An 83,335-nucleotide genomic window follows, 5' to 3' on the forward strand; every position below is an offset into this window, starting at 1 on the left:
ACCATGTCCTCGGGCACGCCCACCTTGGGTGCGCCGAGCTCCCGCAGCTCGTCGGTGAACCCCGGGAGCAGCTCGTCGAACGCCTGCTGTCCGCCCGCGATCAGGACGTGGATGTGCCGCCCCTGCGGCACGCCCGGACGGGCCTCCGGGCCCTCCGGGAAGCGGTCGCGCTCGACGACCGTCACCTTCTCCGCGTGCTCCGCGAGGACCCGTGCGGCCAGCAGTCCAGCGAGACTTCCCCCGATGACCACCGCGTGACGTGTCGTGCGGCGCCCCAAGTCGTCGGCCATGCCCGCCCTTTCGTTGCGTGGATTTACAACTGCCCAGTATCCACGGAGGCGCGGGTCGCGTCGCGTGCCCCGAGACGCAGGTGCTCGATGTGGTAGACGGCTTCGTCGAGGAGCTGGGCGACGTGGTTGTCGTACAGGCTGTACTCGATCCGGCGGCCCTGGCGGACTCCGCTGACCAGGCCGAGCGCGCGCAGCAGGCGGAGCTGGTGGGAGACGGCGGACTGCTCCATGTCGACGGCGGCGGCGAGTTCGGTCACTCCGCAGGGGCCCTGCCGGAGCTTGGTCAGGATCATCAGCCGTGACGGGGTGGCGAGGGCCTGGAGGGTGGCGGCGATGGTCGCCGCGGACTCGGCGTCCAGGTGGGTTGCGGGGGTCGTCTCGCCGTTCACTCCGTGTCCCATGCGCTCATCGTAGCCGCGCTTGTATGTCAATACGTGAAGACCTCTTCATGTGTTCGGGTATGGTGATGCCCCGCATGCCCCCGCATGCCCTCGCATGCCCTCGCATGCCTCCGATTCGCCCCACCCCGGATCGCCCGCCCCACCCCGCCACCCTCGAAAGAGGTGCTCGTCCATGGCCCTCCCGGAGCTGGACACCCCCCAGGCCACGGCCCCCGCGCCGGCCCCCGCCCGAGCCGTCGGGCGCACCCCCGCCACCGCCCTCCCCGAGGTGCGCTGGGCCGCGCTCGCCGCCCTCGCCTTCCTCGTGGCCTTCCCCCTCGACCTGGCCGGCGCTCCCGGCTGGGCCTGGGGGCCGCTCTATGCGGTCTGCTACGCCGCCGGAGGCTGGGAGCCGGCGCTGGCCGGCCTCCGGGCGCTGCGCGAGCGGTCCCTCGACGTCGACCTGCTGATGGTGGTCGCCGCGCTCGGCGCCGCCGCCATCGGCCAGTACCTCGACGGCGGGCTCCTCATCGTGATCTTCGCCGTCTCCGGAGCCCTGGAGGCGCTGGCCACCCGGCGTACGGCCGACTCGGTACGCGGCCTCCTCGACCTCGCGCCCGCCACCGCCGTACGCCTCACGGGCGTGGGCGGGGGAGCGCGCGAGGAGACCGTCGAGGCCACCGCGCTCCGCCCCGGCGACACCGTGCTCGTACGGCCGGGGGAGCGCCTCCCCGCGGACGGCACCGTCCTCGGCGGCACGAGCGACGTGGACCGGGCGAGCATCACCGGCGAACCCCTCCCGGCCCCCGCCGCGCCCGGCGACGAGGTCTTCGCGGGCAGCCTCAACGGCACCGGCGCGCTGCGCGTCCGCGTGGACAAGGATCCGGGCGACTTCGTCGTCGCCCGGATCGTCGCCCTCGTCGAGGAGGCCGGCGCCACCAAGGCCCCCACCCAGCTCTTCGTCGAGAAGATCGAACAGCGCTACTCCGTCGGCGTCGTCGTCGCCACCCTCGCGCTCTTCGGCCTGCCCGTCGCCTTCGGCGCGGACCTCACCGAGGCCCTCCTGCGCGCGATGACCTTCATGATCGTCGCCTCGCCCTGCGCGGTCGTCCTCGCCACCATGCCCCCGCTGCTCTCCGCCATCGCCACCGCCGGGCGCCACGGAGTCCTCGTGAAGTCCGCCGTCGTCATGGAACGGCTCGGAGCGGTCGACCGGGTGGCGCTCGACAAGACGGGCACCCTCACCGAGGGCACGCCCCGGGTGACGGCCGTACGGGGAGAGGAGACCGCGCTCGCGCTCGCCGCCGCGGCCGAACTCCCCAGCGAACACCCGCTGGCCCGCGCCGTGGTCGCCGAGGCCCGTGCGCGAGGCCTGCGCCTGCCCGAGGCGACCGACTTCGCCGCCGAGCCGGGGCGGGGCGTACGAGCCGTGGTCGACGGCCATGAGGTACGGGTCCACCGGGCGTCCGGCACCCACGGCGACACCGCCGTCGAGGTCGTCGTCGACGGAGCCCCGGCCGCCGTACTGGAGTTCTCCGACCGGCTCCGCGAGGCCGCCCCCGGCGCGGTCGCCGCCCTCGGCCGGCTCACCGGCACCGCCCCCACGCTGCTGACCGGCGACAACGCCGGCGCCGCCGCGAGGATCGCCGCGGAGACGGGCATCGACGACGTCCGCGCCGGCCTCCTCCCGCACGAGAAGGCGGAGGCGGTACGGGAGTGGGAGCGGGCGGGCGCGAAGGTCCTGCTCGTCGGCGACGGCGTCAACGACGCCCCGGCCCTCGCGGCCGCCCACGCGGGCGTCGCCATGGGCCGGGCAGGCTCCGACCTGGCCCTGGAGACCGCCGACGTGGTCGTCGTCCACGACGAACTCGGCGCGATCCCGGCCGTCGTGGCCCTCTCGCGCCGCGCCCGCCGTCTGGTCGTCCAGAACCTGGTGATCGCGGGCGTCTGCATCGGCGCCCTGGTCGTCTGGGACCTCGTCGGCCACCTGCCGCTGCCCCTGGGCGTCGCCGGCCACGAGGGCTCGACCGTCCTCGTGGGCCTCAACGGCCTGCGGCTGCTGCGGGAGGCGGCCTGGCGGCGAGCGGCAGGCGGTACGGCCTGAGCCGCCGGATCATCTCCGCCGCCGCCTCAGCGTCTCTCTCGCGCGGGGCAGTTCGTCGGCGACCAGGCGACCGGTCAACGCGCCGCCGAAGACGACCACGCCCACGGCGACGAGCCAGGTCTGGATGACGAGGAACGCTCCGAAGGGGCCGTAGGTGACCGCGCTGGACGCGATCAGCGGCGAGAAGACGAACCGGGAGAAGATGCTCAGCCCGAACAGTCCGAGCACCGTGAGGAGCGCTCCGGGCAGCAGGGAGATCCACGCCACGCGGCCACCGAGCAGCAGGCGCTGCGACCACCAGAAGAACAGGATGCCGGCGACCAGGGTGAGAGAGCCGCGGACCGGGATGCCACGCCAGATGGAGGAGGCAGCGAACAGGTAGAGGGCCCCGATGAGGACGGCGAGCCACAGCACGTGCCGCCAACGCGCCCGCCAGCGGGCCGGAGGAAGGTCCCAGACCTTCTCGTACCCGCTCTGCACCACCGTGCCGAACGAGAGGCCGAACACGGCGAGCAGAGCGAGTCCGAAGGCCGTCGTGGTCCGCCACACCTGGCCCGGCAGCGCGAACAGGTGCCCGATCTCCACCCTGGCGGCCTCCGACACCCCGAGGGCGTCGCCGACCCACTCCGCGAAGCCCTGCCCGCTCCCCGCCCCCGCCGCGGACACGACGATCAAGAGCGGCACGAGCGTGAGGAACCCGAGTGCCGCGAACCCCAGGGATCGCTGCCACAGGTCGAAATCACTGACGGGGCCCCACCTGTGCCCGGCCCGGAACCGGCGGATCGCACTGCGTATCCGTCCGAGCGGAGACGGTTGTCGCCCCGCGGGAGTGGAGGTCATGGGAATCACCCACCGTGGCCGTCGGCGCGGACGGCCGGCGCACGCGGTCGACGCGGGCCGCCGGGGCGGGCGGCCCACGCCGACGGTCGGCGTGGGGTCAGCGCAGCCCGGGGTCCCCGGGCTCACCGGGCGGCAGCGGCCAGGACTCCTGCCCGCGCGAGGGCATGCCGCCGGGGCCGGGCGTACCCATCGGTCCGGGAGCCTCCCGTACGGGCGCGTCGGTCGGTGTCGGCGGCGCGCCGGCGGCGGCGTCCGAAGGACGGATGCGGCCGCGCCAGGCCCCGGTCTCGTGTTCGTGGTCCTCCATGAAGCCCTTGAACCGCTTCAGGTCGCCCTTGACCCGCCGGTCCAGGATGCCGAGCGCGTCGGCGGCCTTCTCCGCCATGCCGCTCGGCTCCATGTCCATCGCCAGGCTCACCCGGGTGTGGCTCTCGTCGAGGCTCTGGAAGGTGACGACGCCCTTCTGCTGGACGTCACCCCCGACCGTGCGCCACGAGATGCGCTCGTCGGGCAGCTGGTCGACGATCTCGGTGTCGAACTCGCGGCGCACGCCGGCGACCTTGGTCTGCCAGTGACAGTGCCGGTCGTCGACCTGTGTGACGTCCTCGACGCCCTCCATGAATTGGGGGAACTCCTCGAACTGCGTCCACTGGTTGTACGCGTTCCGCAGCGGAACATCGACGTCGATGGTCTGCTTCACCATGCTCATGGTGCTTCCTCCTGCTCGTCGTCGTGGGACTAATGCGGGATCGCCCCGCGCGTACCCCGTGACACACGGGTCATTCGTCACGCGGCCGGCAGCCGGGAGAGCGGGCTGTCGCCGAGGCGGGCCAGGAGCTCGGCCGGGTCGCGGTAGACGGCGGCCGCGCCCGCCTCCTCCAGGTCCACGCGGGGCGTACCGCCGCACAGCAGGCCGACGGCGGTCACACCGGCCGAGGAGGCCGCCTTCATGTCCCAGACGGAGTCGCCGACGAACACGGCGGACCGGGGCCGCACCTCGACCAGGTCGAGGGCGTGCCGTACGGGATCGGGCGCGGGCTTCCCCCGCTCCACGTCGTCCGAGGTCGCGGTGTCGGTGATGGCGTCATCGGCGTCGACGGCCCGGCGCAGCGCCGTGAGCTCGCGGTCCTTCGCGGAGGTGACGAGGACGACCTTCCACCCGTCCTGCGACAGCGCGCGCAGGAGTTCCGCGGCGGAGTCCAGCGGGGCCAGCCGGTCGAAGTACGTGGCGTAGAGGGTGTCGTGGGCGGCGCTCATCCGGTCGTCGCCCTCGCGGTCCCGGTCCTCGCCCAGGAGATGGTCGAGGAGGTCGGCTCCGGGCAGGCCGATGGCCCCGTGGACGGCGTGCGCCGGGACCCGGTGCCCGGACTGGCGCAGCGCTTCCCACCAGGAGACGACATGGAGGTGGTTGGTGTCGGTGAGAGTGCCGTCGACATCGAACAGTGCGGCGCGGTTCATGACCGTGGCCTCCTCAGAGGTTCCGCAGGACGGGCAGCAGTCCACGCGGACCTGCCTGCTCGGTCATCATCGTGTACCCGATTCGTGCCATACCGGGCGACTAGCCACGATCATGAGCCGGGAAACCCCCGGAAGCCGCCGGGCGCGACCCATCCGGACCCCGAGCCGTCCCCGACCGAGCGTCCGACGGTCGAAGAGCCCCCTGACTGAGGCAGCCCCCTGGGCAGAAGCGAGGGCGTTGCCGGACAACGAATCCAAGAAACCTGCCTCTGGTGACCCATACAAACGTGGGATCGCGGGCAGACGCGGTCCATCGGTGAAGCGACACAGCGACACCGCCGGCCGTGAGCCCGTGGCCACACCGCGAGCCGGGCCCCCTACGAGAGACCGGGACACATCATGATCCTCGTCGGCCTCCTTCTCCTCCTCATCGGATTCCTCACCGGAATCTCCATCATCTGGACCATCGGGATCGTCCTCGTTGTCATCGGGGCCGTCCTCTGGATCCTCGGAGCCGTCGGCCACAAGGTGGGCGGCCGAGCCCACTACTGGTAGGGCGCCCCGCGACGCGACGGCCTTCCGTTCCCCGTCCCCCCCCGAGCCCGAGGAGGCGAGATGCCGGACCTCGGCGACTTCGCCACCGCCCTGGACGACACGATGTACGTGGTCACCGCGGCCTCGGGCGGGCGGCGAGCAGGCTGCCTCGTCGGCTTCGCCTCCCCCTGCTCCATCCGTCCGCCACGGTTCGTGGTGTGGCTGTCGACCGTGAACCACACGCACGGAGTGGCACGCGAGGCACACCACCTCACGGTGCACGTGCTCGGCCGCGAACAGCGGGCTCTCGCCGAACTGTTCGGCGGTGAGACCGGAGACCGTGTCGACAAGTTCGCCCGGGTCGCGTGGCGGCCCGGGCACGGCGGAAGCCCGGTCCTGTCGGACGTACGGGTCTGGTTCACCGGCTGGGTCGAGGCCCGCCTCCCGGGCGGCGACCACGAGGGCTTCGTCCTGGCCCCCGTCGAGCAGGCGGAGTCCGTCGGCGAGCCGCCGACCGCACCGCTGCGGTACGGCGACGTCCGCGATCTCGCCGCCGGACACCCCGCGTGACCGAACAGAGGCAGCAGAGCCGCTACGCCTCCGACGGCCCCAGCTCCGCCAGCGCCCCCGTCAGCCACTCCACCCAGAACCGCTCCAGATCCACCCCGCCGCGCAGAACGAGATGGCGCAGCCGGTCCGGTTCGGTGCGGCGCCGGTCCGCCGGGAAGTCGCGCTCCTCGATAGCGAGGTACTCGTCCAACTGCTCGCGGTGCAGCGCGAGATGGCGCTCCAGCTCGGCCCGCAGCCCCTCCGCCCCGACGATCGCGGCCGCCCGCATCCGCAGCAGCAGGGCGGACCGCATCGGCTTCGGGTCCTCGGACCTGGCGACCCAGTCGCTCAGCTCTCCCCGGCCGGCGGGCAGCACCTCGTACTCCTTCTTCTGCCCGCGCGCGGGCACCGGAGCGGGCAGGGCGCGGATGTGCCCCGCCTGCTCCAGCTTGCCCAGCTCGCGGTAGATCTGCTGGTGCGTGGCCGACCAGAAGTAGCCGATCGACTTGTCGAAGCGGCGCGTCAGTTCGAGGCCGGAGGACGGCTTTTCGAGCAACGCGGTGAGGATCGCGTGCGGGAGGGACATGCTCGCATCCTAGATTCGGCCGGCCACAGGGTTCATCGGGCCAGGATCACAGCTCGGCGGCGAGCCGCGTGCCCTGGTCGATCGCCCGCTTGGCGTCCAGCTCGGCGGCGACGTCAGCGCCACCGATCAGGTGCGCCGAGCGGCCGGCGGCGACCAGCTCCTCGTGCAGATCACGCCGCGGGTCCTGGCCGGAGCAGAGGACGACCGTGTCCACCGGCAGGAGCTGAGGCTCCCCGTCGATGGTCAGGTGCAGACCCTCGTCGTCGATCCGCTCGTACGACACGCCCGCCACCATGGCGACGCCCCGGTGCTTGAGCTCGGTGCGGTGGATCCAGCCCGTCGTCTTGCCGAGGCCCGCGCCGACCTTGGAGCTCTTGCGCTGGAGCAGGTGCACCTGGCGCGGCGGCGCGGTGCGCTCGGGGGCGCGCAGTCCGCCCCGGTTCTCGTACGAGGTGTCGACGCCCCACTGGCGGAAGTACGTCTCGGGGTCCTGGCTCGCGCCCTCCCCGCCGTCCGTGAGGAACTCCGCGACGTCGAAGCCGATGCCGCCGGCGCCGATGATCGCGACGCGCTCGCCGACCGGCGCGCCGTCCCGCAGCACGTCCAGGTAGCTGACGACGCTCGGGTGGTCCACGCCGGCGATGTCGGGGGTGCGGGGGGAGACGCCGGTCGCGACGACGACCTCGTCGTACTCCTCCAGGTCGGCGGCGGAGACGTAGGTGTTCAGGCGGACCTCGACGCCGCGCTCGGCGAGCTGCACGCGGAAGTAGCGGAGGGTCTCGTCGAACTCCTCCTTGCCCGGCACGCGCTTGGCGACGTTGAGCTGGCCGCCGATCTCGGCGGCGGCGTCGAAGAGGGTGACGGCGTGGCCGCGCTCGGCCGCCGACACCGCGCAGGCGAGCCCGGCGGGGCCGGCGCCGACCACCGCGACGCGCTTGGCGAGCCGGGTGGGGGAGAGGACGAGCTCGGTCTCGTGGCAGGCCCGCGGATTGACCAGGCAGGAGGTGATCTTCAGGTTGAAGGTGTGGTCGAGGCAGGCCTGGTTGCAGCCGATGCAGGTGTTGATCGTGTCGGCGCGGCCCTCGGAGGCCTTCGCGACGAAGGCGGGGTCGGCGAGGAAGGGGCGGGCCAGCGAGACGAGGTCGGCCCGGCCGTCGGCGAGGATCTCCTCGGCGACCTCGGGGGTGTTGATGCGGTTGCTGGTGACGAGCGGGACGGAGACCGCGCCCATCAGCTTCTTCGTGACCCAGGTGTACGCGCCGCGCGGCACGGAGGTGGCGATGGTGGGGATGCGCGCCTCGTGCCAGCCGATGCCGGTGTTGATGATGGTGGCGCCGGCCGCCTCGATCTCCTTGGCGAGCTGGACGACCTCCTCCAGGGTCGAGCCGCCGGGGACGAGGTCCAGCATGGAGAGGCGGTAGACGAGGATGAAGTCCGCGCCCACCCGCTCGCGGATCCGGCGGACGATCTCCAGCGGGAAGCGGACGCGGTTCTCGTACGAGCCGCCCCACCGGTCGGTGCGCTGGTTGGTGGCCGCGGCGATGAACTCGTTGATGAGGTAGCCCTCGGAGCCCATGACCTCGACGCCGTCGTAGCCCGCCTCCTTGGCGAGCTCGGCGCAGCGGGCGTAGTCCTCGACGGTCTGCTCGACCTCGGCGTCGGTCAGCTCGTTCGGTACGAAGGGGCTGATCGGGGCCTGGATCGCGCTGGGCGCGACGAGGGTGGGGTGGTACGCGTACCGGCCGAAGTGCAGGATCTGCATCGCGATCCGGCCGCCGGCGCCGTGCACGGCGTCGGTGATCAGCCGGTGCTCGGCCACCTCCTCCGGCGTGGTGAGCTTGGCCCCGCCGTCCCAGGGCCGGCCGGCCTCGTTGGGCGCGATGCCGCCGGTGACGATCAGGCCGACGCCGCCGCGGGCACGCTCCGCGTAGAAGGCGGCCATGCGCTCGAAGCCGTGCTCCGTCTCCTCCAGGCCGACGTGCATCGAGCCCATGATCACCCGGTTGGGCAGGGTCGTGAACCCGAGGTCGAGCGGGCTCAGCAGATGCGGGTACGGGGTGGTGGGGGTCGGGGTCGCGGTCATGAGGGCGCCTCCTCGCGCAGGATCAGTCGACCTCAGTTCTAAGGGACCCCTCCCCCTTCTGCAACTAGTTGCAGAAGATTCGGCACGTGATTTCTACTACTCAGTAGCAAGCGGCGCGGCGGCCACCCAGGCGTCCAGCTCCTCCGGCGTACGGGGCTCGGGCGCGTCCGGGGCGAGCAGCCCGTGGGCGCGCAGCAGCCGGGACACGGACGTGCCCCAGGGCCGCCGCAGCCGCGCCGCGTCCAGCAGGGCGTCGTCCCCGAGGAGCTCGGCGACCGGACCCGTCCGCAGCCCGGCGGGGGAGAGCACCGCGGCCTCGTCCGCCCAGCGCAGCGCGAGATCCACGTCGTGCGTCGCCATCACCACCGTCGTCCCGGAGGCGCGGAGCCGCGCGAGGGCGTCGAGGAGCCGCTCCTGCCCGTGCGGATCGAGCCCGGCCGTCGGCTCGTCCATGATCAGCACCCGCGGCCGCATCGCCACGGCCCCGGCGATCGCCGCCCGCTTCCGCTGCCCGTACGACAGCAGATGCGTCGGCCTGTCCTCCAGGGCCACGATGTCAAGCGCCTCCAGGGCCTCCCGCACCCGGAGCCGAACCTCCTCCTCCGGCAGCCCCAGGTTCATCGGCCCGAAGGACACGTCCTGACCGACCGAGGCCGCGAACAGCTGGTCGTCCGGGTCCTGCACCACGAGCTGCACGGTGGTCCGCAGCCGGGTCAGCCCCTTCCGGTCGTACGTCACCTCCGCCCCGTCCAGGAGCAGCGACCCGCTCCCGCGCCGCAGCCCCCCGCTGAGCAGCCGCAGCAGCGTCGTCTTGCCGCTGCCGTTGCGCCCGAGGAGCGCGATGGCCCGCCCCTCCGCCACCGCGAAGTCGACGCCGGACAGGACGGCGGGACCGTCCTCGTAGGCGAAGCCCGCCTTCACCAGCTCCACCACAGGGGTCGCGGAGGTCGTCGGAGACGTCACGGCAGGAACCTTTCGAGTACGAGAGTGAGGGCGACGAGCCCGCAGAGCAGCCCCACGGCCGCCGCCAGGAACCGGCGGGAGACCGCGGCGGCGGGGACCAGCACCCGCAGGGTCCCGTCGTAGCCGCGCCCGGCGAGCCCCGACTGCAGGCGCTGTGCCCGGTCGAAGGCGCGCACGAACGAGGTCGCGCCGAGCCCGGCGAGCGAACGCCAGGTCGCCGCCCGGGTGGTGTGCCCGAGCCGGGCGGCCTGCGCCTGGCGGATCTTGGACAGCGAGTCGAGAAGCAGGAAGATGATCCGGTACATCACGAGCGCCACGTCGACCACGGGAGCCGGCACGCCCGCGCGGACGAGCCGGGGGAGCACGTCGGACACAGGTGTCGTGAACGCGAAGAGCAGCACCCCCAGCGAGGCGGCGGCGGTCCGCAGCAGCAGCTCGCCCGCGTGGACGGGCCCGCCGGGCGCGAGAGCCACGAACCCCCGCGCCCCGCCCACCTCGAAGAGCAGCGGCACCGCGCCCGTGACGCAGAAGCCGAGCGGCACACGGAACGCCCGCCACAGCTGACGGCCCGCGACTCCGGCCGGGCCGAGCAGGACCACGAGCGTGGCCGCCGCGACGAGCACGGCGCCCGGCCACGGCGGCAGACAGACCGCGCACAGCGTGAGACCGAAGCCGAGCAGGGCCTTCTCGACAGGATGGCGGCGGCGCCATCGACTGCTGTGCGCCGCCGCGTCGATCGGCAGCATGGGCGGCTACGCGTCCTTGCTGCCGGGTGCGCGGGCCGAGGGCACGGAGGCGCCGGCGCCTGCGGTGTCCACCGCGCCGCCTTCCGCGTCCACGGCGTCCCCCGTCTTCGCGAGGGCCCGGGCCTCACCCTGCCGACGCCCGCGCCGCACACCGAAGTAGTACGCGAGGACGCCGGCGCCCAGCGCCGCCTGGAGGGCGAACAGCGCCGACTCGATCTCCCCGGACGGCGGCTCGTACAGGGGGCTGAACCAGGGCTCGTAGTCGGGCTGGAGCTCCGTGATCGCGGTCTCGGCCTCCGCGTCCGCCCCGGTGAACGGCTCCTCCTTGTGGTCGCCGAGCCCCAGCGCGAGCGGCAGCACCGCGAGCGCGGCGACGATGAGCAGCAGCAGGGCGTTGATCTTCGTGTTACGGCTGATCTTGACGCTCATCGCGCGCCCGCCTCCTCGCGTCGCTTCGTCGCCGCCCCGGTCAGGACGCCCAGTCGGGTCAGCTCGCCCTTGCTGGACTGCGTGAGCAGCCGCATCACGAGCACGGTGAGCAGGCCCTCGCTGACCGCCAGCGGGATCTGGGTCACGGCGAAGATGGAACCGAACTTGGCCAGGGCGCCCATGACGCCGCTGCCCTGGTCGGGGAAGGCCAGCGCGAGCTGCACGCTCGTGACGCAGTACGTGGACAGGTCGGCGACGAACGCGCCGAAGAAGACGGCGACCATCAGCGGCGCGCCGAACCGGCGCACCAGCAGATAGGTCCCGTACCCCGCCCAGGGTCCGACGATCGCCATGGAGAAGGCGTTCGCGCCGAGCGTGGTGAGCCCGCCGTGGGCGAGCAGCAGGGCCTGGAAGAGCAGGGTGATCGTCCCGAGGACCGCCATGATGGGCGGCCGGAAGAGGATCGCGCCCAGACCCGTACCCGTCGGATGCGAGCAACTGCCCGTCACCGACGGGAGCTTGAGCGCGGACAGGACGAACGTGAAGGCGCCGGAGGCGCCGAGCAGCAGTGTGGACTCGGGGTTGGACCGCACCTCGCGGGTGAGCGCGCGAACCCCGTGTACGACAAACGGAGCGGCCGCGACGCCCCAGGCGGCGGCGTGAACGGGGGGCAGATACCCCTCGGCTATATGCATGGTTGGGAGACCCTCTCCAGCACCTCGTGGATGGACAACGCACCCTGGCCGGTCTCCTGGCTGACGGTCATACGCCCCGACTCCGCCTTCCCACACCGCAGCGGTCTCCCACGACGGTCCAGTGGCTTGCCCGCGGGTGGTCTCCCGCGGGTGTGGAGCCGGAACTCCCGATCACAGTGGCGAGGGCCGCACCGGTACTGCACCGGTTTCCCGTACACCAAGGCCCTGCGACAGTAGTGCGTTGACCAGGTACATCACAACGCGAAGGAGCACGCGGCGATGGAGAATGTCCGACAGACGGTCACTTCCGGCTCACCACTCGAACCGGAGATCGGGTTTTCCCGGGCCGTTCGAAAGGGGGCGCACGTGGCGGTCGCCGGGACGGCCCCGATCGGCGACGACGGGACCAACGTGGCGCGAGGCGACGTGTACGGGCAGACCGTCAGGTGTCTGGACATCGCCGAGGCGGCGCTGAAGGCCGCGGGGGCGTCGCTGGAGGACGTGGTCCGTACGCGGATCATGCTCACCGACGTGACGAGCTGGAAGGAGGCCGCGCGAGCTCACGGCGAGCGGTTCGCGGAGGTCCGGCCGGTCACGACCTTCGTGGAGGTCTCACGCTTCATCGACCCCGAGTGGCTCGTCGAGGTCGAGGTCGACGCCGTCCTCGGCTGACGGCCGGGAGCGCGGGCCGTCCGTCCCCGGCCCGCTCGCTCGGCCTGCTTTCTCTTCTCAGCTTCTCAGCTTCCCTGCTTCCCTGCTTCTCTACTTCGGCACGGTGGCGATCTGGATCAGGTTGCCGCAGGTGTCGTCGAAGACGGCGGTGGTGACGGGTCCCATCTCCAGCGGTTCCTGGGTGAAAAGGACGCCGAGACCGCGCAGCCGGTCGTACTCCGCCTGCACGTCGTCGACCGCGAACTGGGCCAGCGGGATGCCGTCCTGGACGAGCGCGTCACGGTAGGGCTTGACCGCCGGATGGCCGGCGGGCTCCAGGAGGAGCTCGACGCCGCCGGGCTCGTCGCGCGAGACCACGGTCAGCCACCGGTCCGTCTCGCCCAGCGGGACGTCGTGCTTCTTCACGAAGCCGAGGATCTCGGTGTAGAAACGCTCGGCCTTGGCCTGATCGTCGACGAAGACGCTGGTCAGATGGATCTTCATGGGGTGCTCTTCTCCGGTCCGGGTGTGTCGCGCACGGGCCACCGCTCGGCGATGTGCCGCAGCGGGGCCGTGTTCAGGTCGTGGAACTTGTAGCGGCCCTCCCGCCGGGTCTCGACGAGCCCGGCGGCCTCCAGCACCGCGAGGTGCTGGGAGACCCCCTGGCGCGAGATGCCGAGCTGGTGCTTCATGCTCAGCCGCGAACAGATCTCGAACAGTGTCTGTCCGGACTTCTCCGCGAGCTCGTCGAGGATCGTGCGACGGGTGGGGTCGGCCAATGCTTTGAAGAGGTCGTCGGCCACCACCCCAGGATAGGCAACCATTCACTTGCCTATCAAGCCGAGCCGCTCACACCCCCACTTCTTCACTCCTTGCGATAGGCGTACGCCTCCGAGGCCGCAGCGGCCACCGCGTCGAGATCCCCGCCCGCGCTCGCCGTCACCAGCGCCGCGACCGCGCCCTCGACGAAGGGCGCGTCGACCAGCCGAGCGCCCTCCGGCAGCTCGTCGCCCTCGGCGAGCAGCGCCTTCACGGTCAGCACCGCACTGCCCAGGTCGACCAGGATCGCCACCCCGGCGCCGCCGTCGACAGCCTTCGCCGCCGAGCAGATCAGCTCGGCGCTCGTCCCGAGACCACCGTCGGGAAGCCCGCCCGCAGGGTGGATCGGCGCCGTCCCGCCACCGCCCGCGAGGCCCAGGGCCAGCGCCGCGACCGAGGCCGCGACGTCCGCGCTGTGCGAGACCAGCACGATGCCGACCGGCGCGGCCGCGCTCACGCGGGACCCTCCGCGCGGGCCGTCCCGGCGAGCTCCGCGAACAGCAGCGCGGACGACGTCGCGCCCGGGTCCTGGTGACCGATCGACCGCTCGCCGAGGTAGCTGGCCCTGCCCTTGCGCGCCTGGAGGGGTACGGTCGCCAGGGCGCCCTCCTCGGCAGCCGTGCGCGCGGCCCCGAAGGAGACCCGCAGCGCCTCGACGGCCGGGACGAGCGCGTCCAGCATCGTCTTGTCGCCCACCTGGGCGCCGCCCAACTGGGACACGGCGGCCACGCCGACCGCGAACGCCTCCGCCAGCCGCTCCCGACCGACGTGCTCGTCCTCGCCCAGCGCCTTCCCCGTGCGGCGCAGCAGCGTCCCGTACAAGGGTCCGGATGCCCCGCCCACCGTGGAGATCAGCTGCCGCCCGGCGGCGACGAGGACCGCGCCGGGCGTCGCGGGCGGTTCCTTCGCGAGCAGCTCCGCCACGGCGGCGAACCCGCGCTGCAGATTGGCGCCGTGGTCGGCGTCGCCGATCGCCGAGTCGAGCTCGGTGAGCAGCCCGGCCTCCCGGTCCACGGCCAGGGCCGCAGCCTCAAGCCACCGCACGAAGAACCCCGCATCAAACGCCTCGCCCATGCCCTCTCCCTCTCTCATGTGCCGCGTCACCGTCCCCAGCGCAGTGCGGGTGTCCGCACCGGCGCGTCCCAGAGGCGCAACAGCTCCTCGTCCACCTCGCACAGGGTGACCGAGCAGCCGGCCATGTCGAGTGAGGTGACGTAGTTCCCGACGAGCGTCCGGGCCACCGGGATCCCGCGCTCGGTCAGCACCCGCTGCACCTCCGCGTTGAAGCCGTACAGTTCGAGCAGCGGGGTCCCGCCCATCCCGTTGATCAGCGCGAGCACCGGCCCGGACGGGCGCAGGTCCTCGACCACCGCGTCGACGGCGTAGTCCGCGATCTCGCGAGAGGTCATCATGCCGCGCCGCTCGCGCCCCGGTTCGCCGTGGATCCCGACACCCAACTCCAGTTCTCCCGCGGGGAGTTCAAAGGTCGGACTGCCCTTGGCGGGGGTGGTGCACGCGCTCAGTGCGACCCCGAAGGACCGGCAGCGCGAGTTCACCCGACGGGCGATCGCCTCCACCCGCTGCAGCGGGGCGCCCGCCTCGGCGGCGGCCCCCGCGATCTTCTCCACGAACAGGGTGCCGCCGGTCCCGCGTCGCCCCGCCGTGTACAGACTGTCGGTCACCGCGACGTCGTCGTCGACGAGGACCTTCGCGACCTGGATGCCCTCGTCCTCGGCGAGCTCCGCCGCCATCTCGAAGTTGAGCACGTCGCCGGTGTAGTTCTTGACGACGAACAGCACCCCGGCACCGCTGTCCACGGCGGCCGCGGCCCGCACCATCTGATCGGGAACGGGCGACGTGAAAATGGCCCCGGGGCACGCAGCCGACAGCATCCCCGGCCCCACGAACCCGCCGTGCAACGGCTCATGCCCGGACCCGCCCCCGGACACGAGCGCGACCTTCCCGGCCACGGGAGCGTCCCGCCGCGCGACGATCCCCCGCTCCACGTCCACGGTCAGCTCCGGGTGAGCGGCGGCCATCCCGCGCAGCGCGTCGGCGACGACGGTCTCCGGAACGTTGATCAGCATCCTCACGGGTACCTCCTGGTGAGACTAGCAGGCAAGCTACTGAGCAGGGTCTTAGCAGGTCAGAGCAGGTGTTCCGATTTGTTGATCTTGGCGGTTCATGGTGCTGAGGGGCGGTTCTGCGCGGTACTGATGCCGACTGAATGCTGACTTTCCTGATGAGATGTCAGCTTCGAGTGCTGCGGACGAGCTTTGCAAATGCGCATCACGGCGCAATTATCGACGCACCGTTGCGAGCGCGCAGTAGTGCGCCGCCGGTCAGATCCGGACGATCTCGTTCTGAGGGCGCTGTACGCCCGGCCTCAACCGGAGGTCTGGTGCTTGCCCACCTCCGGGGTGTCCTCGGCCTTCACCTCGAGGGCAAGCGGTTCGACCTGCTGTCGATCGGCTACCCCGAGACCAGACCCGGAAGTCTCAAGAGGACGGGCAGGGAGTCTGAGACATCACCTGCTGTACGGCGCCAGTCCCTCGTTGCCGGCGACGACCAGGGAGTCGACGAGCATCTGCCACCCGTCCAACTCGTCGAGTTCCTCAGCCGTTCTGCGAACGTCCTTGAGCCAGTTGTTCGAAAGCCACGACTGCTTGACCGTGACACGTCCATCTTGAATGCACAGATCGGAGATCCAGGACACGCTTACAGGCCCTGCGTCCATGGAAGAGGGTCCGGCATCAGGGCAGCGGCAGCCCAGTCCCCCCAGTGGTGGTCGCGGTAGGGGCTCGGGTCATCACTCAGGTAGCCAATGGCATGGCGCAGCAACGACGGCCAGATGTCTCGGGCAGCTTCGGCCAAGCGGTCGTTCTCTGCACCTGCCGCGGCAAGACCGTGGAGAAAATTCGACATCAGCTGCGCACCTGCGCGAAGAGCGTCAAGGTGCTCAAGCAACGGTCCGATGTCACCGTTCTTCGCGAACCCTTCGAGTAGGGCCCGTGCGGCGACAAGGGTGTGCCTCCCGTGGTCGTCCGCGGACCAGCCCTCGCTCTCTTGCACGACCATGGCGCGTCGCTCGACGTTGAGGAACGCGGCCAGGAGCGCGGCTGTGGTTGGCCGAGCTAGTGCTGTGACCGGGATGGTTCACCGTGGTCGGGAGACGGCTCACGGGGCGAGCGCGGTCCGCGGGGCGACTGGTATTACTGGTGCATGCAGGAAGAGCAGGAAGAGACCGCGCGGTCCGCGATCGACACGTTCATTTCCGCGTTCAACGCCTCGGACGACAGCTATGTGACTGCGCTGCTCTCCCAGGCCCTCACCTCGGACGTGGTCTTCTGGGGACCGTTGGGCCGCAGTGAGGGGATCGAGGCGGTCGAGCGGTTCGTGCTGGACATCCGGCGCCACCCCGCGGGGACCGGCACGATGGTGCGCTGTTCGGCGGTGGACATGCCGGACGAGTGGGCCCGGTACCAGTGGGTCTTCACGACGCCGGGTGGAGGCCCCCGCCTGGCGGGAACGGACGTCGTCCATCTGCGGCGGAGCCTCATCGACCAGGTCATCGTCTTCGCGGGGGAGATCGAGCCGTCCGCCTCCTGAGTCATTCTCCTCTGGCGCCGTCCTTCTCCTGAACCGGCCCCGTTCGGGGCTCCCGGTCTGCCCAGCCGAGATCATCTTCAAAACGCTTCGGTCGTCCGCGCTTAGCCACGAGCGGACCGAGGATGCGCTGTGGCTGTGTAAGTTCGCGGTTGGTCAGGCTGCGGCCCCGGCGCACGATCTGCTGCAGCCGCTGCCCCCTCCGCATAGGTTCGCTGGGTTGGTCGTCGTGGCGGTTGGATGTGCGGACTGTCAGTGGAGGGTGCGAAGCCGCGGCGACGATCGTGACCGGAGATATGCGGCTTGCGGTGGCCTCGCTCACTCAGGCGCTCGGAAGCTGTCGTGAGCGCCGTCATGAGATCCGTGCTGATTACAGGATGTACTCCTCCATCAATCCGGCGAGGTGAGCGATGGCTGGCCAGGTGGTGGCGATCGTCGTGTGGGCGTGAAGACGTCGTTGGGCCTGGACGTACATGGCCCAGTCAGCGGGGTTGTCTCCCTCTTGGAGGAATGCGGGCACGATCTCCCGCCGGCGGTCGGGTCACTGAATCCGCGGCGGGGGATGTACTCGACCGGGCGCGTCGCGAGGCGGGTCATGTTCAGGTCGACGTGGAGGTGGAGCGCGGGGACGCCGGGCACTGTCTCGAGGTGGAAGGTCAGGACGTCCATGCTGGCTCCGGCCGAGCCGTCTTCGTCGGTGAGGGTCTCGGGTGCGCCGAGGTGCAGAGTACGGCGGCCGTCTGCTCGGGTGGGGCCGAGCCGCAGGTCGCGGTGGTGTCCCAGGAGTTGGAGCCCGCTGCTGGTGAGGTGCTCGGCGACGAGGCTGGGCAGGAGATTGAAGACGTGGCTCGGGGGGTTGGCGGTGTCGTTGGCATGAAGGCCATGGCGGGTGAGGTCCAGGTCCTCGGAAACCCACTCCAGCTGGCCAGCGCCTTCGAGTTGGCTGTACCAGTCGGTGTCGGGCATGTGGGGTGCCACGCGGGCCGAGGCCCATGCCGACAGGGCGATCAGCAGGAGGTCCGGGGCGACCTCGGTGCGGGCCCGGAGCCATGCGGGATCGCGGGGGTTGGTTTGCACGGAGGTGATGTCGGGGTCGATGAGGGTGAGCAGGTCCCGTAGCGATTTGGTGGGCAGGTAGTCGGGTCCGCCGCGGGGACGACGGCCGGGCCGGGTATCCCACGCCTTCTCCAGGAGGGCGAGCATTCCCGGCGGGCAGGTCGTGCGGTAGCCGGTGACGGGCCAGGTGGCTTCCGGCGTGAAGGTGAGGACGGTGGCTTGGGTGCTGCGGTAGGCGGGCATCAGCGGTGACCCCAGTCGATGTTGTCGAGAAGATGGGAAGCCAGGCCCCAACAGGCCTTCGCGAGTTCGTGGTCGAGCCGCTCGGCGACCGTGGCCGCGGGGCCGGGGTCGGTGAGCCAGCCGTGTAGGAGCTGCTGTGCGGCGACGATCACGCTGGTACGGGGGGTGTCCGGGGCGGAGTCGTCGAGATTCGCGGTGCGGGGGGCGAAGGCTGCGTCGCAGAGGTAGACCAGCACGGGCTCGTTGCCGCGGATGCCACGGCCGAGGGTCTGGTGGAGAGGAACAAGAAAGTTGCCGACGAACGCGGCGTGCTCGATCGGGTCGGTGAGTCGGGTGAACAGGACGGGCTCGCCTACCCGCCGCTGCCAACGGCGACGCTCGCTGCCGCGGAGCTTGCGCGCGAGGTCGACCGGGTCGGCGTGGTCAAGGGTGACGTCGAGAGGATTTCGAAGGCGGCGCATCGCTTCGCGGCTGAGGAGCGAGAGTGGGAAGGTTGCGTCGTCGGCGGGTGGGTGGATCCGGGCCAGGTAGAACACGGCGCCGAGGGCCGCGACGCGGCGTGCGTTGAGGATGTTGTGGCCGCGTTGGACGGCGCCTTCGGCTGCCACGAGGATGTCGGCCCCGGAGGCGGCGAAGGTGGCAAGGCGTCGCCGGGGGATGCTGTGGCGGGTGGGCGGGTCGTCGTCTCGGATGACGTGGAGGGCCGTGTACGGGGTCTTCTGGTTGATGTAGTCGGCGACGGTTTGGGCGTCCCGGGTGCTCTGCACGGTGAACAGGACCTGCTGGCGGTCGTTGGCCAGGCGTTGGCGGGCCTGTTGGAGCAGCGATTCCCGCGCACCGGGGGCGGGGTTGCAGATCCAGTCGGCGGAGGTACACAGGGCGTGCGCGTGGAGGGTGGGGTCACCTCCGGTGCCTGAGGTGAAGACGGGGCGTCCGTCGCGGTAGCGGGGTGGGCGGAAGAACATCTTGCTTTCCAGCAGCGCCGCCCTGGCCTTCTCGGGTTCGCGTAGGACCAGGTTCGGGGTGACATCGAGGTGGAAGCGGGGGGAGGCGGGCATCCAGCTGGTTGCGGAGGCGAGGACGACGTTGGGCCCCTGGATTCCTTCGGCCTCCAGGAGGTCATGGAGGTGGTACAGCAGCCACCGGCCCACACCGCGCAGCCACAGGATGCTGAAGGACCCGCTGTCGCCGGCGGGGTTGGGCTGCCACTGGAGAGCCATCAGGTTTCCCGTGGCCTGTTCGGGTACGAAGGGCATCAGGTCGCGGGGCGGCTGGCGGCTCCAGAAGTCGTCGCCGTCTCCGATCTGTGCTGGGCTGATGGCCGGCAGACGCTGGGCGACCTCGAAGAACGATGTGGTGATGCGCGCGGCCCACAAGCCGCCCTGCAACAGTTGGGCGAGCTCCGCCGGCGTGCCCCGGGCCGTGATGCCGTCGAGTACCGGCTGGTGGGCCTCGATCCACGCCTCGGCGGCCTCCTGCGCGGACATGAGGGTGTCGTGGGTCGCTGTCATTGCCTCGATCAGCTCGGCCCAGTTCACTGCGGGCACCTGGAAGGGGGCGGTGACCAGCGGCTCGAAGTACTCTTCGAAGTACCGGTCGGAGGCTTCCTCCAGTTCCGCCTTGCGGGCGAAGTCGTTGCCCTCGCCGAGGCCGTGGAGGCTTCGGGCCAGGCGCCGCAGGAGGCTGTACCCGGTGAACGGTCCCTCGGCGATGAGGGCGCTCAGGTCGTCGGCAGCCGGGTCGATCATCAGCCGGTAGAGCTCCGTCAACGCCTGGTCGTGGCGGCGGAAGTGCTTGTCGCCTGCCGTCACCTCGGGGTCCCGGAGGTCGAGGAACCACGAGTGCTCCAAGCGCTGTCCGATCCGGTCCCCCACGCGGTGGCTCCAGCCCCTGCCGGGTTGGGAGAGAATCTCGTGCAGCAGGAACTGGTCGTCGAACTGCTGCTGCACGGTGTCGGCCTCGTCCAGCAGGAGAATGGCCAAGTGATGCTGGGCCGCTTCGGCTACGCGGACCTCGATCTGGGACTGCGGCATCTTCGTGGAAGCCAGGCCGGCCGCGGTGGTCACCCACACCTGGGCGTCGGCCACATGGCGAGCCGCTGCGTGGGCAGGGCATCGCGAAAGGATCGGGCAGTCCCGGCGACCGCGCTGGCCGTCCACGAAGAGCTTGCCCCTGCACGGCCGCTCCTCCCTGGGGAGCGGAGCCCGGTCGCTTCTGCTGGTCAGGCGCAGCTCCTCCACGTAGCACTGGTCGTCGGCGAACGCCGCCGCGGCGTCGGCACCGGTCGGGAAGGTGGTAGCGCCGTCGTGGAGGAGCGAGCGCCAATAGCGGTCCTTGTGGACTCCCTCCCGGGTCCGTCCGAAGATGGGGACAGTGTTGATGCCGAGCGCCTGCAGGAAGCTGACCTTGGCGTACATGTCGCTACCGGAGGCGAGCACGAAGCCCACCTTGCCGCCGCGCTGGGCAACGATGTAGGCGATCATGTCCAGCAGCTCGAGTCGCGTCCTCGCCATCCGCGGGATCAGGTTTCGCCGCTACGGGGTCCAGGGGCAGGCTCAGTACGGCATCGACCTTGCCGGCCGGGATGTGGACGGTCGGTTCGTCGTCGTCCAATGCAAGGACTACCAGGAGTTCACGGCGGGGGACCTGAGGAAGGCGGTGGAGACGTTCACCCATGGAAGGCGGCCGTTCGACGCCGGCCATTTGATCGTCGCCACCTCCGCCTCGACCGAGCGCACCCAGCTGGCCGACGAACTGGCGACTCTCCAGGGGGAGCACGAGGACCTCGAGCTGGACCTGTGGGGCGCCGAGCAGATCAACGACTTTCTCCGCTACCAGGCTGACGTCGTTGCCCGGTTCTGGACTCGCGAGACGGCGGAGGTGTTCTGTACCGGGGCACCCCTTCCGGGCGTACCTGCTCCTCCTCTTGACCGTCAGGAACAGGCGGACCGCATCCTCATCGGACCTCTCAAGACGAGTGACGTGAGGCCACTTCTGCGCGAAGCGGAAGCCGAGCGAGCGTCGGCGCCGGATCAGTCAGCCAGAAAGTACGGCGAACTCGCCCGGCGACTGGAGAACGCCGGCTTCCGAGGACATGCGAGCGTGCTGAGGAGTCGGCAGCTGGAGGCACTCAGGGAATCCGGCCTGCTCCACGAGGCTGCGGAACTCGCCGGCGGTCTCGCCGCCTCAGCGCTCCATAGTGGCGACCGGTTCGAGCCGAGGAGACTCTCACGACTTCTGGACGATCTGTCTCGCGGCGAGGAGTCGGCCGGGACGGATCATGCAGCGGCGATTGGACACCATGCACGGCTCGTTCGCGCGGCCGTCGATGCTGTCCTCCACCCCCTCGGTGGCGCGTCCGACAAGTTTGCCGAGGCCCTGAACGGAGCCAGTGGCGAGCCGGCGGCATACCAGCCGCTCTTGGTCCTCCACTTTGCCGAGCGTCAGTTCGCCATGGCCCCCGATCTCTGGGGGCGGAGACATCCCTTATTGATGGCGCCATTGCGCAGGCCGAGCACCAGGCCAAGGACGAATACAGCGATGACATCGTCATGAGGCTGCGTCTTGTACGCGCCGAGTACGACGGTGCCGAGCGCCGGGCACTCCTGAGCGCGGCCCGAACGGGTGCTGTCCCGGGGCGCCACGCGGCGCTCATCAAATCGCGAGAAGCGCGGAGGCGCTGCCTCGAAGGGCGAGCCGAAGAAGCTGCGGACGCCTGGAGGGAAGCCGTCCACGACGCCATCCACGCGGGATTGACCGAAGAGGCAGCCCACTGGCTCTACGCCCTTCGTGCCGTGAACGTTCAGTACGGTCCTTTGACTGCAGAGATCGACGACGAGCACCGTTTGGCCCAGGCGCTGCGTGCGACAGGGTCGGGCCGCGTACTGGACCGCGTACGGGACCCAAGAGAGCAGGCAATGTCCTCCTTGGTGCGCAAGAAGCCCATCGAGGCGGTTCTCTCCGCTCGGTGCTGGCTCACCGACAGCGCCGTAACCGGTAGCTGGGCCCACGAAACCGAGGCAGCCGACTTTCTGGGAGACCTGTATACCGACAGCAGCGAAGCCTCGTTGGCTGCCTCGTACTACCAGCAGGCGGGCAAGTCGAAGAAGCTTGTAAGCCTTGCCGAGACAGCAGGCGACAGTCTGTTGCCGATCGAATCCCTACATGAGGGACCATGGTGGGTGCGCCATGCTCGGGCGGCACTGGTGGCAGCGCAGGCCGACCTGATCCAGGACGATCGCGCAGCCCGACTGCTCGACGATTTGACCGACCTGGCAACAAGGGGCCTCGCCGGTGAGCTGGTCGAGTTGCCGACGCAGAGCCTCACCATTCAGGCAGTCAAGAGCGCTTGTGCGCTGGTCTCACGCGGCACTGAGGAACAGGCCGCACGCCTGCTCGATCTCTTGGCTTCGGAAGTACCCCGTGAGCCAGGCCATTACCGCTTCATCGACGACGAGCACGCGACCACCTGCGTCGATATCGCCTCCGCACACGACGATCTGGCCTACATCGCTCTCACCCGCTTGTTCGACCTTGCCGGCCACGGTGTTCAGAAGTCATCGATCCTCATCACGGAGGACACAGTCCTCCGGCTCATGGGAGCCGGTTCCTACCGGAAGGGCCTTGCCGACCAGGAGGTTTCACCGAGCCCCCTGACCGAAGAACAGCGCGGGGCACTGTGCGTCAAAGCAGCAGGTTTCGTGGCCGAGAAGCTCTTTCTCGCCGACGTCATCCTCGCCGAACTCGACCCCGGTCACCCAAGCGTCCGTGAACAAGCGGCTCAAGCGCGCGATCGCATCCTCGCGCGCCCGGAACCAGATCCGCGCCGCGTCGCGTTCGGCACGCGCATGGTCTCCGATTCCTTCCTGGTCGGGTTCCTGGGCGAGGAGGACCGGAAGAAGTGCCTCGCCAAGCTCTTGGAAGTCGCACGTGACCCGCGAGAAGCGGCGCTCAACCGACAGGACGCCCTCAGCGGGGCCCGGAATGTGGTGATCCAGCTGCCGACAGAGACCCAGCCCGCGACGTTCCAGTTCAGCAAGCCTTTTGTACTCGGCGAACGAGACGGGAGTCATCTCGACGAAAGGGTGACCGGCAGGCCCCATCCGCTGAGCTCTTTCAAGGTCGGCTCAGTATCGGCGTCGCTGCGCGGCCAAGGGCTGTACCTTGCCGCGGCTTCAGCTACCGCCCTGGAGGAGAAGCAGTGGGTCCGTGACCAGGCGCTGGTTCTCCTGCACAGTGATGACAACGCCCTCGTGCAAGCAGCCGCTGTCACGCTCAGCGCGATCGGAAGCGATGTCACAGGAGACATCGACGCCAACCTCCTCGCGACGCATCAGCACATCGGTGTTAGGCAAGCCAGCGCCGTCCTGTCTGTGCAGCACATGGAACGCCACCAGGATCTCGCTATGAGACTGACCAAGGACAGTGACGTACGAGTACGTCGGACCTTGGCAGTGGCCGCCACGCACGTGGCGTGGGAGCGCGCCGCGTCGGTGGCTGCGCTCCTGGACGTACTTCGTGGGGATGCGCGACACAGCGTCCGCGCGGCGGCTATTTCACGGAAGGTATCGAGCGGCGCCGTGTGAAGACGCTCTTTGCGAACCTTCGCCACCCACCCCGCCGGCTGCCGGTCATCAGCGCTCGCCGACCCGGTCCGCGAGGGGTGCCCTTCATTCGGTGACGCGGACCGCGAGCGCGGGGCGGATGGCGGCGGCGCGCCGCGCCGGCCCGATCGTGGCCAGGAGCGATGCGGCGAAGGTGGCTGCGGCCAGGCCGCAGATGCTGGTCCATTCGACCGGGAAACCTCCTTCGAGGCCCTCGAAGGCGGCGCTGTTGCTGTACATCAGCCAGGTGGTGAGGACGCCCAGCAGCGATCCGAGGACGATTCCCTCTACGGCGATGAAGGAGCTCTCCCACAGGAAGGACCGCTGGACGGTCCGTGCCCGGAAGCCGAGGGCCCGCAGGATGCCGATGGTGCGGCGGCGTTCGCGTACGGCCCGGACCATGACGACGCCGAGGCCGGTGATGCCCACGCCGAGGCCCAGGGCGAGGAAGCCCTGCATGAGTTGGAAGAAAGCGGTGCTGGAGTCGAACTGTTGGCGGATGTCCGACTCTATGGGTGTGGCGACCAGGCTGGACGAGAGCTGCTCGCCCTGCAGCTGGGTCGCCAGGGCGTCGGGGGAAGTTCCGGGGCTGGTGCGCACCAGTGCGGAGGCGTTCTGTGCCTGGGTGCCGAAGAGCTCGCGCGTCGCCTGCTCGCCCAGCACGACGGGGTACGTGGTCGAACTGGCGCCGGTGCCCGGGTAGAAGACCAACCCGTTGCTCAGCACGCCGGCGATGACTTTCTGCTCGCTGCGGCCCGTCCGCGTATCCGTCAGGGTGAGGGTGTCCCCGGGATCGTAGTAGTCGCCGGCCGGGCCGCCCGTGCTGCCGAAGAAGCCGTCGAGCACGACGTAACGGGGGTCGGAGGCGAGGGCCTGCCATACGGCGGCGTCGTTGTTCAGGCCGGGCAGCCGCTCCCGGAACGTGATGCCGGTGATCGCTCCGTCGGGTACGCCGACGACGGCGGTGTCCAGCGGTTGAGGGCTTCGGTGTCCCGGATCGGTGGCCCGCCCTGTGGCATTGAGCAGTGGTGTGACGGCGGCGATCCCGGGGGCGGACGGGCCGCTGCGGAGATCGGAGAGGAGTCGGTCGCCGGCGACCTGGGGGTTGTAGTCCAGACGCAGGGAGTATCCGGCGGTGGCATCGGTGACGACCCCGTCGACTCCGGCGCGGATGATGCCCGAGATCTCCGTCAGGAGGACGAGGACGAACACGATCAAGGTGTACATCACCAGCGTCGCCCCGGTCCTGAATCGCTTGGCCAGCGGGTACGCGACGGCGAGTCGCGCCGCCAGGCCGCCCTCCGTCGGGCGCTGGAGGAGTCGCCTTACGGGGCGTAGCAAGGTCTTCTGGTTGTCGCTGACGAGCACCACGGCGGAGAACGCGGCCAGGGCACCTTGGATGACGTACACGGACATCGAAGGCGTGTCGAAGATCCGGGGGCGTATGACGGGTGCGAGGAGTGTCCAGGCGAGCACGGCTCCGGCAACCAGGGTGGTGACCGTGTGACGGGGGAGGACTCGCAGCAGTGCCGGAGTGGCGAAGGCGAGGGCGAGCGCCGGCATGAGGTACGTCGCGTCGGGCTGGCTGCGTGCCACGGCCGGGATTGCCACGAGTGCGCACAGGACCGCCAGTGTGGTGGAGACCGCGAGCAGTCGGCGGCGTGGTCGCTGTCCGGGCGTGGCGGGGAGGTCGCGGATGGCGGCGATGATGTTGAACCTGCTGATGCGCACGCTGGTCGCGAGGATGGCGGCGAAGGCGATGAGCAGGCCCATGGCCAGTCCGTTGAGGACGCTGGTGGGGGTGATGGCGAAAGCGATGCGGAGGCTGCTTCCGCCTACCGACCAGCCCTGGAAGATCTGTGCCGCCACCACGGCGACGCCCCAGCCGACGGCGACGCCAAGGGCCACGCCTGGCAGGGCGGACAGCAACGCGTAGGTGGCGCCTTCGAGGGTGAAGGACCCGACAAGACGCGAGCGCTTCATCCCCACCGCCCGCACCATGCCCATCTGGGACTTCCGCTCCTCGCCGAGCATCACGAAGATGTTCACCAGAAGCAGCGCGCCCGCGATGATGCTGAAACTGCCGATCATCAGGAAGAGGGCTCCGAGGGAGTCCCCGGCCTGTTTGGCGTCCCGCAGGACCGTGTGCTTCGGCGTGTCGATCGCTGTCTGACCGGCGAGCGGGCCCAGTGCCTGCCGGATGTCGGTGGTCACGCGGTCGGTCAGGGCTTCGCCGCTTTCGACGCCGCCTCGATTGGACACGAAGGTGACCGAGCGCGGCTCCGCGCCGGCGGCCCGGGCGGCGGAGTCCAGGGCCTCCGGTGGCAGGAACACATCACGGTTCAGCCTGCCGCCCAGCCCCACACCGGCAAGGCCCTGCTCCGGGACCACGCGCTCGACCCGGTATGTCTGCGGTGTCCCGAACAGGTACACCGTGATCGGATCCCCGGCTCCCACGCTGAGGGACTGGGCCAGCGGCTCGTTGACCACGACCTGGCCGGGCTTCGGGTTCGGTCCGCCGAGACCGGAGTCTCCACCCGGTCCGCCGAAGCGTGCGGCCTTGTCGAAGTCCATCTGCCAGGCCAGGACGCGCGGTTCCGCGGCCGTACGGTCGTCGGCGGTGCTGACGGCCGATGCCTGGGTGGCCTGGGCGTTCAGGACGCCGTCGACGTCGGGGTCGCCCGCCAGGGCGGCCAGCCGCTCGGTCACGGCGCGCCCGGTCGGTCCGGGGGGTGCGACGACGCGCTCGTCCACCGGTCCCAGGGTGCCGTACGCCTCCTGGCGTACGGAGAAGTTCAGGGTGTCGCCGACGACCAGGGCTCCGATGACGATGGCCGTTCCGAGCATCGATCCGCCGATCACCAGCGCTGCCTCGGTGCGCCGGCGGGCGACCTGCCGGAAGGCCAGCCGCCGTGACACCGGCTGCCGGACGGCGACCACCACGAGGGCCGCCAGAGCGAGCGCGAGGGCGATGAGCAGCGGAACGAGGAGGTTCGGGTACATGGTCAGCCCCGTGGGATGTCGCGGGTCATGGCCGGGGCGGTGACGGTCTGGCGGACATCGTCGACCAGTTGCCCGTCGCGCATCCGGATCAGTCGGGGGACACGGGCGCCGATGGCGCTGTCATGGGTGACCAGGACGATCGTCTGGCTCTCGTCCCGGTTGAGCTCGCACAGCAGGTCCATGACCTGGTCGGCCATCGCGCTGTCGAGGTTCCCGGTGGGCTCGTCCGCCCACACGATGGCGGGCCGCCCGGCCAGGGCGCGGGCGATCGTCACCCGCTGCTGTTCACCGCCGGACATCTCGCTCGGCCGGTGCTCGACCCGGTGACCGAGGCCCACCCGGTCGAGCATCTCCAGAGCCCTGCGACGCGCTTCACGCGGCCGCGTGCCCACGAGCAACAGGGGCAGTTCGACGTTCTCCACCGCGGAGAAGACCGGTATGAGGTTGAACGCCTGGAAGACGAACCCCATGGTGTGGGCCCGGTGCTCCGTGCGTGCCGCGTCCGACATGGCGAACAGATCGTGGCCGTCGACCTCCACCCGGCCGCCGTCGATGTCGTCGAGCCCCGACAGACAATTCAGCAGGGTGGTCTTTCCGGAACCGGACGGTCCCATGACTCCCACCATCTCTCCGTGGTGCACGAGGAGATCCAGGTCGAGCAGGGCGGTGACCTCGACGGAGCCCGTCCGGTAGATCTTGCTTACCCCGGTGGCGACGAGGAGTGCCCGGTCGGTGTTCATGCCTTCCATACCATCCTCCGGAGGGAACAGGAAGCTACGGCCACCCAGGCCCTGGGGAGGGGCCGAAGGGCCCAATCGTCGGGTCCGCGAGCCCCCGCTTGAACGGCTTCGCCGCCGCAGTCAGGTGCCCGCGGTCGCCCGGGCGCGTCGCCGGACGGCAGTGGCGGCCAAAGCTCCCGCGCCCGTCGCGGTGACGGCGAGGAGGATGAACCCCCACGTGTAATCGTGCGCCACACTGTCGACCGTTCCCATCACGAGGGGTGGGAAGAAGCCTCCGAGACCGCCCGCCGCCCCGACCACTCCCGTCACCGAGCCGACCCGCTCGGCCGGAACCAGACGAGCGACGAGCGCGAAGACGGCCCCGGATCCGGCTCCCAGGCCGGCGGCCATGCCGAAGAAGGCCGCCGTTCCCACGGGGACCAGGTCCGCCTCGAACGCCGCGAGCAGTGCGCACACGGAGACGAGCCCGTACGAGGCTGTCAGTACGGGTATGGGCTGGGTACGGTCCGACAGCCAGCCGCCCACGGGCCGCATCGCCACGGCGAGGACGACGAATCCTGCGGTGCGCAGTGCCGCGTCGGAGCGGCCGAGCTCGTAGGCCCTGGTGAGGTAGGTCGGCAGGTAGACGCTGAACGCGACGAATCCGCCGAAGGAGACGGCGTACAGGAACGCCAGCTGCCAGGTGGCCGCTGTACGCATGGCCAGTGCCGTGCGCGAGAACAGCGACCCCGCCGCCGTTGCGCGCCCCGGCCTGTCGCGGAGCAGGAACCAGGCCACCCCGGCGTACACGGCGAGGCAGCCGGCCACGAGATCGAACGGGAAGGCACGTCCGACGGCGTCGGCGAGCTGGACGGTGGTGAACGCCGACAGGGCCGTTCCACCGGTGCCGATGCCGAAGATTCCGAGGGCGACGCCCCGCCGTGCGGGTGGATACCAGGCGTTGACGAACGGCACGCCGACAGCGAAGGCCGTTCCCCCGAGCCCTAGGAGGAAGCCACCGGCGAGCACCTCGGCAAGCGAGTCGGCCAGGTGACCCAGGTACAGCACGGGGAGGATCGTCAGGGCCGCGACGAGGGGGAAGACCCTGCGTGCACCCCAGCGGTCCGTCAGCGCCCCCGCAGGGATCCGGCCGAGCGCGCCGACCACCACGGGCACGGCGACCACCAGCGACTGCTCGAAGGAGCTGAGGTCGAGGTCGTCCCGCAGCCGTGGGCCGAGCGGGGCCAGCAGTGCCCATGCCCAGAAGCAGAGGGTGAACCCGGTGGTGGCGAGGAGCAGCATCTGCCACGGTTGCGGCGTATCCGCGACCGGCCGGCTCCCCGTGTTCCGGACCATGGTGGCCTCCCGGCAGTGATCCGCATGGGCGTCGTGAGCACTGCTGTTCCCCACCCTCCGGCCGCCGGGGCCCCGGCTCCAGGGGCCACTCGTTCCCTTCCGCGACCGTCCGGCCCCCTGCCAGGGGCCGGTCGGCCCCTGTGCGAAGCGTCGTGGGGCTGGGCACGGTGGTAGCGGCGGACACGCCGGTGGTGGGAGCGTCCGGCTCCTGCCGGTCAGGCCGTCGGGAGTGTGAGTGGCGATGATGTTCTGGTACGGCGACGGCATGAACGGATGGGGTTGGTTCGCCATGTCAGCCGGGATGGTGCTGTTCTGGGGCCTTCTCATCACCGTTGCGGTGATGCTCTTCCGCACACTGGACCGTGCCGGCGAACGGCCGTCGGGGTCTCGGCCCTCCATGTCGGCAGAGCAGATCCTGGGCGAGCGACTGGCGCGCGGTGAGATCGACGAGGAGGAGTACCGTCGGCGCCTGACCGCCCTGCGCAGCTCGGAACCGTGACCCCCGTGACCGACCGGGATGCGAGCGGGAGCGCCGCCGGTCACCCTGGGAGCATGACCGGTCGGATGCCCGGGGACCCGGGTGGACGCCCAGACACGCTCCGTGAGCTGACCGCACGGCACGGAGGGCGCGGGGGACTGCTGCCGGGCGCACTGGAGCGCGCCAGGTCGGGCACCGCCGAAAGGCCCGAGGCGTGGGCGCCCCAGGTCGCGGCGGCAGCCGGACTGCCGGCCGCCGCGGGGCTCGGCCCCGCCACCTTCTTCGCCGATCTCGCCGCCCCGCGCGGCGAGCGGCACGTGCGCGTGTGCACCGCGACGGCGTGCTTCGCCGCACGGGGCGGGGAGCATCTGGCTGAAGTCGAACAGGCCCTCGGAGTGGTGGCGGGCACGGTCGACGAGACGGGTGCGACCTCGCTGCAGGCGGTGCACTGCCTCGGCTACTGCTACGCGGGCCCCGCCGCCCTCGACGGCACCCTGCCTTGCACGGGCCCGGACCTGGCCCACCAACTCGCCGGGCGGACGGATCCGCGCGCGCCGGGCATCCCCGCAGCCGACACCACCGGTTCGCCGGTTCTACTTGCCGGCATCGTAGGAGGGCAGCACGCCTGGGACGTCTGGCGCGGGGCGGTGGCCGGGCTGCGGCCCGAGGACGTACGGGAGGAGACCGCCGTCTCGGGACTGCGCGGGCGAGGCGGCGCTGGATTTCCGGTGGCCGACAAGTGGGCAGCAGCGGCGGGAAAGCCGGACACGGTCGTCGTCGCCAACGGGGACGAGGGCGACCCGGGCTCGTACGCCGACCGGCTGCTCATGGAGGAGGACCCCGAGCGCGTCCTCGCGGGACTCGCCCTGGCCTGCTTCGCATGCGGCGCCCGGCGCGGGACCGTTCTGGTGCGCTCCGAGTATCCGAAGGCCATGGCCCGGCTCCGGCGGGCGGTCAAACGCGCGACGGAGGCGGGGGACCTGGCTGCCTCGGTCGAGACAGCCGGTCCCTCGCCGTTCGTGGAGATCGTCGAAGGAGCCGGGTCCTATGTCGCCGGCGAGGAGACCGCCCTCATCGCCCGCCTCGAAGGCGCTCGCGGCTGTGCGCGCCCGCGGCCCCCCTACCCCACGGACCATGGCTTGTGGGACGCGCCGACGGTGGTCAACAACGTGGAGACCCTGGCGGCCGTGCCCTGGATCGTCGCCCACGGCGGAGCGTCCTATGCTCGACGCGGTGTACCGGACGAGACCGGCACCAAACTGGTGTGCCTGTCCGAGCGGTTCGCCCGACCCGGGGCCTACGAGGTCGAACTCGGCACACCCGTGGACGAGATCGTCACCGGGTTGGGCGGTGGCCTCAAGGACGGCCGCGAGCTCGTCGCCCTTCAGATCGGCGGCCCCCTCGGCGGCTTCCTCGCCGGGCGTGCGCTCGACGTCCCGCTCACCACGGCATCACTCGCCGAGCACGGCGCCGCCCTCGGGCACGCCGGGATGGTCGCCTTCGATGCCTCCGTCGACCCGTACGAACTCTTCCGACACATATGGGAGTTCGCCGCAGACGAGAGCTGCGGGGCCTGCTCGCCCTGCCGAATCGGCACCAGGCGAGGACTCGAACTCGCGCAGGGGCAGGGTGGGCCGGGGGAGTCCTACGAACGACTGGCACGGCTGATGGGCGAGGCGAGCCTCTGCGCCTTCGGCCGCCGTGTCCCCGCCGCCGTCCGAAGCCTCGCCCGTGCATTCGGGCCGGCCCTGGAAGGATGGAACCGATGACACGGCTCCAGGTCGACGGCGTTTCGGTCGAACTGCCCCCCGGGGCCTCACTGCTCGACGCGGTACGTGCCGCCGGAGCCGAACTGCCCACCCTCTGCCACGACGACCGTCTCCGGCCGGCCGGCTCCTGCCGGACCTGCCTGGTCCGCGCCGACGGGCGAACCGTCGCCGCCTGCGTCACGCCCGCGACGTCGGGCCTCACCGTCGACACCGCCGATGAGGACGTGCGGAACCTGCGCCGGGACGCGGTCGCCCTGATCGCCTCTGCGCTCCCACCGCACGCACTCGCCGCCAGCACACACAGTGAACTGGCAGAGTCCTGCCGGGACTTGGGGATCCCGGTGGACACGGCCGCCGGTGAGCCCACGCGCGGACGGGACGAAAGTCACCCGTACGTCCAACTCGACCGGGACCTGTGCATCGCGTGTGGGCGCTGTGTCCGCATGTGCTCGGACGTCCAGGGCACCTTCGCCCTCACCCTCACCGGACGTGGTGCCGACACGGTCGTCGCCCCGGGGACCGGCGGCCCCTGGGCCGACTCCGACTGCGTGTCCTGCGGCGGCTGCGTCGACACCTGCCCCACGGGAGCGATCACCCAGCCCGGAACCGGTCAGGGCCTCACCTCACGTCAAGCCCCCGCCGACCGCGTACGCACCACCTGTGGCTACTGCGGGGTCGGCTGCACCCTCGACGTCGTCGTCCGCGAGGACCGTGTCGCTGCCGTGCTCCCTGCTCGGGACGGGCCGGTCAACCGGGGCCACGCCTGCGTCAAGGGCCGCTTCGCGCACGGATACCTCGGCTCAGCCGAACGTCTCACCGAGCCCCTGATCCGGGAGAACGGCGAACTACGACCGGCGACCTGGGACGAGGCGGTGACCCGGATCGCCGACGGCCTGCGCGCGGCCGTCCTCGACGGCGGACCCGACTCGGTCGCCGCGATCTCCTCCGCCCGTGCCACCAACGAGGAGAACTACCTCGTCCAGAAGCTCCTGCGGACCGTCATCGGCACCAACAACGTCGACAACTGCTCCCGCCTGTGCCATGCCCCTTCCGCTGCCGGCCTTACCGCTTCCTTCGGACGCGCCGGCGGCACCGACCCCTTCGACGACGTCGAGACCGCCGACTGTCTCCTGGTCGTCGGCGCCAATCCCGTCGAGGCCCACCCCGTCGTCGGTGCCCGCCTCCTCCAGCGGGCGCTCGCGGGCGCCTCCCTGATCGTGGCCGACCCCCGTGCCGTGGGTCTTGCCCGCCATGCCGACGTGCACCTGCGTCCGCGCCCTGGTACGAACGTCGCCCTCTTCCACGGCCTCGCCCACGTCCTCGTCGACGAAGGCATGACCGACCCGAGCTTCCTCCGCGACCGGGCCACCGGACTGGACGAACTCGCCGACCTGCTGGCCGACTACCCGCCCGCGCGGGTCGCCAGGATCACCGGAGTCCCCGCTGCCGACATCAGGACAGCCGCCCGGCTTTACGGCCTCGCCGAGCGTCCGGCTGTTCTGTACGGGCTCGGTGTCACCGAGCACCTGCACGGCACCGACGGCGTCCGCACCCTGGCGAACCTCCCCATCCTCCGTGGTGCTGTCGGAGGCACCGGCCGGGGGTTCGGCATCAGCCCCCTGCGCGGCCAGAACAACGTGCAAGGCGCCTCCGACATGGGTGCCCTGCCCGACCTGCTCCCGGGCTACGGCCGGGTCACCGACCTGGAGGCCCGCGCCCGCGCCGAGGCGGTGTGGGGCCGGCCGGTCTCACCGACGCCGGGGCTGCGCATACCCGAGATGTTCGTAGCAGCCCGGGAAGGCCGCCTGCGGGCGCTGTGGATCATCGGTGAGGACGTGTGCGCCACCGATCCGGACAGCCGGCGCGTGGCCGAGGCCCTCGACGCCTGCCCCCTGGTCGTGGTCAACGAGCTCTTTCTCGGTGAGACCGCCCGGCATGCCGATGTCGTCCTGCCCGTGGCCTCCTGGCTGGAGAAGAACGGGACCTTCGTCAACTTCGACCGCCGCTTCCAGCGCGTACGACCCGCGGTGAAACCTCCGGGCACGGCACGCTCCGACTTCCAGGTCGTGCACGCCGTCGCCGATGCCCTCGGTGCCGACCTGGGCTGCCCCACCCCAGCGGCAGCCCTCGCGGAGTGCGGACGTGTGACACCTCTCTTCGCGGGTTTGTCGCACGAGCGGCTCGACCGGGAGGGGGCGGTGCCCTGGCCCTGCCCCGCACCGGACCGGCCGGGCGAAGCCACCCTGTACGTGGAGGGGTTCGCCACCCCCGACGGACGCGCCCATCTGTCGGCGGCCCCCTATCTACCGCCGGGCGAAGAACCGGATCACGACTATCCTCTGGTGCTCGTCACCGGGCGCCGATGGGCCCACTACAACTCCGGGAGCATGACCCGGCGAGGCGGCAACCTTCTTCTCGACGCGTCCGACCGTCTGGACCTGCACCCGGAGGACGCCGCCCGCTTCGGTGTCCGGGACGGCACCCAAGTCACCGTCGAGAGCCGTCACGGAAAGGCGCGACTGGTCGCCCGCGTCGGGACGGAAATCGTCCCCGGGCAGGTCTTCTGCGCGTTCCACTTCCCGGCCAGCGGCGTCAACTCCCTCACCTCGGAGCACGCCGACACCGTGACCTCGTGTCCGGAGTACAAGGTCACGGCGGTTCGGCTGCGTCCGACGGTGTCCGACGACTGATCGGTACTGGGCTCAGGCGTGGGGCACGAGGGCCACGGGAACCGGGCTGTGGTGCAGGACTGCATGGGCCACGCTGCCGATGTGCGCGCCCAGCTTCGAGTGGCGGGTACGCCGGCCCACCACCACGAGGGAGGCCTCCCGGGCGACCGCCACCAGTTCTAGTCCGGCCGACCCGACCGCCACGCGGGCGACCGCCTCGACGTCGGGATACTTCGCCCGCCAGGGGTCCAGCATGACCTCCACCGAACGCTTGATCTCCGGAACCATGGAAATCCGGAAGTCCGGGACCATCGCGGGCCCCATTCCCGCGTGCAGCGGGAGCTGCTGTACGTACACGACGAGGACCTGGGTGTGCCGCCGGGCGGCTTCCTCGAAGGCGAAGCCCAGAACGGAGTCCACGGGCTGCCGCACGTCGGCCCCGACCACGACGGGGCCCCGTGGAGTGCTCGCCGCGCTGACGGCCCGCACGAGCACGACGGGACGCTCGACGACACCGGCGACCGTCAGGCCGACCGAGCCGAGCAGGTATCCGGCCACGGTGCCCAGCGCCCGCGAGCCGAGGACCAGCAGCTCGCTCTCCTCGGCCGCGGCGACGAGACCCGGCACGGGCCCCGAGGGCAGCAGCCGTGAGGTCACCGAGAGGCCGGGGTGACGCTCACGCAGCTCACCGGCGATGCGCGCCATCATCTCTCGGGCCCACGGCTCCTCGGACTCCCACTCCACGAGCGACAGAGCGGCCTCTGGTCCTGGTTCCCTCGCGTGCACCAGATGCACGTCCGTGCCGCGCAGCAGCGCCTCCACGGCGGCCCACTCCGCGGCTGCCTTCGCTTGTTCCGTACCGTCCAGGCCGACCACGATGCTCCGCGTCATGATCGTCCACCTCCTCGTTCGGTGTCGTCGACGTCGTACGCGAGACGGGTGCCGGAGACGGTGACCACGCCGTCCACTGTGGCGCACATCCGCTCGATCGCCGGCAGCATGCCACGGAACGGCAGCCTCCCGCGGAGCTCCACCCGCCCGTCGTGCACGTCGACGGCAAGGGCGGCCGGTTCGAGACGCAGGGTGTCGCCGAGCACGTCCTCGACGATCTCCCGGCGGATGTCATCGTCCTCGCGGAGGTAGATGCCCAAGAGGTCGCGGCGGCTCACGATGCCCAGCAGGTGGTCGTCACCGTCGACGACGACGAGCCGCTTGACCTTCTGGACCTCCATGAGTCGTGCCGCCTCGGCCACGGTCCAGTCCGGACGGGCGCACACCGCGGGGGCGGACATCAGCTCCTCGGCCCGTGTTCCCTCCGCCTTCGCCCGCTCCCATGTCTCCAGGTCCGGAACGGCCGGCATGCCACTCGGCGCGGCGGCCTGGTCGGCGGTCTTGCGCAGCAGATCGCCCTCCGACACCACCCCCAGGACCCGGCCGTTGCCGTCCACCACGGGCACAGCGGTCACCCGGTGCTGCGAGAGCGTGCGGGCGATCTCCTTGAACGGGGTGTCGCCGCGGACACTCACCACCTCACGGGTCATCAGCTGGTCGATCCTGCGGTGGCGCATCATCCGCTCCTTCCCTGTGTGGACGTACTGGCCTCGGCCACCAGGCGAGCGGCACAGCCGTCCCAGGTGTCGAGGACCGGATAGTCGTCCTCGGTGAGTTCCGTGCCGCTGAGTTCGGCGAGGGCTTCGACGAACTCGAGGAAGTCCAGCGAATCCAGCTCGAACGTGTCCCGCAGGGACACGCCGGGATCGAGCCCGGTGAAGTCGGCGTCGGGGACGACACGCTGCACGGCTTGCCGGACGAACGCCTTCGCCTGGTCGTGGTTCACAGTTCCTCCGGTTGTTGCAGGAGCTTGTCCATGGTGGTGAGGAGGCGCGCGCCGGTGGCGCCGTCGGCGGCTCGGTGGTCGGCGGACAGCGTTGCCGTCACCACGGGACGTACTCCGAGCAGGCCGTTCACGGCCACCGGTCGCTCGACGATCCGGCCGAGGCCGACGAGCGCGACCTGCGGCGGGTAGATGACCCCGAACACGGCCTCGACGCCCTGGTCGCCGAGGTTCGTGACGGTGAGACTGGGGTCGGCGGTCTCGGACGCCCGGAGCCGTCCGCCCCGCGTCCGCGCCACCAGGTCCTTGAGCGCGGCCATCATCTCGGCCACGGAGAGCGCGTCGGCGTGGGCGAGGGCCGGGGCTGCAAGGCCACCGCCCCGCAGGGAGACGGCGACGCCCAGGCGTACGTCCTCCGCCGGGACGAAGCCGTCGTCGACCCAGTGCCCGTTGAGCTCGGGCACCTTCCGCGCTGCCAGCGCGACGGCCTTGAACAGGAGTGCGGCGGGCACCAGACGGGCGGACAAGGGCAGTTCGCGGTTCCGGGCGTGCATCCACTTGAGGGCCGCTGCCATGTCCACGGTCGTGGAGAGGTAGAAGTGCGGGATCTCTCGCTTGGATCGGCTCATGAGCCGGGCGGTTGCCGCCTGTGCCACATTCGGGACGGCCGTCTGCGCTGCACCCTCGGCGGCTGCGGCGGAACGGACGTCCTTCGCGCGGACGGTGCCGCCCTGGCCCGTGCCGGTCACCTCGGCGATGTCGACGCCGAGCTCCGTGGCCAACCGCCGCGCGAGCGGTGAGGACCTCACGCGCTGCGGAGCCTGACGCTCCCCGGTCGAGTCGTCGCTGCGCACCGGCCTCGGCGGCCGTGCCGTCGGCGCGGACTGCGCCTCGGCCCCGCTTCGGCTCCGCTTCCGTCGCGCCGGCTTCGTGGCCGGCTGCCGCCTGATCCCGGTGTGAGTGGGCTCTGAGGGGCCGACGGTCGTGTCGTGCTCCGGTGCTCGCGCAGATTCCGGTTCCGCATGCTCCACGTCCGCGCGTGTGATCCTGCCTCCCGGGCCCGAACCATGGACGGCGGCGAGGTCGACGTGCCGGTCCTGGGCGAGTCGGCGGACCAGGGGCGTCGACGGGGGCCGGTCTGCGGTGGGTTCGCTTTCGGCGGTCGTGCCGATACGGGCCAGCGGGGTGCCCACTGGCACGGTGGTGCCCTCGTCGACGAGGAGGGTGTCGACCGTACCGTTCTCGAAGCACTCCACCTCGATCGCGGACTTGGCGGTCTCGACGACCGCGATGACGTCGCCACGCGCCACCCGGTCGCCGGGGTGCACCAGCCACTGGGAGAGCGTGCCTTCGTCCATGTCGGCGCCGAGGGAGGGCATCGTGAACTCGGCCATGTCAGCTCACCACCCGGCGCGCCGCCGCCACGATTCCGGCCGGCTGGGGGAGTGCCGCCTCCTCCAGCCGACGGGCGTAGGGGATGGGGACCTCCGCGCTGCACACCCGCTCGACGGGCGCGTCGAGTTCGAAGAACGCCTGCTCGCAGATGCGCGACTCGATCTCGGCGGACAGACTGCCGCTGCGCCAGCCCTCGTCGACCACGACAGCCCGGTGGGTCCGCCGGACGGAGCCGACGAACGTGGCGTCGTCCAGGGGCCGCAGCGTGCGCAGGTCGACGACCTCCGCGCTGATCCCCTCGCCCGCCAGTTCCTCCGCGGCTTCGAGGGCCTTGGACACGCAACCGCCGTACGCGACCACTGTCAGGTCGGTGCCTTCGCGGCGGACGGCCGCGCGGTCCAGGTCGACCTGCTGGACCGCCGGGTCGAGCTTTCCGGCCGCGTTGTACAGGCTGCCGTGCTCGAAGAGGAGTACCGGGTCGGGGTCGGCCAGCGCGGCGGACAGTACGTGGCGGGCGTCGTCGATCGTGGCCGGTGCCAGGACGCGGAGGCCCGGGATGTGCGCGTACCAGCCTTCGAGGCTGTGGGAGTGCTGGGCGGCCAGCTGCCGTCCCGCGCCCGTTGTCATGCGGATCACCAGTGGTACACCGAGCTGTCCGCCGGACATATGCCGCAGGGTGGCGGCGTTGTTGAGGATCTGGTCGAGGGCCAGCAGGCTGAAGTTGACGGTCATGATCTCGACGACGGGCCGCATCCCGGCCAGTGCGGCGCCGATCCCGGCTCCGACGAACGCGGACTCCGACAGAGGCGTGTCCCGGACGCGATCGGGGCCGAACTCCTCCAGGAGGCCGAGGCTCACCCCGAAGCAGCCGCCGTAGCGTCCCACGTCCTCACCCATCAGGAACACTCGGTCGTCCGAGGCCAGGGCCTCGCGCAGTCCCTCGCGCAGGGCCTCCCTGTATGTGGTGGTGTCGTCGTCGGGATGCGCCCGTGGTCGTGTACGCGTGCTCATGCCCGAGCCTCCTCGTGTCGGCCTGTGACATGGAGCAGCAGATCCTCGGCCGGCTCCTCGGGGGCCCGTTCGGCCGCCCGGACGGCGTGATCGATCTCCTCGGCGACCTGGTGCTCCAAGTCCTCCAGCGCGGCGGCGTCGAGGAGTCCAGCCGTACGCATGCCGTCGGCGAGGCCGGTGACGGGGTCGTGCCGCTTCCACTCCTCGATCTCGTCCTTCGGCCGGTACCGGTCCGGGTCGTACATGGAGTGCGCGCGGAACCGATACGTCCGCATCTCCAGGAAGTGCGGTCCGCTGCCGGCTCGAATGGACTCGACCGCTCCGTGCGCGGCCTTCTCCACAGCGCGTACGTCCATGCCGTCCACGGCCCAGGCCGCCATGCCGTACGACGCCGCCCGCATCGCCAGGTCCGTCTGGGCGTGTTCGCGGGCGAGGGCCGTTCCCATCGCGTACAGGTTGTTCTCGCAGACGAAGAGCACCGGCAGGCCCCAGAGCGCCGCCAGATTGGCGGTCTCGTGGAACTCGCCCTCCGCGAAGGCTCCGTCCCCGAAGAAGCAGCAGGTCACCCGGGGCTCGCCGCGCATCCGGTCGGCGAGCGCCAGGCCCGCCGCGAGCGGCAGTCCGCCGCCCACGATCGCGTTGCCGCCGTAGAAGCGGCGGTCGGCGTCGAAGAGGTGCATGGATCCGCCGCGGCCGTGGCTGCATCCGGTGGTCTTCCCGTACATCTCCGCCATCACGGCCTCGGGCGGTATCCCACGGGCCAGGGCGTGGCCGTGTTCGCGGTACGTGGAGACGACCGCGTCCCGCTCGTCGAGCGTCTGGTGGACGCCGACCGCCACCGCCTCCTCGCCGATGTAGAGGTGGACGAAGCCCCGGATCGCCGCTGCGCTGTACAGCTCGACGCACCGTTCCTCGAAGCGGCGGATGAGCAGCATCTGCCGCAGGAGGTCCAGGTCGTGGGCGGCCGCAGGAGTTCGGGAGGACGCTGCCGGCGCACGGGAGCGGCGTGTGCGCTTCGCCTGCGATGTCCCGGCGGGCGTGCCGCCGTGTGCGGTGGCCATCACGGCTCCTTCCCGGAGGGCCCGGCGGTCCGGGCCGGTTCAGGTGTCTCCAACGTCGACACGTCGCCCTCGGGCAGACCCAGTTCGCGGGCCCGCAGCAGGCGGCGCATGACCTTGCCGCTGCGGGTGTGCGGCAGATCCTCGACGAACTCGATCTCCCGGGGTGCGACCGCCGGGCCGAGGCGCCGCCGGGCGAACGCCATGACGTCACGCCTCAGTTCGGCGTCGGGCGGGTACTCGGGGCGCGGCAGTACGAAGGCCTTGACGATCGCGCCGACCAGCGGGTCCGGACGTCCGATGACCCCGGCTTCGGCGACGGCCGGATGCTCCATGAGCGCGCTTTCCACCTCGAACGGCCCGATGAGGTGTCCCGCGGACTTGATGACATCGTCGGCCCGGCCCACGAACCAGTACCAGCCGTCGGCGTCGCGGCTGACCAGGTCGCCGGTCAGATACCAGCCGTCCGCGAAGCACGCCTCGTATCGGTTCGGCTCGTGGAGGTAGCCGCGGAACATCGACGGCCAGCCTGCCTGCAGGGCGAGCTCGCCTTGGGCGCCCGGCTCCTGGAGGATCCGGACGTGCCCGCCGATGATCGAGGCCCGGCCGTCCTCGCCGCACGCCAGTACGGCGGCCTCGACACCGGGAAGCGGTCGGCCCATCGAACCGGGGCGCACCGGGTCCGCCGCGAAGTTGGCGATCATGATCGCGCCGGTTTCGGTCTGCCACCACGTGTCGTGGACCGGTAGTCCGAGGGACTCCTGGCCCCAGCGCACGGCCTCGGGGTTGAGCGGCTCGCCGACGCTCGCGACGAACCGGAGCGCGGAGAGGTCGTGGCGCGCGGTCGGTGTCGGGTCGCCGGTGCGCGGTGCGGCCCGCATGAGCATGCGGAGCGCGGTGGGCGCGGTGTACCAGACGGTGACGTGATGGTCGGCGAGGATCCCGTACCAGCGGGCGGGGGCGAAGTCCCCTTCGTCGACGACAGTCGTCACGCCGTGGGTGAGCGGGGCGATGATGCCGTACGACATGCCCGTGACCCAGCCGGGGTCGGCTGTGCACCAGAAGACGTCGCCCTCGTGCAGGTCCAGGGCGTAGGCGGCGGTGACGTGGTGGGCGAGGACCGCCTCATGTGCGTGTATCGCGCCCTTGGGGGTGCCTGTCGTGCCGCTGGTGAAGTGCAGCAGTGCCGGCTCCGCGGGATCGGTCGGTCCGACCGTGTACGTATCCGGGGCGGCTGCCGTGAGGGCCGGGAAGGAAAGGGTGTCCGAGGGCGGGTCGGCCCCTGGGTCGAGGAGCAGGACGTACCGCAGGTGCGGAAGTCGGGAGCGTACGGGGGCCACCTTGCGCTCGTACAGCTCGCGGGTCGTGACGAGTGCCCGGGCGCTTCCCAGTTCCAGGCGCAGCGCGACGGGTTCGGGGCCGAATGCGGTGAAGAGCGGGCACAGGACCCGGCCGGCCCGCAGCGTGCCGAGGACCGTGGCGTACAGCTCGGACCGGCGGCCGAGCAGGGTGAACACCCGCTCGCCGCGTTCCACGCCGAGTGTCTCCAGAACGTGCGCGAAGCGGGAGCTCTCGGCTGCGAGCTGGGCGAACGTGACCGTCCGCACGGACCCGTCGCGGGCGACGCAGCGCAGCGCGACGTGCTCGCCGTGGCCCTCGCGCAGATGCCGGTCGACCGCCTCGTATCCGATATTGATGCCGCCGTCCGGCAGCCCGGCGAGCCGCGATCGCTCGCGGCGCCAAGAGAACGTCTCCCGCGCACTCTCGTAGTCGGGCATGACCGGTGCCACCCACAGAGCGTTCATCGCGGTGGCTCCACGTCGAGCGCGAGGTTGTCATAGGCGTACTCGATCGATTCGTGCAGGGCGACGACTCCGTCGACCGAACGGCAGAGCCGCACGATCACGCGGATGTCGGCCCGCTCGTCGACCCGGCCAGTCAGCCGGACGACTCCGTCGTCGACCGTCACGCGGATCGTGTCGGGGGCCAGGCGCAGGGTGTCGGCCAGGACGTCGTGTTCGATCTCGTCACGGATCGCGGTGTCACTGCGCAGGAAGGGCCGCAGCAGGTCGCTGCGGCTGATGATCCCGACGAGTCGACCGGTCTCGTCGGTGACGGGCAGTCTCTTCACAGCCTTGCGCTGCATCGTCCGGGCCGTCTCGACGAGATTCCAGTTCGCCTGTGCCGTGACGGCCGGCGAGGTCATCAGCTGGGCGGCCGTCTCCGCATCGGGCATCCCTCGCTCCTGGGACAGCAGCCGGACACCCGCCCAACGGCCCTCCAGGTCGGGGAGCTCGGCGGTGGAACGCAGCAGGTCGGCCTCCGAGACCACACCGAGCAGGCGTCGGTCGGCGTCGACGACCGGGACCGCCGAGACGTCGTGGTCGGCGAAGAGCCGGGCGATCACCTTGAACGGGGTCTCTGGGGCTGCGGTGACCACATCGTGGGTCATCACCTCGAAAACCGTGCGGTGCTGCATGACGGTCCTCCTTCAGGGGACGCGGCCACCCCAGTTCTCACTCTGCTGCGCGCAGCCCACCCGGGGCAGTGCCGAATGGTCCCCATCCGGGACGTTCGGCCCCTATGGCGGCCGGCTGGCCGGGACGCACGGTGGAGAAGACGAGAGAGCCCGTCCCGGGAGGACCGCGGCCGGGCGCTCGTGCCGGGAGGCGAGAAGCATGACCGGGACCGGAGCACGACAAGGTCAGGAGAAGCCCCGCGCCGGGCTGTGGGCTCGCGTCGGCGACCGGCTGATCGTCGGCGGTGCCACGGTCGGGGACGAGGGACGTGACGGTGAGATCGTCGGGCTCCACCATCCGGACGGCACTCCGCCCTTTGACGTCCGGTGGTCGGACACGGGCAGGGTCACCGAGGTGTTCCCGGGCCCGGACGCGCGGGTCCAGCACTTTCCGCCGCACGGCACGAGAGAGGCCGGACCCGTGAAGGCCGTTACGCGGTCATGAATTTCGCCGTCGCGGCCACCACGCCGGGCACCGCCCGGGTCAGGCGCAGGGCCAGATCCGCCGGAACGGACTGTGGCAGGCGTCCGGCGAGCGTCACCGCGCCGTTCTCGACCCGTACGGTCAGTGCCGCGTCACCTTCGGGGATCAGGTGTGTGAGGAGCTCGTGGCGCACGTCCTCGGCGAGTTCGGCGTCGGAGCGAAGGTAGATCTTGAGCAGGTCGCCCCGGCTGACGACACCGACCGGGCGGCCGTCCTCGTCCACCACAGGAAGTCGCTTGAGGTGGCCATGCGCCATCAGTCGCGCGGCCCCGGAGATCGTGGCATCGCGCGGAATGGTGACGGCCGGAGCCGACATCAGGCTGCCCGCCGTCACCGATCCCGCGTCGTCCCGGGCCTCTCCCGGAACCTTGCCGAGTACGTCCGCCTCGGACACCACGCCGACCACTCGTCCCTGGGCCGACAGCACGGGGACTGCGCTCACGCCCCAGCGCCGCATGGACCGGACGATCTCCTTGACCGGTGCGTCGAGCCTGGCGGAGACCACCGCATGGGTCATCACGTCGTCGACGGTACGTGGGTGCTTCATGACCGGCCTCCGGTGTTCCGGCGCCCCGAGTCCTGTTGCTGTGAGGGTGTCGCCTTCGGGCGGCTGACGACAAGGGCCGAAAGGGGGCACGTCGGGACCCGGGCAGCACTGGCACGGACCGTCTGCCGATGCTTTCCTGAAAGTGAGGAGGGGGCCCGCCAGAGGGACGCGGGGAAACGGCTTCGAGCCGCTCACCGCGCGATCAGGATCCGCGAGAAGCGGATGGGCCCCTCCTCCCGTCGTGTCTCCGCGGCGCTACCACACCTGGTCCGGGCGGGCCGCGCCCGGGACCAACCGGCCCTATTCGGTCACTTCCACCCGGTGCGAGCGTGGCAGCAGGCCACCTCACGACCCGGAAAGGCGGTGGGCACGATGGAATCGCCCCTGGTGGTAGGAGTCGACGGGTCCGACGCCAGTCTCACGGCCTTGGACTGGGCTGTCGACGAAGCGGTACGGCGCGGGCTTTCCCTGCGCATCGTCCATGCCTCCCTGTGGGAACGGTACGAGGGAGTCGTGCCGGCCTGGACCACGGACCGGCCCTCGGGCCAGGTCCTGGCCGAGAACATCGTCGGCACCGCGGCCGAACGCGCCCGGCGCCGGGCACCCGACCTTCCTCTCACTACGGCCGTCCTCGCCGAGGACGCGTCCAGTGCGCTGCTCAGTGAGGGGCGGGAGGGCACGATCCTCGTCGTCGGGGCACGCGGGCGCGGAGAGTTCGCCGACCTTCTGCTCGGGTCCGTCAGCCTCGTCGTGGCCGCCCGAGCCCACTGTCCGGTCGTCGTCGTCCGGGGGGACCGGCAGGCCCTGGAAGCACGCCACGGGCGCGTCCTGCTCGGCGTCGGTGAACATGACCTGGACTCGCCGGCCGTGAGGTTCGCCTTCCGTGAGGCGGCCGTCCGGGACGCGGAACTCGACGTCGTCCGCACCTGGCGACGGTCGGTCCATGGACCGGCCGACCACCTGCTGATGAGGCGCGCAGGGGCGGCCTACTTCACGGAAGGGGCTTCCGAACTGCTCGACACGGCCCTTGAGGCCGCGGCGTCCGAACATCCCCAGGTGCGCCTGCGCAGGAGCACGGTCGAGGGCTCCGCCCACAAGGTACTGACCGAGCGCTCCGCCGCCGCCGACCTGCTGGTCGTCGGCGCCAGGCGCCGGGAAGGGCTCGTCGGCCTGGAGCTCGGCAGAGTCGCCCACCGCGCCCTGCACCACGCCTCGTGTCCGGTCGCCGTCGTACCCCAGCGGCGTCCCGAGACCGCGGAAGGAGACCTGTGATGAACACGGACGGTGACCCGCGTGCCTCGCACGCCACGAGCGACCTCGGCCGCCGCGTCGCGTCCAGGCGTACCCGGCTCGGCCTGTCCTGGGAGGACGTGGCCGAACGGGCCGGCTCGACACCCGGCTTCATCGCCTATGTGGAGGAGCAGGTGGCCACCCCGGGGATCGAGTTCTTGGTCCGGCTTGCGAACGCTCTGGAGACCACTGTCCAGGAGCTCACCGGCTACACGGCGGACCTTGCGCCAGGAGGTGCCCGCGCCGGGTACCGGGCACGGATGGAGGAGATCGGCGAGGCCGAGTGCTGGGAGCTGCTCGACGGCCACGGCGTCGGCCGGGTCGCCGTCGAAGGACGGGACGGGCTGATGGTGTTCCCCGTGAACTACCAGGTCGTCGACGGGGACGTGGTCTTCATGACTGCTGCGGACTCGACCCTCGCGCGCGCCTCGACGTCCGGTGTGGAGATCGCCTTCGAGGAGGACCACCTCGACGAAGCCTTCAGCCGGGGCTGGAGCGTGCTCCTTGTCGGTCCGGCACGCACGGTGTCGGATGAGACGGAATTGCGGAGGATCAAGGACGCTGTCCACTTGGCGCCGTGGGCGGGGGACGGCCGGGACACCGTGGTGACCCTCTCACCGCGCCGGGTGACCGGACGGCGCATCCAGGTGCCGGGCGCGCCCGGCACGCCATCCGGGCCCGCTGACTAGACGGGTACCGGACCGGCTCGCCGCCAGCGGACCGCCGACGAACGCGTCGTCCGACCGATGCCCCAGACCTCGACTGGGTCACCGGTTCGAGCCGGACAGGAACAGCCGGCTCGATCTGGACCGGTCCACGCGAGCAGCGACGGTGCCCGGCCGGCGTCCAAGCGACGACCACGCCGAGCAGGCGCAAACCGCTCGGTTGGTGGCCCCGGTCAGGCTGGTGGCCTCGGTCAGGGGCGGCTGTGACGTCAGCGCTCGCTGGTGGTGATGTAGATGCCGTGCCAGGTGTGGTCCCACACAGCGCCGGTGGAGGCGTTGACCGACAGCATGCCGCTGATCTCGCCCGAGCGCAGGGTGTGCAGGGTGTAGTAGCCGGGAAACGCCTCGGCCTCTCCGACGGTCAGGTCGCTGCCCCGGTCATGCAGCCACTTCTGGGCGCGCTCCTGCGCCTCGGCGGGGGAGATCCGGGTCTCGGTCCGGCCACGCTGGTGCATGCCGTAGTCGGTGTTCCACATCATCGCCGGCCCGTACTCGATCCCGGTGTCGCCATCGGATGGATCAACGAGGATCTCCGTCGCCGGCTTCCCATCATGGGTCTGCAGTTCGGCGTAGAAGTTCTTCGAGAACTGCATGACTTCACCGACACGCAGGTTGAGCCGGTCGGCGAAGGTGTCGGCCCGCTGGCGGGCTTGGTGCAGGGTCTCGACCGGAGTGCCGTCGCCGCGCTGCCAGTAGCCCCCGCCCATCATGCCGGGACCCCACGCACAGTCATCGCGGCCTGTCATTCCTGGCCTCATGCCGGGCCCCCACGAGTCCCAGTCGTCCCAGTCGTCGCCGGACATGCCGGGCCTCCAGCAATCGCCGCCGGAAGGGCTGGGTTGGGCGGCGGCCGCGCTCAGGGGCCTGCCGCTGGCGGTGCTATTTCCGGCCGCGCATCCAGCGGCCAGCGCGAGGGCCGCCAGTGCGGCCGCGGTCCACCTGCTCGTGCTGGACATGATCATCACCCTTCCGGGCCGTTCCCAGTCCCTGCTGCCCGACCCGGGTACGTTCCCTCCAGTCTCGCCCCCGGACGCAAGGACCGCCGAGGGCCGTCCGGACCCGGCCGTTGCACCGGTCGGCCCGTGTGTGAGTCGACCCGGGATGCCCTTGAGGTCAGCGGTCAACGTCCAGGGTGAGGTGGGCGCGGAGGAAGTCGGAGTGCTGAGGTGGCCGACGTGGATGCTGCGCGGGAGGCTGGAACAGCAGGGCGCGCGAGGAGGCGAGTGGCCATGCCTGTCGCGGACGTGATCGTCGTTGTGGTTGCCGTAGGTCTCATCGCCGTGCTGGGCTGGTATTTCTTCGGCCCGCGCAAGGCCGGCACGGTCCGCGTGGAGGGAGGCGTGCAGCGGGTCGACGTGACCGTGCGGGGCGGCTACAGCCCGAACCTGATCAAGGTCCGCCAGGGCACACCGGTCGAGCTCGTCTTCGACCGGCAGGAGGCCGGCGAATGCACCTCCCGCGTCGTGTTCCCCGATCTCAGGGTCGGGGCCGGACTGCCCGCCCACACCCGTACGACCGTGAGGCTGAGCCCTGACCGGCCCGGCACGTACGGGTTCGCCTGTGGCATGAACATGATCCACGGGACCCTCGTCGTCGAACCCGCCGATGGTGGAGCACCGGAACCGGGCACGGTGTCAGGCGGAGAAGCGGCGCCGAGTGCGGGGGAGGCGTCGGCCGAGGACGCGGAGGCAGCCGACATCGCCGAGCGCCAGGAGGAGATCAAGGACCTGACCCGCCGCGTCGTCGTGGGCGCGGTGCTCACCGCACCGGTCCTCTTCGCCGTCATGGCGCACGAGCTGTTCGGCGCCGACTGGGTGCCCGGCTGGATGCTGAACCACTGGTTCCAGCTCGCACTGATCACGCCCGTGATGCTCTACACCGGCTGGCCCGTGCACTCCACCGGCTGGCTGGCCCTGCGCCACCGGTCGGCGGACATGAACTCCCTGATCACCCTGGGCACGAGCGCCGCCTACGGCTTCAGCCTGCTCGTCACCCTCGCTCCGGGGCTGCTCCCCGAGGACGTGCGGGAGGTGTACTTCGAAGCGGTCGGCGTCATCCTGACCCTGATCCTGCTGGGCCGTCTTCTGGAGGCCCGGGCCAAGGCCGGCACGGGCGAGGCCATCCGCGCGCTGATCGGCCTGCAGGCCCGCACCGCGCGCGTCCTGCGGAACGGCACTGAGACCGAGATACCCGTCGAAGAGGTGGTCGTCGGGGACGAGGTCGTCATCCGCCCCGGGGAGAAGATTCCCGTCGACGCCGAGGTCCTGTCGGGCTCGTCCGCCGTGGATGAGTCGATGGTGACGGGCGAGCCGATGCCGGCCACGAAGCACGCGGGCGACGGTGTCATCGGCGCCACCGTCAACACCACCGGTTCCTTGCGGGTACGCGCGGCCAAGGTCGGCGCGGACACCATGCTCGCCCAGATCATCCGGTTGGTACAGCAGGCGCAGGCGTCCAAGGCGCCGATCCAGCGTCTCGCCGACGCGATCTCCGCCTACTTCGTCCCGGCGGTCATCGTCATCGCGATAGCGACGTTCGCTCTCTGGTACACGATCGGACCCGCACCGGCTCTCACCCTGGCCCTGGTCTCCGCCGTCGCGGTCCTGATCATCGCCTGCCCCTGCGCTCTCGGCCTGGCCACCCCGCTCTCGGTCATGGTCGGCACCGGCAAAGGCGCGCAGGCGGGCATCCTCATCCGCTCCGCCGAAGCCCTGGAGACCGCCCACAAACTCGACACCGTCGTCCTCGACAAGACCGGCACGGTCACCATCGGCAAGCCGGTCCTCACCGACATCCGCCCCGCCACGGGAGTCGACGAAGCCGAGCTGCTACGGCTGGTCGCCGCCGCCGAGGCCGACAGCGAGCATCCCCTTGCCCAGGCCGTCGTCTCCGGCGCCCGCGACCGTGGCCTTCAGCCGCCGACCGCGACCGGCTTCGACTCCGTCACCGGCAAAGGCGTCCACGCCAGGGCCGAAGGCCACACCATCATGGTCGGCACCGCCCGCTTCCTCCACGACACCGGCGTCGACACCTCCCCTCTCGACGCCGTCGCCGCGGTGCTCGCGGCTGAGGGCAAGACACCCGTTCTCGCAGCGGTCGACGGTCGTCCCGCCGGGGTGCTCGCCGTCGCCGACACCGTCAAGGACGACTCCGCCCGGGCCATCGCGGCCCTGCGGCAGCTGGACGCCGAGGTCGTCATGCTCACCGGCGACAACGCCCGCACCGCCGCCGCCATCGCCGCCCAGGTCGGCATCTCCCGGGTCCTGGCCGAGGTGATGCCCGAGCACAAGACCGACGAGATCCGCCGCCTCCAAGCCGAGGGCCGGACCGTCGCCATGGTCGGAGACGGCATCAACGACGCCCCTGCCCTCGCTCAAGCCGACGTCGGACTCGCCATCGGCACCGGCACCGACGTCGCCATCGAATCCGCCGACATCACGCTCATCTCCGGATCCCTTACCGGAGTCGTCACCGCCATCCGCCTCTCGAAGGCGACCATGCGCAACATCAAGCAGAACCTGTTCTTCGCCCTCGTCTACAACGCCGTCGGCATCCCTCTCGCCGCGGGAGCCCTCTATCCCCTGTGGGGCATCCGCCTCAGCCCGATCATTGCTGCAGCAGCCATGGCTCTGTCCTCGCTGTCCGTCGTCACCAACGCCTCCCGCCTGCGACGCTGGCACCCCGCACCGCTGCCCGAAGCGGGCGGCCCACCGACGCGGCCCGAAGTCGAGACGACCACCGGCACCACGCGGCGACAGGACGGCCCGCTCGGAAGCCTGACCGTCGACCCCGTGTGCGGCATGGAAGTCGACCCCACCACCGCACCCGAACACCGGGACAGCTCCGCAGGCCCACTGCACTTCTGCTCCAGCCACTGCGCCACCGCCTACGATGCCGCTCCCGACCGCTACACGCCGTCCATCACCCGCCGACATCCGTAGAACACCGGGCGATGGATACATCCGTGCGCGGTCGAAGGTCGGGGCGCCACCGTCCGCTCACGTCATGGGGACGACGGCGACCGGCGCGGGGCTGTGGTGGATGACCGCGTGGGCGACATGGCCCAGATGCGGGCCGAGAGGGACGTTCCGACTCCGGCGTCCCACGATCACGAGTTGCGCGGTCTGGGCCGCCTCGACCAGCTGGTACGCGGGCGAGCCCACCACCGACTTGGCCTCCACTTCCACGCCCGCGTAACGCTTCCGCCATGGCTCCAGCAGGTCGTCCAGTCCCCCGAGGAGGTGGCTGCCCAGCTCCTCGCCGATTCCCGGGTCCATGGTGGAGGCGTAGCCGTACGAGGCGGGAAGCGTCCAGCTGTGGAGGAATCGCAGCGGCGTGCCCCTGCGGGCGGCTTCGGAGAAGGAGAACGCGAGCAGGGCTTCGCACGGGTGGTGGATGTCGACGCCCACCACGATGCCGCCTTCGGGAGATTCCCGGTCGTCCGTCGCGCGGACGAGGGCGACCGGCTGTCGGGCCGTGCCGACGACGGCGAGGGAGACCGAGCCGACGAGGAAGCCGCGGACGCCGCCGAGTCCGCGCGAACCGAGGACCGTCAGATCGGCTTCGTTCGCGGCAGCCGTCAGTTCCTCGGCTGCCCGGCCATGCGCATGCTCCGTGATGACCTCGAGGTCGGGATGGTGCTTCCGGACTCGGTCCGTCACCTCTCGCATCAGCCTCTCGGTCTGCTCGTCGTGGGCGAGTGTGCGGGCGTACGCCATGGGTACTTCCGGCATGCTCGGCCATTCCTCCACGTGCACCAGCCTGAGGGGCACTTCGCGCAACACCGCTTGCGTCGCGGCCCAGCGGGCGGCGGCGAGGCTTTCCTCAGAGCCGTCCAGACCGACGGTGACCTGGGCTGTCATGGCGTGCCTCCCTCATCGAGTCCTTTCCGCCCCGTCCCGGGTCCGGATCGGACAGGACATCTCACATTTCAGGTTGGTGCCACGTCGCTTCCGGCAGCAGGGCCGGGCAGGGCTCGATCGGGGCCGAACGGCCCATCCCGAGGAGGCCCACCACGATGCCAGTGTGGGAGATGTCGCCCCTCGGGACGCGCTCCCGAGCCTCGGTTCACCCAGGAGGAGGAGCCATGACCAGCGAGACCCCCGCCCGACCGGAGCTCGGCAACGTCGTCGTGGGAGTCGACGGGTCCCCCTCCGGGCGCGCGGCCGTGCTCTGGGCCGCCGACGAGGCGGACCGACGAGGGCGGGCGCTGCATCTCGTCCACGCCGCCGACACCGACCGCCGGGCCATCTTCGCCAACGCCGAGACGATCCAGGCGGTACGCGAAGCGGGTCGCGACCTGCTGACCGAAACCGCGAGCGCGGTCCGTGACCTCTATCCGGACCTTGCCGTCACGAAGGAGCTGGGCCGCCAGGAGCCGGTCGCCGGTCTCCGGGCGGCCGCCGGCCACCGGGGCACGATCGTCGTGGGCAACCGGGGGCTCGGCGGCTTCTCCGCGCTCATGCTCGGATCCGTCGGTCTGGGCGTGGCGGCCCGCGCCGAAGTGCCCGTGGTCGTGGTCCGTGGAGACGGTGAACGTCCCGCGTCGGGCTCGGTGACAGCAGCCGTGCACGGTGCTTCGGATCTGGGCTGGCTGCTTGTCGCGGCCGCCGAGGCCGACGCCCGTAAGGCGGCGTTGCGTCTGGTGAGCGTCTGGAACCTGCTCACCCACGTCGGCAGCGTCGCGACCATGCTGGACGACCTCGACGAGATCGCACGACAACGCGTGCACGAGATCAAGTCGCTCGCCGACCTTGCGCAGGAGTTCTACCCCACCCTGACCGTCAGCCATCACGTCGAGACGGGCACGAGCACGCCCGGGATCCTGGTGGAGGCGAGCGCCCACACCGATCTACTGGTGATGGGCAGAGAACACCGCGCACTGGGCGTAGGCCCCTCCCTGGGGCGAGTCGCCCACGTCCTACTCCATCACGCCCACTGCCCGGTGGAGATCGTCCCACCCGCCTTCGCCACCCGGGTCGAGGAGACATGAAAGACATACTGCTCGGAGTCGACCCCCGGGAGCAGTCGGTCCCCGCTCTCGTCTGGGCCGCCGACGAAGCCGTACGAAGAGGACTGGTGCTCAGGCTGGTCGTCGCCGTACCGCCTGCCCATGACGGGCTCCGGTACGACGCGCTCGCCCGCCAGAGCGCCCTGGGTATCCGCGCGGAGTCGGCGATCGCCAACGCGGAGGACCTCGTCCGGTACCTGCACGACGGTCTGCGGATCGCGACGGAGCGCGTGAACGGTGTGCCGGCGACCGTGCTGCGCGACATGGCGCAGCACGCCGCACTCGTCGTCGTGGGCTCTCGCCGTCTCAGCAGGCCGGCCGAGATGTTCAGCGAGAGCTCCGTGGTCGCCCCGCTCACGGCACGGGCGGACTGTCCCGTCGTCGTGGTCCGCGCACCCGAGCACACCGCCGTGTACCCACCGACCGTCGTCGTCGGCGTGGACGGAAGCGAGTCCTCACAGGCCGCGGTCGCCTTCGCCGTCGAGGAGGCGAGCCTCCGCGAGGCACGGCTGCGGGCTGTCTGGGTCTGGCCCCGTTCCGTCCTCGCTCACGACGACGGTGAAGAGGGTCTGGCCGAGCGGCGTCGGCTGCTCGCCGAATCGGTGGCGGGCTGGACGGAGAGGTATCCGGATGTCGCCATCTCCGAAGAGGTCCTGCGAGGACATCCGGTCGAACAACTCGCCCTGGCGTCCCAGGAATCCCTCTCTCTGGTGGTCGGTCGCCGGGGCCGTGGCGGCTACTCGGGCATGCGGTTGGGTTCGACGGTTCACGGCCTGCTGCATCGTGCTCCGTGTCCGGTGATCACCGTCCCCCTCCCGCAAGGCGAGCGCAGGACCGGCGACCCGGCATGGTCCGACCGGTCCCGGTCCGGCACGGCCGACCGGCCCGTGCCCGCTGCCCCGCTCGGCACTGGGCCGCGACCACCTCCACGCGGGACGGTGGGGCGAGCGGACGCCCCCGGTCCGTCGGAGGGTTCTGCGGAGAGGTGAGCATCATGCAGCGCATCCTGATCAGCCCCCGGCCCCAGCGTCCCCGCAGGCCCGCCCCCCTCGACCTGCGCACGCCGTCCGGCCGTCCCCTGCCGTACTGAGGAGGCCCGAGAGCCGTGGAGGAGACCATGGGACCGATACGACACGTCGTACCGTTCACGGAACTTGGGCGGCACGACGTCAGCCGAGCGGGTGGCAAGAACGCCTCGCTGGGCGAGATGACCACCCGGCTCGCGGGCGCCGGCATCCGCGTCCCTCCGGGCTTCGCCACCACCGCCGAAGCGTACGAGGAGCTGCTCGGTTCCCGAGACCTCCGCCGTCGCGTGGAAGCACAGATCGACAGACTGCATGAGGGCGCGCCACTCGATCAGGTCGGGGCTGCCATCCGGTCCCTCTTCCTCGTGGAGCCGTTGCCCGTGCCTCTGCGGGATGCCGTGCTCGCGGCGTACGAGCAGCTGGCCGAGGAGATCGGCCGGGAGTCGCCCGAGGTGGCGGTGCGCAGCAGTGCGACGGCGGAGGACCTGCCCGAAGCGAGTTTCGCCGGGCAGCAGGAGACGTACCTGAATGTCAGCGGCGCCGACGCGCTCCTTGAGGCCTGCACGCGCTGCTACGCCTCCCTGTTCACCGACCGGGCGATCGACTACCGCGAACGGATGGGCTTCGACCACCTCGCCGTCGCCTTGTCCATCGGCATCCAGGTCATGGTCCGCTCCGATCTCGCAGGCGCCGGGGTCGTCTTCACCCTCGACCCGGAGAGCGGCTTCCCGGACGTGATCGTGGTGAGTGCCGCCTGGGGGCTGGGGGAGACCGTCGTCAGCGGCCAGGTCGACCCGGACGAGTACACGGTGTTCAAGCCGAGCATGAAGGACCCGGAGCTCGATCCCGTCATCGACGTGCGGATCGGAGCCAAGCGGCTGAAGGCCGTGTACGCGGACACCGGGCTGACCCGTACGGTCGACACGCCCGACGGTGAGCGGAACCAGCGGGTCCTCGACGACGCGGAGATCCGCACGCTCGCCGGATGGGCGGCGGCCGTCGAGGAGCACTACGGCTGCCCCATGGATATCGAATGGGCCAAGGACGGCCTCACCGGCGAGCTCTGGATCGTCCAGGCCCGCCCGGAGACGGTCCAGTCGCGTCGTCGCACCACCACCCTGACCCGCCGCCGGCTCACCGCCATTCCTGGCGAACCGCTCGTCGAAGGCATCGCAGTCGGTGAGGCCATCGGCCAGGGCCGTGTCGTGGCGCTCGACGCGCCCGTCGACCTCGACCGCTTCCCCCAGGGCGGCGTCCTCGTCACCGGCGTCACCGACCCGGACTGGGAACCCGTCATGAAGAGGGCCTCTGCCATCGTCACCGACCACGGGGGGCGTACCTCACACGCCGCCATCGTCAGCCGCGAACTCGGCGTCCCCGCCGTCGTCGGAACCGGCAACGGGACACGGATCCTGCGGGATGGCCGCTCTGTCACGGTCTCCTGCGCCGAGGGAGGGAGCGGACGTGTCTACCAAGGGCTGCTCCCGTACGAGGAGACCCAGACCGACCTCGCGGAACTGCCTGCCACCCGAACCCGGGTGATGCTGAACCTGGCCGATCCCTCAGCCGCGTTCCGCTGGTGGCGGCTCCCCGCCGACGGCGTGGGACTGGCGCGCCTCGAGTTCATCGTCGCCCACCAGGTGAAAGTCCACCCCATGGCCCTACTGCACCCGGAGCGGCTCGAACCACACGACCGGCATGTCATCGAGCGGCTCACCGAGGGCTACCTCGACCGAGGTGACTACTTCGTCGACCGGCTTGCCCACGGCATCGCCCGGATCGCCGCCTCGCGCTGGCCGACGCCCGTCGTCGTGCGCACCAGCGACTTCAAGACCAACGAGTACGCCAAGCTCCTCGGCGGCCGACCCTTCGAACCGGACGAGGCGAACCCCATGATCGGTTGGCGTGGTGCGAGCCGGTACTACAGCGACGGCTACCGCGAGGGCTTCGCCCTCGAATGCCGCGCACTGCGCCGCGTGCGCGAGGGGATGGGGCTGACGAACCTGGTCGTCATGATCCCCTTCTGCCGCACCCTCGGCGAGGCCGATCAGGTGCTCGCGGTGATGGCGGACGAGGGACTGGTACGGGGCGAGAACGGGCTGCAGGTCTACGTCATGGCGGAGATACCGGCCAACATCATCCTGGCCAGGGAGTTCGCGGAACGATTCGACGGATTCTCGATCGGCAGCAACGACCTCACCCAGCTCACCCTCGGCGTCGACCGCGACTCCGAGGCCCTCGCCCATGTTTTTGACGAGCGGGACCCCGCGGTCGTCCGCAGCATTCAGACCCTCGCCGTCCGCGCCCACGCGGCGGGCCGGCCGGTCGGACTGTGCGGGCAGCGGCCCAGCGACGATCCGGCGTTCACCGCGATCCTGGTCGAGGCGGGCCTCGACTCCATATCCGTAGCGCCTGACAGCTTCGCAGCCGTCAAACGGCACGTGGCCCGCGCGGAGGCGACGCTCAAGAACGGCGCCGGGCGAAGGAAGGAGTGACCATGCCAAGGAAGGCACGACATCGAGTCGCCGCGGACACCGGGCTGCCGGCCCGGCGCGGTCGACGGGTGGCCACGGGAGACGCGCTGCCCGGTCGGCCCAGGAACCACCAGCTGCCCACGGAGGGGGCGATGGGACGTCCCTGGCGCCCGGTTCACACCATCAAGGTGTCGACGTTCTTCCTCTGAACCGAGGGTTGATCGGCTGGACCGTGAACAGGGGGCCAGAAAGGAGGACGCGGCCATGACGACCGCAAGGGAAATCATGCACGCCGGTGCAAGCTGCGTGCAGGAGAACGAGAACCTCATGGACGCCGCACGCCGCATGAGCGAACTGGATGTCGGCGCGCTGCCCATCTGCGGGCCGGACGACCGGCTGCACGGCATCATCACCGACCGGGACATCGTGGTGAAGTGCCTCGCCAAAGGCAAGGACCCACACCGCATGACGGCCGGGGACCTCGCCCAGGGCAAGCCCGTCATCGTGGACGCGGGCGCAGACAGCGAAGTGGTGCTCCGCACGATGCAGCACCACCGTGTCCGCCGCGTGCCCGTGATCGACGACCATCGCCTGGTCGGCATGATCAGTGAGGCGGACCTGGCGCGGCACCTGCCGGAGGAACGGGTGGGCCATTTCGTCGAGGAGATCTGCCGCTGACAGCACCAGCGCTGTGGCGCCATGGGCCGGTCGGTCCCCTCCTGGTGCGGCCCGTTCGGCCCCGTCGGACAGCCCCCTTGGGCACTGCGCCACGCGACCTCGTGGGTGGAAGAGTGGGTTACGGAGTCGGACCGGGCTCGCAACCCGATCCGCCGCCTGTCCGCACCTATTCGGGTCCACCGCGACCGTCCTGGGCCCCGTACAGGAGGAGCAGCATCATGGCCGGAGGCAAGGTGGAACGCAGGCACAGCCTCTTCCCCGACTTCAACGACTGGTTCAACAGGGAGTTCCCCGGGCTGCCCGGGTGGCGACCCGCGACGGCTGCTCACTCCATTCCTGTGGAGGTGACCAGCGGTGACGGTGTGTACGTGCTGCGGGCCGAGCTGCCGGGGATGGACCCGGACGACGACATCGGCATCACCGTCGACGACAACCTCATCACGGTGAGTGCGGAGCACAGCGAGAGCAAGGAGGACAAGGAGCATTCGGAGTTCCGCTACGGATCGTTCCGCAGGACCGTGCGCCTCCCGGTCACGATCCCCGCCGACGACGTCGAGGCGTCGTACGCGGACGGCATCCTCACCATCCGGATCCCGATGCCCGACCAGGAGACCACCTCCGTCCGGACCGTTCCGGTGAAGCGGACCGACAAGCCGGCCGAGGGCACGGAATCATGAACGCCAAGCGTGTCCTGGTCGCCTATGGCAGCAAGGCCGGCGCGACTGCCGGTATCGCCGAAGAGATCGGCCAGACGCTCCGGGACGACGGTTTCGACGCTGTCGTCCTGCCTGCCGACACCGTCACCGACGTGAGCGGTTACGACGGCGTCGTTCTCGGCGGAGCCCTCTACGCCGGGCACTGGACCGGCAAGGCGCGACGGTGCGCCCGGCGCAACGCCGAACAGCTCAGGCACCGGCCTCTCTGGCTCTTCAGCAGCGGTCCCGTCGACAGTTCCGCGGAACAGCACGACATCCCGCCCGTACGAGGAGTCGCCCGGCGGATGAAGAATCTCGGTGCTCGCGAGCACATGACCTTCGGTGGCGCCGTGACCGCCGAGACGCCGGGCTCTGTCGCCCGCGCGATGGTGCGCCGGGGCAAGGGCGGCGACTTCCGCAATCCGGAACGGATCCGGGCATGGGCCCACCACATCGGAACGGAACTCGGCGCCACCCACTGAATCGGGCCTCTGACAGGTGGGCGAGGCCACCCCAACGGGAGGTTCGGCATGCTCCACCACGAGCCGTCGGGGAGCGGGACCACACGGCCCAGGAGACTCGCAAGGCGCGCCGCCCTGGTCCTCGTGCTGATGATGGCTCTGATCTGCGGTGCTGTGGCCGCCGGGAGCCTTTGGGCGGCCGGAGCCAAGGCCGACCGAGAACTCGCCGTCCACCGTCATCAGGTGACCGCGACGACCACCGGGCCGGCCAAGGAACCACCCGTCGCCACCCGGTACGGCTCCAAGGCACAGGCCGTCGCGCCGGCTGTCTGGGAGCAGCCCGAGCATGTCCGTCGGTCCGGCAGCATTCACGTCCCGCTGCGGACACCCCAGGGGCGCGCCGTGACGATCTGGGTGGACGACGCAGGGGCACCCGCCCGGCCGCCAGGCAGTGCCGCGGACCGCGCCCTTACCTCGCTCTCGGGCGGTACGGCGGCGGCGGGTGTGGTCGGAGTGACGGGCGCCGCCGTGGTCTTCCTCGTACGGCGGCGGACCCAAGGTCACCGGCTCGCGGCCTGGGAACGCGAGTGGGAGCAGGTGGAACCCGTATGGTCCGGCCGACTCCACCGGGGCAGCGGTCCAGAGGACGACGATGACTGACCATGCCGACAGCGGTGCCACTCCGGAGCGGACCGCTGCCTCCACCGAGGCGCCGCCCTTCGACCCCAGTGAACCGCTGCCCCGGCTGCGTCGTGAACTCGCCACGGGGCCGGATGGTCTCTCGGCCCGCGAGGCCGCCCGGCGCCTCGCCGTCCACGGACCGAACGAAGTGCGGCGCAAGGTGCGCTCCTCTTTCGCGCGCGAGCTGGTCGGGCAGCTGGTCCACCCCCTGGCACTGTTGCTGTGGGCTGCCGCCGTTCTCGCCTTCGTCGCGGACCTGGCGGTCCTAGGTTGGGCGATCCTCGCGGTCATCGCCGTCAACGCGGCTTTCGCCCTGCTCCAGGAGCGACAGGCGGAGCGGGCGGTGGAGACGCTCGCCCGCTACCTGCCCGAGCACGCCAGCGCCGTACGCGACGGGCAGCCCCGCGTCGTGGAGGCCCGTGACCTCGTACCTGGCGATCTGATCCTCCTGGACGAGGGCGACAAGGTCCCCGCCGACGCGCACGTCACCGACGGCGGGGTCGAGGTCGATCTGTCGATGCTCACGGGCGAGTCCGTGCCCGTGGAACGGATAGCCTCAGCCGGGATCCTCGGCGCCCCGCTGCTGGAGGAGCCGAACCTCGTCTTCAGCGGGACGACCTGTGTCGGAGGGCAGGCGCGTGCCATCGTGTTCGCCACCGGAAACCACACCGAACTCGGTCGGATCGCCGCGCTCAGCCAGCGGACGCGGCGTGAGGCGAGCCCTCTGGAGCGGCAGGTCAAGCGGGTCGCGTGGCTCATCGCCGGCGTCGCAACCGGCATGGGCGTCGTGTTTCTCGTCCTCGGGGTGGCGGTCGGGCTTCCGGTCACCGACTCCCTGACGTTCGCCATCGGGCTCCTCGTCGCCAACGTCCCCGAGGGACTTCTCCCGACGATCACGCTGGCCCTGGCCGTCGGCGTGCGGGCCCTGGCCCGACGGGGTGCGCTGGTCAAACGGCTCAGCGCGGTGGAGACCCTCGGTTCCACGAGCGTCATCTGCACGGACAAGACCGGCACACTCACCCGCAACAGCATGCGTCTCAGGGCCCTGTGGACGGTCGACCACGGGTCGGAGCCGGGCCCCTGGGCGGAGGAGTTGGCGAGAACCGGTGCCCTGTGTACCACCGTCACACGAGAAGCCGACGGCGAACTGCACGGCGACCCCACCGAGGCCGCCCTCGTCGCCGGGGCCGCCGACCACGGGGCTCCGCTGGACCTCGGTCGGCGCGACGCGGGACGGCGGGCACTGTTCCGCTTCGATCCGAGGCTGCGCCTGATGTCGGTAGTGCAGGGCGGGGAGACGCGGGGCGGGGAGATGCAGGGCTCCACGCGGATCGTGGTCAAGGGAGCGCCCGAAGTGGTGCTGGACCGCCTCCTGCCCGGAACGGGGACAGACGAGGCCCGCGCGGCGGCTGAGGAACTGGCCCGGGACGGCATGCGGGTCCTGGCCGTCGCCGTACGCGAACTGCCGCGCGGTGCGGAGCTGCCGTCACGCCGTCAGGACGCGGAGTCGGGGTTGACCCTGCTCGGGCTCGTCGGGCTGTACGATCCGCCGCGCTCCGAGGTGGCGGAGGCCGTCCGCCGCTGCCACGAGGCCGGGATCCGGGTACACGTCGTCACGGGCGACAACGGCGCCACCGCCGCGGCCGTCGCCCGGGAGGTCGGCATCGGAGTACCCAGCCTGCACGTGGTCGCGGCGTCGGAGTCGCTGGGCGACGACGAACTGGACCGGCTCCTCGTGGAAGGCGACGACGAGATCGTCTTCGCCCGCTCCTCGCCCGAGACGAAACTCAAGGTGGCGGACACCCTTCGGGAGCACGGCCGGATCGTCGCCATGACAGGTGACGGCGTCAACGACGCCCCTGCGCTGCACCGCGCCCACATCGGCGTGGCCATGGGCCGCTCCGGCACCGACGTGGCCCGCGAGGCCGCCACCATGGTGCTCACCGACGACGACTTCGCCACCATCGTGACCGCGGTCGAAGCCGGGCGCCGCGTCTACGACAACGTACGCAAGTTCATCGTCTACATCTTCGCTCACGCGACTCCGGAGATCGTTCCCTTCCTCGTCTTCGCGCTCTCCGCCGGCACGGTACCGCTCCCCCTGACCGTGCTGCAGATCCTCGCCATCGACCTCGGCACCGAGACCCTGCCAGCCCTCGCTCTCGGCAGGGAACGCTCCGAGCCCGGCATCATGCAGCGGCCTCCGCGACCGCGGCACCAGAGCGTGATCTCCCGCGACATGCTCATACGGAGCTGGGGGTACCTGGGGCTCACGTCGGCCGTCCTCGTCATGGCCGGCTACTTCTACGTGCTGTGGCGCGCGGGCTGGCAGCCGGGCGACCCCACCGAGGCGGGCAGCCCCCTGCACCACGCGTACGTCACCGCTACCACGGCGACCTTCGCCGGCATAGTTACCTGCCAGGTCGGCACGGCGTTCGCGGCCCGCACCGACCACGCGGCGCTGCGCGACATCGGAGTGTTCTCGAATCCGCTGCTGCTCGCCGGCATCGCCTTCGAGCTCGCCTTCACGGCCGCCCTCGTCTACGCGCCCCCGCTCCAGCACCTCTTCGGCACGGCCGCCCTTCCTCTGGACGTCGTCCTGCTCGTCGCGACGTTCCCGGTCCTGGTGTGGGGCACCGACGAGCTGCGGCGCGCCAGGCGGCGCCGTCAACTGCCGTCCGCGGCGTGCTCGGTCCCGGCGGTCTCCGTGCCGCCCTGGTCGAGGCGGAAGGGCGGGTAGGCGTCCGTCATGAGGCTCGCGTAGGCGGCGACGCGCAGGACCCAGCGGTTGAGGCCGACGATCAGGGCGAACAGATCACGCGGGTAGCGGTCGGTGAAGGCGAGGGCGAAGGCCGCGATGAGCGTGAGCAGGGTGATCAGGCCGCCGCTCCACCATCCTGCGTGCATGCCGCTGCTGAAGAAGGCGAGCACCAGGTAGTGCGGGATGGCGAGCAGCCACCACTTGACCAGGAAGAGGATGGCGAAGAACGCGATGACCGTCACCACGAAGAAGGCGATCCACAGGAAGAACAGCACGATCCAGTGCGGGATCACCAGGATCCACTTGACCAGCCACAGCCAGCGGGACAGCCGGCCGTCGAGTTCGGCGGATACCGCCACGGGACTGTGAGGGGCGCCAGGGTGTCCATGATCGTCACTTCCTGGAGAGGTCGTCGTCTTCGTACCTGAGCCGGTCGACGACCCCCACGACACCGTCGACGCTGTTGCAGAGTCTGAGGAGCACCGGAACGAGGCTGCGGCGGCGGACCGTGCCGCTGAGGGTGACCCTGCCGTCCTCGACCTCCACCGAGAGGGCCGACGGGCTCAGACCCAGGGTGTGGGTGACCACGTCTTCGACGATCTCCTCCTGGATCGCCCGGTCCCGGCGCAGGAAGAGCTGGACGAGGTCGCTCCGGCTGAGCACACCCACGAGGCGCCCGTCGTCGACGACGGGCAGACGCTTGACCCTGGTCCGGTCCATGACACGGGCGGCCCGCACCACGCTCCACTCGGGTCGGGCGACGACGGCGGGGCTCGACATGAGTGCTCCCGCGGTGTCGAGTACGGCCCCGGCCGCACGGCGGCGTACCAGGTCTGCCTCCGAGACCACGCCCAGTGGCCGGTTCGACTCGTCCACCACGCACACCGCGGTGATGTCGAACTCGTCCAGGAGTCGTGCGATCTCCTTGAACGTCGTGCCCGGACCGACGCTGACCGCTGTGGGCGTCATCAGATCCGCGACGCTGCGGTGCCTCATCGCTCGTCACCTTCTCGCGCGTTCGACCGGCGGCCCCCCCCACGTTCAGGATCGCCCGCTGCCGCCGTCCTGGGGAGGGCCGTCCGGCCCCTGGGGTTGACCGTGGTCGTCGGCGTAGGCCGCGAAGACCCGCTCGGGCCCCTCGCCCGTGCGCAGGAAGCGCTCGTCGAGTACGACGGCCAGGTCTTCCAGTGCCCTGCGGAGTACCGACGCGGAGAGCCTGACGTCCGGGTGGTGCGCCCCGGTGGCTCGGTCCGCGAGGCCGAGGGCGTAGCGGAGCTGTCGGGGCAGGGACGTGTTCTCGTCCCCGTCGTGGAAGTAGTAGGACTCGGCGTACTGCAGGAAGTCGACCGTGATCGTGGAAAGTGCCGAGGTGAGGCCGTCGAGGAGCGCGGCGCCGCCGTCGGAGTCGAGCGCCTCGGCGGTGGCCCCGCTGCGGCGTACGTGGGACAGCCGCAGGGCCAGCGCTCTGCGGCGGGCGAGCGCGGGGTAGATGCCGAGGATCCAGGCGACGGTCGCCGACAGCAGGACGAAGCCCACGAGGGCCTCCATGGGGGCGAGTACGCGCAGCCATCCGGAGGCCGGCGCGATGTCGCCAAGGCCGAGCGTGGCGAGGGTGACCAGCGAGATGTACAGGGCGTCGAGCGGGCCGGCGTGTTCGGACGGGACGAGCCCCGCCGCGTACGAGAAGTCCTCCGGCATGTGGGGCCAGTAGATGAGCCCCCAGCCCACGGCCACGGTCAGTGCCCACGCGGCGACGACCGTCACCATGCCGAGCGGGCCCGCGAGACCGGCCGACCGCCGGCGCTTGCCGAGGCGCGGGGACAGCCACCACAGAGACACCATCACGAGCCTGCTCAGACCCCCGTGACGGGTCGGGTGCCAAAGGGTATGGAACACGTCCCGGAGGATGAACAACACCAGGACAGCGCCCGCCGGCGTCGCAAGCCACGTCATTCCGGCACCTTTCCCGCGAGCGGCGACGGAGTCCACCCCCCGGCTTCGATCTCAGCCCAGTGGCGGCGCCGGCTCGCTCCTTCGGACGCAGCCTCCGCTGTGTCCCCGGTGCTACCGTCCGGCTCGCGTCCGCGCCTCGATCCGGTGTCGTACGACGGTCGTCAGAGCCGACAGCCGGGTCGACACGACCGGCACCGGTGGCATAGGGCTTTCGATGCGCCGGGCCTCCTCCGGCAATGCGGCGACGTCGGCCTCGAAGCGGGCCCGGGCGGACGCCAGAGTGTCGGGCGGATCCGTGCGGAGCCCGCCGCGCATCACGGTCCGCAGCAGTGGCTCTGTGTCCTCGGGTGGCTCCTCGTTCGCGAGACCGATGACGTCGCGGAGACCGGGGCCGCGGAACACCTGCTTCGGGGCCGGAGCCGTCACCTTCGCCGACGAGAGCTTCATGACCGGCCGGCCGTCGTACTCGACCAGCTTGTACGCCGCGTCCAGATACGGGGCGTCGGCGGCCGTGCCGACCTTCGTCCCCACGGCGAAGACGTCGATGGGTGCCCCGTCCCGTACGAGCGCGGCGACGGCGTACTCGTCGAGGCCGCCGCTCGCGATGATCTGCACGTCTCTCAGCCCCGCCGCGTCGAGGGCGGTACGGGCGCGCCGGGCGAGCGCTCCGAGGTCTCCGCTGTCGAGGCGGATCCCGCACCCCGGACCGCGCCCCAAGTCGCTGAGGACGCGGGCGGCCGTCGCGACCCCGCGGTCGGTGTCGTACGTGTCGACCAGGAAGGTCACCGGTCCCGGATGGGTTCGGGCGAAGGCACGGAAGGCGTCCTCCTCCGAGGCGAAGGTCTCGATGTACGAGTGGGCCATGGTGCCGGATGCGGGGATGCCGTACCGGGTCGCGGCGGCGACGTTGCTGGTGCCGGCGAAGCCGACCAGCGCGCAGAGCCGCGCCGCCTGCATGCCGGCCTCGGGTCCGTGGTTCCGGCGCAGGGAGAAGTCCACCAGTGGTCGCCCGGCAGCGGCGAGCACACACCGCGCCGCCTTGGAGGCGACCGCCGTCTGATGGCAGACGAGAGACAGCAGGTACGTCTCCACGAGCTGGGCCTGCGGCAGGGGCGCGGTGACCTCCAGGAGCGGCTCACCTGCGAGGACCAGCCGTCCTTCGGGCACGGCGCGGACCTGGCCGTCGAACGACAGGCCGTGCAGCGGTTCCACGTCCTCGACCGGCCGACGCAGCGCCTCGGCGAACTCCCGGACGTCGGAGCGGCCCACCAGGAACCGGGAAAGGTAGTCGAGGGCCGGTTCGAGCCCCGCCGCGACGAGAAATCCGCGTCCCGGGGGGAGGTCGCGGACGAAGAGGCTGAAAGTGGCCGGGGCCCGCATGTCCTCCCGCAGGTACGAGAGCACCATCGTGACCTCGTACAGGTCGGTGCTGGTCACCTGGGACATGCTTCGAGCATGCACGGTGGACCCGTGACCTGCACCGGAACGGCCGGACATGGCTACGTCCGGCCCTGGGCGGTGAGCTCGCACCGTACGTCCACCACGCCTTCGACAGCGCGGACCAGGCGGGCCGCGAGCGGGATGAGCCCGCTGTCGCGGACCTCACCGGACAGCGTCACCACTCCGGCGTCGACACGGACGTCGACCTGGCTCTGCGAGAGCGGGAAAACGTGCTCGACGACGTCGTGGCGCACTTCGGCGGCGAGATCCTCGTCCGGGCGGAGGAAGACCTTGAGGAGGTCGGACCGGCTCACGATCCCCTGGATCGTTCCGTTCGTGTCGACGACCGGCAGCCGCTTGACGTGGTGGGAGGCCATGAGGCGGGCGGCCTGGGGCAGGGACGCCTCGGGAGCGACGGTGACGGCGGGCGAGGTCATCAGGTCCTCGGCTCGGCGAGAACCGGCCTTGGCCGTGGCGTCGAGCCGTCGCATCTGTTCGACGAGGCCGAGTCGGTGGTCGTGGAACTCCTCCTTGAGGAGCAGATCGGCCTCGGAGACCACCCCGACGACACGGCCCTCGCCCTCGACGACCGGTACGGCCGTCACCTTCCACCGCTCCATGGCGGCGACGATCTCCTTGAACTCAGCGCCGGGCTGGACGGCGACGACCTTCGTGGTCATCACGTCGGCGACGGTGAACGGCTGAGGTGTCATTGCGCTCTCCCTACCCGAGGGACCGATGGGACCGGGTCAGCGGACCAGGACGGCCTCCCCCGAGCGGGGCACGACGGCCGTCCAGCCCAGTTCGCGGTCGATGCGGTCGCGCAGCGTCTCGGAGGCGGCCGGTTCGCCGTGGACGAGGTAGGTGGTGTGCGGGGGAGGGGAGTCGCGGAGCCAGTCGATGATCTGTCCGGCGTCGGCGTGGGCCGAGAAGTGGGGTACGTCGGCGATCTCGGCCCGTACGGGCACGTACTCGCCGAACATCTTGAGCGTCCGGGCTCCGTCGACCAGGTCCCGTGCCCGGGTGCCGGCAGCGGCGAAGCCGACCACGACAACGGCGTTGCGCGGATCGGGGAGAAGGCGGTGGAGGTGGTGCAGGACCCGGCCGCCGGTGGCCATGCCGGCCGAGGAGACGATCACGGCGGGCCCGTGCGTGCTGTTGATGTCGATGGACTCCTGCACCGTGCGCGCTGCGAGGAACGGTTCCGGGCTCAGCGCGCCCTCGCCCCGTGCGAGGATCTCGGGCCGCAGCTCGGCGGAGTGCTCGCGTACGGCGTCCTGGTAGACGTCCAGCGCGGCGAGGGCCATGGGGCTGTCCACGTACACGGGGACCGAGCGGGGCAGGACGCCTGCGTCGCGCAGGCGGCCCAGTTCGTGCAGGACGACCTCGGTCCGGTCGATCGCGAAGGCCGGGATGACGATGGTGCCGTTCCGTTCGAGGGTGCGGGTGATGACGGAGGCGAACTCCGAACGGGCCGACTCCTGGTCGTGACGGCGGTCGCCGTAGGTGGACTCCATGAGGAGTACGTCGGCGCCGGAGAACGGCTCCGGCGGCACCAGCAGCGGGTGCCCCGGGCGGCCCAGGTCCCCGGAGGTGGCCAGAGTGTGGCCGTCCTCCAGTGTGAGGTGAGCCCATGCAGAGCCGAGGATGTGTCCGCCGTGGTGGAGCGTCAGCCGGGTGCCGGCCATGATCTCCACGTCCTTGCCGACGGTCACGGGGTCGAAGAACGCCAGGGTCTTCTCGACGTCCGAGTCGTCGTAGAGCGGCTTGGCCGGGCGGTGTTTGGACCAGCCGTGTTCGTCGGCGTGCCGGGCGGCCTCCATCTGGAGCCGTGCGCTGTCGCGCAGCACGATCCCGGCGAGCCGGGCGGTGTGGGCGCTGGCCAGGATCGGCCCCCGGAATCCCTGCCGCACCAGGCGCGGCAGATAGCCGCAGTGGTCCAGGTGGGCATGGGTGACGACCACGGCGTCCACGTCCGCGGCGTCGCGGGCGAACCGCTCCCAGTTGCGGTGCCGCAGCTTCGCGAAACCCTGGAAGAGACCGCAGTCGAGGAGGATCCGCGCATGGTCGCTCTCGACCAGGAACTTGCTTCCGGTGACCGTCCCCACGCCACCCAGGAAGCTGAGCAGAGCCGGCCGGGGGGCCGCGGGAGCTGGATTCGGGGCTGCCTCGGACATGGCCGTCCCTCCTTCGGAACGTGTACCGACTTCCACCTTCGCATCCGGACCTGGCCGGCCCCGAGAGTCCGTACGGGCACATCGGGGGGCCGACCGGCCCATGTGTCGCCCGATCACCGGACGGAGCCTGGTGGACGAGGAACGCGGCGAAGCGCGACAGGAAGTGGGTGGGCGCCATGAAGGCACTCGTCTTCCAGGGCCCGGGCCGGATCGCCTGGCAGGACGTACCCGACCCGGCGATCGAGGATCCCGCCGACGCGATCGTACGGGTCGACGCCGTCACCATCTGCGGTACGGACCTCCACATCCTGAAGGGGGACGTCCCGGAGGTGACGCCAGGCCGGGTGCTCGGACACGAGGCGGTCGGCACGGTGGTGGAGGCCGGGGGCGACGTCCGCACGGTCCGGCCGGGGGACCGCGTCCTGGTCTCCTGCATCACGGCCTGCGGCAGGTGCCGCTTCTGCCGGGAGAGCCGCTACGGACAGTGCCGTGGCGGAGGGGGCTGGATCCTCGGCCACATCGTCGACGGCACCCAGGCCGAGTACGTCCGCGTACCCTTCGCCGACCTGTCCGTCCACCCGCTGCCCGACTCGATCGACAGCGCCGACGCCGTCCTGCTCGCCGACATCTTCCCCACCTCCTACGAGGTCGGTGTGCTGAACGGCGCGGTGAGCCCCGCCGACACGGTGGTCGTGGTCGGCGCCGGCCCCATCGGCCTCGCCGCCGTCATCACGGCGCGCCTCTACAGTCCCGGCCGTATCGTCGCCGTCGACCTCGCCGAGTCCCGGCTGAACGCCGCCCGATCCCTCGGCGCGGACGCCACCGTGAACGCCGGAGAAGGACCCGAACAGCTCGTCGCGGATCTGACCGACGGCCTCGGCGCGGACGTCGTCATGGAGGCCGTCGGCGTCCCGGAGACGTTCGAGATGTGCACCCGGATGGTCCGGCCCGGCGGCCGGGTCGCCAACATCGGAGTCCACGGAAAGCCCGCGGTCCTTCACCTCGAAGACCTGTGGATCAAGGACGTCACGATCACCACCGGGCTGGTGGACACCTCGTCCACGCCCATGCTGCTGCGCATGATGGCGGCTGGGCGGCTGCCGTCGGCAGAACTGATCACCCACCGGTTCGAGCTGGGGGAGATGGAGGAGGCGTACGACGTCTTCGGCCGCGCGGCCGAGACCGGCGCCATCAAGGTCGCGCTGGGCGGCCCGCAGCACACGGCCGTGAGCCTCCCCGACACGCCGGCGGCCTGATGAACGGCCGAAGCCCGGGCTCTCGGCCGCCGGAGAGTGTCGTCCTCGACACCGACGGTGTTCTGCTCGACTCCGCCGTCGTGCACGCGGCGGCGTGGAAGACCGCCTTCGACGCCTGCCTCGACCGACTTGCGCCCGACAGCGGGACACAGCCCCCCTTCGACGCGGACGCCGAGTACCGCCGACTCGTCGACGGAAGGTCCCGGTACGACGGCGCCGCGGCCTTCCTTACCGCCCGCGGCCTTCACCTCCCACCGGGAGAGCCCAACGACGCCCCCGGCTGCGGCACGGTCTGGGCCGTCGCGGCACACAAGGAACGGGCGTTCGTCGATCTGCTTCGTACGGAAGGCGTCACGGCTTTCGCCGACGTAGGGCCCGCCCTCACGGCCCTGCGCACGGCGGGTGTGCCGTGCGCTGCCGTCTCCGCCTCCCGGCACGCACGGGCACTGATCCGTGCCGCCGGGCTCGCCGGTTTCCTCACGGTGATCGTGGACGGCGAGGACGCGGCCCGGCTCGGCCTCTCCGGGAAGCCGGATCCCGCGCTCTTTCTACGGGCGGCCGACCTCCTGGACAGCCGTCCGCAGGAGACTGCGGTCGCCGAGGACGCACTCGCCGGAGTCGAGGCAGCGCGTCGCGGCGGCTTCGGCCTCGTCGTCGGTGTCGACCGCACCCCGCTGCGGAGCACCGCCGCTGCCCTGCGAGAACGAGGGGCCGACATCGTGGTTGCCGATCTCACGACGCTGGTCCGGAGCGTGTGGGGTGGGACCGGATGACCACCGACTGGAAGTGGAGGTACGACCGGTACGACCCGGAACGCGAGCCGCTGGTCGAAGCGCTCTGCACCCTGGGCAACGGCCGGTTCGCCTCTCGGGGCTCCGCTCCCGAGTGCACCGCCGGGGGTGCGCATTACCCGGGCACCTATCTGGCCGGCTGCTACGACCGGCTCACCTCGACCGTCGCAGGGCAGCAGGTCGAGAACGAGGATCTCGTCAACCTTCCGAACTGGACGCTTCTGCGCTACCGCTGCCTCCCGGACGACGGTCCGCCGGGCGACTGGCTCACCCCCGACGCCGGGGAACTGCGCCACTACGACGTGCACCTCGACCTGCGTGCGGGGGTTCTCACACGACGTCTGTTCTTCGAGGACGCCCGCGGGCGGGGCCTGCGCGTCAGCCACATCCGCATCGTCCACATGGGAGAACCTCGACTGGCGGCCCAGTGCACCCTGTTCCGCGCCTACGGTTGGAGCGGTTCCATCGAAGTGCAGTCCATTCTCGACGGAGCCGTCACCAACGCCGGAGTCGAGCGCTACCGGCACCTCGACGGGCGCCATCTCAGCGACCACCGGACCGGATTCAAGCCCGACGGCGTCGCCTGGCTCACCTGCCGTACCGTCGACCCAGGCATCCGGATCGCCATGGCCGTGCGCACAGCCACCCGCCCCGCGCGACCCGCGCGGGAGGCAGCCACCTCGGCCGGCACCGAGCAGACGTACCACCTGCCAGTCGTTCCCCGCCGCTCGGCGATGGTCGTGAAGACCCTGGCGCTGCACACAACGATGGACTGGCCCGCCGCCGACCCGCTCACGGCAGCCACTGACCTGATCGCTCGTACTCCGGCCTTCCCCCGGCTGCTCTCGGTTCACAAGGCGGCGTGGCAGCGCGTCTGGGAACAGGGGGAGCTGGATGCGCCCGGGGAAGCCGGCCGCATCCTGCGCCTGCACGTGTTCCACCTGCTGCAGACGCTCTCCCCGCACACGGCGGACCTCGACGTGGGCGTGCCCGCTCGCGGACTGCACGGCGAGGCGTACCGGGGACACGTCTTCTGGGACGAGCTCTTCGTCCTGCCCTACCTCGACCTCCACTTCCCCGAGGTGGCCCGGGCGCTGCTCATGTACCGGCACCGCCGACTGCCGGCCGCCCGTGCGGCCGCCCGCCACACCGGTCGTCAAGGGGCCATGTATCCCTGGCAGAGTGCGAGTTCCGGCCGCGAGGAGACCCAGGAACTGCACCTCAACCCGCGCTCAGGACGCTGGCTGGCCGACCACTCCCGACTCCAGCGCCACGTGGGGTCCGCTGTCGCGTTCAACGTCTGGAAGTATGCGCAGGCCACCGGCGACAGAGGATTCCTCCACTCGGCCGGTGCGGAGATCCTGCTTGAGGTCGCCCGCTACTGGGCCGGGGCTGCCACCTTCGACCCCGCGCTCGGCCGCTACCGCATCCGGGGGGTCGTGGGACCGGACGAATACCACGACGCCTATCCCGATGCAGCGACCCCGGGGATCGACGACAACGCCTACACCAATGCGACCGCCGCCTGGGTGCTCGCCCGCGGCCTCGACCTGCTCGGCGAACTGCCCGAGGCCCGCCACTCGGAACTCGCGGAGCAACTGTCGCTGGACGACAGCGAACTCGCTCGCTGGGAGGACATCTCCCGCCGCCTGCACGTGCCGTTCCACCAGGGCGTGGTGAGCCAGTTCGAGGGGTACGGCGAGCTGGCAGAACTCGACTGGGAGGCGTACCGGGCGCGGTACGGCGACATCCGCAGGCTCGACCGGATCCTGGAGGCCGAGGGCGACACCGTCAATCGCTACCAGGCGTCGAAGCAGGCCGACACCCTCATGCTCGGCTACCTCTTCCGGCCCGAGGAGCTGTACGGCGTGTTCGCCCGGCTCGGCTACGCGCTGGACGACGAGATGTGGCGTGCGACCGTCTCGTACTACCTGCGGCGCACCAGCCACGGATCGACGCTGAGCAGCCTCGTCCACGGGTGGGTGCTGGCCCGGCAGAAGGGCGCCGACGCCTGGCGCTACTGCGAGGAGGCCCTGCTTGCCGACGTGGCTGACGTGCAGGGCGGAACGACCGGCGAGGGAATCCATCTCGGCGCGATGGCCGGCACGATCGACCTCGTCGAACGCGGGCTCACCGGCCTGGAAACGGGACCGGAAGGGCTCCGAGTCGCTCCGGTGCCACTGGCGGAGATTCCGCGGTTCACCTTCACCCTGTGCTGCGGCCCTCATCGAGGGGTGCGCCTGCGGATGCTTCCCGGGCGGCTGGCAGTTCGGGTTCCCGCCTCGCCCGAGGGCCCGCTCGCAGTCGTGCTCCCTGGCGGACGGCGGGTGACCGTCGCACCCGGACAGGAGCGCTGGTTCCGTCTGTGAGGGGCGGTTCAGTCGAAGGCGAGCACTTCGGAGACGGGCCGACGCGGCGTAGCCCGCCCCTGAGGGCCGTAGCCCAGGCGGAGCACCATGTGGACGAAGGCCGCCGTCGAGCTGGGATCGCGTATGGCGGAGCGGAGTTCGGACCACTCCAGGGGTTGTGACATGAGGGAGGTGGCGAGACCGTCGAGGGTGGCCCGGAGCAGGATCCGGTGCAGCGCCTGGCCGGCCATCAGCCACTGCTGCGGATTGTCGTCGACCGTGCCGAGGAGGGCGATCTGAGGCCGCTTCTCGAAGCGTGCCGAAGCGCGGTCCGGGACTTGCCGGGGTGAGTCGAAGTCCCGGACCGGAGAGGTGACGTCGTACTGCCGCGGGCCGAAGGCGTACGAAGGGATGCCTTCGGTCTCGGAGCCCTCGTCGGGCGCACCCGTGCGTGTCCAGGCGGCGATCTCCGCTCGAACCGCCGCGTCTGCGGCCTCGAACCTTTCGGAGTCGTGGACGATCTCGAGGACGGCGTCGGTGTGCCAGTCGCCCGGCACGACCAGCTGGCAGCCCTCCAGGAGGGCCGCGGCCCTCAGACCGTCGACCACCTCGGAGGGGATCTGCTCCTCGGTGAAGGGGAATCGGCTGGTGTGGCGCCGCGACAGGGCGGCGTGGAGCGCGACGAGACCGCGGTCGACGTCGTCCGCACCATGGAGTTCCACGTCGGCGAAGTGCCAGCGGTCCTCGGGGCGGGGCAGCAGCCGGACCGCGGCGTGCCGGCCCCTGTGCGCGGCGGCGACCCGCAGACCGAACAGGGCGGCGCCGCAGCCGAGGTGGAGGGCACGGTGGTCCGGGTCCTCCACCGGCATGCCGCGCAACGGATCGCCGTGCAGCTCGATGACGCCGGTACCCGTCTTGCAGACGAACTTCCACGGCTGTGCGTTGTGCATCGAGGGAGCCGTGACGGCGTCTTCGATCAGCGACGTCACGAGTGATCGGGTCAGAGCGGTGGTAGACACGGTTCGTCCTGTCTGCGCTGAGTCACAAAGAGATGTCGTGCGGAGTCCGGGTGGAGGACGTGAGACGCGTGTCGTCCTCGTGGAAGGACAGTCGGTCCACGACGGCGACGACGCCGTCGACGCTCTCCGCAAGTCCTACGAGCATCAAGGCCTGACTCCGCCGCCGGATGCGGCCCCCCAGCGTCACCACGCCGTCCAGGACGTGCACGTCCACCACGTCCGCGGGAAGATCCATGGCATCGGTGAGGACATCCTCACGGATGCGGCGCCGTATCTCGGAGTCCGGGCGGAGGTAGACACAGAGAAGGTCGCGGCGGGTCACGATGCCGACCAGTCGTTCCTCCTCGTCGACCACGGGCAGGCGCTCGACTCCGCGGCGCACCATCAGCCGGGCCGCGTCCGCCACCGTCTCCTCGGCGTGGATCGTGACGGCCGGAGTGTTCATGAGCTCCCGCGCGGTCAGTTCGTGGCGGGCCAGGAGATCGCTCTCGGAGACGACTCCGACGACATGGTCGTCCTCGTCCACGACGGGGACCCCGCTGATGTCGTGTTCGGCGAGCATCTTCGCCACCTCCCTGAACGACGCCGCAGGGATGGCGGAGACCACCTCGTCGGTCATGAGGCCCCCGACCTTCATGTGCTTCATCGCCGCGCCTCCTGTTCGAGGGTTCGGCCGGTGTGCTGTCCCGTGACACCACCCTCCGCCGCACGCTTGGGGGCGGCGAGGGCCGAATGGTCCACCCTCGGGTCCGAACGGACTCGTCGCTGCCGGCCCGCGCTCAGCCCAGCCCGGGTAGGACCTTTGGTCCCGTCGTTGGCCCCAGCGGCCCTGCGGCCGCTCGGGACCGGCTGCCAGGGTGGAAGGAGTCCCCCGGACCGCGTGAGGAGGAGCCATGGACGGAACCCCAGCCCGCCCCGGCCCCAGCAGGGTCGTCGTCGGCGTCGACGGATCACCGCCCGCACGCACGGCGGTGACGTGGGCGGCAGCGGAGGCGGCCCTGCGGGGCAGCACTCTCTTCCTCGTCCATGGAGCCGACACGGACACACAGGCACCGTTCCTGTCCCGTGCGGAGATCGTCAGGAGCCGGCAGGAGGGAAGGGAACTGCTCGACCGGACCGCCGAGGCGATCACGGCGCGTCACCCCGAGCTGACGGTCGTCACGGAACTCACCGATGGCAGGGCCGCCGACGGGCTGCGCGGCGCCGCCGCCCTGACCGGCACGATCGTCGTCGGGCACCGAGGCCTCGGCGGGTTCCCCTCGTTGTTGCTCGGATCCGTCGGCCTTCAGGTCGCGGCCGGCGCCACCACGCCCGTGGTCGTGGTCCGCGGTACCGCGGAGCCTGTCGAGGCCGGCGTGGTTCTCGCGGCGGTGCGGGACGAGGCTGACGTGGGATGTGCCCGCGCGGGGGCACGCGAAGCCCTGCTGCGCAAGGTACCCCTGCGGCTCCTGCACATCCGGAGTGCCGGGCTGTCCGCCCGCTCACGAGCTGCGCTGCCCCACGGTGACGACGAGATCGCCCGCGATCACGTACGCGTACTGTCCTCGCTCTCGGAACGGGTCCGTGAGGAGTTCCCGGGACTCACTGTGCACGCCGACGGCCAGAAGGGCCGCAGTGTGCCCGGGGCCCTTGTGGACGCGTCGCACCACGCAGACCTTCTGGTCGTCGGTGGCCGGCGTTCGCCCGGATACCTCGGACCCACCCTCGGCCGGACCACGCTCAGCCTGCTGCAGCACGCCCACTGCCCTGTGGAGCTCATCCCCCGGCAAGGGCCCGGACACGGGAGCACGTCATGACCAGCACCACGGATCGCTGTGACATCGTCGTCGGCATCGACCCGGTCAAGAACTGGCACCTGGCCCTTGCCTGGGCCGCGGACGAGGCTCACCGGCGAGGCGTGGGACTGCGCCTGACAGTCGCGGTACCACCGCAGCACGACACCCAGCACGTCGACGACACCCCTCGTCACCTGGCACAGCGGCAGGTCGGCTCGGAAGCTCTGCGTACGGCACTCGCCTGGGCGCACGCCCGGCAGCCGGACATCAAGGTCACCTCCTCTCTTCTCGACGGGTTCCCGGCGGCAGCCCTGGCCGCTCTGTCGAACGAGGCCGACATCATCGTGCTGGGCTCCCGGCACCTCAGTCGTACCGAGGAGTTCCTGAGCGCCGGCTCCCTGGTCCTACCGGTCACCGCGCAGGCGCACTGCCCGGTGGTCGTCGTGGGCGACGCGGAACACATCACCCAGGAGACGCCCCATCTCGTCGTCGGCGTCGACGGCAGCGAATCCTCACGCGCCGCGCTGGCCTGGGCCTTCGAGGAAGCGGACCTCCGGCGCTGCGCACTGCGTGCCATCGCCGTCTGGCAGCCACCCGTCTTCACCCTGCACAGCGGTGACACGCTGTTCCACGCCGAACGCCGCCTGCTCTCGGAGACCACCGCCGGCTGGGCGGATAAGTGCCCCGACGTCCGGCTCACCCACGAGGTGCTCATCGGCTCCCCCGTCGAGACGCTCGCTGGCGCCGCCGAACACGCCCTGGCCGTCGTCGTCGGCCGTAGGGGCCGGGGCGGGTACACCGGGATGCGTGTCGGCTCCGTGGTCCACGGGCTGCTCCACCGTGCCCACTGCCCGGTGATCACCGTCCCCGCGAGGTGATCGGGCCATGACCGCGTCGGCAGCGGGCCAGGCACTCACGTCCGTGCGGGTCACGACCGGACTCACCGAGGCCGAGGCCGCCCGCCGGCTGGCCGACACCGGCCCCAACGAGGTCACCGCGAGAAGGCCCGTACGGCTCCACAGCAGGGTCCTGGCCCAGCTGACCGACCCGCTGATCATGGTGCTCCTCGGGGCAGTCGTGCTGACCCTTGCGATCGGCGACTATCCGGACGCCGTCGTCATCGGGTTGGTCGTCCTCGTGAATACGACCGTCGGGGTGGCGCAGGAGATCCGGGCCGACAACGCCGTCGCCGCTCTCTCGGCCCTCACCGCCCCGCACGCGCGCGTGCGGCGCGACGGCGCCGTGCGCGACCTCCCGGCGGCGGCGATCGTCCCGGGTGACGTCCTCGTGGTCGGTGAGGGCGACATCGTCGCCGCCGACGCCGAGCTCGCCGAGGCGTCCGCCGTGCTGGTGGACGAGTCCATGCTCACAGGGGAGTCCGTGCCCGTCGACAAGGACGCCGGTGCGACCCTGAGCGCGGGCACGGTCGTCGTCCGGGGCCGGGGTGTGGCCGTGGTGACGGCGACCGGGGCATCCAGCGCGCTCGGCCGCATCGCGGCTCTTCTCGACGAACGTCGCGAGCCGACCCCGCTGCAGCGCCGCCTCGCCGCCCTCGGACGCATCCTCGCGGCCGTGACGCTCGCCCTGTGCGTCCTGGTCTTCGCCCTCGGCCTGGTGCGGGGGCTTCCGCTCGGCACGATGGCGGTCACCGCCATCAGCCTGGCCGTGGCGGCGGTCCCTGAATCCCTTCCCGCCGTTGTCACCCTGGCCCTCGCACTCGGAGCCAGACGCATGGCCGCCCGGCATGCCCTGGTGCGGCGGCTGCCGGCGGTGGAGACGCTCGGATCGGTGTCCGTCCTCGCCACCGACAAGACCGGCACCCTGACGGAGGGCCGCATGGTCGTCCAGCACCTCTGGACACCGCGCGTGACCGCCGAGCTCTCGGGGGTGGGGTACGAACCCGAGGGCGAGGCCCTTGTCGCCGGGAGACCGGCGGACGCAGACGAGCTCGAACCGCTGACGGAGCTGCTGACCGTGACCGCCCTGTGCAACGACGCCACGCTGCGCCCGGCGGACGCCCGGGAGCCCGACGACCGCTGGACGGCTCTGGGCGACCCCATGGAAGCCGCCCTGCTGGCGGCCGCGGCCAAGTGCCGATGCCCGGGTCCGGCGGAACTGTCGGCGACCCGCCCCCGGATCGGTGAAGCGCCCTTCGACAGCCTCCGCAGACGCATGACCACGCTCCACAAGACCGGCGGAGACGGGGTGCTCGTCTGCATGAAGGGCGCACCCGAAGCCGTACTCGACCCGGCCGTCCTGCTCGATCCTCCGGACGCGCTCACGGCGGCCCGCCAGGAGGCCGCACGCCTGGCCGCCCGCGGGTACCGCGTGCTCGCCGTGGCGTCGGGCGCGCGGAACGACATCCCGAGCCCGGTCACCACGGCGGAGTCGCGGCTCGCGCTCCTCGGCCTTGTCGCGCTCAGCGACCCGCCCAAGCCGCATGCCGCGGCGACTCTCGCCTCCTGCCGTGCGGCCGGCATCACTCCCGTCCTCATCACCGGGGACCATCCGGCGACGGCACGGGCGGTGGCGTCCCACATCGGCCTCCTGGGCGACGGCGGCGAGACGGAGGGACGGGTCGTCACCGGCGCCGACGTCGCCGCAGGACGCGTCGCCGACCTCACCTCGGTGCGGGTCTTCGCCCGTACGGACCCCCAGCAGAAACTGGACATCGTGGAGGCGTGGCGCGCCGAGGGAGCGGTGACCGCGATGACCGGCGACGGGGTCAACGACGGCCCCGCCCTGCACCGGGCGGACATCGGCGTGGCCATGGGGGCACGGGGCACGGAGGTCGCGCGGCAGGCCGCCGACCTCGTCCTCACCGACGACGAGCTCTCGACCGTCGTGGCGGCCGTCGAGGAGGGAAGGCGCGTCTACGACAACATCCGCCGCTTCCTCGTCTACGGGATGGCCGGCGGTGCGGCGGAGATCCTCGTGATGCTCATCGGCCCGCTGCTCGGGCTGCCACTGCCGCTTCGCGCCGGCCAGATCCTGTGGATCAACCTCCTGACACACGGCCTCACCGGCGTCGCGATGGGCGCCGAACCCGCCTCCCCGGGAGCGATGCACCGCCCTCCGCGCCCACCCGACCAGCACATTCTCGGCGGTGGCGCCTGGCAGAGGCTGCTCCTTCTCGCGGCCGTCGTCACGGCGGCCTCCCTGGGCGCAGGGCTCGCCGCCCAGGCACTGGACCTTGCCTGGCAGAGCGTCCTCTTCCTCGCCCTGCTCGCAGCGCAGCTGGGCGTCGCCCTGGGACTGCGTACCCGACTTCTGACCAAGGAGAACCCGTTCCTCCCGCTGTCCGTCATCGCCTCCGCCCTTCTGGCAGCGGCAGCGCTGTACGTGCCCTTCCTGAACTCCATCCTGGAGACCGAGCCACTCGGCTGGGCGGGCGCCGGGATCGCTCTCGCGTGCGCGCCCGCCGGATTCGTGGCGGCTCGCGTCGTAAGGACCGCCTTCCACCCAGGGGGCTCGACAGGAACGGGTGGTTCATCCGGTCTACGGTGAGAGTGCGCGCTTCGGGTGCAGCCCGTGCGCTCGATGCGGCCGGAGGTTTCGATGGGCCGGGAGGACACCGAGTCCGCGGGTACACGGCTGCCACGGCTGCGACTCGACGAGCTGCTCGACGAGGTCCAGGTGCGCATCGACGAGGTGCGTGGCACCAGGGACCGGCTCAACGGGCTCCTCGAAGCCGTCATGTCCGTGGGCCGCGAACTTGACCTGCCGCAGGTGCTTCACGGCATCGTGGAGTCCGCCGTGACTCTGGTGGATGCCGAGTACGGAGCCCTGGGCGTCATCGGCGAGGACCGGAGGCTCTCCGAATTCCTCCCTATCGGCATCGACGACGAACTCCGCGAGAAGATCGGTCCGCTACCGTCCGGACATGGCATTCTCGGCGAACTGATCCGCAACCCCAAGACGCTGCGCCTCGCCGAGCTGTCCGAGCACCCAGCCTCGTACGGCTTCCCGGCCCATCATCCGCCGATGCACACGTTCCTGGGCGTCCCCATCCGGGTCCGCGACGAAGTGTTCGGCAACCTCTACCTCACAGAGAAGCGCGGAGGAGCCGACTTCGACGCCGAGGACGAGGCCGTCGTGACGACCCTGGCCGTCGCGGCCGGCATCGCCATCGAAAACGCCCGCCTCTACGAGGAGGGCCGCCTGCGCCACCGCTGGCTGGCCGCGAGCTCCGACTTCACCAGTGCCCTCTTGTCCGGTGCGGAGGAGACCGAGGTCCTCGGCGAGATGCTGGAGCGGGCCGTGGACATCGCGGGCGCGGACATGGGGGTCTTCTACCTGGTCGGACCGGGCGGCGAACTGCGGGGCTCGCTGGCCCGCGGCGAGGGAGCCGAAGCACACCGAGGCGTCGTCCTCCCGAACAGCGAAGGAACCCTGGTCGAGGCCGCCCTCGCGCAGGATGGCCTGATCACGGTCGTCGACGTCGAGAACGAGCCGCGCATCACGGTGCAGCCCGAACGGTGGAAGGGGTTCGGGTCGGCGGTGGCCGTCACGGTCGGCACCAAGGAGCGACTCAGCGGGGTGCTGATCCTCGCGCGGCGCCACGGGCGGCCCGCCTTCACGACCGCCGAGGTCACCGCTCTTCCCGGATTCGCGGGGCAGGCGGCACTGGCGCTCGAACTGGCCGACCGCCGTCGTGACGCCGAGCAGGTGAGTCTTCTGGAGGACCGCGACCGGATTGCCCGAGACCTCCACGATCTGGCGATCCAGCGCCTCTTCGCCACCGGTATGACCCTGCAGAGCGCCCGGCGCTTCGTCGAGCACCCGGAGGCCGTGGACCGACTGACCCGGGCCATCGACGACCTCGACGCCACCATCAAGATCATCCGATCGACCATCTTCGGCCTCCGGGAACACGACACCCCGGGAACCACACCGAAACTGCGAAACCGCGTGGTCAAGGCCGTGGATTCGGCGGCGTCGACGCTCGGATTCGCTCCGGCGCTGCGTATGGAGGGCCTGATCGACACTGACGTACCACCGCAAGCGGCCGAGGAGGTGCTCGCCGTCCTCGGTGAAGCCCTCACCAACGTGGCACGCCACGCCCAGGCCCGCAGGGCGGAGGTGTCTGTCGTCGCCGACGACGGCGTACTGGTGGTGACGGTGGGCGATGACGGTGTCGGCATTCCGCACGGTGGCAGCCGCAGCGGACTGCGGAACCTGGCCGAGCGGGCCGAGCGGCTGGGCGGCACCCTGTCGGTCCACGCGCGAGCGGAGCCGGGCAGCGGCACGGTCCTCGAGTGGCGGATCCCGCTGCCGGCCGAGCAGGAGTAGGAGCCTCTACGTCTCCTCGGTGTCGTGCTCATGGACCTGCGCGGCGATGACGGCCGCCTGCACACGCCGTTCGACACCGAGCTTGCCGAGCAGCCGTGAGATGTGGTTCTTGACGGTCTTCTCCGACAGATAGAGCCGCTTGGCGATCTGCCGGTTGGTGAGCCCCTCGCCGATGAGGTCAAGTACGGACCGTTCCCTGTCGGACAGCACCGCGAGCCGTTCGTCCTCCGGCGGCTTCGCCGCCTCGGGGTCGCGCAGCGAGTGCATCAGCCGCGCGGTGGTGGCCGGGTCGAGCATCGACTGCCCGGTGGCCACGGTCCGTACTGCCGACACCAGGTCGGACCCCTTGATCTGCTTCAGGACGTACCCGGACGCCCCCGCCATGATCGCGTCGAGAAGAGCGTCCTCGTCGTCGAACGACGTCAGCATCAGACAGGCCACCTCAGGCATCCGAGACCGCAGCTCCCGGCACACCGAGATGCCGTCCCCGTCGGGCAGGCGCACGTCGAGGACCGCCACGTCCGGCCGAAGAGCGGGGCCCCTGGCCAGCGCCTGCTCCGCCGTCGCCGCCTCGCCGACCACTTCCATGTCGGGCTCGTCGTCGATCAGGTCACGAAGGCCCCGGCGGACGACCTCGTGGTCGTCGACGAGGAAGACCCGCGTCGGTGCGGTGGCTGTCGGCAGATCGGACATGGGCGATCCCTGCGGTCGGTGGGCTCGTACCCGCCCCCACAAGGATTGTCCGTCATGCGGCGTCTTCATGGGCGCCGAGACGCATCCGAACGTCGACGACCCCCTCCACCGCCCGCACGGCGCGGGCAAGCAGTGGAACCAGTGACGGGTCGGCGAGCCCACCACGAAGGGTGGCCACGCCTTCCAGTACGGAGACGTCCAGCCCTACCGGGGCAGCAGACTCGCCCAGGACGGAACTGCGGATCTCCTCCTCGATCTCGCTGTCCGAACGCAGGAACACCTTGAGCAGGTCACTCCGGCTGACGACACCCTCCAGCATCCCGATGTCGTTCACCACCGGCAGCCGCTTCACCCTCCGGGTGGCCATGATCCGTGCCGCCTCAGCGAGCGTCGCGTCCGCGTGCACAGTCACGGCCGGGCTCGACATGAGCTCACCGGCCCGCAGAGCTCCCGCCTTGGCCGCCTCGGCGAACTCGCCCGGGCGAGGCGTATCGAGCCGGAACTCCTCCTTCGGCAGAAGATCCGCCTCCGAGACGACTCCGACGACACGCCCCTCTCCCTCCAGGACAGGAAGGGCACTCACCTTCCACTGGTCCAAGAGCGCGACGATCTCCTTGTAGGGCGCGTCACGGCCGATCGCGATGGCGGTGTGGGTCATGACGTCGCTGACGGTGTAGTGCGAGGCAGGCATGACGTTCTCCGGGAGGTGGGTGAGGGGCTACAGGCTGCTGCCGTGCGGGGCGTACAGATCGAGCAGTCGTACTCGGGCGGCGACGAGGCGACGAGCGAGCGTCTGCCCGACGAAATGCCCGAGGGCGGAGCCGAGAGCAGGATCGGCGTCCATCATCATGCGCACGGTCAGTGCATCGAACTCGTCCGCCCGCACACGCGTCATGGCCTCCGCACCGAAGTGCCAGCGGTACGGGGCGAACAGCCAGGACCATCCGAGCAGCTCACCCGCATTCACGGTGTCGATCACTGCCGGCTGTGTGCCAGGCACGGCGAAGTCCAAGGTGACCGTGCCCGTCCGAAGGATCCAGAAGCGCTGGGCGGGTTCGCCCTCCTCGAACAGCCGGGTGCCTTCAGGGAGGTCCACCGGGCGGCCGCATGCCATCAGCCGGTCACGTTGGTCGGCGGACAGAGCTGTTGTGAGCCGAGGGGAAGCAAGAGAGCTCATCGGGGACCTCCTCGTCGGTGTCCGCATCCAGTCTCGGCTGCACACCACGGGTGGGGGGAGGGCCGCATGGCCCCCTTCCCGTACCACTCGGCGCCGACGCGAGCAGTTGGTCGGCACGGGGAGAGAGTTGGCACCTGTTCCTGGTGAGGCGGGAACCGGTCAATGGACCGCTGGCTGCACCCGCTCCCCAGTCGGCTCCCCGGTCCCCCTGAGCTGTGTCAGCTCGCTGGATGGTGTGACGCGTCGGGTGCGGTGTGCAGTCCGGGGTGGTGCTGTGGGTCCAGCTGGCGAGGATGCCGATGGCTTCCGCGGAGGGGGAGGCGGGTTCGGGGGCGTAGATGATGAGGGTCTGGTCGGGGTCGCCTTCGACGGCGAGGACGAAGTATTCGAGGGTGAGGTCGCCGACGAGCGGACCGCCAGGACTTCGTCCTCGCTGAGGCCGGGATTGAGGACCTGGTGGAGTTCGCGGAAACGGCCGGCACCTCCAGTCGGCTCCGCCCGCTCCAGCGCCCGAGGTTCAGCGAACTGTTCGCGTACGCGCGCTCCGGCGACACCGTGCAGATCTCCGAGATGTCCCGCGCTGTGCGCGGCACCAGGCACCTCCTCGGCGTCTGCACACAGCTGCCTCGCCCTGCGCATCCACGACGGCGCGTTCTCCGCCATGGACCTCACCGCCCGCCACCCGCATACCGGAGAACTGCTGTCCACGGTCAAGCTCACGGTTCAGACTCTTGCAACGCTCACACACGGTGAAGCGGGCAAACGTTTTCTGAGCCGACACTAGGCAGCCCCGGTAAGCGCCCGCTCCACCACGTCGAGCCGCTCCGTCCACCAGTGAAGGAGCGCCTCGTCGGCAATGAACAGGTCGTCGCAAGAGCGACCGTCCCGGTCGTAGTGGAACTCGAGCTGCCAGAAGTCCGTCATCCGCTTCCACCAGAGCCGACGCGCACCATCGACGAGTGCAGCTGCCTCCAGCGGGATCACCGACCGGTAGCCGGCCACGAACGCCGATACCCGCTCCAGGTCGAACACGCCCTCCACACCGAACTGCACTTGCGCTGTCCGAACGACTTCCTCCGCGTACGGGCGACCGCCTAGCCGGTCCCAGTCCAGGACGGCAACCAGCTCGCCGTCCGCCCAGAGGAGGTTCCGGTGCTGGAAGTCACCATGCGTCCAGCCATGCGGGCCCGCGGGGGCATTTCCCTCAGGGCGGAGGTGGGCGTGCTTGTCGAGGAGGATCTTGCGCTCTTCGAGGGCAACGCCAGCAGCCACGTCGAAGGTGTCGCCTGCACCCCGGGCTGACACCGCTCCGGCAAGCCGGTCGGCTTTCTGGACGGCTCGTCCGGGCTCCGTCACCTCAGCGGTGGCCGAGGCCGGCACGGTGGGCAGCTCGGCATCATCGGCAGCACGGCCGAGCGCCTTATGGAGACCCGCGAGGTGTGCGCCGAGTTGGTGGGCCGTGGGTCCGGGGCGGCCATCTTGTTCATATGCTCGCCAGACGCTCGCCGACCGACTGGGGCGCCGACCTTGCCGCCATCGTGGACGACCTCTGCAAGCGCGCCGATCGCGTCGCGGTCACGGGAATCCCACCCTTCACTGCCTTCCCGTCCCTCCCCGGCGCCTTGGGGCGTTACCTCGCGCGCCGCGCCGGCGCCCTCGACGAGATCTCGCGCCGGATATGCGCCGAGCGCCTGTAGGTGACGTGGGTCCGCTCCGACGACATCCCGGCCGACCCCGATTTCTTCGCCTGCGACGGCTTCCATCCCGCCGCCCCCGGCTACCGCCGCTGGGCCCAAGCGGTCGCGGACCAGCTATCTCCGTGATCGTCGCGCGCACCATCACTTTCGCGAGCCAGGCCCGCGTGGAGCCCTGCCCTCCATGGGCGTGGCCATCTGATCACGAACGGGCCGAGTCGCAATCGAGGGGGACGGCAGGGACATGGGCCAGACACTCGCGGAGATCCTGCAAGCCGCGTCGCAGGGGGGAGTTCCCGCCACCGGACGGTGGCACGACTGTGGTGTCGCAACCAAACCGTCGCGACGCAGGGGCGATTGCGTTCACCGCACACTCCGTGGTGTTCACCGACGAGGACCCGGAGTGGGTGCGGGCAACGCTGGCTTCCGTGGACTGCGACGACCTGGCCGCCACCATGAACCCGCGCTTCCTGGCAGCGCTCCTGAGTCATACAGGCAGGTCGAACGACACGATCGACCTGCTCACGGTCGCCACCCCGCTGCCGGGCGAGCCGCCGCTGGACCTCAAGGAAATTGCTGACCCGGACCATCCACGGGTGGCGAGGGCGCGCAAGCGCCGTGACGGCGTGCGCGTGTGGACCACCGCCGGCGGAGTGCTCGTACTCGGCCGGGGAGTGGCGCGACGCTGGGAGATGGCGATCGAGGTGGATGAGGAGATACGCCACCGCGGACGGCGCGGCCGCTTGGAGCGCCCCGGTGTCCCTGGGCTGGAGAAGCGCCTCACCCGTGTCCCTGGTCTCCTTCGGCGGCAAACTCCACTGCATGTACGTCCGCCCGGGCGACCGCGCGGTGATGTGGAGCAGCATGACCAACGGCGCGTGGTCTCCACCCCAGCGCGTGAACTCCTGGTCCAGCGACTTCGTGCCGGGCCTGGTCGCCTTCAAGGGCAGGCTGTACGCGACGGTCATCGCGCTGAACGGCGACGTACTTTTGAGCACCTGGGCCGGAAGCGGGACGGCGTGGAGCACCACCACCCACCTCGCCGGGACGGCCAAGTCCGACCGGGCCGCGTCGATGTCCGCGAAGGACGACTACATCTACGCCACGTACTACACGTACAACTGGCAGGGCTCCTACAGAGGGGGACAGACCGTCTACTCCTCCGACGGGCAAACCTGGAACCCGCTCGACCCGTGGCCCTCCGCCCACAAGACCGCCCACAGGGCGTCCATGACCACCCACGGCGACAGGAACTGGTTTGCCTACCGCGAGCACGACGGAGTCAACTCGGTCGCCGAAATGCTCGGCATCGTCTGTGACTACGTGCCCCCGCCGTCGGGCTGGAACACACCGGAAGGCCCCACCCTGGCCACCCACAAAGGCAAGGTCTGGCTCGTCGCCCGCGGCCACTCGGGGCACATCCACGCCCTGAACACCCCCGACCGCAACAGCCCTTGGGTCCGCATGCCGAACGCCGACGTCGGCGCGATGGAAGGCGAACCCGGCGTCACCTCCCACAACGGCAGCCTCTACGCGATGTACCGCTAGGCAGTTTCGTTTGGATCAGCGGGCGGACCAGAGGAAGATGCCTGCGATGTGGAGTCCGGCGAGGTAGATGGTGGCGGTCTTCTCGTAGCGGGTGGCGATGCCGCGCCACTGCTTGAGGCGGTTGATGCACCGCTCGACGGTGTTGCGCTGCTTGTAGGCCTCGCGGTCGAAGGCGGGCGGCCTGCCGCCGAGGCTGCCGCGCCGCAGCCGGTTCGCGCGCTGGTCCGCCGGAATCGGGATCACTGTGCGGATACCGCGTGCGCGCAGGTGGTCGCGGATCGCGCGCGAGGAGTACGCCTTGTCGGCCAGGACCACGTCGGGCCTGGTGCGAGGCCGTCCGCGCGGTCGGGGGACGCGCAGGCGAGCCATCACCGCGGTGAAGGCGGGAGCATCGCCCGCCTGGCCCGCGGTCAGCACGAAGGCCAGCGGCCGGCACCGGCCGTCCGCGGCGAGGTGGATCTTCGTGGTCAGCCCGCCGCGGGAGCGTCCGATGGCGTGGTCGGCGGGCTCGCCGGCCGGGGCCCCTTTTTGCGGGCCCCGGCCGCGTGCTGGTGCGCACGAACGATCGTGGAGTCCACCGACACGGCCCAGTCGAGGTCCTCGTCGGTGTCCGCCTGGGCCATGACAGCGGTGAACACCCGCTCCCACGTGCCGTCGAGAGCCCACATCCGCAGCCGGTTGTAGACGCCCCGCCAGTTGCCATACCTCTCCGGCAGGTGCACCCATTGCGAACCGATCCGGAACTTGAACGCGATCGCGTCGATCACCTCACGGTGATCACGCCACCGGCCACCGCGCTTCGGCGTCCGGTCCGGCAGCAACGGCTCAATCCGCGCCCACTGCGCGTCAGTCAACGACACACCCAGACCAACGAGCAGAAGATCCAAACGAAACTG

General features: G+C 70.8%; 75 protein-coding genes, 7 pseudogenes and 1 riboswitch (1 of these 83 cut by a window edge). Of the genes and pseudogenes, 34 read left to right on the top strand and 48 right to left on the bottom strand.

The window, feature by feature from the left end:
• Positions 1-290, bottom strand: the 5' end (the start) of a protein-coding gene (locus SGA01_RS04120; protein WP_141293347.1) for an NAD(P)/FAD-dependent oxidoreductase. It extends 1,102 nt beyond the left edge of the window; only the first 290 of its 1,392 coding nucleotides appear in the window; the start codon lies at positions 288-290; its stop codon lies beyond the left edge, outside the window.
• A gap of 23 nt (positions 291-313) precedes the next feature.
• Entirely contained in the window at positions 314-691 is a 378-nt protein-coding gene (locus SGA01_RS04125) for an ArsR/SmtB family transcription factor (protein WP_141293349.1), read from the bottom strand.
• Positions 692-863: 172 nt separating this feature from the next.
• Here SGA01_RS04125 and SGA01_RS04130 point away from each other — a divergent pair, with 172 nt between their 5' ends.
• Entirely contained in the window at positions 864-2,774 is a 1,911-nt protein-coding gene (locus tag SGA01_RS04130) for a heavy metal translocating P-type ATPase (RefSeq protein ID WP_141293350.1), read from the top strand.
• Positions 2,775-2,783: 9 nt separating this feature from the next.
• On the opposite strand, the gene SGA01_RS04135 is transcribed toward SGA01_RS04130, so the two are convergent.
• The 3 genes and pseudogenes from SGA01_RS04135 to SGA01_RS04145 all read right to left on the bottom strand — a co-directional run bounded on the left by SGA01_RS04135 (position 2,784) and on the right by SGA01_RS04145 (position 5,072).
• Entirely contained in the window at positions 2,784-3,614 is an 831-nt protein-coding gene (locus tag SGA01_RS04135; RefSeq protein ID WP_141293352.1) for a YhjD/YihY/BrkB family envelope integrity protein, read from the bottom strand.
• Between the two features lie 250 nt (positions 3,615-3,864).
• Positions 3,865-4,323: pseudogene (locus SGA01_RS04140) on the bottom strand (SRPBCC family protein); the annotation flags it as partial.
• Between the two features lie 77 nt (positions 4,324-4,400).
• Positions 4,401-5,072: an HAD family hydrolase gene (locus SGA01_RS04145; protein WP_141293356.1), complete on the bottom strand. Its 672-nt coding sequence runs from the start codon at positions 5,070-5,072 to the stop codon at positions 4,401-4,403.
• 399 nt (positions 5,073-5,471) lie between these two features.
• Here SGA01_RS04145 and SGA01_RS40845 point away from each other — a divergent pair, with 399 nt between their 5' ends.
• On the top strand, positions 5,472-5,627 hold the full coding sequence (locus SGA01_RS40845) for a DUF6131 family protein (protein ID WP_167534000.1): 156 nt from the start codon (positions 5,472-5,474) through the stop codon (positions 5,625-5,627).
• A 60-nt stretch (positions 5,628-5,687) separates the two neighbouring features.
• Positions 5,688-6,176 carry a flavin reductase family protein gene (locus SGA01_RS04150; protein WP_141293358.1) on the top strand — a complete coding sequence of 163 codons (489 nt, stop codon included), beginning with the start codon at positions 5,688-5,690 and terminating at the stop codon, positions 6,174-6,176.
• 22 nt (positions 6,177-6,198) lie between these two features.
• On the opposite strand, the gene SGA01_RS04155 is transcribed toward SGA01_RS04150, so the two are convergent.
• From SGA01_RS04155 to SGA01_RS04180, 6 genes are all read right to left on the bottom strand, one after another.
• Positions 6,199-6,741 carry a PadR family transcriptional regulator gene (locus SGA01_RS04155; RefSeq protein ID WP_055645038.1) on the bottom strand — a complete coding sequence of 181 codons (543 nt, stop codon included), beginning with the start codon at positions 6,739-6,741 and terminating at the stop codon, positions 6,199-6,201.
• Positions 6,742-6,787: 46 nt separating this feature from the next.
• Positions 6,788-8,824, bottom strand: a complete 2,037-nt coding sequence (locus tag SGA01_RS04160; protein ID WP_141293360.1) for an NADPH-dependent 2,4-dienoyl-CoA reductase — start codon at positions 8,822-8,824, stop codon at positions 6,788-6,790.
• Positions 8,825-8,920: 96 nt separating this feature from the next.
• Positions 8,921-9,787 carry an ATP-binding cassette domain-containing protein gene (locus SGA01_RS04165; RefSeq protein WP_141293362.1) on the bottom strand — a complete coding sequence of 289 codons (867 nt, stop codon included), beginning with the start codon at positions 9,785-9,787 and terminating at the stop codon, positions 8,921-8,923.
• The gene (cbiQ, locus tag SGA01_RS04170) at positions 9,784-10,533 is read right to left on the bottom strand and encodes a cobalt ECF transporter T component CbiQ (protein WP_055645041.1); all 750 of its coding nucleotides are present in this window, start codon (positions 10,531-10,533) and stop codon (positions 9,784-9,786) included. The genes SGA01_RS04165 and cbiQ overlap by 4 nt, the downstream gene beginning before the upstream one ends.
• A 6-nt stretch (positions 10,534-10,539) precedes the next feature.
• Positions 10,540-10,950, bottom strand: coding sequence for an energy-coupling factor ABC transporter substrate-binding protein (locus SGA01_RS04175; RefSeq protein WP_141293524.1), 411 nt, complete (start codon positions 10,948-10,950; stop codon positions 10,540-10,542).
• Between the two features lie 8 nt (positions 10,951-10,958).
• The gene (locus SGA01_RS04180) at positions 10,959-11,657 is read right to left on the bottom strand and encodes an energy-coupling factor ABC transporter permease (RefSeq protein ID WP_055645042.1); all 699 of its coding nucleotides are present in this window, start codon (positions 11,655-11,657) and stop codon (positions 10,959-10,961) included.
• A 29-nt stretch (positions 11,658-11,686) separates the two neighbouring features.
• Positions 11,687-11,922: riboswitch (cobalamin riboswitch) on the bottom strand.
• Between the two features lie 14 nt (positions 11,923-11,936).
• On the opposite strand from SGA01_RS04180, the gene SGA01_RS04185 reads away from it, so the two are divergent.
• Positions 11,937-12,329: a RidA family protein gene (locus SGA01_RS04185; RefSeq protein WP_141293364.1), complete on the top strand. Its 393-nt coding sequence runs from the start codon at positions 11,937-11,939 to the stop codon at positions 12,327-12,329.
• A gap of 90 nt (positions 12,330-12,419) precedes the next feature.
• Here the strand turns inward: SGA01_RS04185 and SGA01_RS04190 are convergent, their stop codons facing one another.
• From SGA01_RS04190 to SGA01_RS04215, 6 genes are all read right to left on the bottom strand, one after another.
• Positions 12,420-12,812 carry a VOC family protein gene (locus tag SGA01_RS04190; protein ID WP_141293366.1) on the bottom strand — a complete coding sequence of 131 codons (393 nt, stop codon included), beginning with the start codon at positions 12,810-12,812 and terminating at the stop codon, positions 12,420-12,422.
• Positions 12,809-13,111: an ArsR/SmtB family transcription factor gene (locus SGA01_RS04195; RefSeq protein WP_174867201.1), complete on the bottom strand. Its 303-nt coding sequence runs from the start codon at positions 13,109-13,111 to the stop codon at positions 12,809-12,811. The genes SGA01_RS04190 and SGA01_RS04195 overlap by 4 nt, the downstream gene beginning before the upstream one ends.
• A 62-nt stretch (positions 13,112-13,173) precedes the next feature.
• Entirely contained in the window at positions 13,174-13,584 is a 411-nt protein-coding gene (locus SGA01_RS04200) for a PTS-dependent dihydroxyacetone kinase phosphotransferase subunit DhaM (RefSeq protein WP_141293370.1), read from the bottom strand.
• Positions 13,581-14,219 (bottom strand): dihydroxyacetone kinase subunit DhaL, encoded by a 639-nt coding sequence (dhaL, locus tag SGA01_RS04205; RefSeq protein WP_141293372.1) that lies wholly within the window; start codon positions 14,217-14,219, stop codon positions 13,581-13,583. The genes SGA01_RS04200 and dhaL overlap by 4 nt, the downstream gene beginning before the upstream one ends.
• An 8-nt stretch (positions 14,220-14,227) precedes the next feature.
• On the bottom strand, positions 14,228-15,220 hold the full coding sequence (gene dhaK / locus SGA01_RS04210) for a dihydroxyacetone kinase subunit DhaK (RefSeq protein ID WP_141293374.1): 993 nt from the start codon (positions 15,218-15,220) through the stop codon (positions 14,228-14,230).
• Between the two features lie 434 nt (positions 15,221-15,654).
• Entirely contained in the window at positions 15,655-15,843 is a 189-nt protein-coding gene (locus tag SGA01_RS04215; protein WP_141293376.1) for a hypothetical protein, read from the bottom strand.
• 113 nt (positions 15,844-15,956) lie between these two features.
• On the opposite strand from SGA01_RS04215, the gene SGA01_RS40850 reads away from it, so the two are divergent.
• Positions 15,957-16,133 carry a hypothetical protein gene (locus SGA01_RS40850; protein WP_167534001.1) on the top strand — a complete coding sequence of 59 codons (177 nt, stop codon included), beginning with the start codon at positions 15,957-15,959 and terminating at the stop codon, positions 16,131-16,133.
• A 216-nt stretch (positions 16,134-16,349) separates the two neighbouring features.
• Positions 16,350-16,736 carry a nuclear transport factor 2 family protein gene (locus SGA01_RS04220; protein ID WP_141293378.1) on the top strand — a complete coding sequence of 129 codons (387 nt, stop codon included), beginning with the start codon at positions 16,350-16,352 and terminating at the stop codon, positions 16,734-16,736.
• A 367-nt stretch (positions 16,737-17,103) separates the two neighbouring features.
• On the opposite strand, the gene SGA01_RS42765 is transcribed toward SGA01_RS04220, so the two are convergent.
• The 3 genes and pseudogenes from SGA01_RS42765 to SGA01_RS04230 all read right to left on the bottom strand — a co-directional run bounded on the left by SGA01_RS42765 (position 17,104) and on the right by SGA01_RS04230 (position 20,545).
• Positions 17,104-17,208 carry a hypothetical protein gene (locus SGA01_RS42765; protein ID WP_371865987.1) on the bottom strand — a complete coding sequence of 35 codons (105 nt, stop codon included), beginning with the start codon at positions 17,206-17,208 and terminating at the stop codon, positions 17,104-17,106.
• 92 nt (positions 17,209-17,300) lie between these two features.
• A pseudogene (locus tag SGA01_RS40855) lies at positions 17,301-18,032 on the bottom strand (pPIWI_RE module domain-containing protein); the annotation flags it as partial.
• Positions 18,032-20,545 carry a hypothetical protein gene (locus tag SGA01_RS04230; protein WP_141293380.1) on the bottom strand — a complete coding sequence of 838 codons (2,514 nt, stop codon included), beginning with the start codon at positions 20,543-20,545 and terminating at the stop codon, positions 18,032-18,034. The gene SGA01_RS04230 and the pseudogene SGA01_RS40855, both read right to left, overlap by 1 nt.
• Between SGA01_RS04230 and SGA01_RS04235 the strand changes: the two genes are divergently transcribed.
• Positions 20,514-21,587: a PDDEXK family nuclease gene (locus tag SGA01_RS04235; protein ID WP_141293382.1), complete on the top strand. Its 1,074-nt coding sequence runs from the start codon at positions 20,514-20,516 to the stop codon at positions 21,585-21,587. The genes SGA01_RS04230 and SGA01_RS04235 overlap by 32 nt on opposite strands.
• Positions 21,584-23,617 (top strand): hypothetical protein, encoded by a 2,034-nt coding sequence (locus SGA01_RS04240; RefSeq protein WP_255325147.1) that lies wholly within the window; start codon positions 21,584-21,586, stop codon positions 23,615-23,617. The genes SGA01_RS04235 and SGA01_RS04240 overlap by 4 nt, the downstream gene beginning before the upstream one ends.
• Before the next feature lie 84 nt (positions 23,618-23,701).
• On the opposite strand, the gene SGA01_RS04245 is transcribed toward SGA01_RS04240, so the two are convergent.
• The 3 genes from SGA01_RS04245 to SGA01_RS04255 all read right to left on the bottom strand — a co-directional run bounded on the left by SGA01_RS04245 (position 23,702) and on the right by SGA01_RS04255 (position 28,713).
• Positions 23,702-26,638 (bottom strand): ABC transporter permease, encoded by a 2,937-nt coding sequence (locus SGA01_RS04245; RefSeq protein ID WP_141293384.1) that lies wholly within the window; start codon positions 26,636-26,638, stop codon positions 23,702-23,704.
• A gap of 2 nt (positions 26,639-26,640) precedes the next feature.
• A complete protein-coding gene (locus SGA01_RS04250) occupies positions 26,641-27,378 on the bottom strand; it encodes an ABC transporter ATP-binding protein (RefSeq protein WP_141293386.1) in 738 nt (245 codons plus the stop codon).
• 120 nt (positions 27,379-27,498) lie between these two features.
• Positions 27,499-28,713 carry an MFS transporter gene (locus SGA01_RS04255; RefSeq protein ID WP_141293388.1) on the bottom strand — a complete coding sequence of 405 codons (1,215 nt, stop codon included), beginning with the start codon at positions 28,711-28,713 and terminating at the stop codon, positions 27,499-27,501.
• A gap of 241 nt (positions 28,714-28,954) precedes the next feature.
• On the opposite strand from SGA01_RS04255, the gene SGA01_RS04260 reads away from it, so the two are divergent.
• Genes SGA01_RS04260 through fdhF form a run of 3 tightly spaced genes read left to right on the top strand, consistent with a single transcriptional unit; the run spans position 28,955 to position 33,650 of the window.
• A complete protein-coding gene (locus SGA01_RS04260; RefSeq protein WP_174867205.1) occupies positions 28,955-29,212 on the top strand; it encodes an SHOCT domain-containing protein in 258 nt (85 codons plus the stop codon).
• 53 nt (positions 29,213-29,265) lie between these two features.
• Positions 29,266-30,960 (top strand): NADH-ubiquinone oxidoreductase-F iron-sulfur binding region domain-containing protein, encoded by a 1,695-nt coding sequence (locus SGA01_RS04265; protein WP_229917911.1) that lies wholly within the window; start codon positions 29,266-29,268, stop codon positions 30,958-30,960.
• The gene (gene fdhF, locus SGA01_RS04270) at positions 30,957-33,650 is read left to right on the top strand and encodes a formate dehydrogenase subunit alpha (protein ID WP_141293390.1); all 2,694 of its coding nucleotides are present in this window, start codon (positions 30,957-30,959) and stop codon (positions 33,648-33,650) included. Before SGA01_RS04265 ends, fdhF begins: the two co-directional genes overlap by 4 nt.
• A gap of 12 nt (positions 33,651-33,662) precedes the next feature.
• On the opposite strand, the gene SGA01_RS04275 is transcribed toward fdhF, so the two are convergent.
• From SGA01_RS04275 to SGA01_RS04310, 8 genes are read right to left on the bottom strand one after another with little or no spacing between them, the layout of a single operon-like run.
• A complete protein-coding gene (locus tag SGA01_RS04275; RefSeq protein WP_141293392.1) occupies positions 33,663-34,520 on the bottom strand; it encodes a universal stress protein in 858 nt (285 codons plus the stop codon).
• Positions 34,517-35,197, bottom strand: coding sequence for a CBS domain-containing protein (locus SGA01_RS04280; protein ID WP_141293393.1), 681 nt, complete (start codon positions 35,195-35,197; stop codon positions 34,517-34,519). The genes SGA01_RS04275 and SGA01_RS04280 overlap by 4 nt, the downstream gene beginning before the upstream one ends.
• Positions 35,197-35,466: a phosphopantetheine-binding protein gene (locus tag SGA01_RS04285; protein ID WP_141293395.1), complete on the bottom strand. Its 270-nt coding sequence runs from the start codon at positions 35,464-35,466 to the stop codon at positions 35,197-35,199. Before SGA01_RS04285 ends, SGA01_RS04280 begins: the two co-directional genes overlap by 1 nt.
• The gene (locus SGA01_RS04290; protein ID WP_141293397.1) at positions 35,463-36,857 is read right to left on the bottom strand and encodes a dihydrolipoamide acetyltransferase family protein; all 1,395 of its coding nucleotides are present in this window, start codon (positions 36,855-36,857) and stop codon (positions 35,463-35,465) included. Before SGA01_RS04290 ends, SGA01_RS04285 begins: the two co-directional genes overlap by 4 nt.
• A 1-nt stretch (position 36,858) precedes the next feature.
• On the bottom strand, positions 36,859-37,869 hold the full coding sequence (locus SGA01_RS04295; protein ID WP_141293399.1) for an alpha-ketoacid dehydrogenase subunit beta: 1,011 nt from the start codon (positions 37,867-37,869) through the stop codon (positions 36,859-36,861).
• The gene (gene pdhA / locus SGA01_RS04300) at positions 37,866-38,930 is read right to left on the bottom strand and encodes a pyruvate dehydrogenase (acetyl-transferring) E1 component subunit alpha (protein WP_229917909.1); all 1,065 of its coding nucleotides are present in this window, start codon (positions 38,928-38,930) and stop codon (positions 37,866-37,868) included. The genes SGA01_RS04295 and pdhA overlap by 4 nt, the downstream gene beginning before the upstream one ends.
• Complete coding sequence (gene acsA, locus SGA01_RS04305) at positions 38,930-40,732, bottom strand: acetate--CoA ligase (protein WP_141293401.1); 1,803 nt, start codon at positions 40,730-40,732, stop codon at positions 38,930-38,932. Before acsA ends, pdhA begins: the two co-directional genes overlap by 1 nt.
• The gene (locus tag SGA01_RS04310) at positions 40,729-41,406 is read right to left on the bottom strand and encodes a CBS domain-containing protein (RefSeq protein ID WP_141293403.1); all 678 of its coding nucleotides are present in this window, start codon (positions 41,404-41,406) and stop codon (positions 40,729-40,731) included. Before SGA01_RS04310 ends, acsA begins: the two co-directional genes overlap by 4 nt.
• A gap of 247 nt (positions 41,407-41,653) precedes the next feature.
• Here SGA01_RS04310 and SGA01_RS42770 point away from each other — a divergent pair.
• Positions 41,654-41,848: pseudogene (locus SGA01_RS42770) on the top strand (DUF1918 domain-containing protein); the annotation flags it as partial.
• A 28-nt stretch (positions 41,849-41,876) separates the two neighbouring features.
• On the opposite strand, the gene SGA01_RS04320 reads toward SGA01_RS42770, so the two are convergent.
• A complete protein-coding gene (locus SGA01_RS04320) occupies positions 41,877-42,476 on the bottom strand; it encodes a CBS domain-containing protein (protein ID WP_141293407.1) in 600 nt (199 codons plus the stop codon).
• Positions 42,477-42,848: 372 nt separating this feature from the next.
• On the opposite strand from SGA01_RS04320, the gene SGA01_RS04325 reads away from it, so the two are divergent.
• Positions 42,849-43,748 (top strand): universal stress protein, encoded by a 900-nt coding sequence (locus SGA01_RS04325; protein WP_141293409.1) that lies wholly within the window; start codon positions 42,849-42,851, stop codon positions 43,746-43,748.
• Complete coding sequence (locus SGA01_RS04330) at positions 43,748-44,455, top strand: helix-turn-helix domain-containing protein (RefSeq protein ID WP_141293411.1); 708 nt, start codon at positions 43,748-43,750, stop codon at positions 44,453-44,455. Before SGA01_RS04325 ends, SGA01_RS04330 begins: the two co-directional genes overlap by 1 nt.
• Before the next feature lie 245 nt (positions 44,456-44,700).
• On the opposite strand, the gene SGA01_RS04335 is transcribed toward SGA01_RS04330, so the two are convergent.
• Positions 44,701-45,237 (bottom strand): hypothetical protein, encoded by a 537-nt coding sequence (locus tag SGA01_RS04335; RefSeq protein ID WP_229917907.1) that lies wholly within the window; start codon positions 45,235-45,237, stop codon positions 44,701-44,703.
• Positions 45,238-45,720: 483 nt separating this feature from the next.
• Here SGA01_RS04335 and SGA01_RS04340 point away from each other — a divergent pair, with 483 nt between their 5' ends.
• Positions 45,721-48,432 carry a heavy metal translocating P-type ATPase gene (locus tag SGA01_RS04340; RefSeq protein ID WP_141293413.1) on the top strand — a complete coding sequence of 904 codons (2,712 nt, stop codon included), beginning with the start codon at positions 45,721-45,723 and terminating at the stop codon, positions 48,430-48,432.
• Between the two features lie 57 nt (positions 48,433-48,489).
• On the opposite strand, the gene SGA01_RS04345 is transcribed toward SGA01_RS04340, so the two are convergent.
• Positions 48,490-49,353: a universal stress protein gene (locus SGA01_RS04345; RefSeq protein ID WP_141293415.1), complete on the bottom strand. Its 864-nt coding sequence runs from the start codon at positions 49,351-49,353 to the stop codon at positions 48,490-48,492.
• A 224-nt stretch (positions 49,354-49,577) separates the two neighbouring features.
• Here SGA01_RS04345 and SGA01_RS04350 point away from each other — a divergent pair, with 224 nt between their 5' ends.
• From SGA01_RS04350 to SGA01_RS04385, 8 genes are all read left to right on the top strand, one after another.
• Positions 49,578-50,483, top strand: a complete 906-nt coding sequence (locus tag SGA01_RS04350) for a universal stress protein (protein ID WP_141293417.1) — start codon at positions 49,578-49,580, stop codon at positions 50,481-50,483.
• Positions 50,480-51,490 (top strand): universal stress protein, encoded by a 1,011-nt coding sequence (locus tag SGA01_RS04355; protein WP_141293419.1) that lies wholly within the window; start codon positions 50,480-50,482, stop codon positions 51,488-51,490. Before SGA01_RS04350 ends, SGA01_RS04355 begins: the two co-directional genes overlap by 4 nt.
• A gap of 128 nt (positions 51,491-51,618) precedes the next feature.
• The gene (ppsA, locus tag SGA01_RS04360; protein ID WP_141293422.1) at positions 51,619-54,021 is read left to right on the top strand and encodes a phosphoenolpyruvate synthase; all 2,403 of its coding nucleotides are present in this window, start codon (positions 51,619-51,621) and stop codon (positions 54,019-54,021) included.
• 243 nt (positions 54,022-54,264) lie between these two features.
• Positions 54,265-54,678 (top strand): CBS domain-containing protein, encoded by a 414-nt coding sequence (locus SGA01_RS04365; RefSeq protein WP_141293424.1) that lies wholly within the window; start codon positions 54,265-54,267, stop codon positions 54,676-54,678.
• Between the two features lie 218 nt (positions 54,679-54,896).
• Positions 54,897-55,355: an Hsp20/alpha crystallin family protein gene (locus SGA01_RS04370; RefSeq protein ID WP_141293426.1), complete on the top strand. Its 459-nt coding sequence runs from the start codon at positions 54,897-54,899 to the stop codon at positions 55,353-55,355.
• Positions 55,352-55,855 (top strand): flavodoxin domain-containing protein, encoded by a 504-nt coding sequence (locus SGA01_RS04375; RefSeq protein WP_141293428.1) that lies wholly within the window; start codon positions 55,352-55,354, stop codon positions 55,853-55,855. The genes SGA01_RS04370 and SGA01_RS04375 overlap by 4 nt, the downstream gene beginning before the upstream one ends.
• Positions 55,856-55,903: 48 nt before the next feature.
• Complete coding sequence (locus tag SGA01_RS04380) at positions 55,904-56,494, top strand: Rv1733c family protein (RefSeq protein WP_359103449.1); 591 nt, start codon at positions 55,904-55,906, stop codon at positions 56,492-56,494.
• A complete protein-coding gene (locus tag SGA01_RS04385; RefSeq protein ID WP_141293432.1) occupies positions 56,487-59,255 on the top strand; it encodes a cation-translocating P-type ATPase in 2,769 nt (922 codons plus the stop codon). The genes SGA01_RS04380 and SGA01_RS04385 overlap by 8 nt, the downstream gene beginning before the upstream one ends.
• Here SGA01_RS04385 and SGA01_RS04390 read toward each other — a convergent pair.
• The 6 genes from SGA01_RS04390 to SGA01_RS04415 form a co-directional block, all read right to left on the bottom strand.
• Entirely contained in the window at positions 59,183-59,635 is a 453-nt protein-coding gene (locus SGA01_RS04390) for a DUF4389 domain-containing protein (protein WP_229917905.1), read from the bottom strand. The two genes, SGA01_RS04385 and SGA01_RS04390, sit on opposite strands and share 73 nt — an antisense overlap.
• Positions 59,636-59,669: 34 nt before the next feature.
• Positions 59,670-60,272, bottom strand: coding sequence for a CBS domain-containing protein (locus tag SGA01_RS04395; RefSeq protein WP_141293436.1), 603 nt, complete (start codon positions 60,270-60,272; stop codon positions 59,670-59,672).
• Positions 60,273-60,317: 45 nt separating this feature from the next.
• Positions 60,318-61,172, bottom strand: coding sequence for a potassium channel family protein (locus SGA01_RS04400; protein ID WP_308699034.1), 855 nt, complete (start codon positions 61,170-61,172; stop codon positions 60,318-60,320).
• Positions 61,173-61,340: 168 nt separating this feature from the next.
• Positions 61,341-62,675, bottom strand: coding sequence for a nicotinate phosphoribosyltransferase (locus tag SGA01_RS04405; protein ID WP_141293440.1), 1,335 nt, complete (start codon positions 62,673-62,675; stop codon positions 61,341-61,343).
• A 53-nt stretch (positions 62,676-62,728) separates the two neighbouring features.
• A complete protein-coding gene (locus SGA01_RS04410) occupies positions 62,729-63,382 on the bottom strand; it encodes a CBS domain-containing protein (protein WP_141293442.1) in 654 nt (217 codons plus the stop codon).
• A 36-nt stretch (positions 63,383-63,418) separates the two neighbouring features.
• On the bottom strand, positions 63,419-64,846 hold the full coding sequence (locus SGA01_RS04415; RefSeq protein ID WP_141293444.1) for an MBL fold metallo-hydrolase RNA specificity domain-containing protein: 1,428 nt from the start codon (positions 64,844-64,846) through the stop codon (positions 63,419-63,421).
• A 176-nt stretch (positions 64,847-65,022) separates the two neighbouring features.
• On the opposite strand from SGA01_RS04415, the gene SGA01_RS04420 reads away from it, so the two are divergent.
• The 3 genes from SGA01_RS04420 to SGA01_RS04430 are packed head-to-tail and all read left to right on the top strand — an operon-like array spanning position 65,023 to position 69,262.
• Complete coding sequence (locus SGA01_RS04420) at positions 65,023-66,102, top strand: zinc-dependent alcohol dehydrogenase family protein (RefSeq protein WP_141293446.1); 1,080 nt, start codon at positions 65,023-65,025, stop codon at positions 66,100-66,102.
• Entirely contained in the window at positions 66,102-66,875 is a 774-nt protein-coding gene (locus SGA01_RS04425; RefSeq protein ID WP_141293448.1) for an HAD family hydrolase, read from the top strand. The genes SGA01_RS04420 and SGA01_RS04425 overlap by 1 nt, the downstream gene beginning before the upstream one ends.
• A complete protein-coding gene (locus SGA01_RS04430; RefSeq protein ID WP_141293450.1) occupies positions 66,872-69,262 on the top strand; it encodes a glycoside hydrolase family 65 protein in 2,391 nt (796 codons plus the stop codon). The genes SGA01_RS04425 and SGA01_RS04430 overlap by 4 nt, the downstream gene beginning before the upstream one ends.
• 8 nt (positions 69,263-69,270) lie before the next feature.
• Here SGA01_RS04430 and SGA01_RS04435 read toward each other — a convergent pair whose 3' ends face one another.
• On the bottom strand, positions 69,271-70,260 hold the full coding sequence (locus SGA01_RS04435; RefSeq protein WP_141293452.1) for an Acg family FMN-binding oxidoreductase: 990 nt from the start codon (positions 70,258-70,260) through the stop codon (positions 69,271-69,273).
• Positions 70,261-70,282: 22 nt separating this feature from the next.
• Positions 70,283-70,906 (bottom strand): CBS domain-containing protein, encoded by a 624-nt coding sequence (locus SGA01_RS04440; protein ID WP_141293454.1) that lies wholly within the window; start codon positions 70,904-70,906, stop codon positions 70,283-70,285.
• 247 nt (positions 70,907-71,153) lie between these two features.
• On the opposite strand from SGA01_RS04440, the gene SGA01_RS04445 reads away from it, so the two are divergent.
• Genes SGA01_RS04445 through SGA01_RS04460 form a run of 4 tightly spaced genes read left to right on the top strand, consistent with a single transcriptional unit; the run spans position 71,154 to position 77,327 of the window.
• Positions 71,154-72,056 carry a universal stress protein gene (locus tag SGA01_RS04445; protein ID WP_141293456.1) on the top strand — a complete coding sequence of 301 codons (903 nt, stop codon included), beginning with the start codon at positions 71,154-71,156 and terminating at the stop codon, positions 72,054-72,056.
• Complete coding sequence (locus SGA01_RS04450) at positions 72,053-72,913, top strand: universal stress protein (RefSeq protein ID WP_141293458.1); 861 nt, start codon at positions 72,053-72,055, stop codon at positions 72,911-72,913. The genes SGA01_RS04445 and SGA01_RS04450 overlap by 4 nt, the downstream gene beginning before the upstream one ends.
• Positions 72,914-72,920: 7 nt before the next feature.
• Positions 72,921-75,542: a cation-translocating P-type ATPase gene (locus tag SGA01_RS04455; RefSeq protein ID WP_141293460.1), complete on the top strand. Its 2,622-nt coding sequence runs from the start codon at positions 72,921-72,923 to the stop codon at positions 75,540-75,542.
• 51 nt (positions 75,543-75,593) lie between these two features.
• A complete protein-coding gene (locus SGA01_RS04460) occupies positions 75,594-77,327 on the top strand; it encodes a sensor histidine kinase (RefSeq protein ID WP_141293462.1) in 1,734 nt (577 codons plus the stop codon).
• Between the two features lie 6 nt (positions 77,328-77,333).
• Here SGA01_RS04460 and SGA01_RS04465 read toward each other — a convergent pair whose 3' ends face one another.
• From SGA01_RS04465 to SGA01_RS42775, 4 genes and pseudogenes are all read right to left on the bottom strand, one after another.
• Positions 77,334-78,020, bottom strand: a complete 687-nt coding sequence (locus tag SGA01_RS04465; protein WP_141293464.1) for a response regulator — start codon at positions 78,018-78,020, stop codon at positions 77,334-77,336.
• 52 nt (positions 78,021-78,072) lie between these two features.
• Positions 78,073-78,711 (bottom strand): CBS domain-containing protein, encoded by a 639-nt coding sequence (locus SGA01_RS04470; protein WP_141293466.1) that lies wholly within the window; start codon positions 78,709-78,711, stop codon positions 78,073-78,075.
• A 27-nt stretch (positions 78,712-78,738) separates the two neighbouring features.
• A complete protein-coding gene (locus tag SGA01_RS04475; protein WP_371865995.1) occupies positions 78,739-79,116 on the bottom strand; it encodes a Crp/Fnr family transcriptional regulator in 378 nt (125 codons plus the stop codon).
• Positions 79,117-79,141: 25 nt separating this feature from the next.
• Positions 79,142-79,558, bottom strand: a pseudogene (locus SGA01_RS42775) (hypothetical protein); the annotation flags it as partial.
• A gap of 95 nt (positions 79,559-79,653) precedes the next feature.
• Here SGA01_RS42775 and SGA01_RS04485 point away from each other — a divergent pair.
• Positions 79,654-79,950 carry a recombinase family protein gene (locus SGA01_RS04485; protein WP_229918599.1) on the top strand — a complete coding sequence of 99 codons (297 nt, stop codon included), beginning with the start codon at positions 79,654-79,656 and terminating at the stop codon, positions 79,948-79,950.
• A 27-nt stretch (positions 79,951-79,977) separates the two neighbouring features.
• Here SGA01_RS04485 and SGA01_RS04490 read toward each other — a convergent pair.
• Positions 79,978-80,658, bottom strand: a pseudogene (locus tag SGA01_RS04490) (phosphotransferase); the annotation flags it as partial.
• 26 nt (positions 80,659-80,684) lie between these two features.
• Here SGA01_RS04490 and SGA01_RS04495 point away from each other — a divergent pair.
• The 3 genes and pseudogenes from SGA01_RS04495 (at position 80,685) to SGA01_RS40865 (ending at position 82,439) form a co-directional block, all read left to right on the top strand.
• Positions 80,685-80,894: an SGNH/GDSL hydrolase family protein gene (locus tag SGA01_RS04495; protein WP_141293468.1), complete on the top strand. Its 210-nt coding sequence runs from the start codon at positions 80,685-80,687 to the stop codon at positions 80,892-80,894.
• Between the two features lie 241 nt (positions 80,895-81,135).
• Positions 81,136-81,622: pseudogene (locus SGA01_RS41705) on the top strand (GNAT family N-acetyltransferase); the annotation flags it as partial.
• 55 nt (positions 81,623-81,677) lie between these two features.
• On the top strand, positions 81,678-82,439 hold the full coding sequence (locus SGA01_RS40865; RefSeq protein ID WP_167533985.1) for a hypothetical protein: 762 nt from the start codon (positions 81,678-81,680) through the stop codon (positions 82,437-82,439).
• A gap of 15 nt (positions 82,440-82,454) precedes the next feature.
• Here the strand turns inward: SGA01_RS40865 and SGA01_RS04510 are convergent.
• A pseudogene (locus SGA01_RS04510) lies at positions 82,455-83,305 on the bottom strand (IS5 family transposase).
• Positions 83,306-83,335: the final 30 nt, after the last annotated feature.

The sequence above is a fragment of the Streptomyces gardneri genome (assembly GCF_006539185.1).
Lineage (GTDB): Bacteria > Actinomycetota > Actinomycetes > Streptomycetales > Streptomycetaceae > Streptomyces > Streptomyces gardneri.

What these genes read in the sequence shown, in the direction of transcription:
- SGA01_RS40850 (WP_167534001.1), top strand. Translation starts at nt 15,957, where the DNA reads ATGGCGCAGCAACGACGGCCAGATGTCTCGGGCAGCTTCGGCCAAGCG.
- cbiQ (WP_055645041.1), bottom strand. Translation starts at nt 10,533, where the DNA reads ATGCTGCCGATCGACGCGGCGGCGCACAGCAGTCGATGGCGCCGCCGC.
- SGA01_RS04130 (WP_141293350.1), top strand. Translation starts at nt 864, where the DNA reads ATGGCCCTCCCGGAGCTGGACACCCCCCAGGCCACGGCCCCCGCGCCG.
- SGA01_RS04365 (WP_141293424.1), top strand. Translation starts at nt 54,265, where the DNA reads ATGACGACCGCAAGGGAAATCATGCACGCCGGTGCAAGCTGCGTGCAG.
- SGA01_RS04465 (WP_141293464.1), bottom strand. Translation starts at nt 78,020, where the DNA reads ATGTCCGATCTGCCGACAGCCACCGCACCGACGCGGGTCTTCCTCGTC.
- SGA01_RS04135 (WP_141293352.1), bottom strand. Translation starts at nt 3,614, where the DNA reads ATGACCTCCACTCCCGCGGGGCGACAACCGTCTCCGCTCGGACGGATA.
- SGA01_RS04420 (WP_141293446.1), top strand. Translation starts at nt 65,023, where the DNA reads ATGAAGGCACTCGTCTTCCAGGGCCCGGGCCGGATCGCCTGGCAGGAC.
- SGA01_RS04255 (WP_141293388.1), bottom strand. Translation starts at nt 28,713, where the DNA reads ATGGTCCGGAACACGGGGAGCCGGCCGGTCGCGGATACGCCGCAACCG.
- SGA01_RS04380 (WP_359103449.1), top strand. Translation starts at nt 55,904, where the DNA reads ATGCTCCACCACGAGCCGTCGGGGAGCGGGACCACACGGCCCAGGAGA.
- SGA01_RS04335 (WP_229917907.1), bottom strand. Translation starts at nt 45,237, where the DNA reads ATGACAGGCCGCGATGACTGTGCGTGGGGTCCCGGCATGATGGGCGGG.
- SGA01_RS04410 (WP_141293442.1), bottom strand. Translation starts at nt 63,382, where the DNA reads ATGACACCTCAGCCGTTCACCGTCGCCGACGTGATGACCACGAAGGTC.
- SGA01_RS04125 (WP_141293349.1), bottom strand. Translation starts at nt 691, where the DNA reads ATGGGACACGGAGTGAACGGCGAGACGACCCCCGCAACCCACCTGGAC.
- ppsA (WP_141293422.1), top strand. Translation starts at nt 51,619, where the DNA reads ATGGGACCGATACGACACGTCGTACCGTTCACGGAACTTGGGCGGCAC.
- SGA01_RS04440 (WP_141293454.1), bottom strand. Translation starts at nt 70,906, where the DNA reads ATGAAGCACATGAAGGTCGGGGGCCTCATGACCGACGAGGTGGTCTCC.
- SGA01_RS04425 (WP_141293448.1), top strand. Translation starts at nt 66,102, where the DNA reads ATGAACGGCCGAAGCCCGGGCTCTCGGCCGCCGGAGAGTGTCGTCCTC.
- SGA01_RS04220 (WP_141293378.1), top strand. Translation starts at nt 16,350, where the DNA reads ATGCAGGAAGAGCAGGAAGAGACCGCGCGGTCCGCGATCGACACGTTC.
- SGA01_RS04325 (WP_141293409.1), top strand. Translation starts at nt 42,849, where the DNA reads ATGGAATCGCCCCTGGTGGTAGGAGTCGACGGGTCCGACGCCAGTCTC.
- SGA01_RS04250 (WP_141293386.1), bottom strand. Translation starts at nt 27,378, where the DNA reads ATGAACACCGACCGGGCACTCCTCGTCGCCACCGGGGTAAGCAAGATC.
- SGA01_RS04260 (WP_174867205.1), top strand. Translation starts at nt 28,955, where the DNA reads ATGATGTTCTGGTACGGCGACGGCATGAACGGATGGGGTTGGTTCGCC.
- SGA01_RS40845 (WP_167534000.1), top strand. Translation starts at nt 5,472, where the DNA reads ATGATCCTCGTCGGCCTCCTTCTCCTCCTCATCGGATTCCTCACCGGA.
- SGA01_RS04495 (WP_141293468.1), top strand. Translation starts at nt 80,685, where the DNA reads ATGCTCGCCAGACGCTCGCCGACCGACTGGGGCGCCGACCTTGCCGCC.
- fdhF (WP_141293390.1), top strand. Translation starts at nt 30,957, where the DNA reads ATGACACGGCTCCAGGTCGACGGCGTTTCGGTCGAACTGCCCCCCGGG.
- SGA01_RS04470 (WP_141293466.1), bottom strand. Translation starts at nt 78,711, where the DNA reads ATGCCTGCCTCGCACTACACCGTCAGCGACGTCATGACCCACACCGCC.
- SGA01_RS04190 (WP_141293366.1), bottom strand. Translation starts at nt 12,812, where the DNA reads ATGAAGATCCATCTGACCAGCGTCTTCGTCGACGATCAGGCCAAGGCC.
- SGA01_RS04295 (WP_141293399.1), bottom strand. Translation starts at nt 37,869, where the DNA reads ATGAGCACGCGTACACGACCACGGGCGCATCCCGACGACGACACCACC.
- pdhA (WP_229917909.1), bottom strand. Translation starts at nt 38,930, where the DNA reads ATGGCCACCGCACACGGCGGCACGCCCGCCGGGACATCGCAGGCGAAG.
- SGA01_RS04235 (WP_141293382.1), top strand. Translation starts at nt 20,514, where the DNA reads ATGTCCAGCAGCTCGAGTCGCGTCCTCGCCATCCGCGGGATCAGGTTT.
- SGA01_RS04375 (WP_141293428.1), top strand. Translation starts at nt 55,352, where the DNA reads ATGAACGCCAAGCGTGTCCTGGTCGCCTATGGCAGCAAGGCCGGCGCG.
- SGA01_RS04370 (WP_141293426.1), top strand. Translation starts at nt 54,897, where the DNA reads ATGGCCGGAGGCAAGGTGGAACGCAGGCACAGCCTCTTCCCCGACTTC.
- SGA01_RS04450 (WP_141293458.1), top strand. Translation starts at nt 72,053, where the DNA reads ATGACCAGCACCACGGATCGCTGTGACATCGTCGTCGGCATCGACCCG.
- SGA01_RS42765 (WP_371865987.1), bottom strand. Translation starts at nt 17,208, where the DNA reads ATGTACGTCCAGGCCCAACGACGTCTTCACGCCCACACGACGATCGCC.
- SGA01_RS04345 (WP_141293415.1), bottom strand. Translation starts at nt 49,353, where the DNA reads ATGACAGCCCAGGTCACCGTCGGTCTGGACGGCTCTGAGGAAAGCCTC.
- SGA01_RS04240 (WP_255325147.1), top strand. Translation starts at nt 21,584, where the DNA reads ATGAGGCTGCGTCTTGTACGCGCCGAGTACGACGGTGCCGAGCGCCGG.
- SGA01_RS04405 (WP_141293440.1), bottom strand. Translation starts at nt 62,675, where the DNA reads ATGTCCCAGGTGACCAGCACCGACCTGTACGAGGTCACGATGGTGCTC.
- SGA01_RS04350 (WP_141293417.1), top strand. Translation starts at nt 49,578, where the DNA reads ATGACCAGCGAGACCCCCGCCCGACCGGAGCTCGGCAACGTCGTCGTG.
- SGA01_RS04310 (WP_141293403.1), bottom strand. Translation starts at nt 41,406, where the DNA reads ATGCAGCACCGCACGGTTTTCGAGGTGATGACCCACGATGTGGTCACC.
- SGA01_RS04455 (WP_141293460.1), top strand. Translation starts at nt 72,921, where the DNA reads ATGACCGCGTCGGCAGCGGGCCAGGCACTCACGTCCGTGCGGGTCACG.
- SGA01_RS04430 (WP_141293450.1), top strand. Translation starts at nt 66,872, where the DNA reads ATGACCACCGACTGGAAGTGGAGGTACGACCGGTACGACCCGGAACGC.
- SGA01_RS04230 (WP_141293380.1), bottom strand. Translation starts at nt 20,545, where the DNA reads ATGGCGAGGACGCGACTCGAGCTGCTGGACATGATCGCCTACATCGTT.
- SGA01_RS04460 (WP_141293462.1), top strand. Translation starts at nt 75,594, where the DNA reads ATGGGCCGGGAGGACACCGAGTCCGCGGGTACACGGCTGCCACGGCTG.
- SGA01_RS04320 (WP_141293407.1), bottom strand. Translation starts at nt 42,476, where the DNA reads ATGAAGCACCCACGTACCGTCGACGACGTGATGACCCATGCGGTGGTC.
- SGA01_RS04245 (WP_141293384.1), bottom strand. Translation starts at nt 26,638, where the DNA reads ATGTACCCGAACCTCCTCGTTCCGCTGCTCATCGCCCTCGCGCTCGCT.
- dhaL (WP_141293372.1), bottom strand. Translation starts at nt 14,219, where the DNA reads ATGAGAGAGGGAGAGGGCATGGGCGAGGCGTTTGATGCGGGGTTCTTC.
- SGA01_RS04290 (WP_141293397.1), bottom strand. Translation starts at nt 36,857, where the DNA reads ATGGCCGAGTTCACGATGCCCTCCCTCGGCGCCGACATGGACGAAGGC.
- SGA01_RS04160 (WP_141293360.1), bottom strand. Translation starts at nt 8,824, where the DNA reads ATGACCGCGACCCCGACCCCCACCACCCCGTACCCGCATCTGCTGAGC.
- SGA01_RS04265 (WP_229917911.1), top strand. Translation starts at nt 29,266, where the DNA reads ATGACCGGTCGGATGCCCGGGGACCCGGGTGGACGCCCAGACACGCTC.
- acsA (WP_141293401.1), bottom strand. Translation starts at nt 40,732, where the DNA reads ATGAACGCTCTGTGGGTGGCACCGGTCATGCCCGACTACGAGAGTGCG.
- SGA01_RS04155 (WP_055645038.1), bottom strand. Translation starts at nt 6,741, where the DNA reads ATGTCCCTCCCGCACGCGATCCTCACCGCGTTGCTCGAAAAGCCGTCC.
- SGA01_RS04340 (WP_141293413.1), top strand. Translation starts at nt 45,721, where the DNA reads ATGCCTGTCGCGGACGTGATCGTCGTTGTGGTTGCCGTAGGTCTCATC.
- SGA01_RS04395 (WP_141293436.1), bottom strand. Translation starts at nt 60,272, where the DNA reads ATGAGGCACCGCAGCGTCGCGGATCTGATGACGCCCACAGCGGTCAGC.
- SGA01_RS04445 (WP_141293456.1), top strand. Translation starts at nt 71,154, where the DNA reads ATGGACGGAACCCCAGCCCGCCCCGGCCCCAGCAGGGTCGTCGTCGGC.
- SGA01_RS04330 (WP_141293411.1), top strand. Translation starts at nt 43,748, where the DNA reads ATGAACACGGACGGTGACCCGCGTGCCTCGCACGCCACGAGCGACCTC.
- SGA01_RS04385 (WP_141293432.1), top strand. Translation starts at nt 56,487, where the DNA reads ATGACTGACCATGCCGACAGCGGTGCCACTCCGGAGCGGACCGCTGCC.
- SGA01_RS04150 (WP_141293358.1), top strand. Translation starts at nt 5,688, where the DNA reads ATGCCGGACCTCGGCGACTTCGCCACCGCCCTGGACGACACGATGTAC.
- SGA01_RS04180 (WP_055645042.1), bottom strand. Translation starts at nt 11,657, where the DNA reads ATGCATATAGCCGAGGGGTATCTGCCCCCCGTTCACGCCGCCGCCTGG.
- SGA01_RS04185 (WP_141293364.1), top strand. Translation starts at nt 11,937, where the DNA reads ATGGAGAATGTCCGACAGACGGTCACTTCCGGCTCACCACTCGAACCG.
- SGA01_RS04145 (WP_141293356.1), bottom strand. Translation starts at nt 5,072, where the DNA reads ATGAACCGCGCCGCACTGTTCGATGTCGACGGCACTCTCACCGACACC.
- SGA01_RS04275 (WP_141293392.1), bottom strand. Translation starts at nt 34,520, where the DNA reads ATGACGCGGAGCATCGTGGTCGGCCTGGACGGTACGGAACAAGCGAAG.
- SGA01_RS04355 (WP_141293419.1), top strand. Translation starts at nt 50,480, where the DNA reads ATGAAAGACATACTGCTCGGAGTCGACCCCCGGGAGCAGTCGGTCCCC.
- SGA01_RS04415 (WP_141293444.1), bottom strand. Translation starts at nt 64,846, where the DNA reads ATGTCCGAGGCAGCCCCGAATCCAGCTCCCGCGGCCCCCCGGCCGGCT.
- SGA01_RS04280 (WP_141293393.1), bottom strand. Translation starts at nt 35,197, where the DNA reads ATGCGCCACCGCAGGATCGACCAGCTGATGACCCGTGAGGTGGTGAGT.